Origin of the sequence: Dietzia sp. KRD202 (genome assembly GCF_017168155.1) — a bacterium.
Classification (GTDB): Bacteria; Actinomycetota; Actinomycetes; order Mycobacteriales; family Mycobacteriaceae; genus Dietzia; species Dietzia kunjamensis.
The window spans coordinates 1-114,423 of record NZ_JABFAN010000007.1; the positions used below are offsets into that span (position 1 = coordinate 1).

A 114,423-nucleotide genomic window follows, 5' to 3' on the forward strand; every position below is an offset into this window, starting at 1 on the left:
TAGGTGGAAGGTCTGCGTATTAGATTCATGCGTATTCGAGTCGGCAGGCAGGGGCCGTCCCTGGCCGTTGTTCCGAGCGGGTTCTCCCGCAGGGGGAGGCCGGATCACAACGTGCGGCCGGTACGGTTTGCGTGCCGGGTTGGCGGTATCGCGTTAGGGGATCCTCAATCGGAACCAGTCCGCAGATTGCTCAGCCGACCCGCGACCCAGGGCGAGGAGCAAGGAGGGGGCCGGAGCCCCCTCCTTGCTGGTTAGCAGCCGCAGCCGCAGAGTTCTGGCGGGCACATCGGGTCTTCGCAGCAGTCGTGCATCTCAGTTCACCTCCTTCTTTGTTTCAAGCCAAGTTCCTGGGGTCGGGGGTGGGCAATTCTCGGCAGGCAAGGCTGTGAGCATGGTCGTCATCTCGGTTCGCAGAGTTTTCAGACGTTTAATTTCTGCATCGAGTTCGGTCAACCGGCGGGTGAGTAGGTCTCCTGCCGGTTCACACGGACAGGCTCCTGTGTCTCTGACGGAGAGGAGGTCACGGATGTCGTCGAGCTTGAGGCCTAGCCGCTGTGCCCCCTGGATGAAGCGCAGACGATCCACCGCTTGCGTGCTGTAGATCCGATAGCCCGACGGGGTGCGGGCTGGGGGCGGTAGTAAGTCAACTCTCTCGTAGTAGCGGATCGTGTCCGGGCTGAGGCCGACGACGTTGGCGAGCTCTCCGATCCGCATGTAGCTCGTCATTGCCTGGCTTGTCATGACCTCACGGTAGACCTTGGAGTGCACTTCAAGGTCAAGCGCCGGGATCAGGAGTCTTCCCGTCAGCCTCAGCTAGTGCTCCATGTGGTTTGGTACCACCCAGCTCGTCGGCCGGATTTTGCTCGTCGACGGCGACTCCAGCGTTCGTCCGGACCCCATTCGGGAAACAGCGGAAACGCGTAACGTTGCCTGTTTTCGGATGCTGTGGACCCGAGTGTCTCCACGGCGGACGATTGCGCGACGCTACGGGGTATCCGTTGGGCGGGGGAGGGATCGGCCGACGTAGCGGGCCCAGGGTTCGGCTGTTTTGCTGGCGTGGCGGAAGGCGACTTGGTGGCTGTAGCCGAGGGCGTCGGCCACGAGTGAGGGCGGGCATTCGACGACGAGCTCGGCCAGGGCTCGGTTGCGTGCTCCGCGCAGGTTGATGCCCAGGCCGCGGAGTCGGTTTGCGACGGTGGTGGGGTGGAGGTGTCGTCCGGCGAGCGTGCCGGGCAGTAGCCAGGGGTTGTCACCGCCGGCGCCGGTGCGCAGGTTCGGGCGAGTGGCCAGGTGGGTGCGCAGGAGGCCGGCGAAGGGTTCGGGCACGTCGGTGGGGCGTAGGCCGAGTGCGATGGTCATCCCGTCTGCCTGGTCGGTGACGTCGGAGACTTGCAGGGTGACGATTCTGGTGATCGGACGGGCGTAGAGGAGCAGGAGTGTGCCGGCGACGCGGTAGGGCAGTGTCTCGCTGTTGCCGGTGAGGAGTTCGTGGATCCACGCGATCCGCTGGTCTTGAGTCAACGACGGGCTGCTGCGGGCGGCACGGTGCCCAACGGTGACGGTGGTGTTGAGGCGGGTGCGTGCGGCGACGACGAAGAAGGTCCGGATCAGTTGTCGGGTACTGGGTCCGGTGGCGAGCCACTCGTCGATGTCGGGCTGGGTGCAGGTTGCGGCAGTGCGCCCATAGGTGGTGTGCAGCCAGCTCAGGAACTTGATGGTCTCGGTGATCTCTTGCTTCGCCGAATGGATCGGTGCCCGGGTGGGCGTCCCGTCGGCGGCTTTGGCTCGGATGCGGCGCAGGTGATGCCAGGTCGCGAAGTGATGGACGGGCTGGCGGACCTCGTCGGGCAGGCCGTCGAGCTTCGTGGCGATCCACTGTTCGAACCGCGGCAAGTAGGGATCCCGTGTGGGTAGGAGGTCGTGGTGCTGTAGCAGTGCACGAACGTGTTCGGCCGGTTTGCCGCCGACGGCGTCGAATCCGTCGTGGGTGCAGGGGATTGAGCCGTCGCCGAGTCCGGTGAGCAGGGTTTTCACTTTGGGTGAGCGTTTCCAGGTGATGATCGATTCGGGTCGGTCGGCGGCGCACAGGGCGTCGACGAGACCGGCCAGTGTGGGATCGCTGGGGGCACTGCCGAGCAGGGCGTGAAGGTCCTCGCGCAGGACGCAGCGGACACAGAGGTTGCCGCGGTGATGGCCTGCTTCGGCGCCGCAGCGCTGGCAGTGGAAGTCGACGTCGATGCCGGCGCAGGTGCCGCAGACCGGTTCGCCGTCGGCGCCTGGAGGGCCGGGCAGGAGCCGGTCCTGTCGGCAGTTCGGGCAGGTGCCGTGGGTGTGGATCGCGGTGTTGTAGCAGGTGAAGCACAGTCGCCCCTCTGGCCAACGCGCTGCCAGGCGGGGGATGTTGCGGCCACACCGGGCACAGGGGTCATCTCGGGTACTGGTGGCGCGTGGTCGGCCGCGGCGGGTGGAACGAGGCGACAGGCCGTCAGGGGTCGGGTTCATTGGTCGTCCTCCTCGCGGGCGGGGCTATTCGTCGAGGATGTTGGCGCGGCGTGGGCGGACGGACCGGTCGAGGTCGACGACATTCGCTGCCGGGGTGGTGCCGGTTTTGCGGGCGCGTGCATCAGCAGCGGTGACGGTGAGCAGGTCGTCGGGTCCGCAGTCGAAGATGTCGCACAGGGCGGCTACGACCTGCAGGGAGATGCGTTCGGGGCGCTGGGTAACCAGTCGGTAGACCTGCGGCCGGGACAGGGTGATGTCGCGTTCGGCCAGGTGCGGGATCAGTTCGGTGGTGTTGTGCATGCCGCGTGCGGCCATGAGCTCGGCCAGACGCCAGCGGTAGTCGACGGTGCGCTTCATGATGGTCCGCTCCGATCGTCGGGTGACAGTGCTTGATTCATCGTGCGGTCGAGCGCGGCGCGGAGGGTGGAGCGCCGGAACTCATCGGAGGTGAACTGGTAGATCCCGGTGGTCGAGGCGTACTCGTGGCCCATCTGGTCCTGGACGAACCGGGGATCCCATCCCGCTTCCAGCAGGTGAGTGGCGTACGAGCGACGGAAGGAATGGATATCGAGACCATCGGAGAATCCGAGTTCGTCGCAGTACCGGCGTAGCCGACGCAGCAAGGTCGATTCCACGACGAGTCCGCCACGTTCACTACAGAACAGCTCGAGGCCGTCGGGGGCGCCGCGGCCATTGGCCAGCCAGTCTTCGAGGATGCTTGGAGTCCAGCGCCATACGGTCAACACGCTGCGGGGCCGAAAGGGAGAGGCGCGTCGGGATTTTCCGTAGCGGACCTTGCAGAGGCCGAAGGCCCCGAATTCGCGGGCGTGGGGATTGCGGGCGAAGTCGACGGTTTGCAGGTGGCGCAACTCGTTGAATCGCAGACCGTAGCCGTAGGCGATCTTCATCATGACCGCGTCCCGGTAGGCGGGCTGCCAGCCTTTCCGCCCGGAGGCGCCAGCGCGTGCGACTTCGTTGTCGGCGTGCTCAAACAGTGCATCGAGTTCCTCGCGAGTGTAGGGCCGCTTTGTGGCCCGCCCGTCGTAGGCCTGCACGTGTGGTGCGGTGTTCCAGTCGAAGAACACCTGCGCCGGATGGGTGCCGAAGTGCTGCTCGCACACCCGATCCCAGCCGTAATCCGGATTGGCGATGTAGCTGGTGAACGCCCGCAGTGCGCAGTGGTAGCCGCGAAGAGTGGAGTGGGCGACGTGTTTGACCGTACGGAGATCGGCGGAGAATTCCTCGACCATCGCCGGGGTCCAGTGCCACGGCTCCGCATTGACGTGGTCGACGAACCGCTGCACCAGGCGCAGTCGCTGTTCGATCGTGTTGAACTGCAGATTTCGGGATAGCTGCTGGTTGCGCCAGCCCTCCAGCATCAGCCGGAGCACCTGCTCGGCGGGCCGAAGCACCGGCAGCGACGGCGCCATATGGACCCGTCCGGAGCCATCCAGTCGCATCGCTAAACCCCAAACCACGACGTCTCATCTGATGAATCAATGATACAACCGATGAGCCTTCACGGGAACCCCTGCAGGTCAACGACGTGCCAAAGATCGTCTTTCGGCCTCATTGAGGCCCAGTGCCCGGGCCGGAAAGCAGTGGTGGCAGCGCCCGAGAGTGGGTGACTTCGCAGGTCGGGGCAGGGATCGGTGCCGGACGCGAAGGAGGAGCTGGAAATGCGAGGGGCGATTCATCTGATGCAATACGCAGATTTTCCGGAAAGCAGTGGTGGCAGCGCCCGAGAGTGGGTGACTTCGCAGGTCGGGGCAGGGATCGGTGCCGGACGCGAAGGAGGAGCTGGAAATGCGAGGGGCGATTCATCTGATGCAATACGCAGATTTTGACTTTACATAATGTAGATTATCGGCACTTCGGGAGCGGGTGGTCCGGTGAGAACCTTCCGGAGTTCGTCACCATCCGCCGTGCGCACTGCTACGAATGGTCACTGAGGCGACACCGTGTCGCTCGGTAGAGAAAGGTGCGACATCATGCGCGGATCAGTCGAGAACGCTTTCATGCTCATCCACAACCCTCTGGTGGATCTCTACCAGTGGCTCCTCAGTGTCCTTCCGGCGGACATGGCCTGAGTTCTGCAATGGCCTGAGTTCCCCGGCGGCGATCCGTCGCCGCCGTTCGTTGCGAGGCCCCGGGTCGTGGACATCGTCGGTTTGCCGTCCGAAGTCACCCCGGGGTCTCGCGGCATCTATCCACTGCCGCCTCCGTGGGGTCCCGCCCAGTCGGCCCCGATTCGACACAGTGACGTTTCGGGGGTGGGTGCCCCCGACGCTGTGCGCCTGCGGGGTCATCGGCCCAGAGCCGCCGGCTGTCTGTCAGTCCACGGCAGTGCCTGCTCCAGCTGGCCGGCCAGACGCAGCAGCATCGACTCGCCCCCGAGTCCTGCGGTGAAGTGCACCCCCATGGGGACGCCCTCGGGTGTCCAGTGCAGCGGAAGCGACAGCGCCGGCCGACCGGTCAGGTTGGCCAGCTGGGTGTACGGCACCCAGCTCAGGTTGGCGTCGATGAGCGACTCCACGAATCCCGAGTGTCGCAACAGCGGAGCTGTGCGCGTCGCGAGCAAAGCGGTCGCCGCGCGACGCGCGAGCGGCGGGGTGTCCAGCGTGCCGATGTGGGGCGGGAGATCTGCAAGCGTCGGCGTCATGAGCAAGTCGTAGCCCTCGAAGAAGCTGGTGAGTTCGCCGACGTACTGATCCCGCCGCATCACGGCATCGAGATAGTCCACGCTGCTCTGCGCCCGGCCGAGTGCCGCCACGATCCGCGTGTCCGTCTCGAAGTCCCGGTCGGCGCACCCCGTCCGGCGCTTGGTGTCCTCGACCGACCACGCGAGGTAGGCGAACCAGCTGGTGAGGAAATCGCGGGCCAGAGCCAGGTCGTCCACGGGTTGTGACTCGAGGATGTCGACGTGGTGGCCGAGATCCTCGAGCGCTCTGGCAGCGGTCTCCACAGCGGCGAGAGCCTGAGGGTGGGGTGAGGAATTGATCGAGGACGCGGTGCACACGCCGATCCGCAGACGTCCGGGGTCCGCCCCCACCTGGGACCGGAACGACTCCGACGGGGTGGCCGGGACGTACGGCCCGCCCGGCTCCCCTCCCATCAGGACGTCCAGCATCGCAGCCGAGTCGCGAACCGACCGCGAGATGACGCCATTGGTGGCCGCGCCGTGCATCGCCTCGCCGCGCGCGGGCCCCATCGGGACCAGTCCGCGGCCGGGTTTGAGGCCGACGAGCCCGCAGCACGCGGCCGGGATGCGGATCGAACCGCCGCCGTCGCTCGCCCCGGCGACCGGGACGATGCCGGCCGCGACCGCGGCGGCGGACCCGCCCGACGAGCCCCCGGGACTGCGGCTGGTGTCCCACGGGTTCCTGGCGGGGCCGAACAGCTCGGGCTCCGTGATTCCCTTGGCCCCGAACTCCGGGGTGTTGGTCTTGCCGAAGACCACCAGGCCCGCGTCCAACCACCGCCGGACCACGGTCGCGTGCTCGGTCGCCGGTACGTCGGCCAGTGGACGCGACCCGCCACTGGTGGGTGTTCCGCGGTAGTCCTGACCGAGATCCTTGAGAAGGAACGGCACCCCGGCGAACGGGCCCGACAGCTCCTCGGTCGCCCGGGCGCGAGCCGGCCCGTCCAGGCGGCGCACGATCGCGTTGAGTCGCGGGTTGACACCGTCGGCGCGCTGGATCGACGCGTCGAGCAGGTCGCCCGGGGTGACCTCGCCCTGCCGGACGAGGGCGGCGAGACCGAGGGCATCGTGACTACGGAACTCGTCAAAGCGCATGGGGCCGGAGTCTACGCAGCGCGATCAGCGATTGTTCCGGTTCCGCCAGGCGCGCCATGCGCCCGTGGACCACAGGGCCCATGCGACGAGGACGGGCTGGAAGAACAACCGCACGAGGCGTGCGCGGTCGCTGTCGAGCCCGAACGCGTCCGTGCCCGTCACGTACTGAGAGATGTTGCCGGGGAAGATCGCGACGAAGAACGCCGCCGTCACGCCGCCCACCGCCGGCCGGTATCGCGCCGGTGCGAGGATCAGCGCCGCGCCGAGTCCGAGTTCCACCACGCCGGAGGCGACGACCACGAAGTCCGGGTCGAGTGGGACCCACGTCGGGACCTGTGCCTGGAACTCGTCGCGCATGGTGGTCAGGTGCCCGGTCCCCGCCCCGAGAAGGGCGGCGCCGAGGGCCCATCGTCCGAGATGTCGGACCACCTCCCCCGCACTGCGGCGGCGCACCGGTGTGCGGGATCGCGAGTTCTTCAGGGGCCGGTCGAGTTTGTCCATGGGGGTAGTGTTGCGCACAACTTAATTGAGCGCAACCTAAAAATGGGCGATACTCGTGTGATGGATCCCGATCTCCGACTGGAAGAGCAAGTCTGCTTCGCCCTCTACGCGGCCTCCCGCGCCTCGACGTCGGCCTACCGCCACGCCCTGGCGTCGGTCGGTCTCACCTATCCGCAGTACCTCGCCCTGCTCGTGTTGTGGGAGGAGGACGGGCTGACGGTCCGCCAGTTGGGCGACCGACTTCTCCTCGACTCGGGCACCCTCTCCCCTCTGCTCGCACGGTTGGAGCATGCCGGACTCGTCGAGCGGTCCCGCTCCGTCGGCGACGGGAGGAGTGTCCACGTGCACCTCACCGAGGCCGGCGGGCGGCTGCGCGCCGAAGCCGAGACGATCCAGTGTTCCCTGCTGGACAGGGTGGACATGCCGCAGGAGGACCTCGTCCAGCTGCGGACCCTGGCCCAGCGACTCGTGACCTCGCTCGAAGGAGCCGATCGCGGCGATCAGTAGCGTCAGCCGATGGTGATCGGCTGACGGAGGATCGTCCTGAGTCTGGCGGGATCGGACCTGCGGGGGTCCGAGAGGTAGATCTCGTGGTGGCGTCCCGACGGGGTCGCCCCTCGTGACGGGATGATCTCCTCGTGCATCCGCGCGATGATCGGGCCCTCGTCGTCGTAGGGGCCCACGTGCAGCGTCTGCACCGCCGACCCCTCGGCGTACCCGTCGAACCGCACCCGCTCGCGGGCGTCCGGCACCGTCGTCGTCGTCACCTTCTCCATGGCGGCGGACAGGATGTCCGGGGTGACCCAGTCCGGCTGCCAGATCATCATCGTCCAACTCCAGGCGGCCTTGTCGCGGGCCGTGAACACCCGCGGGTCGTCGGCGTACCAGAGGCCCTCGAGCGGGCCCACCGTGTGGACCCGTCCCAGCACGGTCCGGGCCGCCGCGCGCACGGCGTAGGACGTGGCGTACAGCGCCTCGACGGCGGCCCTGTACTCGGGCGCGGTATTGGGATCTCCCCGCCCGTCGACCATGAGGAAGGTCATCGCTGGGACCTCGACCAGGTCGAATCGGCCGGCCTTGCCGTCGTAGAGGTCCCTACGCTCGCGTTTGATGTCGTAGTTGGGCGGGTCACCGACCATGGCAGCAGGCTACGCCGAACCGGCCTGGAGTTCCTCGATCCGGCGTTTGTACACCGCGGTCAACTCGTCGATGTACCGGCGATTCCACCGCGGGGTGATGTGCTTACTGCAATTGGCGTCAGCGGCCACGACATCCACCACGATCGCGCGCTCCACGCGGCCGGAGTACCGCTTCTCCCCCATGGCCCGGAGCCGGTCGACCAGTTCGGGCTCGGCGTCCGGCTCGACCGTGCGCGCGTGACCGAAGACCTTCAACCGCCGTCGGGTCGGGTAGTCGACGAAGAGCAGGCAGACGCGTCCGTCGTGATCCACGTTGCCCGTGGAGACGTACTGGTGGTTGCCCGGGAACTCGGCCCAGGCGAGGGTCGTGTCGTCGACCACGTGCACGAATCCCGCCGGGCCGCCGCGGTGCTGCGTGTACGGCCAGCCCGACTCGGTGACGGTCGAGAGGGAGAAGTGGTCGGCGCTCCGGATCAGTGCGACATCGGTGCCCTCGAGGGCGAAGTCACCGGTGTCGACGGGGAGGGTGACCCCCACGGCGTCCTGCCGGGCCCGCACCGCCGATCCGTACGCGATTCCCGGGTAGTGGTTGGCTGCCATGGTCGTCAATATAGGTTGCGGTGCGGCACGCCAGGCTGCAGGGCATGAGCTGGGCGGAGATCGGCATGGTGCTCGGTGTCAGCACACAGGCGCTGCACAAAAGATTCGGACGGACCGCCTGACCGGGCATGATGCCGACCATCCCGGTGGCATGCGTCTCGGTGACGAGGGCACACGCAGGGCAGCGCAGCTCGGCTGAGTACTCAGCGTCCGGGCGTGGCGACGGTGTCCGGCCTGGGCACGTTCTGCAGCCGGAGCTGGCCCCGCGCGAGCACGGCTCCACCCTCGGCCTGACTGATCACCACATCCCACAGCTGCTGGCTGCGGCCCTGGAACAGGGCGTGCGCGGTGACCTCGACCCGCCCGCCGGTGGACGGTCGGAGGAAATCGGTGCCGTTGTGCACGCCGACCGCGATCTGGTCCCGTTCGGCGACCGCGAACCCCGCCCCCGCGCCACCGGCGGACTCCACGATGCTCGCGTAGACGCCACCGTGGACCGTCCCCCACGCCGTGACGTGCTCCTCCCCCAGCACCGCGTGCCCTCTCAGCGATGTGGGGGTCACCTCATCGACGACGAGTCCGGAAGCGCGGACGAAGACGCTGGCGTCGGGAGAGCTGGCATCGGGGAACCCGCCGGAGTCGATCATGGGGTCTTTCTACCCGCTACCGTTTCCGGCTGGGTCGCCGCAGCCACATACCTCGCCAGGTGCTCGCCGGTGAGAGTGGAGGCACCGGCGACGAGTTCGGCCGGCGTGCCCTCGAACACGATCCGGCCACCGTCGTGGCCGGCGCCGGGGCCGAGGTCGATGATCCAGTCCGCGTGAGCCATCACGGCTTGGTGGTGCTCGATCACGATCACCGACTTCCCGGCATCGACCAGCCGATCGAGCATCGCCAGGAGGGTCGCGACGTCGGCCAGGTGCAGGCCCGTGGTCGGCTCGTCCAGCACGTAGACCTCGGCCTTGTCGGCCATCTGGGCGGCCAGCTTGAGGCGTTGGCGCTCGCCACCGGACAGCGTGGTCAGGGGCTGACCGAGCCGGATGTAGCCCAGGCCGACATCGCGGAGCCGGGCGAGGATCTTGTGCGCGGCGGGGATCCGCGCCTCTCCCCCGGCGAAGAACTCCTCGGCCTGTGCGACGGACATCCCCAGCACCTCGCCGATGTTCCGGCCGCCGAACCGGTACTCGAGCACCTCGGCCTGGAAGCGCCTGCCCTCGCAGTCGTCGCACGTCGTGGCGACGCCGGCCATCATCGCCAGGTCGCTGTAGATCACGCCCGCGCCCTTGCAGGTGGGACACGCGCCCTCGGAGTTCGGGCTGAACAGCGCCGGCTTGACGCCGTTGGCCTTGGCGAACGCCTTTCTGATGGGCTCGAGGAGCCCCGTGTATGTGGCCGGATTACTGCGCCGCGACCCGCGGATGGCGGCCTGGTCGATCGCCACCACCCCGTCGCGAGGCGACACCGAGCCGTGGATGAGCGAACTCTTGCCCGATCCGGCCACGCCGGTCACCACGCACAGGACCCCGAGTGGGATGTCCACATCCACGCCTCGCACGTTGTGGGCTGTCGCACCACGCACCTCGATCCGCCCGGTGGCCGCCCGCACGCTGTTCTTCAGCGCGGCGCGGTCGTCGAGATGCCGGCCGGTGACCGTGTCGCTCGCGCGGAGCCCGCCGACCGATCCCTCGAAGCAGATCTGACCGCCCTCGGAGCCGGCGCCGGGCCCGAGGTCGACGACGTGGTCGGCGATCGCGATGGTCTCCGGCTTGTGCTCCACCACCAGGACCGTGTTGCCCTTGTCGCGCAGCCGCAGGAGTAGCCCGTTCATGCGTTGGATGTCGTGGGGGTGCAGGCCGATCGACGGTTCGTCGAAGACGTAGGTGACGTCGGTCAGCGCGGAACCGAGGTGGCGGATCATCTTCACCCGCTGTGCCTCGCCGCCCGACAGCGTGCCCGCGGGGCGGTCGAGGGACAGATACCCCAGTCCGATCTCGACGAACGAATCGAGCGTGTGCTGCAACGAGTCCAGCAGCGGCGCGACCGACGGCTCCTCGAGGCCGCGCAGCCACTCCGCCAGGTCGGTGATCTGCATGGCCGAGACGTCGGCGATGTTCCTGTCCCCGATGCGGGACGACCGGGCCCCCTCGTTGAGCCGGGTGCCGTCACATTCGGGGCACGTGGTGAACACCACGGCCCGCTCGACGAACGAGCGGATGTGCGGTTGCATCGCCTCGACGTCCTTGGACAGCATCGACTTCTGGATCTTGGGGATCAGGCCCTCGAAGGTGACGTTGATGCCGTCGGCCTTGACCTTGACCGGCTCCTTACGCAGCAGGTCGTGCATCTCCCGATCGGTGAACTCCCCCACCGGTTTGTCCATGTCGAAGAACCCGGAGCCGGAGTAGATGCGGCCGTACCAGCCGTCCATCGAGTATCCGGGGACGGTGATCGCGCCCTCGGACAGGGACTTGGAGCGGTCCACCAGCGCGTCGACGTCGAAATCGGACACCGATCCGCGACCCTCGCAGCGGACGCACATCCCGCCGGTGATGGAGAACTCGGCCTTCTGCCGGGTTCCGTCGGCCTTCTTCAGTGTGCCGACCCCGGAGGCGGACGCGACGTTGAAGGAGTACGCCTTGGGGCCGCCGATCCTCGGCTGCGCGAGACGGCTGAACAGGATCCGCAGCATCGCCCCGGTGTCTGTGGCGGTGCCGACCGTGGAGCGGGGGTCGGAGCCCATCCGCTCCTGGTCCACGACGATCGCCGTGGTCAACCCCTCCAGCACGTCCACGTCCGGCCGCGCCAGGGTGGGCATGAAGCCCTGGAGGAACGCGCTGTAGGTCTCGTTGATCATCCGCTGCGACTCCGCCGCGATGGTCGAGAACACCAGCGAGCTCTTGCCGGATCCGGAGACTCCGGTGAACACCGTCAGCCGCCGCTTGGGCAGATCCACGTCGATCGACCGGAGGTTGTTCTCCCGCGCGCCGAGGACGCGGATGGTGTCGTGCGTGTCTGCCGCGTGGGCGCTCATCCCGGGTCTCCTCACCCTGTCCGCTCAGCGGCAACGTTAGACCGCGGACCCGTGGCGGGAAAGGGCGTCAGCCGCGGTCCTGCTCCTCCATCGCGGTGGCGTGCAGTCGGGCGAACCGCTGGAACTCGTCGTCGTCCCATCCCTCGCGTCCCGTCGCGGCCGCCCAGCCGTCGAGGATCTGATGGTCGTACAGGTGGCCGTAGCCCTGCGACCCGCCGATCGCGTTTCCGAGGTCCGCGGTCACCTGGAACAGGGTCAACACGGGCATGTAGAACATGCCCGGATGTCGGCCCTTGCCGGGCGGTTCGGCCAGCCACGCGGGGCGGTCGAACAGCAGATCCGGGGTCCACCACACCACCGGGTCGGTCGCGTGCTGGACGTACAGGACGTGCGGCGGGATCCACGGGGTGTCGTCGTCGCGGAACTCCGCGGGATCCTCCGAGAACCTCACCAGCAGGCCGTCCGCGTACACCGGCTCGGTGACCGGGGTACCGGGGTCGCGCCGCTGTACGAGCGCGTGCCAGATGTGGTTGGAATTGGGCGGGCCGACCCAGAGCACCCCGTCCACCGTCGCCCGGATATCGCGGATCCCCGAGAACGCCGCCTCGCCGGCCTGGGTGCCCAAACTCTCGCCGTAGACGTACAGCTTCGGCTGCGGCCGACCCGGTGGGAGGGAGTCGCGCCAGGTCACCACCGCCTCGATCAGTGACCGGCCCGCCGCCTCCGCCTTCTCGCGGTCGGCGAGGAACGAGATCCAGCTGGGCAGGTACGAGTACTGGGTGCCCACGATCGCCACGTCGCCACCGGAGAGCAGTTCGATGGCCTGAGCCGCGTGGGGGTTGATCCACCCGGTGCCGGTGGTCGGGGCGATCACCACCGACTCACGTTCCCAGGCCCGGGTCCGCTCCAGCTCCTCCACCACCAGGGCGGAACGCTCGTCGTCGGTCGGCGCGGACTCCAGACCGGCGTACGCCCGGATCGGCTCGGGTGCGTTCTCGCCCAACAGATCCCCCAGGCGTTCTCCGTCGAGGCCGCCGCTCACGAACCGTCGGCCCTGCAGGCCCAGGTCCCCGAAGTCCACGACCGACCCCGGGGACCCGGATCGCTCCGGCGCCGACGGCGGTCGCGCGCCGGGGAGGTCCTCGTTGTTCTGCCCGCTGTAGATCCGGTTGGCCGCGTCGAAGAACAGGCGCGGCACCACGCCCTGCACCACGCCGAGCGCGAGCACGGCCACCATCACGACGCCCGTGAGCCGGGCGGTGTACTCCCCCACGCCGAACCTGCGGCCCACCGCGCGGGCCAGCCACCGGTACCCCGCCCGGACGCCGCGGGCTGCGATGAGGAGCCCCAGGAAGATCGCCAGGGCGACCCACGGGATCTTCATGTAGTCCGCCCAGGGCGGGCGGGGTGAGCGCACCAGATCGGAGACCTGGTCCTGCCAGCGGATCGCCGTGGCCGTGGCCGTGATGAGGTAGACCACCAGGATGTACGGGGCGGACAGACGGGCGAAGGCCAGGAGACGGTCACCGAACGCGAGGAGGTCGGGGTGGAGGGTGATGCGGGGCGCCACGACCCGCCGCCAGAGGGTCCTCAGTGCAACGCCGACCCCGTAGCCCACCAGCATCGACACGCCGGTGACCACCCCCTGGTAGTACCAGGCCCGCGGCAGCAGGGACGGCATGAGCGAGACCCACGCCGCCAGCGCGGCCACGATGAGGCCGGTGACCGAGGGGCGCCACCGTTCCCACCACGTCCGGAGCGCGGCGACGGGCGTGGTCCCCGCTGTCGGCCGACCGGCCTCTCCGTCCTCGCTCACCGCAGGCGCTCGGCCCGTCTCGCCGCCGCCACGAGCTCTTCGGACATGCGGGCCAGCTCGGCGGGGTCCTCGCCCTCGGCGATGGCGGTCCGCAGATCCTCGCAGGCGCAGCGCAGCTGGAACATGCGGTCCATCAGGTCGGTCGATTCGGCCTCCGTGAGTACGACCGTGCCCTCGGGCAGGTCCTGCATCCGGAGCGACCGGCGCTGCTCGTAGGCCCGCTGCCGGCAGGACCGCCGACAGTAGCGGCGCCGGCGCCCGGTCCCGCCCTCGTTCACGGGACGGCCGCACCACGCACACGAGGCCTCGCCCCTGCGGGGCGCGGTCGGCTCGGGTCGGGCGTCGGGTTCCACGGGTGTGAGGTTACCCAGCGGCGCCCCCGTGTGGCCCGTGGCGTCGGGACGTGGGAACATTTGGGGGTTCCCCTGGCGTTGACACAAGCAGGAACCACGCAGCGTCGTGTCGATCCGCATGAATTGACGCAGACGAACACGGCAGAAGGAGTTCGCATGGCAGATCGAGTCCTCAGGGGCAGCCGCCTCGGTGCGGTGAGCTACGAAACCGACCGGGACACCGACCTCGCGCCGCGCCGCATGGCGCGGTACCAGACCCCCAACGGCGAGGTCTACGAGGTCCCGTTCGCCGATGACGCCGAGATCCCCGGCGCCTGGATGTGCAAGAACGGCCAGGAGGGCCAGCTCATCGACGGCCCCGCGGTCGAGGTCAAGAAGGGCAAGCCGCCGCGTACCCACTGGGACATGCTGCTCGAGCGTCGCTCCCTGGAGGAGCTCGAGGAGCTGCTCAAGGAGCGGATGGACCTGCTCAAGAAGCGGCGCCGCGCCGGTGCGCGGTAAGTAGTACCGAGCGGTCACCGGATATCACCCGGTGGCACCGGAACGCCCCGGCCCCGCAGGGCCGGGGCGTTCTCCTGTGTCCGGGGTCGGTGTGCGGCCGGAGCCGGCGCGCACCGGGTCAGCGGCCGACGAGGCTCTTGAGCTGGTGTCGACGCTTCTCCCAGCCCCAGCGGGCCACGTTGACCGCGGCCTCGCGGAAGATCGACTCGCTCATCTTGGACTGACCGACGGTGCGCTCGGTGAAGGTGATGGGCACCTCCGTGACCCGGCGCCCGTTGTTCAGCAGGCGCCACGTCATGTCGATCTGGAAGCAGTAGCCCTTGGACTCGATGGCGTCGAGGTCCAGCTCGGCCAGGGCGTCGGCCCGGTAGGCGCGGTAGCCGGCGGTGATGTCCTTGATGCCCACGCCCAGCATGACCCGGGAGTAGACGTTGCCGCCGCGGGAGATGACGTGGCGCTGCCACGGCCAGTTGACCACCGCGCCGCCGGGGACGTAGCGGGAGCCGATCGCCAGGTCGGCGCCGCCGTCGACGGCGGCGAGCATCGCGGGGAGCCGCTCGGGCGGGTGGCTGCCGTCGGCGTCCATTTCCACGAGCACGGTGTACCCGCGCTCGAGACCCCAGCGGAACCCGGCGATGTACGCGGCCCCGAGCCCCTGCTTGCCCTCGCGGTGCATCACGGTGATGCGCCCGCGCGGGTCCTCGGTGGCGAGCCGGTCGGCCACCTCGCCGGTGCCGTCGGGGCTGTTGTCGTCGGCGATGAGGACCGAGACCTCGGGGGCCGCGGCCAGCAACCGCTCCACCACGCCGGGCAGGTTGTCCCGCTCGTCGTAGGTAGGGATGATCACCAGGGTGCGCGCGGACGGCGCGTGTCGGCCCGGCGTCGTCGGATCGGTCACTTACTTCTCCTCGGTTCGGGTCGCGGCTCGTTGCCGGGTGCGGACCAGCGCCCATGCCAGTGCGACGAGCCCGATGAGGCAGCTCACCGCCTGCGGGATGCCACCCAGTCGGGTTGCCATCGTACCGGCCCCGCCCACCTCGACCTGCGCCGCCAGCACCGCGGGCTCGAAGATGCCGCTCTCGGCGCGGACGTCGCCGTCGGGGCCGATGACGGCGCTGACCCCGCTGGTCGCGGCGATCAGCACGGGCACGTCGTGCTCCACGGCCCGCACCCGGGACATCGCGAGTTGCTGGTACGTCATGGGTGAGCGGCCGAAGGTGGCGTTGTTGGTGGGGACCGTGAGGATCTGCGCGCCGCGGGAGACGGGCTCGCGGGCGGCGGCGTCGAAGGCGACCTCGAAGCAGATGGCCACGCCCAGGTCCACCCCGCCCGCGGTGACGACGTGGTCGCCGTCGCCGGGGATGAAGTGCCCGGCGGTCCGGGCGATCGGGAACAGCGCCTCGAGCGGTTCGCGGAGCGGGAGCCACTCGCCGAACGGTTGGATGTACTTCTTGTCGTGGCGGTCGACCACCGGGCCCTCGGCGGGGTCGGAGGAACGGCCGTCCCACACGAGGTAGGAGTTGTGGGCTTCGCGGCCCTCGCCGGTGGGCAGGACGGTGCCCACGAGGATCGGTGCGTCCAGGCGTCGGGACAGGGCGGTGATCTGGGCGGCGGCGAGGCGGTCGGCCAGCGGCGAGATGTCGGAGGCGTTCTCCGGCCACAGCACGAAGTCCGGCGGGGCCTCGGTGCCGGCCTCGACATCGTCGGCGTACTCGGCGGTGACGCGCAGGTGGTTCTCGAGCACCGCGCGGCGTTGGGCGTTGAAGTCCAGGCCGAGGCGCGGGACGTTGCCCTGGATCACGGCGACCTCGACGGTGTCGGTGGGCTCGTCGCCGGTCGGGGCGAGGGACGCGACGGCGACCAGGCCCGCGGTCACCAGGGGCACCGTGAGCAGGCCGGTGGCGGCGCGGACGGGTCGGTCACGGCGGGCGAGGAGCAGGACGGCGACGCCGATCGCCGCCCCCATCGACGCCACCGCGAACCCGACCAGCGGGGTGCCGCCCAGGGACGCCAGCGGTAGCAGCGGCCCGTCGGCCTGGCCGAACGCCAGCCGTCCCCACGGGAAGCCGCCCCAGGGCCAGGACGAGCGGACCCACTCCCACAGCGACCACCAGCCGGCCACCCCGAGCACGGCGCCGACCGCACGCGGGCCGCGCCGGTTGCCGGGGTCCAGGCCGGCCCGCAGGATGATCGCGGCGCCGGCGCCGAACGCGGCGAGGTACAGCGCCTCGACCAGCGACAGGCCCCACGAGGCGTAGGCGCCCACGTACAGGCCCACCCATGGCACCAGGAGGAGGAAGAAGACCAGGCCGGAGGTGAACCCGAGGAGCGCGCCGGTGCGCGGCCGGACCGTGGAGGCGGCGGACGGGGACAGGACGACGACGAGGAGGGCAATCGCGAGAAGCGCCGTCCACCACAGACCCACCGGGGGGAACGAGGCCGCCAGCAGCGCCCCGGAGGCAGCGGCGAAGGCCAGCCTGGTGAGCAGGGGCATCAGGTCGCGGGGCCGGCGGGCAGGCCGTCCACGACGAGCGCGCGCAGAACGGGGTCGGGTCCGGTGAGATCCGGCATCGGAGGAACTCCGGAGCGCGGGTCCGTGGACCACCGCTGGACGGCGTCGTCCGCGGCGACCACGGCCAGCTCCCCGGTCCGCCACCTCGCGAAGGTGGCCGCCGTGCCCGGGGTGAGGGTGCCCGCCGTGCCGTCGTGCGCGCCGGCCGCCCGGTGTGCGCCCCGGGTGGTCGCGGTGAACGCCGCTCGCGGGGACAGGCCTCGGCCGCCCTCGACGGAGGTCAGGGCCCGAAGGGCGTCCCACGGCCGGACCTCGTCGCCGGCCCGGGTGGATGCGGCCAGCGCCACGCCGGAGGCGGCGATGCGCACGAGATCGGTGCCCGTCAGGTCATCGACGAGCGGGCGCAACAGGGTCACCGTTCCCACGGCGGCCAGGGCGGCGAGCGTGTCGCCGTCCGCGTTCCCGGCCCCGGTCCCGCCGACGAGGACCGGGATGCACCGGGCGACCGCCGGCCCGCCGAGTTCGGTGGCGAGGCGGGTGAGTTCGGTCGCGAGGCGCGCCGGGTCGACGGTGTCGTCGAGCACCACCCGCTCCCCCGCACGCACCCGCTCCTCGACCTCGTCGAGCCCGTGTGCGCCCGGCAGACCGGCGGGCACCACGCCGCCGGCGGCCGCGACCGCCGGGTCCAGGCCCTCGGGGAGGCACTCGACGAACGCCGGGGCCACCCAGTCCCCCTCCAGGTCGACCTGCTCGGCACCCGGGAACAGGGCGGGGCCCGGGGCATCCGAGCCGGCCCACACGATGAGCCCGTTCTCGTGTGCCAGGGCGGTTGCGTCTCGTGAGGCGGGCGTGAGCACGCGGCCCCCGGTAGCCAGGAAAGCGGTCATGCGGGCGATTATCCCCGAGCACCGACCGGCGGCCCGGCCGCCCACCCCCCGCGCCTACGCTGGGTGCTCATGAACGACTCCCACCACGCGGCCGGGTCGTCCCGAACCGGGGACACCCTGCGCTTCCCTGGCGGCCGGCTGCGCCCCGAGCACTGGACCGCCCTGGCGGCGCTCGCGGCCGGACATCGCGGCGGCATCCAGCTCACGGCCGGGGGCGCAGCCCGGATCGTGGGCGCGGACCGCGATCCGGTCGAGCTCGCGGTGCGGGACCTCGAGGCCGCGGGCCTGCCCGAGGCAGTCGCCCACCCCAGGGGACGCGACATCATCGCCTCTCCTCTGGCCGGCCGGCTCGGCGGGCATCACGACGTCGGCGACCTGCCGACGGGGCTCGGGGCCGCGCTGCTCGCCCGCGACGCGGCTGACGCCCTGCACGGGCAGGTGCTGTTCGGGATCGACGACGGGTCGGGCGACGTCCTGGCGCACTCCCCCGACCTGGCGGTGGCGGTGGACGGGTCCGACGGCGGCGCGCGGGTCCACGTCGCCGGTCACCCCGTCCCGCTCCGGGTCGCGGTGGCCGACGCCGCCACCGTGCTGGTCGACGCGGCCGTGAAGCTCACCGGTTCGGCGGGACCGACGCGGGTGCCCGGGTCCGGCGACCTGCACCAGCTCGTCGTCGACGCCCTGGGATCCCACCCCCGGACCATCCCCGCTCCCGTCGACCCGACGTCCCCTCCTGCTACCGATGTAGACGTGCCGAGGGTGGGCTGGATCGACACCGCCGACGGGCTGGTGAGCCTGCTCGCCGTGGTGCCCGACGGCGTCGTTCCCGCCCGACTCGCCGAATTTCTCGGCGCGGTGGAGCGTCCGACCACCGTCTCGGCCGACCGGGTCATCGGCCTGCACGAACTCACCGAACCGATGGCGGAGCAGGTGGTGCGGGTGCTGGCACCGATGGGGATGATCTTCGACGCCGAATCGCCCTGGGTGACGGCTTTCCCGTGAGGTCGGTTCTGTGGTGAGGTCGGCTCAGCAGTTGGGCAGGCTCAGCGCGCGCCGAACCGCTCGACCAGCCAGCGGGCGGCGTCCTCGACGGAGTGCACGGTCTCAGGGACCCGAGGGGCCTGCGGGGTCTCGGGCCGGTCCACCATCACCACCGGTATGCGCAGGTCGCGGGCGGCGGCGAGCTTGGCCTCGGAGGTGGCTCCGCCGCTGTTGCGGGTGACCAGCACGTCGATCCGGTGGCGGGACATTAGCGTCCGCTCGGACTCCACCCCGAAGGGGCCCCGGTCCAATACCAGCAGGTAGCGGTGCGGCAGCGCCCCGGGGGGCGGCTCGGAGCACCGGATGAGATACGACCCCCGGGTGTCCCCGGCGAACGCGGACGCGCCCTGCTTGCCGACCGTGAGCATCGGCCGGCGGAAACGCTCCCGCACCACGTGGGCCGCGGTCTGCATGTCCGGGACGCGGATCCACTCGTCGCCCGCCTGCTCGGTCCACGGCGGGCGGTGCAGGCGGAGCAGCGGCGTGGCCGTCTCGCGCGCGGCGTGGACCGCGGACACCGAGATCTGGTCGGCGAACGGGTCGGTCGCGTCGATGACGGCGCTGACGCCGTTCTCGCGCATCCAGTGCGTTAATCCCTCCGCACCTCCGAAGCCACCGATCCGCACCTCCCCACGGGGGAGTCTCGGCCGCGTGACCTTGCCCGCCAGCGAGGTGACGACGTCCAGCCCGGCGGTGACCATGAGGTCGGCGAGTCGACGGGCCTCGCCCGTGCCCCCCAGCACCAGGATCAGGCCGGGCGAGCCTCCCGGCATCGCGGTCGCGGGCGGGGCGACGGGCTGAGACCGCGGGGCCTCCGGGGCGGGCGCGGGCCGCGCGTCCCGGTGGGCCTCGACAGGGGCGCCGGAACGAATGCCGGGCACGAGTTCCCAGCTGATCCCCTCGGCGTCGAGGGCGCCGGTGTGGGCCGGCAGCTCGGGGTGGTCCGTGGGATCGCCCGGATAGAGCCGGACGACCCGGTCGCCGCGGTCGACGGCCTCACGCATCCTCGCGGCGGCGTCTGTCGGCGACAGCGCGGAGGCGTCGATGACCAGGGCCGTCGACGGGCACAGTCCCAGCGCCCCAGGGCCGATCGGACCCGGCTCCGCCAGGACGGTGCCGCTCATGGCGATGAGTCGGGAGGCGCGGACGGTGAGCAGATCGACGGGGCCGGGACCGGTGCCGACAAGGTGTACGGCGGCCGGGTCGGCGCCCGACCGGGGTGGAGCGCTCACCGCGGCATCCGCCTCCAGATCGGCTGCGGGACGAGCCGTGCGACGGCGAACATCACGCGCAGCTGCCACGGGATCCACACCACACCCGCCGTGCGCGACTCCACCCGGTCGACCACCGCGTCCGCCACCTGGTCCGGCGTGGACGAGAACGGGGCGGGGTCCATGCCCTCGGTCATCCGGCCGATCACGAAGCCCGGACGCGGGATCACCAGCGTGACGCCCGTGCCGTGCAGGGCGTCGGCCATGCCGGAGGCGAACCCGTCGAGTCCCGCCTTGGCCGAGCCGTACACGTAGTTGGCGCGCCTGACCCGCTGCCCGGCGACCGAGGAGAACGCCACGAGAACCCCGCGGCGACGGGGCTTCATCCGTTCGGCGAGGACCGTGAGAAGCGCGGCCTGCGCCACGAAGTCGGTGTGCAGGATGCGGGCCGCGGCCCGGGAATCGCGCTCGGCCACCTCCTGGTCGCCCAGGATGCCGAACGTCAGGACGGCGATGTCGATCTCCCCGACCCGGGTCTCGATGTCCGCCACGATCGCGGCGTGCGAGTCGAGGTCGTCGGCGTCGAAGTCCACGAGCTCCACCGCGACGGCGCCCGCGGTCCGGAGTGGGGCCTCGAGCGCGGAGACGTCTCCACCGGGGCGGCTCGCGAGCACGACGGTGCGGCCGGGTGCGAGGCGGTGGGCGACGGCCAGACCGATCTCGCTGCGGCCACCGAAGACCACCACGACCTCACCGCCGGATTCGGACCGGGACGACGGGGTTGCGGATGTGGGCATGGGCCCAGTGTCCCACGTACCGCGTCGCGCTCTGCGTCGGCTTACTGCGGTCCGCTCACTGCGGCCGGCTCACTGCAGTCGGTTCACTGTGGCAGGCTCGGCGTCATGGCCCACTCGATGGCAGAACTCTCTGACGAGGCACACCGGTTCCTGTCCGAATACCACCTCGGCAGCCTGACCACACTCCGGCGCGACGGTTCGCCCCACGTGGTCGCCGTGGGCTTCACGATCGACGTGGAGGGCGGGCTGGCGCGCGTCATCACCCGGCGGGGATCGCAGAAGGCGGCCAACGCCCGGCGTGGCGGCCGCGCGGCGGTCTCGCACGTCGACCGCGGACGGTGGCTCACCTTCGAGGGCACCATCCGCCTCCTCGAGGATCCCGACTCGGTCCGCGAGGGCGAGCGCCGCTACGCGCTGCGGTACCGCGAGCCGAGTCCGAACCCCGAGCGGGTGGTGTTGGCGATAGAGGTGGATCGCGTCCTGGGCTCCAAGCAGATGTTCACCGGCGACTGACACCGCGGCCGGGCGCTCGGCGGGTGCGCGCTGGGTGCGCGCCGGGCCGCGGCCTGCCGGACGGAATCAGAGGAATCTCCCGGGTTCGCCTGCTCGGTCATAGCCGCCCGCCGCCATGGCGTCTCGCGTGAGCCGAGGCGCAGGCCGGACGACATGCCCGGGGGCGGCTGTGGCGGACGCGTGCAGGGGGGCTGGCGTCCGCCGACTCTAGAGGACGCGCAGGCCGCGCTCGCCGTCGTTGAGGTCGCGGCGGCCATCGGCGGTGACGGCCACGATGTCCTCGAGCCGCGCGCCCCACGACCCGGTCGTGTAGACGCCGGGCTCGACCGAGAAGGTCATCCCTTCCTCCAGCACGGTATCGGCTCCGGGTGCGACGAACGGCGGCTCGTGCAGTCCCAGGCCGATCCCGTGCCCGGTGCGGTGGATGAACAACTCCCCGAGCCCGGCCGCGGCGAGGTGCTCGCGTGCGGCGGCATCGACCTCGCCGATCGCGATCCCCGGTCGGACGGACTCGCGTGCCAGGCGCTGCGCCTCCTCCAGCACCGCGTACGTCTTGGCGACCTCGGCGGAGGGCTGGCCCATCGAGTAGGTCCGGGTGCAGTCGGAGTGATAGCCGCTGGGCAGCGGCCCGCCGATGTCCACCACCACGATGTCGCCGGTCTCGACCACCCGGTCGGACACCCCGTGGTGCGGGTCGGCGCCGTTCGGGCCCGAGCCGACGATCACGAACTCGGCGCGCGTGAGCCCCTCGGCCTCGATGGCGGCGGTGATGAGCTCGCCCACCTCCGCCTCGGTCCGGCCCACCTGCAGGAACTCCCCCATCCGGGCATGCACTGCATCGATGCGACGGGCGGCCTCGGCGAGCTCGCCCACCTCGTGCGCGGTCTTCACGGCCCGCACGTGGTCGATCACCTCCGAGGCGAGGACCACCTCGCCGTCGACCCCGTCCTGGAGCGGCACCAGGTGCAACGCCGGCAGGGCGGTGGACACCGCCACCCGCCCGGCGACCGACCCGGTGACGAGCGCGATGGCGTCGGTCCCGTCCGCCCACGGGTGGATCCTCGCGCCCACGCGGTCGGCGGCTCGCCGGGTGACGTCGGTGAGTTCGAGCGACGGCAGCACCAGCAGTGGCTCTGCCCCGTCCACGGGCACGACCAGCGCGGTGAGCCGCTCGTGCGAGTCCATGCGCTCACCGGTGAGGTAGGACATGTCCTCGCCGGAATACACCACCACGTGGTCGATCCCGAGGTCCCGCGCGCGATCGCGGACGGCTGCCAGACGGTGCGAGTGGATCTGCGTAGTGGGGCTGTTCATGTCCTCCACAGTAGGCCGGGGCCGCAGTGGGCCGGAGCCGACTAGCCTGACGGCAGGTACTCGCTCCCGACCCGACGACATCAAGGAGGCGCGGTGTCCCAGGGCCCGCTCATGGTTCTCGACAGCGCCGGCTTGTGGTTCCGCGCGTTCCACTCCGTGCCCGAGAAGATCACCGGCCCGGACGGCTCCCCCGCCAACGCCGTGCGCGGCTTCTGCGACATGGTGGCCGTGCTCGTGGACGAGTACTCCCCGACCGGCCTGGTGGCCGGCCTCGACCGCGCGTGGCGTCCGGACTGGCGGGTGGAGTTGTTGCCCTCGTACAAGGCGCACCGCGTGGGTGACGACGGCGAGGAGGACGCCCCCGCGTCACTGGGCCCGCAGGTCGAGTCGATCCGCGGAATCCTCGGGGCGGCGGGCATCGCCCAGGCGTGGGCGGAGGACGCGGAGGCCGACGACGTGCTGGCCGCGCTGGCCGCCCGGGATCGCGAGGTGCTGGTCGTGACGGGCGACCGCGACCTGTTCCAGCTGGCATCGGCGAGCACCACCGTGGTGTACGTGGGAGCGGGGATGAAGAAGCGTCTGGCGTACACCCCGGAGGTCGTGGCGGAGCGCTTCGATCTGCCCGCTGGTGACGACGCCCGCGTGTACGCGGACTACGCGGTGCTGGTCGGCGACGCGTCGGACGGGTTGCCCGGCGTGGCGGGGGTCGGTGCGAAGACCGCCGCGGCCCTGCTGCGCGAATACGGCGACCTCGACGGCATCGTCGCCGCCGCCGGCGATCCGGGGTCGGCGCTCACCGCCCGCCAGCGCACGGCGATCACCGAGGGGGCCGACTACCTCTCCGCCGCGCGCGGGGTCGTCCGCCTGGGCGGCCGGGCGTTCGACGTACGGTTCGAGGGCGACGTCGACGGACGCCGTGGCGCCGTGGATTCCGACCGCCTCGAGGCGCTGGGCGAATCGACCGGGCAGGCCCGCGCGATCGGCCGGCTCGTCGAGGCGACCGAGGGGCTCGACGCGGTCTGAGCCGGGCAGGCGCCCGTCGCCCCGTTCCCGTCGCCGCTCGTCCGCGTCGGCTCAGGCCATGTGGTCGAGCACCACACCGCGGCGCAGTGACCCCACGGCGGACCGGGCGGTGCGGGCGAGCTCCGGTTCGGCGACCTGACCGACCTGGGCGAGGACGTCCACCACGAGGCGGGCGGAGCGGACGAAGTCGCCGGCGGTGAGTTCGACGCCCTCCTGCCACGAGGCGGCGAGGATCGAGGCCAGCGCCCCGCCGGAGACCCAGTGGTGCATCACGGGCGCGAGGCCGGCGTCCAGGTCCGGGGTGGTGGGCAGGCGGTGCGCGCGTTCGATCTCGGCGACGTCACCGGCCACCCGCTCCGTCTCGGCGAGGGCGGCGCGCAGGGTGTCGTCGGAGGGTTCGCGGACCGCGGAGTCCGTCCGCGGGTGGGCCACGACCGTGGTGACGACCGCCGCGAGGCCGGCGGCATCGAGCCCGCGCCACACTCCCCGCCGCAGACATTCAGCGACGAACAGGTCCTGCTCGGTGTGTACCCCGGCCAGGAGCCGCCCGGCGTCGGTGGCACGGAGTACGCCGTCCACCTTCTCGAGATAACCGAGGTGCCGGAGCAGGTCGACGATGCGGCGGAAGCGGCGGGCCAGCGAATCGGCGTCGGCGTCGACCTCGGCGGTGAGCGCGGCCACGTCGGCGTCGGCGTGGGCCCAGCGCTCGTGGAGGCGGGCGAGCTTGTCCATCCGGGGGTCCTCGTGCAGCGGGTGCTGCCGGAGTGCCCGGCGCGCCGCGGCGATCCGCGGGTCCTTGCGGACCGGCTTACCGCCGGCGTTCTTCATCCGACCCTTCGCCTTGCCCCGCAGGTGCTCCATCCGCTGGACCAGAGCCCGCTTGGCGCGCCCGTCGAGCTTGCGGCGGCCCTTGGGCAGGTCGACCCGACCCACGGGGATCGGGGGCGAGGCGAAGTCGTTCTGGCGTAACCAGCCGGTCCACCCGGTGTCGGTGAGACAGAGCAGCGCGGGGTCGGACTGGATGTCGGTCCGGACCTGCAGCACGGTCGCCACCATGCCGAATCGTTTGCGGCCCACGGTGATCACGGAGCCGGCGGTCTGCTTGAGCATGGCCGCGCGCACGGACGCCAGCCGGTCGTCCCGGTTCGACTTCTCGGCCTTGCGTTCGAGACGGCTGAGCTCGGCGCGCAACCCCATGTACTCGTCGAGGTCCTCGTCTCCCCCGGCCTCCTCGAGCGACGCCCGCATGCGGTCGCGCTCATCGGACCGGCGCTCGATGGCGCGGGACCGGGACACCAGGGTGCGGTCGGTCTGGAACTGGGCGAACGACCGGCCGATCAGGATGGTGGCCTCCTCGACGCCGAGCTGCTCGACGAGGTTGACCGCCATCGAATAGTCGGGAGCGAAGGCACTGTGCAATGGGAACCGCGGGGTGTCGACGAGCGCGGACAGGGCGTCCAGGTCGAGGTCCGGCTGGTCGAGCACGACTGCCGTGCCCTTGGTGTCGATGCCCCGTCTGCCGGCCCGGCCCGTGATCTGTGAGTACTCCGCGGAGGTGAGCATCGCGTGGGTGTCGCCGTTGAACTTGGTCGTCTTCTCCAGCACCACCGCGCGAGCCGGCATGTGGATGCCCAGCGCCAGGGTCTCGGTCGCGAACACGACCTTGATCAGCCCTGCGGAGAACAGCTCCTCCACGATGGTGCGGAAGAGCGGGAGCATCCCGGCGTGATGGGCGGCGAGCCCGTTGACCAGCCCGGCGCGGAACGAGGTGAAATCGAGGGCGTCGAGGTCGTGTTGTGGGACCTCGGCGCAGGCGGCGTCCACGTGTGAGGCAATACGCCGGGCCTCCTCCCCGGTGGTGAGCCGGAGGCGGGCGCGACGCATCTGAGCGACCGCGCCGTCGCACCCCGCCCGGGAGAACACGAAGTAGATGGCCGGCAGGAGTCGCTCGTCGTCGAGCTTCTCGATGACGTCCTGGCGTCTGGCCCACTGCGCTCGGGGCCGGGCCGTGACCCGCTCCTCGTGGTAGCCGCTCCGGGACCGTCTGCGCTGGTCGGCAGCGGCCCGGATGGGGATCAGGTCCCCATCGGTGTAGAGCATGTGGGCCAGCGGCACGGGACGGTGCTCGGACAGCACCACCGCGGTGTCGCCACGGATCTCGGTGATCCAGTCGCCCAGCTCGTCGGTGTTGCTCAGGGTGGCGGACAGCCCGACCAGGCGGACGGCCGGATCGAGCGTGAGGATGATCTCCTCCCACACGACGCCCCTCGAGCGGTCCCCGAGGTAGTGGATCTCGTCCATCACCACGCAGTCCAGGTCGTGGAGCGCCGACGAGCCGCTGTAGATCATGTTCCGCAGGACCTCGGTGGTCATCACCACGATGGGCGCGTCCGCGTCGATCGAGTGGTCGCCGGTGAGCAGCCCCACGTTCTCGGGGCCGAAGCGCGTGCGGAACTGCCGGAACTTCTGGTTGCTCAGCGCCTTGATCGGGGTGGTGTAGAAGCAGCGCCCTCCCCCGGCGAGCGCCCGGTGAGCCGCGTATTCGCCGACGAGGGTCTTGCCGGACCCGGTGGGCGCCGAGACGAGCAGGTTGCGTCCCGCGTCGAGGGCGGAGAACGCCTCCAGTTGGAAGGGGTCAGGCGAGAACCCCTCCCCGGTGAGGAAGTCCTCGAGCAGGTGATCGGTCCGGGGACGGTCAGGTGATGTCGTCATAGAGTGAACCGCCACCGGCCGGGGCCTGGAGCGGTCGGGTGTCGCCGGGCGTTCGGGTGCCGGTGTCCGGGGCCGGGGTGGTCAGAGGGGCGGGCCGCTCGAGTGGGCCGGATCCGCCGAGGTCGTCGGCGGGGCCGAGGGGCGAGGCGGATTCGTCGTCGACCTCGAGCCAGTCGGCGCGGGACTTGTTCTTGCGCTTGTCATGCAGGCGGGCGAACTGGATCGCGCCCTCGACGAGGATGGTCACCGCCAGTGCGAGGGCGAGCATCGAGAACGGGTCCTGGCCGGGCGAGGCCACGGCCGCGAAGACGAAGATGCCCATGATGATCCCGCGGCGCGACTTGGCGAGAACCTCGTAGCTCACGACCCCGGCGACGTTGAGCATCGCGATCAGGAGCGGGATCTCGAAGCTCACGCCGAAGATGAGGATGAGCTGGATGAGGAACGTGAAGTACTGCGTGCCGGACAACGCGGTGGTCTGGACGTTGTCGCCGATCGAGAGCAGGAACTCCAACGCGTGGACGATCACGACGTAGGCGAGCACCGCGCCGCCGATGAACAGCACCGCGGCCAGGATGGTGAAGACGACCCCGTAGCGCTTCTCGTTCTTGTGCAGGCCGGGCGTGATGAACGCCCACAGCTGGTACAGCCAGACCGGGCTGGCCAACACGATGCCGGCGGTGGCGGACACCTTGAGCCGGAGCATGAACTGCTCGAACGGTCCGGTGGCGAGCAGGCGACACTCGTCGCCGTCGTCACCGAGCTGTAGGCGCGCCCCCGGGGGGATGTCGCAGTAGGGGCCGGTGAGGATCCCGCCCAACGACGGGATGCCGAAGAAGCCGCTGCCGTACCACCAGAATCCGAAGCCCAACGTCACGATGATCGCCGCCATCGCGATGAGCACGCGGTTGCGGAGCTCGTAGATGTGCTCGATCAACGGCATGGTGCCGTCCGGGTTGCGGGGCCTGCGGCGGCGTCTGGTCAGCAGGCGACCGGCGCCACCCTTGCGGGTGGCGCCGGTGTCCGCGGTGTCGGTCTGCGTCATGGAGGGGTCGGCCTACTGCCCCTGCTGACCCTGACCGCCGTGGTATGGGGCGGTGGGGTCGGTGTACTGCTGCTGCCCCTGTGGCTGGTACGGCTGCTGGGGTGCCTGCGGGTAACCCTGCCCCTGGGCATTCGGCTGCCCCTGCGGCTGGTACTGCTGGGGTGCCTGCGGCTGGTACTGCTGCGGCTGGTACTGCTGCGGCTGGGGCTGGGCGGACTGCTGTGCCTGCGGCTGCGCGTACTGGGCGGCGTTCGGCTGCGCCTGGGTGAGAGCCTGCGGCGCGGGGTCCTCGACCGGCTTGTCGTCGTTCTGCATCTCCTTGATCTCGGACTTGAAGATGCGCATCGACCGTCCGAGGCCGCGGGCGGCGTCCGGGAGCTTCTTCGAACCGAACAGCAGGAGCACCACCGCGAGGACGATGAGCCAGTGCCAGATGCTCAACGCACCCATGTCAACCTCCGTTTGTCTGACAACGTGCCCATGCTAGCGCACCCACACCGGGCGGCGTCACTCGAGCGCTCCCCGAAACCGGCTGCTACCTGGTTATTTACCGAGAATTCACGATTCCGTCACGGAGGTCTTCCCCGGCTCCGCCGAGTACGCCTCCAGCCCCTCGACGGCGCGGCCCGCCACCTCGGCGGACAGTTCGGGATCGGCGGCCCGCACGACGTCCGCATGACCGAGCAGGAAGCGCAGGAGCCAGGCCCGGTCGTGGTAGGCGATCTCCACCTCCAGGTCGCCGTCCGGGCGGCGGACCACGCTGTGGAACCGGAACTCGTCGAGGAACCAGGCCGCGGCGGCGGGGACACGGGCGGACTCCAGTCGGACGTCGCCCTCGCCGTCGTCCTGGGGTCGGGGTCCCAGCGCGCGGCGCGGCCCCACCTCCTCGACCCCGCTCATCCGGTCGGTGCGGAACGTCCGCCACTGACCCGACTCACGGTCCACCCCGTGGACGTAGGAATGGCCGTCGGCGACGGACAGGCGTGCGGGGTCCACGACCCGGGTGGTGGAGGTGTCGGAGCTGGCCGAGTGGTAGACGAAGCGCAGCGCCCGACCGTCGTGGACGGCCGTGCGCACGACGTCCGCGTCCGAGTCGGCCGTCTCGCGTCGGGCGTCGAGCCCCCCGGCGTGCACGTCGGCGCCGGTGGCGGTCCGGAGCGTCGACAGCAGGTCGCGCAGCGCGCCCTGGTCGATCACCTCCGGCTGGTCGAGGAACACCGCCAGCCCGGTCTCGAGCGTGACCGCCTCCGCGGCGGTCAGGCGGACCGGGCGGTCGATCCCGGCGGTGAAGGTCACCTCCACGAGATCGGCGTCGTCGAGGTCCTCGGAGGAGAAGGCGAGGTCGATCAGGTCACCGGGGCCGTACCCGGGCAGACCGCAGGACCACAGTTGCCACAGGGCGGCCCGGAGTTGCTTCTCGGTCAACCCGAGGTCGCGGGCCGCGTCGGCCACGGGGACGGCGCCCCGGGTGTGGAAGTACGGGACCACGCTGAGCAACGTGGCCAGCGGGACGGCGCGGGCGCTCATCGGGCGGCCTCCTCGGCGGCGGTGAGGATCGTCACGACCCGGACGCGGAGCTCGGCCGGGCGCAGGGCCACGGCGTCGGCACCCTGGGCGGCCACGAGCGCGGACAGTTCACCGAGCGGCGCGGCGACCTCGAGGTCGACCCCGTCCCTGCCGAATCGCCGGGCGGGGCTCTGGGACCGGGCCATGGCGCGCAGCTCGGCGGCTCTGCCGTCGGCGGCCCAGACCGTGGCCTCCACCAGGGGGTTGAGCCGGGAGACGGCGCCGTCCAGCAACGCGAGGACCTGCTCGGTCGGCGGGACGGGGACGGTCCGGGCGGCGCGCCCGAGCCGGACGTCGGAGATGCGGACGAGCCGGAACGTCCGGGGTTCGCCTCGGTCGAGATCGTGACCGACGAGGTACCAGTGGCCGTGGCGGGATCCGGTCCACCAGGGCTCGACCCGCCGGGAGGTGGGTTCGGCGGCGCCCGCGGGGGTGTGCGAGAAGGTGACCGTGGATCCCTCGGCGATCGCCTCGGCGACCAGGGCGGCGGTCGCGAGCTCGGCGGGGTCGGTTACGGACACGGTCGCGCCGGCGTCGTGCGCGGGCTCGATCCCCGCGGCGGTGAGTTTGGCCAGCGCCCCGTCGGCGCGCGCGGCCCGCTCCCCCTCGCGCCACACCTCGGCCGCGACGGCGAGCACGCCGGCCTGCTGGGGCGTGAGGGTGATGTCGGGCAGCTCGTACCCGTGGGCGGGGATGCGGTACCCGGCCGGCGATCCGGGGGCCAGCGAGGCGCCCTGTTCGAGCGGGACCCCGGCGTCGCGTAGCTCCCGCTTGTCCCGTTCGAACATCCGCAGGTAGGCGGCGTCGTTCTCGGCGTCGTCGTACCCCTGGACCATCCTGCGGATCTCCCCCGCCGACAGGAACGCGTTGGTCGACCTCAGACAGATCACGAGGTTGACCAGACGTTGGGACTTCGAGGTGGGCACGCCTGGAGACGCTATCGTCCGAGCGCGGCGACGAGTTCGTCGACACGCGGGTCCTCGTGGGCGAACGGGTCCGTCAGCGCGACGGTGGGCAGGGTGCCGTCGGAGACCTTGAGGTGGACCCAGTCCACGGTGAAGTCGCGCTCGGCGTCCCGGGCGGCCGTGATGAACCTGCCACGCAGCGCGGCGCGGGTGGTCTCGGGGGCGACGGTGCGGGCCCGCTCCACCTCGGCGTCGTCCACGACGCGGGAGACGAGCCCGCGGCGTTCGAGGACCGAGTGGAGCCCGCGTCCGGGCCGCACGTCGTGGTAGGTCAGGTCGATCTGGGACAGCCTCGGGTGGTCGAGGTCGACGCCGGTCTTGTCCTGGACCTGCCGGATGAGCCGCAGTTTGGCGGCCCAGTCGATGTCGGCGGCGATCGACTCGTGGTCCCCGGACTCGACGGCGTCGAGCACCCGCTCCCACAGGGCCACGCACCGCTCGATGTCGGGGCGATCGTCGCGCTCCCAGCCGCCGCTGTCGAGGTAGCGGTGGACCCCGGCGAGGAACTCCCGCTGGATCTCCAGCGCCGTCATGGTGGTGCCGTCGGTCATCGCGACGGGCCGCGTGCCGGTGAGGTCGCGGCTGATCTCCCGGATGGCCCGAACCGGGTGCGCCACCGCCATCGGGCGCAGCTCGACGCCCGCCTCGAGCATCTCCAGCACGAGCCGGGTGCTGGCGATCTTGAGCAGCGTGGTGGTCTCGATCATGTTGGAGTCGCCCACGATCACGTGCATGCGCCGGAACCGGGTCGAGTCGGCGTGCGGCTCGTCTCGGGTGTTGATGAGCGGTCGCGACCGGGTGGTGGCGGACGAGACGCCGTCCCACATGTGTTCGGCGCGCTGGGAGAAGCAGAACGTCGGTTCCTCCGTCTCGCCGAGTCCCACGCCCGCCGGGGTGCCGGGCAGGATCTTGCCGGCGCCGCAGAGGAGCTGCCGGCTCACGAGGAACGGCAACAGTGTGGTGGCGATGCTGCGGACCTGGGTGGCCCGGTCGAGCAGGTAGTTCTCGTGGCACCCGTAGGAGTTGCCCACCGAGTCGGTGTTGTTCTTGAACAGATAGACGTTGACGTCGATCCCCTCGGCGGCGAGTGCCTGCTCGGCCTGCAGGGCGAGGTCGTCGACGATCCGCTCCCCCGCCCTGTCGTGCGCGACGAGCTGGCGCAGGCCGTCGCATTCGGCGGTCGCGTACTCGGGGTGGGAGCCCACGTCGAGGTAGAGGCGGGAGCCGTTCTCCAGGAAGACGTTGGAGCTGCGCCACCGCTGCACGACGGGCCGGAAGAAGTAGCGGGCGATCTCGTCGGCGCCGAGGGACCGCGCGCCGTCACCGCCGACGCTGGTGATCCCGAACTCCGTCTCGATCCCGACGATGCGACGGATCATGGCGGTCTACTGCCCGCCCTTCTGGACGTAGGACTTCACGAACTCCTCGGCGTTGGTCTCGAGGATGTCGTCGATCTCGTCGAGCAGCGAGTCGGCGGAGGTGGTGTCGGCGGCCTTGGCGACCTGGCCGGCCTCGTCGTCACCGTCGGCGGGGCCGCCGGCGTTCTTCTGGATCCGGGACATGGACTTCTCCTTAACGGTGGGAGGTTCGGTGGTCGGAGGTGCGTGTCGGTGCGGTCACCACGGTGACGGTCCGTCGGTGGTGAGGAAGTCCGGGTGCGCCTCGCAGTACTCCCGGGTCCCGGTGTACGGGTCGGTGAGGTCGACGTGGCGCTGGTGGCCGCGTGAGTCGACGACGACGACGAGGTCCCATCCGGCGGAGTGGATGCTGTCTCCGAGTTCCGCGAGGAAGCGTCCCCTGGCCCAGGCCCGCGTCCGGGCGGGCGGGGTCGTGACGGCGGCCTCGACCTCGTCTGGGGTGGTCAGTCGGCGCATCGCGCCCTTCGCCACTAGACGGGTGTAGAGGCCGCGTTCCGGATCGATGTCGTGGTACTGGAAGTCGATGAGCGCGAGCCGCGCGTGGTCCCAGTCCAGCGCGTCGCGGGCGCGGAATCCCTCTAGCAGACGCAGCTTGGCGGGCCAGTCCAGGCGGTCGGCGCACGACATGGGATTCTGCTCGAGGGCCTCGAGGATCTCCCGCCATTCGGCGAGGACCTCGGTGGCCCAGTCCGGTCGGCCGGGTCCGTCGCCGACGAGGTCGGCGACCCGGTCCAGGATCTCGCGTTGGAGACCGATCCCGGTCAGTGCGCGGCCGTCGGGCAGCGGCACCGTGGCGGTCAGCGACGTGTCGTGACTGATGACGTGCACCGCCTCCACGGGGTCGACGGGCAGGAGATCGGAGAAGTCGACGCCCTCCTCGATGGCGTCCAGGACCAGGCACGTGGTGCCGATCTTGAGGTACGTCGCCAGTTCGGACATGTTCGCGTCGCCGATGATCACGTGCAGTCGGCGCCACGTCTCGTCGGACGCGTGCGGCTCGTCGCGGGTGTTGATGATCCCGCGACGCAGGGTCGTCTCGAGCCCGGTGAGCACCTCGATGTAGTCGGCGCGCTGGGAGAGCTGGAAGCCGGCCGTCTCGCCGGACTGCCCGATCCCCACGCGTCCGGCGCCGCAGAACACCTGCCGGGACAGCAGGTGCGGTGCCAGGCTCAGGGTCAGGGCGTCGAAGTCGACGTCGCGGCGGACGAGGTAGTTTTCGTGCGCGCCGTACGAGGCGCCCTTACCGTCGACGTTGTTCTTGTACAGCTTGAGTTCGGCGTTGCCCTCGGTCGCCGAGGACTCGACCCCGGCGCGGTGCATGACGAGCTCGCCGGCCTTGTCCCAGATCACCGCGTCGCGCGGGGAGTCGACCTCCGGCGCGGAGTACTCGGGGTGCGCGTGGTCGACGTAGAAGCGCGCGCCGTTGGTCAGCACCCGGTTGGTCACCCCGAACTCGCCGGGGTCGTAGGCGCGCACGGCTCCCAGGTCGAAACCGCGGGCGTCGCGCAGGGGCGATTCCGACTCGTAGTCCCAGCGGGTCTCGTCGGCGCCGCCGGCGGACTCCCCGGGGTCGGTGTAGGCCTTGATCACCTGGGTGGAGGTGACCACCGAGCTGAGCAGGGGCTGCCCGACCGCGACGATGCCGAACTCGATCTCGGTGCCGATGATCCGGCCTCGCCCGACCTCACCCGACGCGTTCCGAACGGGAGGGGTCACTGGTCCACGCCCTTGTTGGGGATGGAGACGTCGACGACGCGCTCACCGCGGACACCGGTCAGCCGCGCCCATTCCTGCGGGTTGGAGGTGTTGGGCAGGTCCGCGCTCTCGGCGAACTCGGCGTCGACAGCGTCGAGGAAGTCGTCTGTGGTCAGGCCCTGCCCGGTGCCGTGGACGATGTCCTTGATCGCCAGCTTCTTGGCCCGGTCCACGATGTTGCGCAGCATCGCCCCGGAGGTGAGGTCGGCCAGGTACAGGGAGGATCGGCGGCCCGAGGCGTACACCAGGTGCACGTACGTGGTGGACGCGTCGCGCGTGTAGAGCCTGTCGACGATCCGGTCGATGAGGTCCGCCACGTGCGTCTGCTCGTCCGCGTCCCCGACCTCCTCCGGGTCGAAGCGCAGGTCGGGGGTGATGTATTTCGCCAGGATATCGGTCGCGGCGTCGCGGTCGGGCCGGTCGATGCGGATCTTCAGGTCGAGCCGGCCGGGGCGCAGGATGGCCGGGTCGATCATGTCCTCGCGGTTGGAGGCGCCGATCACGATGACGTTGCGCAGGTCCTCCACGCCGTCGATCTCCGCGAGTAGCTGGGGCACGATCGTGGTCTCCATGTCCGAGGAGACACCGGAACCGCGGGTGCGGAAGATCGAGTCCATCTCGTCGAAGAACACGATGACCGGGTTGCCCTCGGTCGCCTTCTCACGCGCCCGCTCGAAGATGGAGCGGATGTGCCGCTCGGTCTCGCCGACGTACTTGTTGAGCAGTTCCGGGCCCTTGATGGACAGGAAGTACGAGTTGGGATAGCGACCGTCGGAGACGTCGTCGCCCCGGGAGACCGCCGACGCGCGGGCCAATGAGTGCGCGACGGCCTTGGCGATGAGGGTCTTGCCGCAGCCGGGGGGCCCGTAGAGCAGGACGCCCTTGGGTGGGGCCAGGTGGAACTCGCGGTAGAGGTCGTGGTGGATGAAGGGCAGCTCGATGGCGTCGCGGATCTGCTCGATCTGCGGTCCGAGTCCACCGATGTCGGAGTACTCCACCATCGGGATCTCCTCGAGCAGGAGCTCGTCGACCTCGGCCTTGGGCACGACCTCATACGCCACGCCCGCCTTGGGGTCGACCAGCACCGCGTCGCCCGGACGGACCGGGGCGGGGTGCTCGGCGGTCCGACCGCCCCGCAGCGCGGCGGCCAGCACGACGATGTGCTCCTCGTCGTTGCCCATCACGACGCGGGCGCGGACGCCGTCGGCGAGTACGTCACGGAACATGGCGGTGACGCCCGTGACGGGCAGCTCTCCGGAGACCTCGAGCACGGTCAAGGCCTCGTTGAGACGCACCGTCGTACCGGCGGTGAGTTCGGCAGGGTCCACCCCCGGGGCGATCGCGAGGCGCATCCGCCTACCCGCGGCCATGACCTCCACGGTGTCCGGGCCGGAGGGTCGGGCCAGGACCACGCCGTAGGTGCTGGGCGGGGTGCCGAGTCGTTCGACCTCACTCTTGAGCGCCTCGAGCTGGTCGCGCGAGTCCTTGAGCAGGTCCGCGAGCCGGACGTTGCGGGCGCCGAGGGCGTCGATCTTGATCGTCTTCTCGCGGTCCGAACGGGCCCCCTCGTCCACGGCCTTGCGCAGCCGTGCGAGCTCGGCCCGGTCGATGGCGACCCGGTCCTGCCCGTCGCCGGCCGGGGATCGTCCCTCGGTCACGCGATCACCTGCCCTCCTGGTCGTCGACGAGTCACCTCGTCGTCGTCCCCTCCACCCTATCGGCGGACGCGGGCGCAGGTCCCTGCGAGTCCGCCGGTCAGCCCTTTCCGCTGCGCCGCTTGGGCTTGAGGGTGGTCACGCCCTCGGCGAGCCGGCGGGCGGTCACGAGGAACGCCGTGTGGCCCTGCATGCGGTGCTCCGGACGCACGGCCAGGCCGACCACGTGCCAGCCGCGGTTGATCGACTCCCACGCCCGGGGCTCGGTCCAGCACTGCTGACGCCGCAGGGCCTCCACGACGTCCGACAGCTGGGTCGTGGTGGCCACGTAGGCGACCAGCACCCCGCCGGGCACCAACACGTCGCTCACCGTGGGCAGGCACTCCCAGGGCGCGAGCATGTCCAGCACCACGCGGTCGACCTGGCCCCCCAGCGCCTCCACGGAGGTCTCGGCCAGGTCCGCGACGCGCAGGTCCCAGTTCTCGGGGTGCTCGCCGTAGAACGTACGGACGTTGCGCTCGGCGTGCTCGGCGTGGTCCTCACGGATCTCGTAGGAGAACACCCGCCCCTCGGGGCCCACGGCCCGGAGCAGCGAGCAGGTCAGCGCGCCGGAACCGGCACCGGCCTCCAGGACGCGGGCGCCGGGGAACACGTCACCCTCGTGCACGATCTGCGCGGCGTCCTTGGGGTAGATCACCTGGGCGCCGCGCGGCATGGACAGCACGTAGTCGGTGAGGAGCGGCCGGAGCGCGAGGTAGTGGGAGTCCTTGGTCGAGGTGACGATCGACCCCTCCGGCGCACCGATCAGGTCGTCATGGCGGACGGCCCCGTGGTGGGTGAAGAACTCGGCGCCCTCGACGAGGACGACCGTGTACTTGCGCCCCTTGGTGTCGGTGAGTTGGACGCGGTCGCCCACGACGAACGGACCGGATCGCTGCACGGGACCTCCAGGGGGACATACGGGCCGGTTGTCCGACCGGTTGTCTACCCTGCCAGGTGTGACGGATCCCCTGGAAATCGGCGGCATCCCGGCAGCGGTCGACGTACCCCTGCCGGAACGCAAACCCCTCGCCCTGTCCGCCTCGCGCGCGGCGGACTTCCGGCAGTGCCCGCTGCTGTACCGCCTGCGCACCATCGACCGGATCCCGGAGCCCAAGACACGCGCCCAGGTGACGGGCACCGTCGTCCACTCGGTGCTCGAGGAGCTCTACGGCCTCGAGCAGTCCGATCGGGCGCCGCAGCGCGCCGCGGACCTCGTCCCCGCCGCCGTCGAGAACTTCTACGCGGCGGAGGACGGCGCCGACGTGGTACCTGTGGCCGAACGCCCCGGGTTCGAGGCCGAGGTCGCGGGCCTGGTCTCGGCCCTCTACGGCGTCGAGGACCCGCAGCGCTTCTCCCCCGCCTCGTGCGAGCAGTACCTGCTCACGGCCACTCAGTCGGGGACCCCGCTCCACGGCTACCTCGACCGGGTCGACGTGGCGCCGACCGGCGAGGTCAGGGTCGTCGACTACAAGACCGGCAAACCCCCGAACCCGCGGTACCAGCACCAGGCGATGTTCCAGATGCGCTTCTACGCCCTGATGTACCACCGCGTCCACGGGGTGCTCCCCGCGCAGCTCAAACTCATCTACCTCAAGAACGGCAGCTGGCTCACCCTCACCCCGGATCATGCATCCCTCGGTGAGACCGAGGCGTCCCTCGACTCGCTCTGGTCGGAGATCGAGCGGGCCGGGGAGAGCGGGGACTTCCGCCCCCGTACGTCCCGCCTGTGCGACTGGTGCAATCATCAGGCCCTGTGTCCGGCGTACGGCGGTACCCCGCCGGAGTACCCGGGGTGGCCCGGGACGCGGGTGGTACCAGCCGGGACGGACACTCTGCTGTCAGGTCAGGGAGAACCGAGGAGAACGTGATGACGGAGGCCTACTTCGAGCCGCTGGGTACCGACGACGGCTGGGAGGTCTTCCGAGCAACGCCGCACACCGTGAGCGCCTGGGGCCCCGACCTGCAGCACGGGGCCCCGCCTTCTGCCATCCTCACCCGGGCCATGGATCGGCTGGACCCGTCCGAGGAGACGCGGATCGCGCGGGTGGCGGTCGACCTGCTGGGTCCGGTCCCGCTGGGCGAGTTGCGGACGCGGGCGCGCGTGACCCGACCGGGCCGGCGGATCCAGCTGGTCGAGTCCGAGCTCGAGGCGCGGGGACGGATCGTCGCCCGGGCGAGCGCGTGGCGGATGCTCGTCAGCGACACCGCGGAGGTCGAGCAGACGCTGGATCAGCCCCGCGAGTTGCCGGGAGCTGATCACAACAGTGACTTCTTCAACCGCTGGACCAGCGGCTACATCGACTCGCTCGAGATCCGGGGTGCCGAGGACGGCACCGTGTGGGCGCGGCCCACCCTGCCGCTGGTGGCAGGTGAGGAGACGACCCCCGCCGAGCACGTGATGTGCGTGGCGGACATCGCCAACGGTGTCGGAGCGGTCCTCGAGCCCCACGAGTGGCGATTCCTCAACACCGACGTGGTCACGCACCTGCACCGCCGGCCCGTCGGGCAGTGGATCGGGGTGACAGCGCGGGCCTCGATCGGTCCCGACGGGGTGGGCGCGACCACCGGAACGCTCTTCGACGAGGTCGGCGCGATCGGCCACACCCTGCAGGCGTTGCTGGTCGAGCGGGTCTGATCGGGCGCGGTCCCAGCCCGAGGATCCGCTACTCCGACTGCGGATCCGCTACCCCTGTTCGGGTAGCGGATTCGAAGGGAGGGTAGCGGATCTTCTGGTTGTCAGCCCATCCGGCAGGAGCGGATGTCGGTCGCGATGACCGACTTCGCGCCGGACGCGGCGAGCTCGTCCATGATCGAATTGACCCGCTTGCGCGGCACCATCGACCGGACGGCGATCCACGCCGGGTCCGCCATCGGCGAGACCGTGGGCGACTCGATGCCCGGCGTGATCGCCGAGACCTCGTCGAGCAGATCCTTGGGGCAGTTGTAGTCGAGCATCATGTACTGCTGGGCGAACACCACGCCCTGCAGGCGCGCCCTGAGCTGTGCCATCGCCGCGGACACCTCGGCGTCCGCCCGGGAGATCAGCACGCCCGAGGAGTCGCACAGGATGTCGCCGAACGCCTCCAGGCCGTGGACCTTGAGCGTCCGTCCGGACCCCACGACGTCGGCGATGCAGTCGGCCACTCCCAGTTGGATCGAGATCTCCACGGCGCCGTCGAGGCGGATGACCTCTGCCTCGACCCCCCGCTGCTGGAGGTCCCGACGCACGATATTGGGGTACGAGGTCGCGATCCGCGCGCCGGCGAGCCGGTCGGTGGACCATCCCGCCCCGGCGGGACCGGCGTAGCGGAAGGTGGAGTGGCCGAAGCCCAGATCGAGGAGCTCATCGACCTCGGCCATGGAATCCGCGGCCAGATCCCGGCCGGTGATGCCCATCTCGAGGCGGCCGGAGCCCACATAGACGGCGATGTCCTTGGGACGGAGGAAGAAGAACTCGACGTCGTTGTCCGGGTCGATCAGCGTGAGGTCTTTGCTCCCCTCGTGCCGACGACGGTACCCCGCCTCGGCGAGCATCTCGGAGGCGGACTCGGACAGGGCGCCCTTGTTGGGCAGTGCGACGCGCAGCATGACGGGGGCTCCGGGATCTGTGAGCGTGAGGGTGGACGCGGGGCGGGGTCTAGAGATGTCGGTAGACGTCCTCGAGGCCGAGTCCGCGCCTGAGCATCATGACCTGGGTCCAGTACAGGAGCTGCGAGATCTCCTCCGCCAGTTCCTCGTCGGACTGGTACTCGGCGGCGATCCACACCTCTCCGGCTTCTTCGACGACCTTCTTGCCCAGATGATGCACACCCTTGTCGAACGCGGCGACGGTGCCGGACCCCTCGGGGCGCGCGGTAATGCGCTCGGACAGCTCGGTGAACAGCGAGTCGAAGGTCTTCACACGCTCGATTGTCCCATAGCCGCACCCACGGGTGTGCCGGAGGTGAGCCCGTGGAGCGCCGCGGTGTCGATGCCCTCCAGGGTGTCGTGGGTGTGGGCCCCGACGACGCCGGGCTGGCCGTCGGTCGACGGGATGTACAGCACCCGGCATCCGGCGGCGACCGCCGCGGTCGCGCCGGTGACGGAATCCTCCACCGCCACCGCCGAGCCGGGCTCCACCCCGAGCCGGGCACACGCGAGGAGATACGGGTCCGGGGCGGGCTTGGCCTCGGTGACCATGCACCCGGTGACCACCACGTCGAAGCGGGAGCGGTCGATGAACTCGAGGGGCACCACCGCGACATCGGCGGTGGTGTTGGTGACCAACGCGACCGGAGTCCTCGTCGACGCGATATCGGCGAGGAGATCCTCGGCGCCCGGCCGCCACCTCATATCAGTTCGCATCAACTCGGTGACCCGGGAGTTCAAGCGGTGGGCGAGGCGGTCGAACTCCTCGCCCACGATCCGGCGACCCGTGTACTCGCCGAGGATCTCGAAGAACCCGTGGAGGGAGTTGCCCAGCGTCCTCTCGCGCGTCGTCTCGTCGAGGGGGCGCCCCAGGTGCTCGGCGAGCTCGTACACGGCGATGTCCCACAGTCGCTCGGTGTCGACGAGGGTGCCGTCCATGTCGAGACAGACGGCGGACGGAACACGGTCGGAGGAATTGCTGGTCACGGACTACTGTCTACCCGAGTCAGGTGAACCGGGGGTGACCCGAGGCGCCGATGGCGACGGGATCGCATCGAAGTCGCTGAGCTTCCGTGGCGCCATCACGACGCGCGCCGAGTTGAGGATCGCCAGCACATCGATGACCTCCTGCGCGATCGCCCCCGCGAGAGGGCTCAGCAACCCGAAGACGGCGAGGAGCATCCCGATCACGGAGGCGGCCATCCCGCCCACCGCTGACTGCAGGGCGATCCGACGCATACGCGCTCCGATATGGAGCAGGTCGTCGAGGCGCTCCAGTGAGGAATCCAGCACCACGGCGTCGGCGGCCTCGGACGTCACGTCGGAGGTGGCACCGAACGCGACTCCTGCGGTCGCGGCCGTCATCGCCGGGGCGTCGTTGATGCCGTCCCCGAGGAACAGCGTCGGCCCCGCGGCAGTGCGTTCGCGGACGATCGCGAGTTTGCCCTCGGGGCCGACCCCGCCGTGCACCTCACTGATGCCCACCCGGTCCGCCAACCGGCGGACCTCGGTCTCGCGGTCACCCGAGATGATCATCATGTGCTTGACGCCGTGCGAGCGCGGCAGATGTGCGATGAAGTCGCCTGCGGTCGCCCGCGGTTCGTCCCGGAACCGGAGGGTGGCGGCGTACCGGTCGTCCAGGAGGACGATCGATTCCAGACCGGCCTCCGTCCCCGGGAGGAGGTCGACGGCGTCGGGGTCGACCGCGGCGAGTCCACGACGGTTGGTCAGGCGAAGGCTGTGGCCGCCCACCTCACCGACCAGTCCGGCGCCGGGTTTCTCGGCGACCGAGCTGAGTGGTGGTATGGCGAGACCTCGTTCGGTGGCGGCGTCGACGACAGCTCGGGCAAGAGGATGACGGGAGTAGACCTCGACCGCTGCTGCGGTCGCCAGCACGCCATCCGGATCGGTGCCCGGTCGAGGAATGATCTCGGTCAGGACGGGGCGACCGTAGGTCAGTGTGCCCGTCTTGTCGAACATCATCGTCTCGATCCGGCTGACGTTCTCGAGCATTGCCGGGTTCCGGATGATGATCCCACGCTTGGCGGACAGCGAGATGGCGCCGATGATGGCGACCGGTACGCCGATGAGCAGTGGACACGGGGTCGCGACGACCACCACGGCGAGGAAGCGGGTCGGGTCGCCCGAGATGACCCAGCCGAGGACGCCGAGGGCAAGTGCGACCAGCGTGTACCAGGCGCCGAGACGGTCGGCCAGGCGACGCATCGGGGGCCGGTGTTCCTCCGCCTCCCGCAGGACGCCGACGATCTGCGCGTACCGGGAGTCTGCCGCCCGGCGTTCGGCCCGGACGGTCAACGCCACCTCGCCGTTGACGGCCCCGGAGAGCACCTGGGAGCCGGGTGACTTCGGCACGACGTACGGTTCGCCGGTCAGGAACGACTCGTCCATGGCGCCGTCGCCACCCACGACCTCGCCGTCGACGGGGCACAGTTCATGAGGCAGGACGAGGAGGAGGTCATCCACGCGGACCTCCTCGGCGCGGATGTCGTCCACGCCCGCGGCCGTAGAGTCCCCGCGGAGTCGATGCGCGATCGTGGGACTGCGCCGCGCGAGGGCGTCGAGGGTGGCCGATGCCCTCCGCGACGCCGCGGCCTCGAGCGCCTCGCCGCCGGACAGCATGAGGACGACGATCGCGGCGACCAGCCACTCGTCGAGAGCGACCGCCGTGATGATCGAGATGGCGGCGAGCATGTCCGCCCCACCCGCGCTCCTCACCGCCGAGCGCAGTACCTCGAGGATGAGTGGGACCCCGCCGACCACGACCACCGCGACCAGGGGCGCCCGGATCGACCACTCGACCGTCGTGGAGACGCCGGGACCGGTGACCGCGCGCGACACGAGGTGGATCGCGATGGCCAGGACGGTGGCCATCGCGAGTACCCCCTGGCGAGAGCCGACGAAGGTGCGGAGTGGCCCGTCCGCCCGGCCCCGCGTCGATGCCGACGCGGGGCTGGTGGATTCACCGCCAGATCGGTGCCCGATGGTGTGCATGACTTCATCATCCGCCGTCGGGTATGTCCTCTACCAGCAAGGACAGGCTGTCCTGCGTGCCCCCTCAGACGTTGAAGTACTTCGCCTCCGGGTGGTACAGCACGAACGCGTCGGTCGACTGCTCGGGATGCAACTGCAGTTCCTCGGAGAGTTCGACGCCGATGCGCTCGGGCTCGAGCAGATCGACGACCACCTTGCGGGACTCCAGGTCGGGGCAGGCGCCGTAGCCGAAGCTGTACCGGGCACCCCGGTACTTGAGGTTGAAGTACTCCTCGATGCTGTCCGGGTCCTCGTCGGAGACCGTGCCCTCGGGCAGGCGGAGTTCGTCGCGGACCCGCCGGTGCCAGAACTCGGCGAGGGCCTCGGTGAGCTGCACGGACAGGCCGTGCACCTCGAGGTAGTCCCGGTAGTTGTCCGCGGCGAACAGCTCGTTGGCGAAGTCCGCGATGGGCGTGCCCATGGTGACCAGCTGGAACGGCAGGACGTCCACCACTCCCTCGGCCTCGCAGCGCTCCTTGGAGGCCAGGAAGTCGGGGATGGCCAGGAAGCGCGGTCGCTGCTGGCGCGGGAACGCGATCTTGTGGAGCACCTCGGCGTCCGGGCGCGGTTCGGCGAGCACCCAGATCTCCTCGCCCACCGAGTAGGCCGGGAAGTAGCCGTACACGACGGCCGAGTGGGACAGGATGTTCTCGGTGGTCAGCCGGTCGATCCACGAACGCAGGCGGGGCCTGCCCTCGGTGGCCACGAGCTCCTCGTAGTCCGGCCCGTCGCCGCTGCGGGTGCCCCGCAGGCCCCACTGGCCGAAGAACAGGGCACGCTCGTCCAGGTGACCGGCGTAGTCCGCAACCGGGATCCCCTTGGCGATCCGGGTCCCCCAGAACGGAGGGGTCGCGATCGGCTGGTCGGCCGCGACGTCCGACCGCTCGGGGACCACGACGGGCTCGGCCTCGGCCGCTCGTTTGGCGGCGATCCGCTCACTGCGAGCGCGGCGCTCGCGGCGTTCTTCTGCCTTGGCTGCGGACTCCGACGACTGGGACATCGGGACCCCGGTCCGTTTGGACGTCATCACCTCGTCCATGAGCCGCAGGCCCTCGAACGCGTCCCGCGCGTAGAACACCTCACCCTGGTACATCCCGGCGAGATCGACCTCGACGTAGGACCGGGTCAGCGCGGCACCGCCGAGCAGGACCGGGAACTCCCCGGCGATCCCCTCCGAATTGAGCTCGGCGAGGTTGTCCTTCATCACGACGGTGGACTTCACCAGCAGGCCGGACATGCCGATCACGTCGGCCTTGTGCTCGCGGGCCGCGGAGATGATCTCCGAGATCGGCTGCTTGATGCCGATGTTGACCACGTCGTAACCGTTGTTGGACAGAATGATGTCCACGAGGTTCTTGCCGATGTCGTGCACATCGCCCTTGACCGTGGCCAGGACGATGCGGCCCTTGCCGTCCTCGTCGCTGGCCTCCATGTGGGGCTCGAGGTGGGCGACCGCGGCCTTCATGGTCTCCGCCGACTGCAGGACGAACGGCAGCTGCATCTGGCCGGACCCGAAGAGCTCACCCACGGTCTTCATCCCGCCGAGCAGGTGGGTGTTGATGATCTCCAGAGGGGGGATCTCCGCCATCGCGGCGTCGAGGTCCGCCTCGAGTCCCTTGCGCTCGCCGTCGACGATCCTGGCCGACAGCCGCTCCATGAGCGGCATCGCGGCGAGCTCGGCCGCGCGCGCGTCCTTGGCGCCGGCCGCGGACACGCCCTCGAACAGCTCCATGAACACCTGGAGGGGGTCATATCCCTCACCGCGACGGTCGTAGACCAGGTCGAGGGCGACCTCCCGCTGCCGCTCGTCGATCTTGCTCATGGGCAGGATCTTGGAACTGTGCGCGATCGCGGTGTCCAGACCCGCCTGGATGCACTCGTGCAGGAACACCGAGTTGAGCACCTGGCGGGCGGCCGGGTTGAGGCCGAACGAGATGTTCGACAAGCCGAGCGTGGTGTGGATCTTCGGGTGTGACCCGGTGAGCCGGCGGATGGCCTCGATTGTCTCGATGCCGTCGCGGCGGACCTCCTCCTGGCCGGTCGAGATGGGGAAGGTCAGACAGTCGATGATGATGTCCTCCTCCGCCACCCCCCAGTTACCGGTGAGGTCGGAGATGAGCCGCTCGGCGATCTCGACCTTGCGATCCGCGGTCCGGGCCTGGCCCTCCTCGTCGATGGTCAGCCCGACCACAGCCGCGCCGTGGCGGGAGACCAGCTGCATGATCCGCTGGAAACGGGACTCCGGCCCGTCGCCGTCCTCGTAGTTGACCGAGTTGACCGCGCAGCGGCCACCCAGCTTCTCCAGACCGGCCTCGATGACACCGGGCTCGGTCGAGTCGAGCATGATCGGCAGCGTCGAGGAGGTCGCGAGCCGGCCGGCCAACTCCTTCATGTCGTCGGAGCCGTCCCGGCCGACGTAGTCCACGCAGAGGTCGACCATCTGCGCACCGTCGCGCATCTGCTCCTTGGCGATGTCCATGCAGGTGTCCCAGTCGCCGGCGAGCATGGCCTCGCGGAACCGCTTGGAACCGTTGGCGTTGGTGCGCTCACCGATCATGAGGATCCCGGCGTCGGCGCGCAGGGGGGTCGAGCTGTACAGCGAGGCGACCGCGTTGACGGGCTCCACCCGACGCTCGGCCTTCTCGCGGCCCAGGACCTCGTCGCGCAGGCGGGTGATGTGCTCGGGGGTGGTGCCGCAGCACCCGCCCACCATCGACAGGCCGAACTCGGAGACGAAATCGGCCACCTGCGGCGCGAACGCGTCGGCGCCCAGGGGGTAGACGGCGCCGTGCTCACCGAGCTCCGGCAGTCCCGCGTTGGGCATGACCGACACGGGGATCCCGGCGTGCCGGGACAGGAACCGCAAATGCTCGATCATCTCGGCCGGACCCGTGGCGCAGTTGAGGCCGATCATGTCGATGCCCAGCGGCTCCAACGCGGTCAGGGCCGCGCCGATGTCCGAGCCGAGCAGCATGGTGCCCGTGGTCTCGATGGTGACGTGGGAGATGATCGGCAGCCGCCTGTCGGCGGCGGCCATCCCGTCCTGGCACCCGAGCACCGCGGCCTTGACCTGGAGCAGGTCCTGGCTCGTCTCGATGAGGTAGGCGTCCGCGCCACCGCGTGCCAGCCCCTCGGCGGCCTGGGCGTAGGCGTCCCGCATTTCCTCGAAGGTGGTCTGCCCCAGGGAGGGCAACTTGGTGCCCGGCCCGAGGGAACCCAGCACCATCCGGGGGGTCCCGTCCTGGGACGGACCCATCTCGTCGGCGACCTTGCGGGCGATCGCCGCGCCCTTCTCCGCGAGCTCACCGATCCGGTCGACGATGTCGTAGTCGCCCAGGTTGGACAGGTTGCAGCCGAAGGTGTTGGTCTCCACCAGATCGGCGCCAGCGGTGAAGAACGCCCGGTGGATGTCCTCCACGACGTCCGGACGCGTGGCGTTGAGGATCTCGTTGCAGCCCTCCAGGCCCAGGAAGTCCGCGTCCACATCAAGGTCGACGGCCTGCAACATCGTGCCCATCGCCCCGTCACCGATCAGTACTCGCCGACGGGCGGCATCCAATAAGGGCGAATCGAAATCGACAGACATGGCCCCAGTGTATGGGTGGGGAACAACCGGACGAACGTAGGCTGTACTAATGACTGTCCAATGGAGTCCCGACGGGCATCTCGATCTGGAGAGCCCGGTGATGATCGTGGCCTTCGAGGGCTGGAACGACGCCGCGGACGTGGCGACCGGCACCATCGAACACCTCGCCCTGAACTGGGAGGCCCGCCAGATCGCCGAGGTCGGCGGTGACGAGTTCTTCGACTACCTGGACCAGCGGCCCGTCGTCCGGATCTCGGGTGGGGTGTCCCGCTCGGTCGAGTGGCCCCGGGTGGTGGTGTCGGCGTGTCGACCGGACGGGTTCGCCGCGGACGTGTTGTTGGTGCGGGGGCCCGAGCCGGCCCTGAAGTGGCGCCGGTTCGCCTCGGAGTTCGTCGACCTGGTCGACACCCTCGGGGTGTCCCAGGTGATCCTGCTGGGGGCCTACCTCGCCGACGTGCCGCACACCCGTCCGGTCCCGCTCACCGGCGCGGCGTTCAGCCGGCAGCGGATGGCGACGATGGGCGTCGAACCGTCGGACTACGAGGGGCCCACCGGGATGTCCGGGGTGCTCCAACAACTCCTCACGGAGGCGGGGGTGCCCACGCTGAGCGTGTTCGCGGGGGTCCCCCACTACGTGGCCTCGCCGCCGAACCCCCGCGGTACCGAGGCGATGCTGTCCTGGATCGCGGAGAACCTGGGCATGGCGGTGCCGATGGACGCGCTGCGCGTGCAGGCGCGGACGTGGGCCGACCGTGTCGACGCCGCCGCGGGCGAGGATGAGGACCTCCGCGACTACATCCAGTCCCTCGAGGACCGGATGGACGAGGACTCCGGGGTGACCCCGGGGGTCGACCCGGAGCCCGACCGCGGCCGCGCGTCGGGTGGGGAGGCCATGCCGCTGGTCGACGGCGATGCGATCGCGGCCGAGTTCGAGCGCTTCCTACGGGGCGAGCGGGACGAGCCCGACGCCGGGTGACCCGCGGCCGGCCGGGTCGCGGCACGCGCGTCCCGCAGGCAGGCGTGTGCCGCCGGCCAGGCGGCCCCGCCGGTCAGCAGGTCAGCCGGCCCGGCCGGTCAGGCGGCGGTCGACGGGATGCCGAGAAGAGCGTCCAGGGCGGTCGCGACCGCGACACCGGCGCCCGGGTCCGCCTCGTCACCGCCCAGCGTCGCCTCCGCCCACGCGTCGATCACGGCCAACGCGCCGGGCGTGTCCAGGTCGTCCGCGAGGCGCTCGCGCAGAGCCGTGATCGCGGCCGCCGAGTCCGCACCGGCGCCGCGGGCGACGGCCCGGTTCCACGTGTCGTACCGGAGACGGGCGGCCTCGAGGAGCTCCCCGGACCAGGACCGGTCCACGCGGTAGTGCCCGGCGAACAGGCCGAGCCTGATGAGCGCCGGGTCGACGCCCTCCTCCCGCAGCGCCTGCACGCGCACCAGGTTGCCGAGCGACTTGCTCATCTTCACGCCGTCGAGCCCGATCATCGCGGCGTGGACGTAGAAACGGGCGAAGGGCGCCTCCCCCGTGGCCGCCTCGGCGTGGGCGGCGGAGAACTCGTGGTGGGGGAAGGCCAGGTCGCTGCCGCCACCCTGGATGTCGAACTCCATCCCCAGGCGGTTGCGGGCGATCGCGGAGCACTCGATGTGCCACCCGGGTCGGCCCGCCCCCCAGGGGGAGGGCCAGGACGGTTCGCCGGGACGATTGACACGCCACAGCAGCGCATCCAGCGGGTGTTCCTTGCCGGTTCGGTCAGGGTCGCCACCGCGCTCGGCGAAGGCGACGGCCATCTCGTCGTCGTCGTAGCCCGACTCGTACCCGAACTCCTCGGTCGCGCGGTGGCGGTAGTAGACGTCGGAGTAGCCGTCGACGGCGGGGTCGATGCAGTAGGCGTGACCACGCTCGAGGAGCTCGGCCACCATCTCCACGACCTCGTCGATGGTCTCGGTGGCCGCGACGTAGTCACGCGGCGGGAGGACCCGGAGCGCCTCCATGTCCCCGCGGAACCGATCGGTCTCGCGGTCCCCCAGCTCCTGCCAGTCGACGCCGTCTCGCTCTGCCCGCTCGAACAGCGGGTCGTCGACATCGGTGGTGTTCTGGACGTAGTGAACCTCGTGCCCGGCGTCGAGCAGCTGACGGTAGACGAGGTCGAACGTGAGATAGGTGGCCGCGTGACCGAGATGGGTGGTGTCGTACGGGGTGATCCCGCAGACGTACATGCGTGCGACGGGCCCCGGCGCCACCTCGCGGGCCTCCCCGCCGGCCGTGTCGAACAACCTCAGGGGGGCGCCGTCGCCGGGGACCGAGGGGACGACAGGCGTGGACCACGAGTGCATGCGGCCGAGTCTAGAGACCACGCGGTCAGAAGAGCGGCCAGGGTAAGGGGTACCCGGGGCCGGGAACGGGGAACACCCGCGTCGCCAGGAGGGCGTCGACGCGATCGGTGAGAGCCTCGACCTCGGCGGAGGAGAGCAGGTCGGACAGGGCCGCGCCGAGGGTGCCGCCCTCTGCCAGGTCGCGCCGGAGACGCTCCAACCCCGCCACGTCGTCGGCGGTGAGGGGTTGACCCGCCCACCCCCACAGGACGGTGCGCACCTTGGGCTCGGTGTGGAAGGACAGGCCGTGGTCGATCGCCCAGACGACCCCCGCGGCGTCGACGAGGACGTGTCCGCCCTTGCGGTCGGCGTTGTTGACCACGTGGTCGAACACCGCGATCCGGCGCAGCCGGTCGTCGGTGCCGTGGGCGACCACCACGTCCTCTCCCCGCGCGCCCTCCCCCCGAAGCACGACTGCCCGACCGCCCGGGACGGCGTCGGCGGGGTGGACGTCGATCGGGTCGTGCCCGGAGCGTTGCTCGCGATCGACCTCCTCGATCCAGCGCTGGGCCATCCCCGGCCCTCCCGGGCCGTGCGCGGACACGGTCTGTGGCACGAGGTCCCAGCCCAACGCCTCGGAGACCGCGTGTGCGGCGATCTCCCGCGCGGCGAGGCTGCCGTCGGGGAAGTCCATCAGCGGCCGCTCGCCCGCCGACGGTTTGTAGACCCAGCTGTCCCCGTGGGCGTCCACACAGTGGTAGACCGCGTTGCTGCCGGACGGGATCCGGTACAGCACGGTGAGTTCGGGGCTGACCGGGCGGTCGGTCACGGGTCGATGAGGTCGGTGAGCGTCTCACCGGACCGCGGGAGATAACCGTTGAGGCGGACGCACAGGTGACCGGTGGTGTCGATCGGTTCGCCGCACAGCGGGCACGGGGCACGCCCGGCGGAGACGACCTTCTCGCTGCGGAGCACGAACTGCCGGGCGCGCTGTGGGGTGAGGAAGACACGCAGCGCGTCCGGCGCGTCCTCGGCGTCCGACAGCACCACCGACTCGTCTGTGGCGGACGGGTCCATCGCCAACAACTCCACCACGATCTTGGAGTGCTCCCCGTCCCAGCCGAGCCCCATGGTGCCCACCTGGAACTCGGCGTCGACCGGCATCTCGAGCGGGTCGAGATCATCCACGACGCCGCCGGCGGGCGGGATCGGGACGTCGGACTTGTCGGCGATCTCGTCGAGCAGGTCGCCCATCCTCTCGGACAGGATCTGGGCCTGCTGCTTCTCGCACCGCACTGATATGGTCCGGCCCGCCTCGGTGGCCTGGACGAAGAAGACGCGCTCGCCCGGCTGACCGACCGTGCCCACCACGAACCGGGTCGGGTCGCGGAACTCGTGCACTGCCCTGCTCATGCGGGTGGTCTCCTCGTGGGGTGGATGGTGGTGCGGATCATCAGGCTACGTTCCCGCCGGGGACGGCGTCCGAGCTGCCGTGCCCCGCCGTGGCGTCGCCGACCCGGCCGGCCGGGTCCCCGCGGAGACCCGCCAGGTCGCCGCCGGTGTCGTTGACCCGGAGCACGAACGGGCGGTGTGGCGTGTACCGCACCACGGACACCGATGCGGGTTCCACCACGATCCGCTGGAACTGGTCCAGGTGCATCCCGTAGGCGTCCGCGATCACCGCCTTGATGACGTCGCCGTGGCTACACGCCACCCACAGCACGTCGCGATCCGCCTCGTCCGCCAGGCGCTGATCGTGGCGACGGATGGCGGTCACCGCCCGACCGGCCATCCCGGCCAGGGACTCTCCGTCCGGGAAGACCGCCGACGAGGGGTGCTGCTGGACCACCGACCACAGGTGCTCGGAGGCGAGGTCCTTGAGCGGCCGGCCCGTCCACGAGCCGTAGTCGACCTCGACCAGCCCCTCGTCGACCAGCGGCTCCACGCCCAGCGACCGCGCTAGGGGTTCGACCGTCTGACGGCACCGCATGAGGGGCGACCGGACGACCGCCTCGACGGGCAGTTCCCCGAGCCGACGGCCGAGTTCCGCGGCCTGGGCGTGGCCGGTGTCGTCGAGGCCGACCCCCGGTGTACGGCCTGCCAACGTGAGGGCGGTGTTGGCGGTGGATCGGCCGTGCCGGAGCAGGATGACGGTCATACGGGAAGATTACCGACGGCCCGCCGGGTCGGTCACCGGCCGGGCGGCGGCCCCGGTCAGGTCGCGGGGATCGTGCCGGTGCCGAGCAGGATCATCACCAGGGCGCCGAGGAGGATGCGGTACCCGGCGAACCAGGCGAGCGAGTGGTTCTGCACGAACCTCAGAAGCCAGGCGATGGCCGCGTACCCGATGACGAACGCGATCGCCGACCCCACGAGGAGCTGGAATCCGCTCGCCGACTGCCCCACCGACGGTTCGAACGCGTCGGGGAGGCTGAACAGGCCCGAGGCGAGGACTGCGGGGATGGCCAGCAGGAACGAGAACCGCGCCGCGGCCTCGCGCGACATGTTGAGGAACAGGCCGGCGGAGATCGTGCCCCCGGAGCGGCTCACGCCCGGGATGAGCGCCAGACACTGGGCCAGCCCCATGACGATCGCGTCCTTCATCGTCAGACCCTCGAGCGATTTGGCGTCGACGGGGCGGTCCTGCCGGCCGAACCTCTCGGCGAGCAGGAACACGAAGGAGAAGACGATGAGCACGATGGCGGTGATCCAGAGATTCCGCGCGGCGTCACGGATGAAGTCCTTGCCGACGAAACCGATGAGCGCGATCGGAACCGAGCCGACGATGACGAACCACCCCAGGCGGTAATCCGGGTCGGCGCGGTGCTCGGAGTCGAACACGCCCCGGAACCAGGCGACGAGGATGCGCACGATGTCCTTGAAGAAGAACACCAGCACCGCGGCCTCGGTGCCCAGCTGGACCACGGCGGTGAAGGACGCGCCTGCGTCCTCGCCGAAGAACCAGGTGGAGAAGATCCGTAGGTGGCCGGACGACGACACCGGCAGGAACTCGGTGAGGCCCTGGAGCACCGAGAGCACGACGACCTGGAGCCAGGACATCCCTTCCGCGGTGGGCGCGGCGAGGACCGATGTGTTCACGTGCGCTGTTTCCTCTCGGGTTCCGGCGGATCGGACGCGGATCGCGTCACCGCACCCAGCGAGAGTAGTCGCCCGGACCTGGACGGTGCCCGAGCACCCGCGTGGTGGACAATGGCGGGCAGTCGAAAGGAACACCGTGCACCGACGTGTCCTCCACCGTTCCGGCATGCCCGCCGCCCTCCTCGCCCTGGCGATCGCACTGACCGCCTGCTCCTCGCCCACCGCGGAGCTCGAGGAGCAGAACAGAATCGCCCAGGGCAACGCCTCCCCCGCGGAGTCGCCGCAGGTCTCCGACCCCGCCGGGGGTGACGTGATCCCGGTTCCCGGCTCGGTCCGCTCCCTCGTCGCGGTGGGTGACCGGGTCATCGCCCGGGTCGACGACCCGCCGTCGCTGGAGATCGGTCGAATCGACGGCACCCGCTGGGTGGAGGAGGACTCCGTGCCGCTGCCCCCGGGTGCCGGCGATGCCTCGGCCGCGCACGACGGCACGGTGCTGGTCCCCCACTCCGACGGCGTCGTCCTGGTGTCGGCCACCGGGCAGGTCCGTGAGATCACCGGGCTGGGCCCGGTCACCGCGGCCGCGCTGACCACGGACGGTCGACTACTGACCGGCACCCCGGAGGGCGAGATCGTCGTGCGCGACGCCGACGGTGCCGAGCAGCGTCGCATCGGCGGGCTGACCGCCGTGGACCGGATCAGCGTCGCCCGGGACGGCTCGGTGACGGCCCTGAGCCGCCCCGACACCGTCATCGCCAGCATCGACCTCGACTCGGACAACGCCGGGCCGCTCCTGCGTGCCGGCAAGGGGGCGGGTCAGCTCGACGAGTTCGGCGAGCGTTCCGTGGTGGCCAGCGACACGGTCGGCGGGACCCTGCTGGTGTACTCGACCTCGCCCGTCCGGCTGCATCAGCAGTTCCCCGTCGCCGCGGCCCCGTGGGCGGTGGCGGAGGACACGTCCAGAGGACTCGTCTGGGTCACCTCCACGGGGACGAACACCGTCCAGGCGTACGATCTCGGCGACGGCGTCGGTATCCAGCGCGCGGACATCCCGACGGTGCGCCAGCCCGACTCGCTGGCGGTCACCGACTCGGGGACGGTGGTGGTCGGTTCCGCGGATGGGGCGGGCCTGCACCTCATCCGACCGACCCTCACCGAGCCGGCGAGCTGATCGCCCAGAAGACCCACGTCCCGCCCGGGGACGTTCACCGAGGAGGACCGTGTACGCACTGCTCAAGAAGGTGCTGTTCCGCTTTCCCGCGGAGCGGATCCACCACCTGGTGTTCGGCCTGCTCAAGCTCCTGACCCTGGTGCCCCCGCTCGGTGCCGTGGCTCGCCGGATCCTGGGTGTGCGGGACCCCGTGCTCGCCCAGGAGGTGCTCGGTCGTACCTTCCCCGGCCCGCTCGGGTTGGCGGCCGGGTTCGACAAGAACGCCGCCGCCGTGGACTCGTGGGGCGCGATCGGCTTCGGGTTCAGCGAGGTGGGCACCGTGACCGCCTCTCCCCAACCGGGCAATCCCACCCCACGCCTGTTCCGGCTCGTCGAGGACCGGGCGATCCTCAACCGGATGGGGTTCAACAACCACGGGGCCGGTAACGCGGCCAACAACCTCCGTCGGCGCCGCAGCAGTGACCCGGTGGGTATCAACATCGGCAAGACCAAGGTGGTCCCTGCGGAGGACGCGGTCCGCGACTACGTTGCCTCGGCGACGATGCTCACGGGTCTCGCCGACTACCTCGTCGTCAACGTCAGCTCCCCCAACACCCCGGGACTACGGGATCTGCAGGCCGTCGAATCGCTCCGGCCCATCCTCGCGGCGGTGCGGGACGTGGCCACGATCCCCGTCCTGGTGAAGATCGCGCCCGACCTGGACGACGCGGACATCGACGCGGTGACGGACCTCGTGCTGGAACTGGGGCTGGCGGGCATCGTCGCCACCAACACCACCATTTCGCGTGACGGACTGCGGACCCCCGCCGCGGCGGTCGAGGCACTGGGCGCCGGGGGCATCTCCGGCGCGCCGGTCGCCGCCCGGTCGCGGGAGGTCCTCTCGCGGATCCACGGACGCGCAGGCGGCCGCATCGTCATCATCTCCGTCGGTGGCATCGAGACGCCCGAGGACGTCTGGGACCGCATCACCCACGGCGCGAACCTCGTCCAGACCTACACCGGGTTCATCTTCACCGGACCCACGCTCCTGCGCGGCACCAACCGGTTGGTGGCCAAGCGCCTCCGCCAGGGCGGGTTCGGGTCCCTGGCGGAGGCCGTCGGCTCGGCGGTGCGCTGAGCGCTACTGAGCGCTACTGCTCGAAGATCCCCGTCACCGTGCCGCGGGCCAGGCCCTGGCCGAACAGGTTGAACCCGACGAACGCGCACGAGGCGTCGTCACCGAGCTCGATCTCGTCGCCCACCGCGTGGACGGCGAGGATGTAGCGGTGCGGCCCGTGGCCCGCCGGCGGGGCCGCGCCCACGAAGCCCTTGAAGCCGGCGTCGTTGCGGACCACGACCGCGCCCTCGGGGAGGCCCGAGGTGTCGTCGCCCGTGCACGCGCCCTCGGGCAGTGAGGTCACCTCTGCCGGGATGTTGGCCACCGACCAGTGCCAGAAGCCCGACGCGGTGGGGGCGTCCGGGTCGAAGACGGTGACCACGTAGGTCCTCGTACCCTCCGGACCCGCGCTCCAGCTCACCTGTGGCGACCTGTCCTCGCCGCCCTCGACACCCATCTTCCCGCCGAGCTGCGCGGCCGACAGGGTGGCACCCTCGGTGAACGACTCGCTCGTCACCTCGAGGGCCGGTAGATCCGGGAGTGCGGCGTAGGGGTCGGGCACACGGAAGTCGGTCATCGTCATCCTCCTGCGATCGTGGCGGTGTGGAGTGGTCCTCCATCCGGTCACGTCCCTGTCTACCAGCCCTGTCTACCAGCGATGACCCGGCGGTGGGAGCCGCGGCGGGACCCCGATTTGGTCCACGGTTCGGGCATCGGCTAATGTCATTCCTCGCACGACCAAGCCGGACACGAGCCGGTGGAGGTCACCAGTGTGCGAGCGCGAGTGGCGGAATGGCAGACGCGCTAGCTTGAGGTGCTAGTGTCCTATTAACGGACGTGGGGGTTCAAGTCCCCCCTCGCGCACACTGTGTCGAGACAGTAGAAGTGGCCCCGGATCCGTGAGGATCCGGGGCCCACTTGTTTCTGGGTGAGTTTTGCTGGGGAGGTCGCCCGATGGCCCGCACACCCCGCACACCGCCCCCCGCTCAGCAGCAGCTCATCGACCGCCTGCGCGAACTCCTCGTCGATGAGCCGGTGACCCGCGAGGTGTCGATGTTCGGCGGCCACTGCGTCATGGTGTCCGAGAGGATCGCGGTCAGCGCCGGACGGGACGGGTCACTGCTCGTGAGGGTCTCCCCCGACCGGCACGATGAGCTCATGGCCCTGCCCGGCGCGATCCGGGCCGAGATGGGCGCCGGGCGGGACATGGGGCCCGGGTGGATCACCGTGGAGCCGTCGTCGATCGCGACGGACGATCAGCTGGCCGGGTGGCTCGCGCCGGCCCCGGAGTACAACCGTTCGGTCACCGGCGGGACGCCGTGAGGGCGAGCGCCGGCCGACCGGGCGATGCGGCGGGACGGGCCCTGGCAGCTGCCGCCCGCGCCGCAGACCGGGGCCTGGACGCCCTGGGGCTGGCTCCGCCGCCCCTGGACCTGCCGTCGGAGGTCCGCGCCGATCTCGACGGGTTCTTCGCGGGCACGATCGACCCCACGCCGGTCGTGATCCGCCGCGGCCACGTTCCGGGAGTCCCACACCGGCGTGCGTTTGCGCTGCCGGGCCTGATCTATCTCGGCGCCGACCCCGGGATCGTGGTCATGACCGACCCCGGCCCCACGCGGCTACGGGCCACCCCGACCCTGGTGCACGAACTGACCCACATCTGGCAGGGCCGGTACCTCGGCCCGCGCTACGTGGTGCGGGCGTTGAGCGAGCAGATCCGCCTGGGCCGGCGCGCCTACGACTGGCGGGCGGCATTCGCCCGCGGCGCCCACGACGCCCCCGCCGGCCAGGGCCCGGGCGTGCTGCCCGTGGAGGCCCACGCCCAGCTGGTGTCCGAGGCGTACGCCGCGGGCCACGGCTTCGCCCCCACCGCCGTCCTCTCCGGGCGGGACCATCACCTGCGGGCGGTGGAGCACGTGCTCACCGGGTTGCGTGCCGGCGACGTGTCCACCCTGCGGGGGCGGACGGTTTAGGGGCTGACCACCTCGTCGTCGTACCGTATCGGGGTGACCGGCATCGACCCAGACAGTTTCGATCCAGGCGGTATCGACCCGAGCGGTATCGACCCGAGCGGTATCGACCCGGGCGACCTCGAGATCTGCCTGCGCGTCCTCGACCAGGCCGCCGCGCTCGGCGAGGACCACCCCGACTCCATCCGGGTGCAGCGGTCGGTCGGCCACATGTTCAAGCTCCTCAAGAAGACGCGCCGCGCCGAGGTGCGTCGCGCTCGCCAGGAGGCGGACAAGGCCGTCATCGAGGCCACCGCGACCGGCTCACCCACCCGGATCGACGACGAGACCGCCGGAATCCGCCTGGTCTCCACCACCCCGGGCGCCGTCGCCGGCCACCTCCAGCGCGCGATGGCGTGCTACGTCTGCAAGCAGCGCTTCACCCAGGTCGACGCCTTCTACCACCAGTTGTGCCCGAGGTGTGCGGCGCTCAACCGGGCCCGGCGGGATCCCGAGATGGACCTGACCGGCCGGCGGGCCCTGCTCACCGGTGGCCGCGCGAAGATCGGCATGTACATCGCCCTGATGCTGCTGCGGGCCGGCGCCGACGTCACCATCACCACCCGCTTCCCCCGCGATGCCGCCCGCCGGTTCGCCTCGATGGACGACCACTCCGAGTGGGCCGACCGCGTGCACGTGATCGGCGTGGACCTGCGCGACCCCGCCCAGGTGGTGGCGCTGGCTGACGAGGTCGCCGCCGGCGGCCCGCTGGACATCCTCATCAACAACGCCGCCCAGACCGTGCGCCGCTCCCCCGGTTCGTACTCCGGGCTCGTCGAGGGCGAGTCGGCCGCCCTCACCGGCCGCGCCGCCGACATCCCCGTGGTCACCATGGGTCGCACCTCCGAACTTCACCCGGCCGCGCTCATGGGCGGCGAGTCCGCGCTGATCGGGTCCGAGGAGGCCGAGCGCGAGGCCGACCACATCGCGACCCTGGCGCTGCAGGCCGGCTCGTCATCGCTGGAGCGGATGGCCGCCGGGACCGCCATCGACGCCGGTGGGCTGCTGCCGGACGTGGTGGACCACAACAGCTGGGTGGCCACGGTCGAGCAGGTCGAGCCGATGGAGATGCTCGAGGTGCAGCTCGCCAACTCGGTCGCGCCGTTCATCCTCGTCTCCCGCCTGCGCCCCGCCATGGCGGCCTCGAAGGCGCGGCGCAAGTACGTCGTCAACGTCTCCGCCATGGAGGGGCAGTTCTCGCGCCGCTACAAGGGCGCCGGCCACCCGCACACCAACATGGCCAAGGCGGGCCTCAATATGCTCACCCGCACCTCGGCCGAGGAGATGTTCACCGAACACGGCATCCTCATGACCGCCGTGGACACCGGCTGGATCACCGACGAGCGCCCGCACACCACCAAGGTCCGGCTGCACGAGGAGGGCTTCCACGCGCCCCTCGACCTCGTCGACGGCGCCGCCCGCGTGGTGGACCCGATCGTCCGCGGCGAGGCCGGTGAGGACCTCTACGGCTGCTTCCTCAAGGACTTCGAGCCCAGCCCGTGGTGAACGTCGACGCCGCCCGCCGGATCCTGGCTGACGAGCTGCTGACCACGATCCGCGCCGCAGTGGCCGATCTCGGCGGCGACGGGCCCGACACGCTGGTGCACTCGCGGCCCACGACCGCGGGGTCGGACTGGCCCACCAACACCGCCGCCGCGCTCGTCCACCACCTGTCCGGGGTGCTCGCCTCCTGGGGTGCGGCCTGCCTGGGCGGTGAGGACATCGTCCGGGATCGTGACGCCGAGTTCGCCTTCACCGGACCGGTGGGGCCGGAGCTCGACCGGCTGGGCGCCCTGATCGACCGACTTCCCGGGTGGGTGGCTGCGGCGACCGAACGGGGCGAGCTGGCCACTCCCGCCGGGACCACGGTCGACGTCGACGCCGCGCGCCGGGCGGGGACCTTCACCCCGGACTGGGTCGTGGGCCACATCCTGCACGAGGTCGCCGCCCACACCGGCCAGTTGCAGGTGACGCGCGACGTCCTGCTGTCCCGGGGCCGCTCGCGGTGAGTCCGACCCCGGTGCTGCTCGACTGCGACCCGGGCATCGACGACGCCCTGGCGATCGCCTACCTGGTGGCCGAGCACCGCGCCGGGCGGATCGACCTGACCGGCGTGGTGTGCACGGCCGGCAACGTCGGGTTGGAGGACACGGTCGTCAACGCGTGTGCGTGGCTGGACCTGGCGGGCTCCCCGGAGCTCCCGGTGGCCGCCGGGGCGCCCGGCCCGATCGCCGTGCCCCACGTGTTGACCCCCGAGACGCACGGCCCCCGTGGGGCCGGGTACGCGGAACTGACGACGACGACGACGACGAGGGCGGTCGATCCCCGCGATGGCGCACGCCTCTGGGTGGACGCGGCGCGCGCACATCCGGGTGAGCTCCTGGGGATCGTCACCGGACCCTCGTCCACGCTGGCCCATGCCCTGGCGTTGGACCCCGCACTCCCCCGGTTGCTGGGCGGGCTGGTGGTGATGGGCGGGACGTTCCGTGGGCATCCGGGCAACACCACTCCGGTCAGCGAATGGAATGTCGACGTGGACCCCGAGGCCGCCGACCGCGTATGCCGGGCGTGGGAGGACGCGCGCACCGCCGATCCCGCGGTGCCGACCCCGCTGTGGTGCGGGTTGAACCTCACCGAACGCGCGGTATGGACCCCCGAGCGGTCGGAGTGGCTGCTCGAGGCCTCGGCTTCCCCGCTGGCGCGGCACCTGACCGAGGCACTGCGGTTCTACTTCGAGTTCCACGACTCCGTCGGGGAGGGATACCTGGCGCAGGTCCACGACCCGTTCGTCGCGTGGTTGGCCCTGCACCCGGAGGCGGTGGTGTCCGGACCGGCGAACGTGCGGGTCGAGTGCGCGGGCGAGCACACCCGTGGCATGACGGTGGCGGACGTCCGCGGGCACCGGCGTCGGGTGGACAACGCCCGCATCGCGACGGACGTGCGTGTCCCGGGCGGGCCGGACGCGGTCCTGGACGAGATCTGCGCGGCGATCGTCTCGCTGGCGGGCCGGCCCGGCTAGTTGTCCGGCCGCGTGAAGTTCCGGGTCGGCGGTGCCGGGTCGGGGACGCACTCGGCGGTGGCGTGCCCGCGCAGCGAGGTCGCGCACGCCACGCCGGCCGCGGCGCCGGTGCCCACGGCGATCGGCACGAGCTGCAGGCCGGTCACGATGTCGCCGGCGGCGTACACCCCGTCGACGCTGGTCAGCTGCATCGCGTTGACGGTGAGACCGCCCTCGTCGTCCAGCTCGCAGCCCAGGGACGTCGCGAGCTCGTTCGTCGGGTGGTGGGCGTAGGAGAAGAACACCTTCGATCCCGCGATTACCCTCCCGTCCGCGAGCCGCACCCCCTCCAGCTGGCCGGGGGCGCCGACGAGCTCCCGGGCGACGCCGTCGATCACCTCGATGTCGTGTTCGGCGCAGGCGGCGCGCTGGTCGTCGTCGAAAGCCGGGTCGGTGTCGCTCTCGGTGATGATGACCACCTCCGTCGCCCAGTCCAGCAACTCGGATGCGTAGGCGGGTACATGCGCGCCCACGCCGAGCACGATGATCCGCCCGCCGGCGGCGGTGAGGCCGTCGCAGGCGGGACAGTGGTGCACGTCGACCCCGTAGTGGTCGTCGATCCCCGCGAGGTCGGGTAGCCGGTCGCGCACGCCGGTGGCGAGGACGATCCGCTTGGCGGTGACCGTCAGGGGGTCGTGGTCTCCACCAACGGTTGTGGCGCCGGGTGCGATTCGGGCGACGAACCGCTCGTCGGATTCCTTGACCAGGTCGGTCACGACTCCACCGAGTCGTCGGACGGTCGGGTACTCGCGAAGACCCTCGTCGACGTCGGCGTAGAACTCGGCGGGTGTGGTGGGGCCGGTGCCGAGCATGCCGTGGATCCGCTGCGCCGCGAGATTGCGTTGGCACCCGGCGTCGACGAGCAGGGTGGAGCGCTGATACCGGCCGACCCAGGTGGCGGCCGACAGGCCCGCCGGGCCCCCGCCGATCACGAGGACGTCCACGGACTCCGGCGGGTGGTCGCCCACGGCGTCGGACCCGGGGTCGGTGGCGGCGTCGGTCATGGCTCTCCGATCGGGAAACGGGTGATGTCACCCTACGGAAATCCGGTGCTGACCGACCACCGGCCCGCCCCCGGAGTGATCGGACCCGGAGGCGCGGGCGGTCGATGGACGGAACTAGAACCGGTGTTAGGCTCCTCCGGATGTTCCGGGCGGCCTCTGGGCCCTCCCGGACACCGCCGTCATCCCACCTCACCGCCCCGGGAGAGTCCATGAGGTCTGTCGCCACCGCCCTGATCGTCGTCGCGGGCGGGGCGGTCGTCGCCGGGGTCTCCGCACGTCGCGCAGCGGTGGCCTCCGGCGAGGCCGAGCCTGCGGTGGCCGCCGTGCGACACGCTGTGGCCACCGCGCGGGAGACCGTGCGTCGGCGGATCCGGCAACGCGCCGAGGTGGCCGTACCGGCGGCAGGCCCCGGTGCGACGTCCTCCGAGGGTGCGGGCCACGCGACGGCCACCCGTTCGGGATACCCGGCGGGCACGGACGCGACCTCGGCCGGCTCGGCGCCACGCCGACTCGCCGGGGCCCGGGGATTCGTCCCCGCCCTCGAAGGGATCCGTGGCCTCGCGGCCGTCGGGGTGCTGACCACCCACGTCGCCTTCGTCACCCGCGCGTCCACCGGGTCACCCGTCAAACGGCTGTTCGGGCGACTCGACCTGGCGGTCGCCGTCTTCTTCGCCAAATCCGGGTTCCTGCTGTGGCGCGCCCACGCCGCCCACGCGCGCAGGGACGAGCCGGGAACCGCGCGGCCGACCCGCGAGTACCTGCGCTCGCGTCTCGTGCGCATCCTGCCGTCGTACGCGGTGCTGGTCGCCGCCGCGATGCTGCTGCTCGAGCAGAACCACGTCAACGGCCCGGATTCCTGGATCGCCAACCTGACCCTCACGCAGATCTACACGTCGAACTTCCTCGTCGCCGGGCTGACGCACGCGTGGTCGCTGGCCGTGGAGATGGCGTACTACCTCGCCTTCCCGCTGCTGTGGACCGCGATGAAGGACCTGCGTGGCGACTCCGCCCGGTGGCGTATCCCGGCGATCGCCGTGTTCGGTGCCTCGGGTCTCGTGTTCCCGATGCTCCCGTGGCACGCCCTCGGCATCCTGCCGGCCGACGTCAACGTCCAGATCCTCCCGCCGTCGTTCGCCGCCTGGTTCGCCGCGGGGATGCTGCTGGCCGAGGTCGTCACCGCGCCCCCCGGCACGCTCGCCCGGATGTGTCGCGATCGACTCGCGAGGTGGGGGTGGTGGATCGCCGGCGGCGCTGCCCTGGTCGCCACCACCGTTCCCGGATGGTTCTCCGAGGGATTCGTCCACCCTGGCCCCGTCGAGTTCGCGGCCCGGACCGGTCTGGCGGGCACGATGGCGTTCCTCGTCCTGGCCCCGGTGGTCCTCGCCCCGGAGGGCACGCGGTTCCCGGTCCTGGAGTCCGCGCCGTTGCAGAAGGTCGGCACCTGGTCGTACGGAATCTTCCTGTGGCATCAGCTCGTCCTGCACGCCGCGTTCCCCCTCACCCGCACGCGGCTATGGGACCAGCGAATGGGGGTCATCTGGTCCGTCACCGTGGCCGGCTCGCTGGCCGCGGGCGCAGCGAGCCACCGGTTCATCGAGGAACCGGCACGAAAGCTGCTCTCCCCGCACGCCTGAATTCGGCGCCGTGTTCTCGTAGGGTGAGCGCACAAGCGCGGACACGCGCTCGCTCACGACGAAGGAGAACAGCTATGGGTTACATCGGCGGCGGAGTGGTTCTCGTGGTGCTCGGCGCGATACTCATGTACGCGGTCGAGATCAGCATTCCGGGTATCGACTCGAACACCCTCGCGGTGATCCTGATGGTGGCCGGTGTGGTGCTCTTCGTGATCGGTCTGCTGTTCGCGATGCGCTCGCGGAGCCGTCGGGTGCCGGACGAACGGTACTGAACCGGAGCATCGGCGGGCTCGGAGTCGGCAACTGTCGTCTCCCCCGTCGTCTCCTGTCCGACTCGGTTCGCGTGCGCGTCGTTCACAGACGAGCTGCCGCGTGTGGGTGAGCATGCCGGTGTGTGCATCCGACACTGAAGCCTGTGAGCCTCGTGTGCCCGCGAAAGTGTAGTCGCGCGGCCTCTGAGACAGCCGCGGGCGTCATCTCCTGCGCGGATGCCCCGGGAGCGGAATCCGCGAGCGCGGAGATTCCTTCCCCGTACCTGTCGATCTTCGGGTGCCCGTTCGTCATGAAGGTGTCGGCGCACTTCACCGCGGCCGGCATCCACCAGTCACAGTCAGGAGATCGACATGAAGTACGTGCTTTTACTCTTCGGCAACATCGACGACGTCCGGTGCGGGGAGGCCGGGCCGGAGGGGGCCGTCGAGGGGCCCGGACCGGAGGCGTTCATGGCGTTCGATGCCGAACTCGAGGCCGCGGGGGTCCTCGCCGGCGGTTTCGCCCTGCACGACCCGGAGACCGCGGTCAGTCTCGCGGCCCCCGCCGGTGGCGGCGACCCCGTCATCACCTCGGGTCCGTTCGCGGAGAGCCGCGAGTTCGTCGGGGGCACGATCATCATCGACGTGCCCGACATCGACGCGGCGCTCGCGTGGGCGAGGCGATGCCCGGGAGTGCATGGTGGCCGGGTCGAGGTCCGGGCCATCGCAGAGTACTGACGGACGCCGGGCACCGGTGACCGAGGGGCCAGGAGACGCCGTGGGCACCGAGCGCGGGGCGCCCGGTGACCGCCGACCCGGGGAGTGCGAGAGCGCGGCCCCGGGTCTGGCGGTTCGCGACGTGCTCGGCGCGCTGCGCCGGGAGGACCGCTCGCGACTGCTCGCGGCTCTCGTGGCGCGGTTCGGCGACCTCGACCTCGCGGAGGACGCGACGCAGGACGCCTTCGCGGCCGCGCTGGAGAAGTGGCCGGTCACCGGTGTGCCGGACAAGCCCCTGGCCTGGCTCATGACCACCGCGGCGCGGAAGGCGATCGACCGACTCCGGCGACAGCGGGCTCTGACGGAGCGGTTGGCCCGGCTGCACGTCGAGCAGGAACACCGGGTGGCCCGTGCGGTGGAGGTCTCGCCCGCGGATCCGGACGAGATCCCGGATGAGCGTCTCGAGCTGTTCTTCGCCTGCTGCCACCCCACCCTGAGGGTCGAGGAGCAGGTCGTGCTCACGCTCCGGTACCTGGCGGGGCTGACCACCGCCGAGATCGCCCAGGCGTTCCTGGTGCCGGTGCCCACGATGCAGCAGCGGCTGGTCAGGGCGAAGAAGCGGATGCGGGTCACCCGGATCCCGGTGCGGGTACCCGGGAGCGCGGAGCTTCCCGACCGGCTCTCGGCCGTTCTCACCGTGATCTACCTCGTCTTCTCCGAGGGGTATGCCGCGACCGAGGGGGCGAGTCACCTGAGGACGGATCTGACGCAGGAGGCGATCCGGCTGGCCCGGATCGTCCATCGTCTGATGCCCACCCAGCCGGAGGTCACCGGTCTGCTGGCGTTGATGGTGCTGATCGAGGCACGGGCGTCCGCACGGACCGGTCGCGACGGGATGCCCGTTCCCCTGCCGGACCAGGACCGCCGCACGTGGGACCGTCTTCTGCTCGAGGAAGGCCTGTCGCTCGCAGAGCAGGCTGCCGCGGGCGGCCCGGGCCCGTACTCCGTTCAGGCCGCCATCGCCGCCGTGCACGCCGAGGCCCCGGACTTCGCGTCGACGGACTGGCGGCAGATCGTGGCCCTCTACGATGTGCTCGTGATCCTCGCTCCCGGCCCGGTGGTCCGGATGGCGCGGGCGGTGGCCATCGGGCGACGAGACGGGCCGGAGGTGGGGATCGCCCACCTGGACGAGTTGTCCGCGGACCCGGCGCTCGCCGAGCACCACCCGTTCCACGAGGCGAGGGCGGTCACCCTGGAGTTGCTCGGGCGTCCGGAGGAGGCGCGCCGGGCGTGGGTCCGCGCCCATGCACTCGCCCGCAACGACGCCGAGCGTGACTACCTCCTGCAGCGCTGCTGGGACGCCTGAAGGACGCGGGGCGTGCCCGCACATCCCTCCTTCCCCGCACATCCCTCCTTCCCCCACCCGGCCCCGCAGGATAGCCCCGCCGTGTCCTCGCCGACGAGGGCATCGTCGGCGTGGGCATGGTCGGCGTGGCCCGGATCGTCCGAAACCTCCTCCGCGACGCCGACGCCCGCCGGCGGGTTCTCGCCATGCGCAGGACCTTCGTCGCGCACGATCAGCACATGAGCGCGGTCGGGTTCGTACTGCGCAAACGCTGACCGCGCCGCGGCACACGAAATCCGCTACTCCCCCTCCGGATCCGCTACCCGATTCCGAGTAGCAGATTGGCAGTGCGAGTAGCGGATTTGGGGCTCTTGTGACCTGTCCATGGGTCGTTCGGTGGATCTCGGGTAGAAGCACGCCGTTCTCGGCTTAGGTTTTGGGTGTCTAAGTCCAAACCGAAGAGCGGAGAACGGCGTGCGAGGTGTCAGCCTATGGCGTGCGGTGCTGGGCGTCGAGAGAACGGTTATCGAGAACGTCGAGTTCGACCACATCGAGCAGATCGTGGTCGCACATGTTCGCCCTCGAAGGGGGTACTGGGCCCGGTGCGGCGTCTGCGGGACGCCGGCGGCCCGGTACGACAACGGCGCTGGCCGACGCCGCTGGCGCAGTCTGGATATGGGCTCAACGATGGTGTTTCTCGAGGCCGATTCGCCGCGAGTGAGCTGCCCCGTGCACGGTCCCACTGTGCGTCAGGTGCCCTGGGCCCGCCACGGCGCCGGTCACACCAGACCCTTTGACCAGCAGGTCGCGTGGCTGGCCACGCAGTGTTCCAAGAGCGCCACGTGCCAGCTGATGCGCATCGCCTGGCGCACGGTGGGGTCGATCATCGCCCGCGTCTGGGCCGACACCGTCGCCGGTACCGATCCGTTGGCCGGTCTGCGGAGGATCGGAATCGACGAGATCTCCTACAAGCGCAACTACAAGTATCTGACCATCGTGGTCGATCACGACACCGGTCGCCTGGTGTGGGTTGCCATTGGCCGGGACAAAGCCACCGTGCAGGCGTTTTTCGACGCTCTCGGGGCCGACCGGTGTGGGCAGATCACCCATGTCACCGCTGACGGGGCGAAGTGGATCGGCGACGTCGTAGCCCGAGCGTGCCCCGAGGCGGTGCGCTGTACCGATCCGTTCCACGTGGTCAAGTGGGCCACCGATGCCCTGGATGAAGTGCGTCGACAGGTGTGGAACGAGGCCCGCGGCGACAAACGGCAACTGCGTGAACGTCGTCTGGCCAACAAGGTCAACCGGGCCCGCGGTTACGCCCGGGACATCAAGCACGCCCGATATGCGCTCTGGAAGAACCCCGAGAATCTCACCACCCGGCAGAGTGCCAAGCTGGCGTGGATCGCCAAGACCGAACCCACCCTGTACCGCGCCTACCTGCTCAAAGAAGGCCTGCGTCTGATCTTCCAACTCCCGATCGACGAGGCCAGAGACGCCCTGGAAGCGTGGATCAGCTGGGCCAGACGATGCCGCATCGAACGGTTCGTCCACTTGCAGCGCACCATCTGCACCTACAAGACCGAGATCCTTGCCTCGATCGAACACGGCCTCTCCAACGGGCTCATCGAATCGGTCAACACCAAGATCCGCCTCATCACCCGAATGGCCTTCGGCTTCCGTTCACCAGAGGCCCTCATCGCCCTGGCCATGCTCAACCTCGGCGGCCACCGTCCCACCCTCCCCGGCCGCCAAAAGGCCCACGCATGAGTCATAAGAGCCGGATTTGGTGTGGGCGGTCGGGGGCGGTGCGAAGCCTGCGCACTGCGCAAGACGGTGCCCGGCGGGGCTCAGGAGTCGAAGGCGTCGATGATGGCCTGCGCCGCGAGGGCCGCGGTCAGCGTGCCCTCGCGCACCTGCTGCTCCACCTCCGGGGCGATCTTCCGCACCTCCGGGTCGGCGGCCAGCCGGGCCATCAGCGTGTCGTGGACCATGGACCACGTCCAGTCCACCTGCTGACGCGCCCTCCGCGCCTCCACCTCGCCGATCCCGTTCATCGTGTCCTGATGCGAGCGGACGGCGTCCCAGAAGCGGTCCAGTCCCTCGGCCTCCAGTCCCGACATGGTCAGGACGGGCACCTTCCACACCGCGTCGGCAGGACGCACCAACCGTAGGGCGGCCCCGAGTTCGCGGGCGGCCCGCGAGGCGTCCTTGACGTGCGGGCCGTCAGCCTTGTTCACCGCGACGATGTCCGCCAACTCGAGGACACCCTTCTTGATGCCCTGTAGTTGGTCGCCGGTGCGGGCGAGGGTGAGGAACGTGAAGCAGTCGACCATCCCGGCCACCGTCACCTCGGACTGGCCGACGCCGACGGTCTCCACGAGGATCACGTCGAACCCGGCGGCCTCGAGCAGGACCATCGTCTCCCGCGTGGCCTTGGCCACACCCCCGAGCGTCCCGGACGTGGGCGAGGGCCGGATGTAGGCCCTCGGTTCCGTGGACAGGGTGGCCATGCGGGTCTTGTCGCCGAGGATCGAGCCGCCGGTGCGGGTGGACGACGGGTCGACGGCGAGGACCGCGACCTTGTGGCCCTGCTCCACCAGATACAGGCCGAAGGACTCGATGAACGTCGACTTGCCGACCCCGGGCACCCCGGTGATGCCGATCCGCAGCGCCCCACCGGCGTGCGGCAGCGCGCCCAGCAGGAGCTGTTGGGCCTTCTCCCGGTGCGCGGGGTTCGTGGACTCCAGCAGTGTGATCGCGCGGGCGAGGACCGGGCGGCGGTCCTCGAGCACGCCGGCGAGCAGTGCGTCGACATCGATCTCGCGCCGCGGACGCGGCCCGGTGGCCGAGGGCACCGGGCCACGCACCGAGCCGGTACCGGCAGTGGTCGACAGACTGCCCGACAGGTTGCCCGAACCGGCCGGGTCGGGTCCGGAGCCGAGGCGGGTCAGGACGTCACCTCCGAGCCGGCCCCCTCACCCGGGGCGGCCGACGAGAGGTCGTGGCCGAGCTCGCCGGCGAGCGCGTCGAGCAGCCCGATCGCGGCCTCGGCGATCACGGTGCCCGGCGGGTAGATCGCGGCGGCCCCGGCATCGTAGAGCTCCTGGAAGTCACCCGGCGGGATGACGCCACCGACCGTGACCATGATGTCCTCGCGACCCACCCCGGCGAGCGCCGAACGCAGTGCGGGTACCAGGGTCAGGTGACCCGCGGCCAGGGAGGACACGCCCACGACGTGCACGTCGGCGTCGGCGGCCTGCTGGGCCACCTCCTCCGGCGTCTGGAACAACGGGCCCATGTCGACGTCGAACCCGAGGTCGGCGAACGCGGTGCCCACGACCTTCTGGCCGCGGTCGTGGCCGTCCTGTCCCATCTTGGCCAGCAGGATGCGGGGACGGCGTCCCTCCTGCTCGGCGAACGCGTCGGCCATCCGCATGGCACGGGTGACGTTGTCCACGGCGCCCTCCTTGGTGACCTCCTGCCGGTACACACCGGACAGGGTCTTGATCTCGGCCTTGTGACGACCGTAGACCTTCTCCAGCGCGTCGGAGATCTCCCCGATGCTGGCGTACGCGCGGGCCGCGTCGATCGCGAGGGCGAGGAGGTTGTCGTCCATTTCGCTGCTCGCCCCGCCGGAGGCGGCCTCGGTCAGGCGGGCCAGGGCCGCCTGGCAGGCGTCCTCGTCCCGTTCCGCCCGCAGCTTCTCCAGTTTCGCCAGCTGCTCGGTGCGGACCCGGGAGTTGTCGACCTTGAGGACGTCGATCTCCTGATCCTCGGTCACGACGTACTTGTTCACGCCGATCACGGGCTGACGACCGGAGTCGATGCGCGCCTGGGTCCGGGCGGCGGCCTCCTCGATGCGGAGCTTGGGGATGCCCTCCCCGATCGCCTGGGCCATGCCGCCGGCCTCCTCGATCTCGAGGAGGTGCAGACGGGCCTTGTCGGCGAGCTGGGCGGTGAGCCACTCGATGTAGTACGAGCCGGCCCACGGGTCGATCGGCCGCGTGGTCCCGGACTCCTGCTGCAGGAGCAACTGCGTGTTGCGGGCGATCCGCGCGGAGAAATCGGTGGGCAGAGCCAGCGCCTCGTCGAGGGCGTTGGTGTGCAGCGACTGCGTGTGACCCTGGGTGGACGCCATGGCCTCGATGCAGGTCCGCGCGACGTTGTTGAAGACGTCCTGCGCGGTCAGGGACCACCCCGACGTCTGCGAGTGGGTCCGCAGCGACTTGGACTTGGCGTTCTTCGGCCCGAACTTCTCGACCAGCTCGCTCCACAGCAGACGCCCCGCGCGCAGCTTGGCGATCTCCATGGAGAAGTTCATGCCGATGGCCCAGAAGAACGACAGGCGGGGCGCGAACTTGTCGATGTCCAACCCGGCGTCCAGACCGGCGCGGAGGTACTCCACGCCGTCGGCCAGCGTGTACGCCAGCTCGAGATCGGCCGTCGCACCGGCCTCCTGGATGTGGTAACCGGAGATGGAGATCGAGTTGAAGCGCGGCATCATCTTCGACGTGTAGGCGAAGATGTCCGAGATGATCCGCATGGAGGGCTTGGGCGGATAGATGTAGGTGTTGCGGACCATGAACTCCTTGAGGATGTCGTTCTGGATGGTCCCCGCGAGCTGGTCCGGCGTCACCCCCTGCTCCTCGGCCGCCACCACGTAGAACGCGAGGATCGGCAGGACGGCGCCGTTCATCGTCATCGACACCGACACCGACGACAGGTCGATGCCGTCGAACAACTCGCGCATGTCCAGGATGGAGTCGATCGCCACCCCGGCCATGCCGACGTCGCCGGCGACCCGCGGGTGATCGGAGTCGTACCCACGGTGCGTGGCCAGGTCGAACGCCACCGACAGGCCCTTCTGGCCGGCTGCGAGGTTGCGCCGGTAGAAGGCGTTGGACTCGGCGGCCGTGGAGAACCCCGCGTACTGGCGGATGGTCCACGGCTGGTTGACGTACATCGACGGGTAGGGCCCGCGGAGGAAGGGTGCCGCACCCGGCACCGTGTCCAACGGGAAGGGGGTGACCTCCTCGCCGTCGTCGGTCGGGGCGGTGCCCGCCTCCACGGCGTCACGGTCGGCCTTGGTGTAGACGCGCTTGACGTCGATACCCTCCGGCGTCTCCCACGTCGGGTCCGCGTCGACGCCGGGACCCACCTCGTGTTCGGCCGTGGTCTCGACACCGTCCGGCAGGGGCGCCCCCTCGGAGGTCTCCCGCAACGGGGTGGTGCTGAAATCGGGGAAGGTCGTCATGTCACTGCACTCCCAGCTGGTCGAGGAGGGTGGTCAGGGCGGCGACGGCATCGATGCCGAGGGCCAGGTACCCGTCCGGGCGATCGGTGGCGTCGGCGGGGAAGCCCTTCTCGGCGCCGGCGAGGTACACCGTCGACACCCCGGCGTCCCGGAGGGCGCGGACGGCGTCGGAGCCCTCGGTCGCGTAGCGCTTGTCCGCGCCGCAGAGCACGGCGATCTGCTCGCCCTCGTGCGCCCCGGCGTACTGCCCGGTCTCGGTGACGACCGGATTGCGTGCCACGATGCCGCCGGCGGCGAGCAGGTTGGCCACGAACGTCACGCGGGGAGTCGTCTCGGCCTGGGGGCCGAGACCCGCGATCAGAACGGTCGGGCGGGATCCGGTGGCCTCCAGGTGCGCATCGGACCGGTCCCGCAGGTCCTCGAACGCGCGGCCGTAGCGGTAGTCGTCGCCGCCACGGCGGGAGGCGTCGAGGGGCTGCTCGTCGAGATTGGGGAACTCGGACACACCGGTGATCGGGGCCGTGCGGTGGGCGATGTCGGCGTCGCGTGCCTCGCGTACGCGGGCGATGGCGTCGGCGACGGTGCCCGAGGAGATCGCGGCGGTCAGGCCGCCCTCCGCCTCGATCGTCTGCAACGCCGACCACGCGGCGTCGGCGAGCGCGTCGGTGAGCGACTCGACGTACCAGGAGCCACCGGCCGGGTCCACGACGTGGCCGAGATGGGACTCCTCGAGCAGCAGGAGCTGGGTGTTGCGGGCGATACGCGCGGCGAAGGCTCGGGAGGTGCTCTCGAGGCCCCCCGGCACCGAGGCATCGAACGGGAGGACCGTCACCGAGGTGGCGCCGCCGACCCCGGCACCGAACGCGGCGAGGGTGGTCCGGAGCATGTTCACCCACGGGTCCCGGCGCGACATCATCGCCATGGAGGTCACCGCGTGCTGCGGAGCGCCACCGGCCTCGGGAGCGCCGAGGAGTTCGGCGACGCGGGCCCACATGAGCCGTCCCGCGCGGAACTTGGCTATCGACGCGAACTGGTCATCGGTGGCGGCGAGCCGGAACGAGACCTGGCGCAGCGCGGCGGCGGCGGACAACCCCGCCGTCATCAACGCACGCACGTACTCCAGCCCGGCGGCCACGGCGTAGGCCAACTCCTGGGCGTCGCCGGCGCCGTCGGCGTGGAAGACCGTGCCGTCGGCGACGAAGGTCCGGATGGTCTCCTCGCGCTCGGTGACCCGCGTGGCCAGCTGCACCGCGGAGTCGATCTCGATCGTGCCGGTCCCCGCGTAGGCGGCGGTCACGGGCGCGGCCCCCAGGTCGGCGATGACGGCGGCGCGGTCCACGACCCCGTCACCTGCGGTGCGGCGCTCGTCGAGCAGGGCGAGGAACGACTCGGCGACCTCGACCAGGCGGGCGCCGGAATCGAAGGTGACCGGGGCCAGATCCAGATAGACGTCCTTGAGGACCGCTGCCAGCTCGGCGGGCTCGGCGGTCAGCCACAGTGCCGAGACACCCTGGTTCAACAGGTCCAGGATCTCGGTGTTGACCTCCGAGGCCTCCCCCGTGACCTCGATGCGCGAGCTGACGTGCCAGCCGCTCTCGGGCAGCCCCGACCGGTCCCCGCCGCGGACGAAGGGGAACTGCCCGGGCGCGGGGCGCTCGGCGATCTCGTCCTCCCGCGTGTACAGCGGGTTGACCTCGATGCCGTCGCGCGTGGTGGCGACCAGTGCGCGCCAGGCGTCCTCGGGCATGTCGGCGGGATCCTTGCGGGCGGCCTTCGCGAGGACGGCTCCCACAGAGGCGTACCAGGAGTGAAGGTCTGGACCTGTGGTCGAACTGGTCACCGTTACCTCGTTCTCTTGTGGAGTGAAGGGGGTCACCCCCGGACTCTAGTCCAGCCCCACCGGAGCCGGAACACGCCCTCGCGGTGAGGGGGACCTGCGGGGGAAGACGTCCGGATCACGGCGACTACAGTCATTCCGGTGCGGAACCGGGTGTTGGCGTGGGTGGCGGCCGTCGCGCTGGTGGTCCTGGTCGCGACCCTCGTGCCGACCCCGGGGTTGGAGCAGTTCCGTGACTGGGCCACGCGACTGGGTCCGTGGTTCCCCGTTGCCTTCTTCGCCGCCTACGCGCTCGTCACGGTCTCGCCCATCCCCCGGTCGACCTTCACCTACACCGCCGCGGTCCTGTTCACCCCGGCCGTGGCCATCCCGTGGTCGCTCGTGGCCACCGGCATCGCGGCGACACTGGCGTTCGCCGGGGTCCGTCGCCTCGGGCACGACCGGACAGCGGCGCTGCGTGCGGATCCGCGGGTGGCCTCGATCGACGCACGACTGCGTCGGCGGGGGTGGCTCTCGGTGGGCAGTCTGCGGCTGGTACCCGCGGTGCCGTTCTCGGTGGTCAACTACGCCGCCGCGCTGACCTCGATCTCCTACCCGCAGTTCCTGCTGGCCACCCTCATCGGCAGTGCGCCCGGGACCGTTGCCGCGGTCCTCCTGGGGCATTCACTGACCGAGGGTGACGGTACGGCCGCACTGTGGGCCACCGCTGGGTTCGCCCTGATCGGACTGGTGGGGATGGTCCTCGACGCCACGCTGCCGGTCAGGCCGGTTCGGTGACGAAGTCGACCAACCTCTCCACCGCTCCTAGCAACGCGGGTTCGATGTCCCGGTAGGTGCTCACGGAGGCGAGCACGTGGCGGAACCCGTCGGCGGGTTCGCCCCAGCCCAGCCGCCGGCAGGTCCCCGTCTTCCAGTCCTCGCCGCGGGGGACCACCGGCCATTCGCGGATCCCCACGGCGGAGGGTTTGACCGCCTGCCAGATGTCCACGTACGGGTGGCCGGTCACGAGGACGTCCTGCCCCAGTCCGGCAACGATCCGCGATTCCTTGCTGCCCTCGACGAGGTGGTCCACCAACACGCCGAGTCTCGCCTGACGGGTGGGGCCGAACTCGGTGACCAGCGCGTGCAGATCGTCGATCCCGTGCAGCGGTTCGACCACCACGCCCTCGACCCGCAGATCGTGGCCCCAGATCTTCTCCACGAGCGCGGCGTCGTGGATGCCCTCGACCCAGATTCGCCCCGCGCGGGCCGTGCGGGCCCGCAGTCCCTCGACCTTCCGCGACCCCGACGCGGTGACCGCGGGCCCCCGCCGCGTTGCCGGGGCCGGCTTCCGCAGGGTGACCGGGGAGCCGTCGATGAGGAACGCCGAGGGGGTCATCGCGAAGAGGCGCACGCGACCGCGCCGGTCCTCCAGTTTGACGAACTCGCCGTCGTAGGACCGGTCGAAACCCACCACGGCGCCGCAGAACCCGGACTCGGCGTCCTCCACCACCAGGTCCCGTTCGGCGTCGACGACGGGGACCTCCGGGCGGCGGCGTCGCGCCGTGCCGGACAGGATGTCGGAGCCGTACATGTCTGCCATGGCCAGACACGGTAGCCGTCGCCGCGCCGGGGGTGCCGGCGGCACACCGCCGGTAGGATTGATCGTCATGTCCCGACCCCTCACCCGCAGTACCGCGCTGTCCCCGGCGTGGCCGCTGCCGCTGTACCTCCTGCGCACCGCGTGGGCGGATCAACCGTTCGACGAGTTGACCTCGTACGTCTCCGGCCTGGCGGAGTCGCACCTGCTGGAGATCGTCGGAGCGCCTGTCCCGATGCTCGCCGAGGTCTCCCCCGCCGCCGGCCCGGCAGGACTCCTGCCCGGGCTCGTCACGACGTTGCGGCGCGCCGGGCGTTCGTACCCGGCGCCGGAGGCCCTGTCCCTGCTCACGACGGCGCCCGGGGACTCCTCGAGCCTGCCGCCGGTCCCGTCGGTTCGCGCGGACGTGGCCGACGCCGGGTGGGGGATCCTCGTCCGCGACCCCGGCTCACGGGACGCCGTGTGCCTGACCTGCGTCCAACCGCATCCCGAGGTGCTGCGGTGGCGGGCGCGCGGGGTCCATGACTGCCCCGTCGCGCCCCAACCGGCCGGCCCCTCGGAGGCGCTCGCCGACCTGGGTGGAGCCGTCGTGGAGGCCGCCGACCTCATCGAACGCACCGCCGTACGCACCAACGACGTGGCCCGGATCGACATCCGTTCCCACGTCACCCGCCTGCCGGCCGGGCTCCCGTCCCGCGTCCTCGAGCTGGTGGACAGGATCGACCGGGTGGAGGCGATCACCTCCGTCGCGCTGGCACAGCCGGAGGTCGGGGTGGATCCCGCCGCGCGCGAGCCGGTTCTCCGGCGACTCGTCGCGGTGAAGGACGCCGCACGCCGGTCCGCGGTGGCCGCGGCCGGCGAGGCGGCGCTGAGAACCTTCTGACGACGCCCGGGGACCGGGACCGTCGGAGCGTCAGGTCACGCTCTCCGCGAGGGTGCCGGGCAACAGTCGACCGCGCACCGGGCGCCGTTCCGGGTACAGCCCAGGGACGGCACGTCACCGAGCCGCTCGATCCGCTCCCCCGTCTCGACCTCGTCGAGCATCTGCAGGATCATCTCGGTGAACTCGTGAGACGGGCCCGGGGTCGCGCACCGGGTGATGCGCACCCCGAGGTCGTCGGTGTCCTCGACGAGTTCGGTGTCGAGGTCCCAGATCACCTCGACGTGGTCGGAGATGAAGCCGACCGGGCACACCACGACGTCACGTATCCCCTGATGCGTCGCGAGGTCCCGGACGTGGTCCACGACGTCCGGTTCGAGCCACGGCACGCTCGGTGGCCCCGACCGGGACTGCCACACGACGTCGTACTCGTCCACCCCGGCCGCCGCGGCGACGAGACGCGCGGCATCGTTGACCTGACGGCTGTAGAGGTGACCGCCGAGTCTCTTGGGGCCGGCGGTGGCGTCGGCAGTGGTCGGGACGGAGTGTGCGGTGAACACCAGTCGGGGTTCTCCCCCCGTACCGACCCCGGCACCGTCGGAGTCGGCGTCGCGGGCCAGTTGCCGGGCGTCCTCGAGGGCACGTGACAGGTCGGCGGCGAAGCGATCGACGAACTTCGGGTGGTCGTGGAACTGTCCCAGGCGCACGAGCGTGGGAGCGTTCTCGACCGCGCCCCGTGCCCGCTCGATGTCCTCGTGGTACTGCCCGCACCCGGAGTATCCACCCCATGCCGAGGTGACGAACACCGCCGCGGTGCGGACGCCATCGTCTCTCATCCGCATGAGGGTGTCCTCGAGGTACGGGGTCCAGTTGCGGTTGCCGAAGTAGACGGGCAGGTCGCGGCCGCGGCGGGCCAGTTCGGCCTCGACATTCGCGATGATCTCGCGGTTGAGGTCGTTGATCGGGCTGCGGCCGCCCAGGTGGCGGTAGTGGGTGGCCACCTCCTCTAGGCGCTCCTGCGGGATCCCCCGGCCCCGGGTGACGTTCTCCAGGAACGGGATCACGTCCTCCTGCCCCTCCGGCCCGCCGAATGAGAGCACGAGCAGGGCGTCGACCTGCCCCACGGTGTCGACCTGCCCCGCGGTGTCGTCCGTCGATCCTGTCATGTCACTTCTCCTGTCTGCTGAACGAGACCGTCCCCGCGCCGCCGTCCGCGTAGATCACCGTGCCGGTCGTGGCGGTCATGAGGTCCGAGAGCAGGGCGACGGCCGTCGTGGCCACCGCGGTGGGGTCGTCGACGTCCCATCCCAGCGGGGCCCGCCGGTCCCACTCGTCCTGCATCTGGTCCAGTTCGCCACCGGGTCCGAGGGCCTCCCCCGCGATCGCCTTCGCCGCGAGCGTCTTGACGGGCCCGGCCGCGATGAGGTTCGAGCGGATCCCCTCGGGACCCAGGTCACGGGCGACGTACCGGTTGACCGCCTCGAGCGCGTTCTTGGCGACCGACATCCAGTTGTAGAACGGCATGGAGAACCGCGGGTCGAAGTCCAGGCCGATGATCGACGCACCGCGGTTCAGCAGGGGGCGTACCGCCTTGGCCAGCGAGGCGTAGGAGTAGGCGGAGACCTCGAGCGCGACGGCCACGTCTTTCCAGGGCGCGTCGAGGAAGGGATCCCCGAGACAACTGGGCGGCGCGAATCCGATCGAGTGCACGACGCCGTCCACCGAGTCGGCGTGCTCCCGCACCCGGTCGGCCAGCGCGGCCAGGTCGTCCTCACTCTGGACGTCCAACTCGATCACCGGGGGACGTTCGGGCAGGCGCTTGGCGATGGCCCTGACCAACGACGGGCGACCGAAGGCCGTGAGGATGACCTGCGCACCGTGCAGTTGGCAGTGCTTGGCGATGTGGAAGGCGATGGAGGCGTCGGTGATGACGCCCGTGACGAGGATCGTCTTACCGGAGAGCAGCCCGGAGCTGGTCTCCACCTTCTCGCCCGTGTCGGTCTGGCTCATGTCAGTGCCCCATTCCCATTCCGCCGTCGACCGGGATCACGGCCCCGGAGATGTAGCCGGCGTCGTCACCGGCGAGAAAACTCACGATCCCGGCCACGTCTCCGGCCGACCCCTTGCGTCCGAGCGGGATCGCGGCGATCGCCTGCTCCTGCGTCTTGTCGTCGAGCCCGGCGGTCATGTCGGTGTCGATGAAACCCGGCGCCACGACGTTCGCGGTGATGCTGCGGGACCCGAGTTCGCGGGTGAGCGAGCGCGCCATGCCGACCAGCCCGGCCTTCGACGAGGCGTAGTTCACCTGCCCCGCGGTGCCCGACTGCCCGACCACCGAACCGATGAAGATCAGGCGACCGAACCGGGCCCGCAACATCCCGCGGGAGGCACGCTTGGCCACCCGGAACGCGCCCGAGAGGTTGGCGTCCACCACACTGGTGAACTGCTCGTCCTTCATCCGCATGAGCAGGGTGTCATCGGTGGTCCCCGCGTTGGAGACCACCACCTCCACCGGGCCGTACTCGGCCTCGACGGCGGTGAAGGCGGCGTCGACCGAGTCGGGGTCGGTCACATCGCACTGCACCCCGAAGAGCCCTTCGGGGGCCCCGGACCCGCGGTGGGTGACGGCGACGCGGTGGCCGTCGGCATGGAGCCGCTCGGCCACCGCCCGCCCGATCCCGCGGTTACCTCCGGTCACGAGGACCGTTCGGGGGGTGGTGCCGGGCGTGCTCTCGGAAACCATGTCCCCCACCCTAGCGAGCCGGGGCGGGCGGTCCGGCGCTGGTCCGCACTCGTGTCCCGGTCGGTGTCACGGGATCCGCCGGTGCGCGGTCAGTGACCCGGCCGCCGCGAGCATGGCCAGCAGGGTGCCGATGACGAGCCAGGGCCGGGAGGCGTCGGCCTTCTTCCACTCGTAGCCGATCTGTTCCTCGAGGGTGCGGTACACGGAGTCGAGCTCCTCGAGACTGGAGGCGGTGAAGAAGTCGCCCCCCGAGATGTCGGCGATCTGTCGCAGGGACGCGTCGTCGACGGGCACGGGCTGGGGCCTGCCCTGGATGTCGACGGTGCCGTACAGGGTGCCGAACGAGATGGTGGAGACGGGTATGCCGGCCTCCGAGGCCCGTTCGGCGGCGGTGAACGCGCCCCGCTCCTCGGTGGGGTCGGCGGGGACGGTCTCCTTGCCGTCGGAGAGCAGGACGATCCTCGCCGGGGGTGCCTGGTCGGGTCCGCCCAGGCTTTCGGTGAACGTGGTGATCGCCTGGGTGGCGGTGTAGATGGCCTCCCCGGTGGCGGTGCGCTCGTCGAGCCTGAGTCGCTCGACCGCGCGGACCACCGGTCCCCGGTCCGTGGTGGGGGCGACGAGCATCGAGGCGGTGCCCGCGTAGGAGACCAGGCCCAGGTTGACGCCCTGGGTGAGGTTGTTCGCGAAGGTCGTGGCGGCCTGCTGTGCGGCCTCGAGTCGCGACGGGGAGACGTCGGTGGCCTCCATGGACAGGGACACGTCGACGACGAGCATGACGGTCGCCCGGTTCCGTGGAACCTTCTGTTCGCGCTGTGGGCCGGCGAGGGCCACCACGAGGGTGAGCAGTGACAGCACCAGGAGCACGGCCGGGACGTGCGTGAACCAGCGGCGTCCTCGGCGATCGACGGTCCGGAGGACCCCGAAGTTGCCGAACCGCACGGTCCGGCGCTTCTTGGACCGCAGCGCGATGACGTATCCCACGGCGAGTGCCAGTGGAACGACCAGCAGGATCAGCCAGAGCGGATGCTGGAACTCGGACAGGCTCATCGCGTCGCCACCTCCTGCGTCCCGGGCCGGTCGTCGGGGAGGTCGCGGACGAGATTGTCGCCGGTCGGCAGGCCGCCCTGGCGGCGCACACCGACGAAGTCGATGACGTCACGGATCCAGTCACGGTCGGTCCGCAGGGCGAGGACGGGTGCGCCGCACCGCCGGAGCGCGGAGTGGACGCGGTCGCGGTGCTCACCGGCGGTTCGGCGGTAGTCGGCGGCGAGCGCGTCGTCGACGTCGAGTTCGAGGACCTCCCCGGTGGCGGGATCCTGCAGCAGGGCGGCGCCCACGGCCGGGAGTGCGATGTCGAGTGGGTCCGCCAGGTGGACGGCGAGGAACTCGTGGCGGGTGCCCAGGACGCGCAGCGACCGTTCCCAGTCCACCTCGGACAGGAAGTCGGAGATCACCACCACCAGGCCGTGCCGGCGAGCGGCGTTCCGGACGGCGTGGAGGCAGTCGTCGAGCGAGCCCCCCGGCGTGACGCGTGGTGCCGACCGCGCCACCTCCTCCAGTAGGCGTCGGACGTGGTCCCGTCCGCCGGTCGCCCGCAGGACGCGTGGGCGTCCGTCCCCGGTGAGGACCATGCCGACCCGGCTACCACCGCCCGCCGAGAGGAAGCCGACGGTGGCGACGGCGGCCTCGACCAGTCGCCGCTTGGCTCCGTGCCGGCCCTCCACGTCGAGACTCGGCGAAAGGTCGACGACCAGCCACGTCTCGAGCTCGCGGTCGGCGATGGTCTGACGGATGTGCGGGACGGTGGTCCTGGCGGTGACGGACCAGTCCATCGTTCGGACGTCGTCCCCGGGTTCGTAGGCCCGCGCCTCCCCGGGCTCGGTGCCCGGCCCGGGCAGCAGTCCGCGGTGGTCGCCGTTGAGTACCCCGTCGAGACGGCGCGTGACGAGCAGTTCCAGCTGGGCCAGGGCCGCACGGGACGACGCGTCGACGGGGTCGTCGCGTCTGCCCTCGTCCGCGGCGGTCACCGTGACGGCGGCGGGCCGGCCTGGGCGGGAACCGCGCTGATCTGTGGGAGCGGTACGGCTTCGAGCACGCGTCGCACCACGGTGTCGGCGGTGACCTCGTCGGCCAGCGCGTCATAGGTCAGCACGAGACGGTGCCGGAGGACGGCCGGCAGGACGTCGATCACGTCCTGCGGCACCACGTAGTCGCGTCCCCGCACCAGGGCGAGCGCACGGGCTGCGGTGACGGCCCCGAGCGTCGCACGGGGAGAGGCGCCGTAGGAGAGCCACCGCGCCACGTCCTCCAGCCCGTGCCGTGCGGGTTCGCGGGTGGCCACCGTGACGCGGACGACGTAGTCGACCAACGCGTGATGGACGAACACCTCGCGGACGGCCTTCTGCAACCGGATGAGGGCGTCGACGCCGAGGACCCGCGTGGGTTCCGGCGGGGTCGAGCCCATCCGGTAGACGATCTCGCGTTCTTCCTCCGGGGTGGGGTAGTCCATGACGAGCTTGAACAGGAAGCGGTCCCGTTGTGCCTCCGGCAGCTGGTAGACACCCTCGCTCTCGATGGGGTTCTGCGTGGCCATGACGAGGAATGGGCTGGGCATGGGGAAGGTCTGCCCGCCGATCGAGACGTGCCCCTCGGCCATGACCTCGAGCAGCGCGGACTGGACCTTGGCGGGTGCACGGTTGATCTCGTCCGCGAGCACGAAGTTCGCCAGGATGGGGCCGAGCTCGACATCGAACTCCTCGCGGCCCTGCCGGTAGATGCGGGTGCCGACGATGTCTGCGGGGACGAGGTCCGGGGTGAACTGGAGCCGCCGGAAACTCCCTCCCACCACGGTGGCGAAGGTCTCCACGGTGAGGGTCTTGGCCACGCCCGGGACGCCCTCGAGCAGGATGTGACCCCGCGAGAGGAGGCCGACGAGGATCATCTCGATCAGTCGGTCCTGGCCCACCACGACCTTCTTGACCTCGTAGACCGCTCGCTCCAGGAGACGTGCGTCCTCCGCGGCCGTCGACGCACTCACGGGGGGCTCGCCGGGACGGCTCGACTGTTCGGGATGGGGATCGCTCACCGCGGAGGGCTCCTTCGCGTGGTCGGGTGTTCCGGGCGCCCTGCCGGGGCCGTCCGAACGGGTTGGGGACGACAGTACCGGTGCCGCGGTCAGACCAACCGGACCACCATCGGCGAGATCCCGGCCATCCGCACCGGCGAGATCTTCACGACGTCACCGGACTGGGGTGCCTCGACCATGCGGCCGTCGCCGAGGTACAGGGCCACGTGGCCGGGCCAGAACAGCATGTCGCCCCGCTGTCGCGTGGCCACCGGGAACTGCGGCCCGGCGGTGTACTGGTAGCCGGTGTAGTGCGGGAGCGCCTTGCCGATCCCGGCGAACGCGTAGATCATCAACCCCGAACAGTCGAAGCCGATCTTGTTGTAGTCACCGTGCCAGTCGGCGACCCCGCCGTCGCGGATGCCACGGGTGGGCCCGTTGGCATCGCCGCCTCCCCACGCGTACGGCATCCCGAGCTGGGAGAGGGCGCGGTTGACGACGGTCTCCACGCGAGCACTGTTCGAGGGGGTCCCGGCATTCCCGCCCTGGCCGGCGCCCGGCCCGGGCGCCGCCGGCCCCTGGGCGATCGAGCCGAAGTCGGCCCGACTGATCGCGTCGGCGACCTGCTGCACGATCGCCTCGGTGTCACCGTTGATGCCGGCGTCGACGGCCGCGCCCACGCTGCCGGCGTCGATGGTCCCCCCGATGGCTCGGGTCGCCTCGTCCGAGGAGCCCCCGGCGAACTGCCGGACCGCGCCCAGGTCGAGATGCGACGGGAGCGCGGAGGCGATGTCGGCCGCCTGCTCCCCGGCCTCCGGCTGGCCCGCGAGGACACTGAGGGCCTCCGCGCGCATCGCCTCTGCGTCGACCGCGTCCGCGGCGTCGACCCGTGGCCCCGCCGGGGTGGCACCCGACTCCGCGAGGGCGGCGCGGTGCTCGTCCAGTTCACGGGTCAGCGCGACGACCCGGTCCTCCAGAGCGGTGACGTCGCCCGCGACCCTGGAGACCTCCGCCTCGGCGGAGGCCCGACGCTCGGCGGCGTCCGAGTAACGCTGCTCGGCGGAGTCGCGGGCGGCCACTGCCTCGGACTCGCGCCGGGCGGCCTCATCGGCGGCCGCCACCATCTCCCCCACCACGGTGCGCTGGTCGGCCGCGGCACGCTGGAGATACTCCTGGCGCAGCCCGGCATCCGCCGGCCCACCGGGATCGAGGATCGCCGACGCCGCGCCCGGTGCGGTTCCCTGCCGGTGCAACAGCCGTGAATAATCGTCGAGGGTGCCGCGCGCGGACTCGACGCCGGACTCCGCCTGCTCGCGTTCGGCGGAGGTACGGTCTGCCTCTGCGATGGCCCGGTCGAGTTCGATCCGGGCCATCTGGAGGTCGACCAGGCTCTTGTTGACGCCCTCCCGGCTGACCGCGATCTCCTCGCGGGTCTGGTCCAGTCGGGCGCTGGCATCGGCGACGGCACGGATAAGGCCGGAGATGTCGCCGGGCGCGACCGCGGTGACCTGCTGGGCTCCGGCCACCGGCGCCTGCACCGCACCGGCGGCTGTTCCCAGGACCAGCACCGCGGCCAGTGCCGCCCGCCCGGGTGCCCTTCCGGGATACCTGCGTGTGCGCGCCCCTCGGGCACGGTTCGACGAATGGTCAGGCTCCACGTTTCACCTTCCGCTGACCGCACCGGGGTGCGGCTGACCGCGCGACCCGCACGGCGGGACGCGAGACCGAGGCGGTGTCGGCGGCCGGTGATGCCTTCCCCTGCGCCACTGGAGCCTCAACACGACTCGGTAGAACCTAGTGTTCCTTTAGCACCGTAGGTCACAGGGAACACATGTGAAACATCGGTCGGCAAAATACACTGCTGTAACTTGCATAACAGCAGGACGGGCGGCGTGTCGCGAATTGGACACCGCTGTCGGAAAAGCGACGTTTCGGCGTCTTCTCAGCGTGAGCGACGTCGCAGGACGATCGCGAAGGCGACGAGCGCGAGCACGGTGACCACGATCGCGGCCGCGGTCAGGGCGCCCCATGGCGGAGCGGGGGCGGTGACCTTGTGAGCGAAGACCGCGGCGGAGGCCACCGGGTCGAACTCCTCCCAGGCGTCGTCCTGTCCGGCCTCGAGTTGGTGGCGCGGGATCGAGTCGCTGGAGCTGCCGATGAACACCGGGGTGCGCACGAGGATCGTGCCGTCGTACTCCTCGCCCAGGAACGCCGCGAGGTCACGGGCGTCCGTGTAGACGGTCGCCGGCGCCTCGGTGTAGACCACTTTCAGGTCCAGACCTCGATCACCGGCCTCGTCCACCACGGTCCGGAGGCCCTCGACGAACGGTGCAGGTGCGGAGACCCCGTCGTCGGCGAGGTCGGCGACCACGGCCTGGTAGTCCAGCCAGGGCGGGACCTCGTCCTCCCGTAACGACATGATCGGCTCGGCCGCATACGCGAGCACCGTCACGGGATCGGAGGGAGTGTCCACGTGCGACATGGTGCCATCTCTCCGTCGTCGCCCACGAACCCACGCGCCGCTCGTCGGCGATAACCGCAGTCGCGTGCCCACGTTCGGGCGTGCCGGGGGCTATACAGGACGGGCGTACTGGTAAATTGGCGGCCGAAGACGGATCACAGGGTCCACAATGGATGCTGTGTCCGCCCCGGCGCCGCCGCCCGAGACAGACGCGGTGACACCGGGAGGGATGACGAACCGACATTCGCACCACGAGTGGAGCTGACGTGACAGCAAGCATTGATAGTTTCGGCGCCAAGGGGACCCTTGAGGTCGGCGACGAGACCTACGACATCTACCGCCTGTCGGCGGTTCCGGGGGCCGAGAAGCTCCCTTACTCGCTCAAGGTCCTCACCGAGAACCTCCTGCGCACCGAGGACGGCAAGAACGTCACCAAGGAGCACATCGAGGCCCTGGCGAGCTGGGACCCCAGTGCTGAGCCCGACACCGAGATCCAGTTCACGCCGGCCCGCGTGATCATGCAGGACTTCACAGGCGTGCCCTGCATCGTCGACCTCGCCACCATGCGTGAGGCCGTCGAGAAGCTCGGTGGAGACCCGGACAAGGTCAACCCCCTCGCCCCCGCCGAGATGGTCATCGACCACTCGGTGATCATCGAGTCCTTCGGTCAGGCCAGCTCGTTCGAGAAGAACGTGGAGATCGAGTACGAGCGCAACGAGGAGCGGTACCAGTTCCTGCGCTGGGGTCAGGGCGCGTTCGACGACTTCAAGGTCGTCCCCCCGGGCACCGGCATCGTCCACCAGGTCAACATCGAGTACCTGGCGCGCACGGTGATGGTCCGCAACGGCCAGGCCTACCCCGACACCTGTGTCGGTACCGACTCGCACACCACCATGGAGAACGGTCTCGGCGTCCTCGGCTGGGGCGTCGGCGGCATCGAGGCCGAGGCCGCGATGCTCGGTCAGCCGATCTCCATGCTCATCCCCCGCGTCGTGGGCTTCAAGCTCACCGGTGCGATCAAGCCGGGCGTCACCGCCACCGACGTGGTGCTGACGATCACCGAGATGCTGCGCAAGCACGGCGTCGTCGGCAAGTTCGTCGAGTTCTACGGCGCCGGTGTCGCGGCCGTGCCGCTGGCCAACCGCGCCACTATCGGCAACATGAGCCCGGAGTTCGGCTCCACCTGCGCCATGTTCCCGATCGACGGCGAGACCATCGATTACCTGCGCCTGACCGGCCGCGACGAGGAGCAGCTCGCCCTCGTCGAGGCCTACGCCAAGGAGCAGGGCATGTGGCTCCACCCGGACTCCGAGGAGCCCGTCTTCTCCGAGTACCTGGAGCTGGACCTCGGGGACGTCGTCCCGTCGATCGCCGGCCCGAAGCGTCCCCAGGACCGCATCGAGCTCTCCGATTCCAAGAGCGCGTTCCGCAAGGACATCCACAACTACGTGGACGGCGAGGCCAAGCCGCTCGGTGACACCGAGAAGGGCCGGATGCAGTCCGAGGGCGGTGCCCCGTCGGACAACGCCGGCAAGGTGACCCTCGCCCATGCCGAGGAAGGCGCGGTCCGCGCCGACGCGTCCACGCGTTCCGAGGGCCGCCCGTCGAAGCCGGTCGAGGTCAAGGTCGGCGACACGGAGATGGTGCTGGACCACGGCATCGTGTCCATCGCGTCGATCACCTCGTGCACCAACACCTCCAACCCGTCGGTGATGATCGGCGCCGGGCTCGTCGCCCGCAAGGCGCACGAGAAGGGCCTCACGGCCAAGCCGTGGGTCAAGACCTCCATGGCCCCGGGCTCGCAGGTCGTCACCGAATACTACGAGCGTGCCGGTCTCTGGCCCGACCTGGAGGCCCTCGGCTTCCACCTCGTCGGCTACGGCTGCACCACCTGCATCGGCAACTCCGGTCCGCTGCCGGAGGAGATCTCCGCCGCGATCCAGGAGAACGACCTCACCGCGACCGCCGTCCTGTCCGGCAACCGGAACTTCGAGGGTCGGATCAACCAGGACGTCAAGATGAACTACCTGGCGTCCCCGCCGCTGGTCATCGCCTACGCGATCGCAGGCTCGATGGACTTCGACTTCGAGAACGACTCGCTGGGCAAGGACAAGGAGGGCAACGACGTCTTCCTGAAGGACATCTGGCCCACCTCCGAGGAGATCGAGGAGACCATCAAGGCCTCCATCTCGTCCAACGAGTACAAGTCCAAGTACGCCGACGTGTTCGCCGGTGACGAGCGCTGGCGCGGACTCAGCACCCCGGACGGCAAGACCTTCGAGTGGGACCAGAAGTCGACCTACGTCCGCAAGGCCCCGTACTTCGAGGGCATGGAGATGGAGCCGGAGCCGGTCACCGACATCAAGGGCGCCCGCGTCCTGGCCAAGCTCGGCGACTCGGTCACCACCGACCACATCTCGCCGGCGTCGACCATCAAGCCGGGTACCCCGGCGGCGCAGTACCTCGACGCCAACGGTGTGGAGCGCAAGGACTACAACTCCTTCGGCTCCCGCCGCGGCAACCACGAGGTCATGATCCGTGGCACGTTCGCCAACATCCGGCTGCAGAACCAGCTGCTGGACGGCGTGACGGGCGGTTACACCCGTGACTTCACCCAGGAGGGTGCGCCGCAGGCGTTCATCTACGACGCCGCGCAGAACTACGCCGAGCAGAACACCCCGCTCGTCGTGCTCGGCGGCAAGGAGTACGGGACCGGCTCCTCGCGTGACTGGGCCGCCAAGGGCACGCGCCTGCTCGGCGTCCGCGCCGTGATCACCGAGTCGTTCGAGCGCATCCACCGCTCCAACCTCATCGGCATGGGCGTCATCCCGCTGCAGTTCCCCGAAGGCGAGTCCCACGAGACCCTCGGGCTCGACGGCACGGAGACCTTCGACATCTCCGGCATCGAGGAGCTGAACAACGGCACCACGCCCAAGACGGTCAAGGTCACCGCCACCAAGGAGGACGGCCAGGTCGTCGAGTTCGACGCCAAGGTGCGCATCGACACCCCCGGTGAGGCGGACTACTACCGCAACGGCGGCATCCTGCAGTACGTCCTGCGCAACATGATCAAGGGCTGATCGGCCTCCCACATCAACGGCGGTGCGCGGTTTCCCCTGCTCAGGCAAGGTGGCTGCGCACCGCCGCGGTGTTTCCGAAGGAAGGTAGCGAGATGCCCAGGGTCAGTCAGGACCACATGGACGCCCGGCGACACCAGATCCTGTCAGGCGCACGTGAGTGCTTCGCCGAGTACGGGTTCGAGGGCGCCACGGTGCGTCGTCTGGAAGAGGCCACCGGACTGAGCCGGGGTGCCATCTTCCACCACTTCGACGACAAGGACGCGCTCTTCCTCGCACTCGCGCACGACGACGCGGCGGCGATGGCCGCCACCGTGGCCGCGCAGGGTCTGGTCCAGGTGATGCGGGAGATCCTCGCCGACCCCCAGGAGTTCTCCTGGCTCGGGACGCGTCTGGAGATCGCCCGGCGGATCCGCACCGACCCGGACTTCCGGGAACGGTGGACGGACCGTCAGGCGGAGGTCGACGCGGCGGTCGTGGCCCGCCTCCGCGAACAGAAGGCGTCCGGACGGATGCGCACAGACATCCCCGCGGACGTGCTACGTGTCTACCTGGACATCGTGCTGGATGGCCTCATCACGCACTTGGCGACCGGTCGCGGCACCGAGCACGTCAGCGAGATGCTGGACCTCGTCGAGGCGTCCCTGCGGACCGGGCAGGGGTGACCCGGAGCCGGTCTCCCGCCGGGCCTGCCGCCTCCGCCGCCTCCGCCGCCTCCGCATGTTCCCGCCGAGAAGAGGAAAACGCGCGTATCGGTCGAGTGAGCGTGCACGAAATCCTCTTCTCGGCGGGGCCACGGGGACGGCGCGTACGTTGGTCGCATGTCCACACCTGACTCGCAGATCCCCCAGCTCAGCCTGAACGACGGCCGCTCGATCCCCCAGGTCGGATTCGGCACCTTCCAGGTCCCGCCCGCCGACACCGAGAAGGTCGTCACCGACGCGATCGAGGCCGGTTACCGCCACCTCGACACCGCTCAGATGTACGGCAACGAGGAGGGCGTGGGCCGGGCCGTCGCGGCGTCCGGGATCCCGCGCGACGAGTTCTGGATCACCACCAAACTCAACAACACCTTCCACGAGCGCACCGCCGCCCGTGAGGCCACCGAGCGCTCGCTCGAGGCCCTGGGCGGGCGCATCGACCTCTACCTCGTGCACTGGCCACTGGCGATGCACAACGACGTCGCCACCGTGTGGGAGACGATGGAGGAGATCCGCTCCGACCTGGCCGTCGACTCGATCGGCGTCTCCAACTTCACCGCGGCGAACCTCGCGCGACTGGCGGAGGCCGGGCTGAGTGTCCCCCAGGTGAACCAGATCGAGTCCAACCCGTACTTCGTCAACGACGAGCTGCGCGCGGCCTGCGTCGAACGCGGTATCGCGGTGGAGGCGTGGAGCCCTCTCGCCCAGGGCGCGGTGTTCGACGACCCGCAGCTGACCGCCCTGGCCGAGCAGACCGGGCGCACCGTGTCCCAGGTCGTGCTGCGGTGGGTGCTCCAGCGCGGCGACATCGTCTTCCCCAAGTCCTCCAACCCGGCCCGCATGCGCGAGAACCTCGAGGTCTTCGACTTCGACCTGTCGGACGAGCAGATGGCCTCGATCACCGCACTGCACAACGGCACCCGCTCGGGCCCGGATCCGGACACCTTCGACTGGCGTGGCTGACCCCACCGCCTGACCCCACCGCCTGACCCCGTCGAGAAGACGGTTCCGCACACGTCTGCCGAGAGGCAGGTGTGCGGAACGCTCTTTTTGACGGCGCGACGGCCCCGTGTCGCCCTAGAGTCGGTCCATGACCACCACCGATGCGCCGGGCGGCGTGGCGAGCGACCGGTCCACCACCGCCCCGGTCCTCGCCTCGTACGCGGCGGGCAGCCTGGGGACGGGTGCGTTCGGCACCCTGCCCGGGTTGGTGCTGGCGTACTACCTCACCGACTCGATCGGGGTGGCGGCCGCGGTCGCGACGGTGCTCGTGCTGGTGCCCAAGGTCATCGACGTCCTGGCCTACCCGCTCATCGGCGCGATCTCGGACCGGGCGTCCCACCGCAGCGGCTATCGCACGGGCCTGATGCTGTTCGGGGCACTGGCGCTCCCGCTGCTGTTCGTGGCGACCTTCTCGGCGCCGACCGGCTGGAGCACGAGCGCGGCCGGGGTGTGGGTGATGGGGTTCTTCCTTCTGGCCTCGATCGCCTACTCGTGTTTCCAGGTGCCCTACCTCGCGTTGCCGGCCGAACTCACCGATGACGCCGCCGCCCGCGTGACGCTCCTGGCCTGGCGGGTGGCTGTGCTCGCCGCGGCGATCCTGATCACCGGGGGCGGCGGGCCGGCACTGCGTGACGCGGCAGGTGGCGGCGCGACCGGATACGTGGCGATGGCCGTCGGGGTGGCCGCACTGATGCTGGTGGGCATGCTGTGGTCGACTTTCGTGGCGGGCCGCCGCACGATCATGAGGGCAGACGCCCCGGCCGGTGGGCTGGCCCACGAATACCGCGACGGGCTCGACGCGTTGCGGGTCACCCGCCCGTTCCGGCTGCTGGTCGCGGTGTTCTGCCTGCAGGCCGTGGCGACGGCCGTGATGCTCGCGGGCGGACAGTACGTGGCGACCTACGTTCTGGGCGACGAGACCGCCCTGACCGGGCTTTTCCTGGCCCTGGTCGGCCCGGCGTTGCTGGTGATGCCCCTGTGGACACGACTCGCACACGCCCGCGGGAAGGTGCCGGCGCTGGCCGCGGCCACGGCGCTGTTCACGGTGGCGACCTTGCTACTCATCCCGGCCGGCTTCTCCCCCGGCGCGTGGGTGCACCTCCCGGTGGCGATGGCGGGTATCGCGTACGCGGGAATGCAGGCTTTACCGATGTCGATGCTGCCCGACTGCACCGACCTGGACCGCGCATTGGGGGGACGACGACGAAGTGGCGCGATGAGCGGCCTGTGGACGGCGTCGGAGACCGGCTCGATGGCCCTGGGCCCGGTTGTCGTGCTCGGCCTGTTGGCGTTCGGGGGCTTCCGCTCCGGCGGGGTGGCCGATCAGCCCGGGACGGCGCACTGGGCGATCGTGCTCGCGTTCTCCCTGGTTCCCGCGATTCTCGCCGGGGCCAGTCTGCTGATGATCCGGACGCTGGGCCGGTCCTATCCCCGATGGACGGAGCGATCATGACACCCGATCCCCTTGCCCTGGAGATCACCGACCGCGGGGAACACGCCCTGGCCCGCCTCGCCGCGATGCGGGCGCAGGACCCGCCGACCACCGGGGGCCGGGTCCTGTCGTACGTCTACGATTCCGGGCTCGCCGAACTCGACGAACTGGCGACCCGCGCGGCTCGTCTCGCCCATGGCGTCAACGGCCTCGACCCCACGGTGTACTCCTCGGTCGCCCGGATCCACGGCCGCATAGTCGACCGTGTCCGCGACATTCTCCGTGGACGGTCCGCGGGCGCGGGTGGCGAGGGCGGCGACGGGCTCGGTGGCGACATCTACGGGAACGTCACGTCCGGTGGCACCGAGAGCTGCATGCTCGCCTGCCTCGCCGCCCGCGAGGTCTCCGGTCGACAGCCGGGGGACGGTGGAACGATCGTCGCGCCGGTGACGGTGCACGCGGCGTTCCGCAAGGCCGCGCACCTGCTGGGCCTGAGGTTCGTCGGCGTCGAGGTCGATCCCGGGACGGGGCGGGTGACCGCCGCCGAGCTCCTCGCGGCGGTCGATGGGGACACGGTGCTGGTGGTGTGTTCGGCGCCCGCCTACCCGAACGGCGTGATCGACCCCGTGGCCGAGGTGGCCGCCGTTCTCGAGGCCGAGCACGATCCGCGCATCGGGCTGCACGTCGACGCCTGCCTCGGCGGCCTGGTGCTGCCGTTCTGGCCCGGTCCGGACCCCGCCGGTCCGGACGCCACCGGTCCGGACGCCACCGAGCCGAACCCGATGCCGCTCTGGGACCTCCGTGTCGCGCGGGTCACCAGCATCTCGGCGGACGTACACAAGTACGGTTTCGCACCCAAGGGCACGTCGGTGCTGCTCAGCCGGGGCCGCGAACGCCACCGGGCGGCATGGTTCGCCACCGTCGACTGGCCCGGCTACCCGGTGGTCAACCCGACGCTCGCCGGATCCAAGCCCCTCGAACCCGCGGCGGCGGCGTGGACGGTGCTCGAGGCGCTCGGCGACGGCGGGCAGCGTGAACTGGTCGCCCGGACCGCCCGGGCGACCGATCGGTTGGTCGACGGGTTGTCCGGCATCGAGGGGCTACGAGTTCTCGACCGCGACCCCGGGCCACTGCTGGCGGTCGTCGCCGACGAGTCCGCCGGGACAGACCGGCGCGTTCACCCGCACCTCTGGTCCGACGCCTGCGCCCGGAGGGGCATCGCCGTCCAGGCGCAGCCCGCCTACCGCCAGGAGCGGGGGACCTTGTCGTCGTCGTCCCACCTCACCATCACCCCGGTGACCGAACGGCTCGTCGAGGAGATCCTCCGCGTGGCGCGTGAGGCCGCCGACGAGGTCCGCGGGCAGCCTGATCCGGCCCCTCCGACGGGGTTCGTCGACGTGCTCGACGCGCTCGCGACAGGGGCCCTCTCCCCCACCGACCTGCTCGCCCTGCCGGAGGACGAGGTCCATGCGCTCGTGGGTGGCGTCCTCGCCGACGACGAGGCCGGGGCCGAGGGTGGCGGCGATGCGGAGATGGCGCCGCTCCTCGCGGCGATCGAGCGGCTGCCCGCCGGCGTGGGTGCCCGCCTGGTCCGCGCCTACCTCGCGGCGGTGATGGAGGGCTGAACGCGAACCGCCCCCCGACTCGAGATCGGGGGGCGCGGTCCGCATACGGGGCGATGCCTCAGACGAGGACCGCGACCGCGACGTTGACGATGCCCAGGACACCGGCGACGTGGGTCAGGGTCGCGGTGCTGCCCTGGGCCTTGGCCTCCTTGCGGACGCCGATGATCGCGACGACGAGGATGACGATCGCCACCAGCAGTTTGATGCCGATCTTCATGTGGTTGAGGTCAGCGTCCTGCATCTCGCGCAGACCCACGAGCAGCAGTCCGGTCACCACCTGGAGGATGGCACCGTGCAGGATGCCCTTCGCCATGTACGGGGCCTTGATGGTGGCGAGCCAGCCACCGATGATCCCGGCGAGACCGATGAAGTGCAGGATGAGGATGATCTGGATGACAGTGTCCATAAGGCGAATTGTCTCAGGTCAACGCGGAATCACCGCAGGTAAGGGTCTCCTGTGTGACGCTCGACTCGATCGGCCTGGATGCTGCGTGTGACGCACCCCGACGGGCGGCGCCGCTAGTCGGCCTCGTGGCTCGAATGCGGCAGGACGACCACGGGGCAGTGCGCGTGCGCCACGACGTGCTGACTGACCGAGCCGAGCAGCATCCCGGTGAACCCGCCTCGCCCGCGGCTACCGACCACCACGAGCCGGGCGTCCCCGGATGCAGCGATCAACGCTTCGGCCGCGTGGCCCTGCAGGACGGCCGGCTTGTACGAGGCGTCCTCCCCCAGGGTGTTGCGCACCGCGTCCGCGAGCATTTCGCGCGCGCTGCTCTCCAACTCGGAGGAGCCCTCCCAGCCGGCCATCGCATACGGGCCGTAGACCGCTGGCAATTGATACGCGGTCAGGGCGATCAGCGGCGCGTCGAGCGCGGCCGCGTACTCGGCTGCCCACTTCAGGGCCCGTAGCGAATCCGGCCCACCGTCGACTCCGACGACTACTGGCCTGGTGTCCATGAGCTGTCCTCCTCCGGCGAGATGCCGACGGCGCCCATAACTGTCGTGCACCGACGACACCCTCCACCGTAGACCTGCCTGAGAAGTCCCGTGAGGTTACGCGAGCTCGACGGTCATATACGCGAACGTCCGCGTGCCCTCGCTGCGCTCGGTTACGCGAGTTCGACGGTCATATACGCGAACGTCCGCGTTCGCAGGCTCACGCGAGTTCGACGATCTCCATGTACTCCTGGCTCCACAGGTCCTCCGTGCCGTCCGGCAGGATGATGACCCGCTCAGGCTCCAACGCCTCCACGGCGCCGGGGTCGTGCGTGACCAGCACGACCGCACCCTCATACGTCCGTAGAGCGTCGAGGACCTGCTCGCGCGAGATCGGGTCCAGGTTGTTGGTCGGCTCGTCGAGCAGCAGCACATTGGCTGCCGAGGACACCAGCCCGGCCAGCGCCAGACGCGTGCGCTCACCGCCGGACAGCGTGCCTGTCGGCTGCTCGAGTTGGGGGCCGGTGAACATGAACGCCCCCAGCAGGCTGCGCAGTTCCTGCTCCCCCGCGTCCGGCGCAGCGTGGCGGATGTTCTCCCACACGCTGGCGTCCATGTCCAGGGTGTCGTGCTCCTGGGCGAAGTAGCCGATCTTGAGCCCGTGCCCGGAGACGACGCCGCCCTCGCCGTCGGTGCGTTCCACACCGGCGAGCAGCTTGAGCAGCGTCGTCTTGCCGGCACCGTTGTAGCCCAGCACCACCACGCGGCTGCCCTTGTCGATCGCCAGGTCCACGCCGGCGAACACCTCGAGCGAGCCGTACATCTTGGTCAGGCCCTTGGCGAACAGCGGCGTCTTGCCACAGGCCGCGGGAGTGGGAAACTTGATCCGCGCAGCCTTGTCGGCGACGCGGACCTCGTCGAGATTGTCGATCATGGCGTCAGCACGCCGGATCATCTGCTTGGCGGCGGCCGCCTTGGTGGCCTTGGCGCCCAGCTTGGCGGCCTGCATCTTGAGCTGCGAGGCCTTCTTCTCCGCATTCGCCTTCTCACGTCGGCGCCGGGCCTCGTCCGTGGCGCGGGCGTCGAGATACTTCTTCCACCCCATGTTGTAGGCGTCGATCTCCCCGCGCACGGCGTCGAGGAACCACACCTTGTTCACCACGGCCTCGAGCAGCTCGACATCGTGGGAGATGATGATGAGCCCACCCTCGTGCTTCTCGAGGAACTGGCGCAGCCAGGTGATGGAGTCGGCGTCGAGGTGGTTGGTGGGCTCGTCGAGCAGCAGCATGGTCTGCGACTTGCCGGCACCGTCGGAGGCGGCGAACAGGATCCGCGCCAGCTCCACGCGGCGGCGCTGACCGCCGGACAGGGTGCCCAGATTCTGGGTGAGGATCCGGTCCTCCAGCCCCAGGCTGTTGCAGATGCGGGCGGCCTCGCTCTCGGCCTCGTAACCGCCGCGGGCGGAGAACTCGTCCTCGAGGCGCCCGTACTTACGCACGGCCTTGTCCATGGCCTTGTCGTCCGGTGCGGAGACCATCTGCTCCTGCGCGGCGGTCATGTCGGCCATGATCACGTCCAGCCCGCGGGCGGAGAGGACCCGGCTGCGCGCGAGCTGGTCCATGTTGCCCTCACGCGGGTCCTGCGGAAGATATCCCAGGTCACCGGTCCGGACGACCTTCCCGGCGTAGGGTTCACCTTCGCCGGCGAGGATCCTCATCGTCGTCGTCTTACCCGCGCCGTTCCGTCCCACCAGGCCGATCCGGTCGCCGGGCTGGACCCGCAGCGAGGACCCGTCCATGTGGAGCAGGGTGCGCACGCCGGCGCGCACCTCAAGGTCGTCGATGGTGATCACGTGCGCGGGTACCTCGCTGTAGCGTTCGGGGAAGGTCTTTCGGCCTCGCCCTGGCTGGCGTAGGGCCGACCTGCCACTCTACCTGCGGCGCGAGTGCGCCGACGAGTCCGGTGACGTGGGTCTCCGCGACCAGAGAGCCTGCGCCGGGTTCGCCATCCGGCGGATTCTCTTGCCGCGCGTCGGTCGCTGCGACCTGTGGGCGGCCTGACCGGCGTACGTCGGATGAGGTCGGCGCCTTGGCGGCGTCGCGCCCTGCTGGCCGCGGCCCGTCCGCTGTGTGCAGCCGCTCCTGTGCCTGGCGCCTCGCTTCTGCAGATGGCCACGACTGCCCTCCTCGCCCCTCACGATGGCGTCTCGCCCGCGCATCGGGGCAGGCCAGGCGCCATCGTGAGGGGCGGCTGCAAAAGCCTGGCCACCCCGCCCGGCCCGCCTTCAACCCCCGCTGCGCCCGTACAGGTTCTGCACGCTGCGGCCGATCGGACCGTGGTCGTCCGAGAGCAGCGTGTCGGTGAGCACCCCGTGGCCGGGCCCGCCGATCGTCTCCGAATCCAAGCGCACCCAGCCGGGCGCGGGCTCGCGGTGCAGGGAGACCACCAGGTCGCAGTTGATCGTCGGGTGGTCGACCGGGTCGGTGGCCAGGGAGACACCGCTCGCGGAGTCGGCCACCACCACGGTGTGCTGCCACCCGGTCATCCGCTCCCCGGCGACCAGGTCGACCCGCGCCCGCCCCCACGCCCGGGCCGGACCCAGTTCGTCCCCGCCGCCGGATTCGTAGGAGAAGTCGACCACGGAGAGGTACCCGCCGGCGTGGGCGAAACTCATCATGGGATCGCGCTCGCGCCTCTCGGGCACCGGCGGCGCCGCGTGATCGCCCACCACGGGATAGTCCTCGGGAGTGCGCCGCATCAGCCAGCCGCGCGCGACCAACGTCGACCGGCCGCCCACGGACGCGGTCGCCTCGAGCAGCTCCACGCTGCGCCCGGGGCGGATCGTGCGCACCTCGACGTCCAGGGGCGCCACCGGCACGGGGCCCAGGACGTCGACGGACACCCTCGCCAGTCTCATGTCGGAGCCGGAGCCGGAGCCGGCCCGCTCCATGGCCCGCACCAGCAGCGCACTCGGCGGGCCGGCGTGCTGGGCCTCGGCGGACCACGGCCCGGCGGTGAGCGCCGTGGACTCGAAGCGGGCCTCGTCGACCTGCTGGTAGAACGCGTCGGACATGGGTCCCCTCTCGTGCGGGCGGTAGTGTCGATCCTGATGAATGCTACGGGTGGCGGTCTGTACGACGTCGCTGTCGTCGGGCTCGGTCCCGCCGGCCGCGCGCTCGCCTCCCGCTGTGCCGCATCCGGTCTCACCGTGTTGGCGCTGGACCCGCGCCCGGACGCACCGTGGCGACAGACGCTCTCGGTGTGGGCCGACCAGGTCCCGATGTGGCTCCGGCCCGAGGCGTGCGGGGTGGACGTGCTCGCCCACACCGTGCCGGCCGCCGCCCTGTACGCGCCCGACAGAGCCGTGCTGCACCGTGAGTACGCCGTGCTGGACAACGAGGCCCTGCGCCGCGCGCTTCCGCTCGGCCCCGGCGTCACCGTCGAACTCGCGGAGGTCGACGACACCGGGGTCCGGGCCCTCACCGCCCGCGCGCACCGCGTGGTGGACTGCCGCGGCGCCGGCGGCCGGCTCAACCGGGGGCCCCTCCAGACCGCCTACGGGATCGTCGTGGACGCGGCCGACGCGGCGCCGGCGCTCGGCGGGGAGAACGCCCTGTTCATGGACTGGCGTACCGACTATCTCCGCGGCCGGAACGCCGACGACCACGACGACGACAACAGCCACGACGACAACAGCGACGACGACGAGGTCGGGCCCAGCTTCCTGTACGCGATCCCCGTGGGGCCGGACCGGGTCCTGCTGGAGGAGACGTGTCTGGCGGGCCTGCCCGCTCCGGATCCCGCCGTCCTGGCGAGCCGGCTCCGCTCGAGACTGGCGGGCCGGGGGGTCTCCCCCGCGGCGATCGCGTCGCCGCTGTCCGTCGAGCGCGTACGGATCCCGCTCCTGCCCCGCCCCGGGCTAACGGAGGACCCGCGGGTCGAGGCGTTCGGCACCGCCGGTGGCCACGGGCACGCGGCAACGGGATACTCGGTGGCGGCGATGTTGGCGGCGGTGCCGGCGGCGGTGCACGCGATCGAGGCGGGATACCCGCTGCCGGCCCCCCGGTCGCCGCTGAGCACGGCCCTCCACGGTGTCGGACTGCGTGTCCTCCTGCGGGCCGATGACGGGACCCTGCGGGCGCTGTTCAACGCCTTCGGTCGACTCGACGGTCGCCGTCAGCGCTGGTTCCTCGACGCCGCCAGCCCCTCCTACCAGGTGGCCGCCGCCATGTGGGGCATGTGGTTCTCCATGCCCGCCCGGAACAAGGCCGGGATGGTCGCGGCGGTGCTGCGCCCGTCGACTCGTACGTCGGGCGGGGGTGTACCGATCACCTCAGCCGGAACGCGGACGGTACCCGTCGAAGGTGAGTGACAGGCCGCCCGGACGCCGCGAGAGGCGGAACATGGTGGACAGCGCCACGGCCGCGACGGCCACGGCCACGAGTTCGAAGGTCTCCTCGATGTACATCAGGACGAGATAGGCCGTCGACATGCCCGCGTCTGCGCGGTGGACGAGACCGGTCAGGCTCTCGATGACGATCGCGCCGGTCAGGAAGACGACGGCCGCCAGGAGCAGGGTGAGAGAGACGCGGCGCTTCAGGGCCAGCACGAGGCGGATGAGTAGTGCGCCGACGATCAGCGCGATGATCGCGCCGGGGATCACCCAGTTGTAGAAGGTGTCGAACGGCAGGTACGGGGCCATCCTGTCCCCCACCACGAACAATCGCTCGTGCAGGGCGGAGGCCTCGTCCACCGAGGCGGTGACGCCGACCGCGGCGAAGAGCCACCACGACTTCCGGAACCTGTCGGCGGTGAGAGCGGCGAGGGCGGCGAAGATACCGACGAGGAGCCAGATCGTCGAGGCGAACCACACCGCGATGTTGCCCTCGGCGCCGATGTCGAAGGCCGTCCACAGGAGGTTCCAGGTGTGCCAGGGCTGGTCGCTGCCCGTGCGGTGGACCATGAGGAGCAGGAAGCCGGACAGCGGCGCGAGCAGGATCGACGGGGGCAGCACCACCCACGCGGTCGCCTTGGTGAGACTCATCGTCCGGGCCCGGGCCCGGGCCCGGTCCTGAGAACCGGCCGCGGCGTCCGCCGCGCCGCGGTCCTCATCCGACGGGGTGTCGATCGGGCCACCGGAGGGTCCGCCGACCGGACGGTCTGACGGTCGGTCAGCGGGGCGAGACATGTATTCAGCGTAAACGGCCGGTGAACGGAACAGCCAATCAGGTCGTCTGGCCCCCGGCCGGAAGAACGACCCGGACACGAAGAGCGCCCGCCCTCATCGAGAGGGGGCGGGCGCTCTGTCGCGTGACCGGGGCGCGGCTACACCGTGAAGCCGATGGCGCGGAGCTGCTCGCGGCCGTCGTCGGTGATCATCTGCGGTCCCCACGGCGGCATCCAGACCCAGTTGAGCTCGAGGTCGTTGACGAGATCGGCGCCGATCGTCGCGCTGCGGGCCTGATCCTCGATGACGTCCGTCAGGGGGCAGGCCGCGGAGGTCAGCGTCATGTCGACGCGGGCGATCGTCGAGCCCTCGGTCTCACCCGGGCGAACCCAGATGTCGTAGACCAGTCCGAGGTCGACCACGTTGATCCCGAGCTCGGGGTCGACCACGTCGCGCATGGCCTCCTCGAGGTCGGCGACGAGGGCCAGGTCCTCCTCGGACTGCTCCGGCCGGTTGGGGTCGGGGCGGAACTCGCCGTTGTAGACGGTTCCGGCCGGGGTGGCGTTCTCCTCGGTCGACGCGGACTCGTCGACCGACGGATCGTTGGCAGGGGTCATCTGCTCGGTCATGTCACTCACTCCTGATGGTGTTCGGTCTGTCGGCCGAGGGCGTCCTTGAACGCCATCCAGCCCAGCAGTGCGCACTTGACGCGCGCGGGGTACCTCGACACCCCGGCCAGCGCCACGGCGTCGTCGAGGATCTCCTCGTCACCCTCGTCCTGTCCGCGGGAGGAGATCATCGCCTGGAAGGCGTCGACCACCTCCAGCGACTCCGTCACGGGACGGCCGACCAGTAGCTCGGCCATCATCGAGGTCGAGGCCTGGCTGATGGAACATCCCTGCGCGTCGTAGGACACGTCCTCCACGGTGGCGAGATCGTCGGACAACTGCAACCGCAGTGTCAGCTCGTCGCCACAGGTGGGATTGACGTGGTGCACCTCGGCGCCGAAGGGCTCCCGCAGTCCGCTGTGCTGCGGACGGCGGTAGTGGTCGAGGATGACCTCCTGGTACATCTGCTCGAGTTTCACGTGAGCGCCCCTTCCACTCCGAAGAACTGCTGGGCCCGGCGCAGGGACCTCGCGAGAGCCTCGACCTCGTCGAGGGTGTTGTACAGCGCGAACGAGGCCCGCACGGTGGACTGCACGCCGAGACGCCGGTGCAGCGGCCATGCGCAGTGGTGCCCCACTCTGACGGCCACACCGTCGTCGTCGAGCACCTGGCTCACGTCGTGGGCGTGGATTCCGTCCACGACGAAGGAGACGGCGCCGCCGCGCGAGATCATGTCCGTCGGGCCGACGATCCGGATCCCCGGGATCTGGCCGAGGGCGTCGAGCGCGGCCACGGTGAGGGACTCCTCGTGGCGGGCGATGGTCTCCATCCCGACCTGTTCGAGGTAGCGCACCGCCGCGGCGAGCCCGACCGCCTGGGACACCATGGGCACCCCGGCCTCGAATCGCTGGGGCGGGTCTGCGTAGGTCGTCTCCTCCATGGTGACGGTGGAGATCATCGACCCGCCGGTGAGGACCGGTGGCATGGCCCGCAGCAACTCGCGCCGGCCGTAGAGGACACCGATGCCCGTGGGCCCGAGCATCTTGTGGCCGGAGAACGCCGCGAAGTCGACGCCGAGGGCGTGGAAGTCCACCGCCATGTGCGGCACCGACTGGCAGGCGTCCAGCACGACGAGCGCGCCGACGGCCCGGGCGGACTCCACCACGCGGGCGACGTCCGTCACCGCGCCGGTGACGTTGGACTGGTGGGTCAGGGCGACGACCTTGACCGCGTCGGTGAGCTCGAGCGAGTCGAGGTCGATCCGACCGTCGTCGGTCACGCCGTACCAGCGCAGCGTGGCGCCGGTGCGTCGGCACAGCTCCTGCCACGGCACCAGGTTCGCGTGGTGCTCGAGCTCGCTGATGACGACCTCGTCCCCGGGGCCCACCGCGTACTCGCCGAAGCGCTGGTCACCCAGGGCGAAGGCCACGAGGTTGAGCGCCTCGGTGGCGTTCTTGGTGAAGACCAGCTCGTCGACGTCGGCACCCACGAACCGCGCGATGTCGGCACGGGCGCCCTCGTAGGCGTCCGTCGCCTCCTCGGCGAGTTGGTGCGCACCGCGGTGGACGGCCGCGTTGGAGTGCAGCAGGAAGTCCCGCTCGGCGTCCAACACCTGTGTCGGGCGCTGCGAGGTCGCCCCGGAGTCGAGGTAGACCAGGGGCTTTCCGTCACGGACCGTGCGCTGCAGGATCGGGAAATCCGAGCGCACGGCGGTGAGATCGAGGGTCGAGGTCATGTTCTCCCAGCTGTCCGGTCAGGCGTTCGCCGGCGTCAGGTACTTCTCGTACCCGTTCGCCTCGAGCTCGTCGGCCAGTTCTGCGCCACCGGAGGCGGCGACGCGGCCGTCGACGAACACGTGGACCTTGTCGGGGGTGATGTACTTCAGGATGCGGGTGTAGTGCGTGATGAGCAGGATGCCGCCGTTCTCCTCCGCCTTGTAGCGGTTGACACCCTCGGAGACCACGCGCAGCGCGTCCACGTCGAGGCCGGAGTCGGTCTCGTCGAGCACGGCGATCTTCGGCTTGAGCAGGTCAAGCTGCAGGATCTCGTGGCGCTTCTTCTCGCCGCCGGAGAATCCCTCGTTGACGCTGCGCTCGGAGAACGCCGGGTCGAAGTCGAGGTCGGACATGGCCTCCTTGACCTCCTTGACCCAGTGACGGAGCTTGGGTGCCTCACCGCGGACGGCGGTGGCCGCGGAACGCAGGAAGTTCGCGGTGGAGACACCGGGGATCTCGGTGGGGTACTGCATGGCCAGGAACAGGCCGGCGCGCGCCCGCTCGTCGACCTCCATCGACAGGACGTCCTCGCCGTCGAGCGTCACGGTGCCGCCGGTGACCTCGTACTTGGGGTGGCCGGCGATGACGTAGGCGAGGGTGGACTTGCCGGAGCCGTTCGGCCCCATGATGGCGTGGGTCTGTCCCGACTCGATGGTCAGGTCGACCCCCTTGAGGATCTCGACGGTCTCGGGTGAGTCCTCGGTCGCGGCGACGCGGGCCGTGAGGCCCTTGATCTCGAGAGTGGTCATGGGTAGTGCTCGCAATCTGTGTGAGAAGTCGTGGGGGATGTACTGGCGGGGCTCGTCAGATGCCGGAGGACTCCAGCTCCGACTCGACGGCCTCGGTGATCCGCTCGCGCACCTCCGGCACGCCGATGCGGTTGATCACCTCGCCGAAGAACCCGCGGATCACGAGTCGCCGTGCGACGTCCTCGGGAATGCCCCGGGACATGAGGTAGAACAACTGCTCCTCGTCGAACCGTCCCACGGCGCTGGCGTGGCCCGCACCGGCGATCTCGCCGGTCTCGATCTCCAGGTTCGGAACCGAGTCGGCGCGGGCACCGTCGGTGAGCACCAGGTTGCGGTTCATCTCGTAGGTGTCGGTGCCCACGGCCCGGGCGCGGATCAGCACGTCACCGATCCAGACGGTGTGTGCGTCCGGCAGGTTCGACTTGGCGTCGCCCTGCAGCGCGCCCTTGTAGAGGATCCGCGAGGTGCAGTTGGGCTCCGAGTGGTCCACGAGAAGACGGTGCTCGAGGTGCTGCCCGTCGTCGGCGTAGTACAGGCCGTTGAGGGTGACCGTGCCACCGGGGGCGGTGAACCGTGCGAACGGGGAGACGCGGACGAGTTCGCCACCGAACGTCACCGTCGTGTAGGTCAGTGTCGCGTCGCGGCCGACCTGCAGGTGGTGACCCGCGAGGTGCAGGGCGTCGTCGTCCCAGTCCTGGATGAGCACGATCTCGAGGTGGGCGGAGTCGCCGACGATGAACTCGACGTTCTCGGCGATCGTTCCGCCGCCGCGCTGGTCCACGACGAACGTGGCGTTGGCGAACGCCTCGAGCCGGACCTGGGTGTGGCCGTAGGCCAGTTCGCCCTCGCCCGGGCCGTCGACGGTGACGTAGACGGGCTCGTCGATCACGGTCTCCTTGGCGACCGTGATGACGGTGGCCTCGGCGGCGGAGCTGAACGCCTGCGCGGCGACGCGGTCGCGGGGGGCCCCGGCCTCGCCGACGCGCTTGTCGTCCATGGCGACCGTCTCGACGGTCAGACCGTCGTGCTCGGCGACGGACGCCAGCAGGCGACCGGTCGCAGTGATGTTGGAGCCGTCGTGGATACCGCGCAGACGACGCAGCGGGGTGAACCGCCAGATCTCGTCCTTGTGGCTGGGTACCTCGAAGGCGCCCACGTCGAACGACGAGAACTGGTCGCCCTTGGTGGCGTCGACGGGGACGCCGTAGCGGTCCGTCAGGGGTGCCGGGGTGGACCCGGTCTCGGGTGTGGTGGTGTCGGTCATGGTGGTCAGCCCACCGATCCTTCCATCTGCAGTTCGATCAGGCGGTTGAGCTCGAGTGCGTACTCCATCGGGAGTTCCTTGGCGATCGGCTCGACGAAACCACGCACGATCATGGCCATCGCCTCGTCCTCGGCCAGGCCGCGGCTCATGAGGTAGAACAGCTGGTCCTGGCTCACCTTCGAGACCGTGGCCTCGTGCCCCAGCGTGACGTCATCCTCTCGGATGTCGATGTAGGGGTAGGTGTCGGACCGGCTGATGTTGTCGACCAGCAACGCGTCGCACTCGACGTTGGACTTCGAGCCCTTCGCACCGGCGTTGATCTGGACCAGGCCGCGGTAGGCGGACCGCCCGCCGCCACGAGCCACCGACTTGGAGACGATGTTCGAGGACGTGTTGGGCGCCAGGTGCAGCATCTTGGAACCGGTGTCCTGGTGCTGGCCCTCACCGGCGAACGCCACGGAGAGGACCTCGCCCTTGGCGTGCTCACCGGTCAGCCAGACCGCCGGGTACTTCATCGTCACCTTGGAGCCGATGTTGCCGTCGATCCACTCCATGGTGGCGCCCTCTTCGGCACGGGCACGCTTGGTGACGAGGTTGTAGACGTTGTTCGACCAGTTCTGGATGGTCGTGTAGCGGCACCGGCCGCCCTTCTTGACGACGATCTCGACGACCGCCGAGTGCAGGGAATCCGACTTGTAGATCGGCGCGGTGCAGCCCTCGACGTAGTGGACGTAGGCGCCCTCGTCGACGATGATCAGCGTCCGCTCGAACTGGCCCATGTTCTCGGTGTTGATCCGGAAGTACGCCTGCAGCGGGATGTCCACCTGCACGCCCGGCGGGACGTAGATGAACGAGCCACCGGACCAGACGGCCGTGTTGAGGGCGGAGAACTTGTTGTCACCGGAGGGGATGACCGAGCCGAAGTACTCCTCGAAGTACTCGGGATGCTCCTTGAGCGCCGTGTCGGTGTCCATGAAGATGACACCCTGGCTCTCCAGGTCCTCACGGATCTGGTGGTAGACCACCTCGGACTCGTACTGCGCGGCGACGCCGGCCACGAGCCGCTGCTTCTCCGCCTCGGGGATGCCGAGCTTGTCGTAGGTGTTCTTGATGTCCTCGGGCAGGTCCTCCCAGCTGGTGGCCTGCTTCTCCGTGGAACGGACGAAGTACTTGATGTTGTCGAAGTCGATACCGGACAGATCCGAACCCCAGGTGGGCATCGGCTTCTTGTCGAAGATCTTCAGGGCCTTGAGCCGCTTGGAGAGCATCCAGTCGGATTCGCTCTTCTTGGCGGAGATGTCACGCACGACCGCCTCGGACAGGCCGCGCTGCGCGGTGGCACCGGCGTCGTCCGAGTCGTGCCAGCCGTAGTTGTACTGGCCGATGGAGGCGATTCGTTCCTCATCGGTGGTCGGCTCCGTGACGTCGGCCGTCACCTGATCGGGGGTGATGGTCATCGCACTGTCCTTTCGGCGGTCGGTGCCGACGCGGACGCGTCGGCCGGTGCAGGGATCGTGGCCGCGAGGTCACTCACGGTCACGGTCCCGGTCGGGATGTTGGTGGTGCAGGCGCAGTTGCCGCCCGCGATGGTGGCGAGCCGCTGGACGTGGGTGCCCACTATCTCGGACACCACCTCCTGCTCGGCAGCGCACAGTTCGGGGAACCGGGAGGCGACGTTCCACACCGGGCAGTGGTGCTGGCAGATCTGCAGGCCGCTGCCGGCCTCCTCCACGGAGGACGCGTACCCGGCGCCGGACAGCGCGGTGGCGATGTCCGTGGCGGCGCGCTCGACGTCGTGCGGGCCCTCGGCCGGACGGACGTGACCGATCACCGAGCGCACCCGCTCGCGGGCGAACTCCGTGACCGCGGCCGTGCCGCCGATTCGACGCAGGGCGGTCAGCGCCTCGACCGCCAGGTGGTCGTACCCGTGGCGGGCGGTGCTGCGACCGGAGACGGTCATCTGGAACGCCTTGGCCGGGCGACCGCGGGTTCCCGCCGGCCGCGAACGCACGGCCTCCACCTCGCCGGCCTCGACCAGATGGTCCAGGTGTCGCCGGACACCGGCGGCCGTGAGCCCCAGCTCGTGTCCGATCTCGACGGCGGTGAGTGCTCCGCGCTCCAACAGGAGTTCCCGGATCGACGAGCGGGTGTCGGGCCGCGTGCTGCTCTCGAACACGTGCTGCACGCTCATACGCCACTCCCTTCCGGTTATGCTCGGTGCGCCCGGTCGGGACGCACCTCCTGATATTACGCAACACTTCTGTTTCGGAAATATTCCCCCCACCCCCGGGCGCGCTGCCGGGGTGAGGTGTGCGACGACAGCGCCGGTGGAGGAAGGGTCGGGACTGTGGCACGCGATTACCCCAGGCGTGGTGCCGGGTCGGTCACCTCCCGCCTCCACGCGCAGGAGTTGTCCACCGGGTCCCCGTTGTCCGCGGAGATGGCCCGCCTGCGCCGCATCCGTCTGATCGGCACCACCGCCGCCGTGGCGATGGCGATCGGGGCGCTCGGGGCCGGCGCGTTGCCCGTCCTGCAGAACCCGATCGCCGGCGAGCGACTGTTCGGCCTGTGGCTGCGCCTGCAGCAGTCCTCGATGACGGTCGTCATGGCGGGGATGGTCACGGTGACCCTGTGTTGGCTGCTGCTGGCCCCGTACGTGCTCGGTCGGGATCGGCGGGGCCGGATCAGTGGTCGGATCGACCGCGCGACGCTCGACCGGGTGATCGCGTCGTGGGCGCTCCCCCTCGCGCTGGCTCCGCCGATGTTCAGCCGGGACGTCTACAGCTACCTGGCACAGGGAGCGATCGGCAACGAGCTCGACGATCCCTACGAACTCGGACCGGTCCCTGCACTGGGGACCTCCCACGCGCTCACCATCAACGTCCCGGACATCTGGCGCGATACGCCCAACCAGTACGGACCGTTGTTCCTGGGGGTGCAGAAGGTCATCCACGGGCTCACCGGCGACGACGTGGTGGCCGGGACCATCCTGCACCGGGTCGTGGCCGTGATCGGGATCCTCATGCTGGGCTGGGCCGTCCCACGGCTCGCCGAGTACTGCGGCGTGTCCGACGTCGCCGCCCTCTGGCTGGCCGTGGCCAACCCCCTGGTCCTGTTCCACCTCGTCTCCGGCATCCACTCCGAGGCGCTGATGATGGGCCTGCTGGCGGTCGGACTGGTGCTGGCGCTGCGCGCGGTGGACGCCCCCGGATCCGGGTGGCGCACCACCTCGCTGTTCATCCTGGGCACCGTCCTGGTCACCGGCTCGGCCTTGGTCAAACTCCCCACCGTGGTGGCGTTGGGGTTCATCGGCATGGCCCTGGCGCGCCGGTGGGGTGCGAGCTGGTCCGCCACCCTGCGCGCGGCGTCGGTCATGGTGGCGGTGAGCGGTGTGACCACCGGGGCGGCGATGGTTGTCACCTCGTCCGGCCTCGGCTGGATCACCAAGCTCGGGGCGGCCACCTCGCTGCGCAGCTGGCTCTCTCCGCCCACCGCGCTCGGTGTGATCGTCGGCGGGATCGGACAGTATCTCGGGCTCGGGGACCACACCGAACAGATCCTCGTCATGGTGCAGACCACCGCGCTGGTCGCGGCCGGCGCGTTCACCGTCCGCATGCTGTTCGCGGTCCAGGCGGGTCGGATCAACCCGGTCGGCGGGCTGGGGGTGTCCATGGCCGCGATCGTCCTGTGTTTCCCCGTCGTGCAGCCCTGGTACGTCCTGTGGGCGCTGGTCCCGTTGGCCGCGTGGGCCTCACGGGTGGAATTCCGCCTCCCGGTGGTGGCCGTGAGCGCGGTGCTGGCCTGCTTCACCCTTCCGCCGGGTGCGGGACTGCCCCCGTTCGTGACCGTCCAGGCCTGGGCGGCGACCGTGGCGGTGGTCGCCGTCCTGCTGGTCGCACTGTTCCGGTGGCCGGGGCTGTTGCGCTTCCGCTAGCCGGACCGGCCTACACTCGGATCCCGTGACCTCTCCGACGGATACGCCCGCGCTGCACGTCGAGGGGCTCGTCAAGAGGTTCGGGGCGACCACCGCCGTCGCCGGCCTGGACCTGCGACTCGAGCGCGGGCAGGTCATGGCACTTCTGGGGCCCAACGGGGCGGGCAAGACCACCACGGTCGAGATCTGCGAGGGATTCTCCCGTCCCGACGCGGGCACCGTGCGGGTGCTGGGCCTGGACCCGGTCATCGATCGTCAGCGGGTCCGCAGCCGCATCGGGATGATGCTCCAGGGCGGCGGCTCCTACCCCGCCGCCAGGGTGGGCGAGATGCTCCGGCTGGTGGCGTCCTACTACGCCGATCCCCTCGATCCGGACTGGTTGCTGGGGGAACTCGGACTCACCGAGCACGTCCGGACCCCGTACCGGCGCCTGTCCGGCGGCCAACAGCAGCGGCTGTCCCTGGCGATCGCGGTCATCGGCCGGCCGGAGCTGGTCTTCCTCGACGAGCCGACCGCCGGCCTCGACGCCCAGTCACGCCGGGCCGTGTGGGACCTCGTACACGCGCTGCGTCGCGACGGCGCCGCGGTGCTGCTCACCACCCACCTCATGGACGAGGCGGCCTCGCTCGCCGACGAGGTCGTGATCGTCGACCACGGCCGACGCGTCGCCTCCGGGACGCCTGCCGAACTCGAACGCGCCGGGACCGCGGAGGGCGTCACCCTCGTCGTCGACGGCGAGGTGTCGCCGTCGCTGCTCGCCGGCGTCCTCGGTGGGGAGCACACGGTCGCGGCGGGGACCGCCGCCGGCGTCCTCGAGGTCCACGGCCCGGTCTCCCCCGAACTCATGACCGCCATGTGTGCCGCCCTCGAGCGGGCCGGCGTCCAACTCACCTCCCTGGCCACCCGCACCAGGAGTCTCGAGGAGGTCTTCCTCGACCTGACCGGACGGGAACTGCGATGACCCACACCCAGACCGGCGGCAACCGCTTTGCCCCCGGCACCTTCGCCCGCCCGTCGGCGCCGGCGTCCCCGGCCCGGATGACCGCCGCCCAGACCCGTATGGAGCTGGCCCTGTTCCTGCGCAACGGTGAACAGCTCCTCGTGGCCCTGGTCATCCCCGTCGCCATCCTCTTCGGCCTCACCGCGATCGACTTCGGTGCGGTACCTGATCCGCGGGTCGATCACGCGATCACCGCGGTACTGACCATCTCCGTCATGGGGACGGCCTTCACCGGCCAGGCGATCGCCGTGGGCTTCGACCGCCGGTACGGTGCCCTCAAACGTCTCGGGGGCACCCCCCTGCCGCCGGCGGTCATCATCATCGGCAAAATCCTCGCGACGCTCGTGCTGGTGGCCGGCCAGGCGGTCGTCCTCGGCGTCATCGCGGCGCTGCTGGGATGGCGGCCCGAACTCCCGGGGCTGGCGCTGGGGGCGCTAGTGATCGCCCTGGGATCGGTGGCGTTCTCCGCCATGGGGCTCCTCCTCGGGGGCACCCTGCGTGCCGAGATCGTCCTGGCCCTGGCCAACCTCATCTGGTTCGTCCTCATCGGTGGCGCCGGACTCGCGATCGGGGTGGTCGACCTCCCCTCCGCGGTGGCCGACCTCCTCGTCGTCGTCCCCTCGTACGCGTTGACCTCCGCACTGGGCACGGCGCTCGCCGGCGGCGTCCCCGCCCTGGCCGCGCTGTCCCTGGTCCTCTGGACGGCCGTGTGCGGCGGATTTGCCGTGCGTCACTTCTCGTTCACCTGATAGCAGACCCCGGCGCGCCGCGGCCTAGAATCGGGGCCGTGACCTCGACATCGCACGCCCCGACCTCCGGAACCCCGGCCGCGAGCGACCCCGGGCGATCGACCGGGCCGTTGTCCCGCCTACCCGTTCCGTCGATCCGGGTCCAGAAGGGCGTCGCGCTCGCCAACGTCATCGCCCAGATCGGCATCATGACCACCGGCGTCACCGTGCGCGTGACCGCCTCCGGCCTGGGTTGCGAGACCTGGCCGCAGTGCAACGAGGCCAGTTTCGTGCCCGTCCCCGGCGCCGCACCTGCGCTGCACCAGGCGGTCGAGTTCGGCAACCGCCTGCTCACCTTCGTCCTGGCGGCGGTCGCCGTCGCGCTGCTCCTCGCCGTGTACCGCGCCGGGCGCCGCCGCGGCCTCAAAGCCCTCGCCTGGGCCATGCCCGCCGGCATCCTCGCCCAGGCCGTGATCGGCGGGATCACCGTCCTGGCCGGCCTCGCGTGGTGGACCGTCGCGCTGCACCTGCTGCCCTCGATGATCCTCGCCTGGCTCGCCGCCGTCCTCTTCGTCCGCATCGGCGAGGCCGACACCGCGCCGCCCCGGCGGGTCATGCCCAAGCCGATGACGTGGCTGACCGTGCTGTCGGCCGTCCTGCTCACCGGGGTCCTCACCACCGGGACGATGGTGACAGGCGCCGGACCCCATGCCGGCGACGCGCGCATCACCGCGGCGGATCGCCTCCAGATGCCCATCCAGTGGCTCGTCCACTTCCACGCCGAACTCATGGTGGGCTACGTCTGCCTGCTCATCGGGTTGTTGGCCGGGCTCGTCGCGCTGCGGACGGAGGGCCCCGCGATCCGGCGGAGCGCGATCCTCATCGGGCTCATCGCGGCGCAGGCGGTGATCGGGATCACCCAGTACCAGCTCGGGGTGCCCGAGCTGCTGGTCGTGGCGCACGTGACCCTGGCGGGTGCGATCACCGCCGTCACCGGCGCCCTGTGGGCGGCGGGGGTCATCCGGGACCGCGTGCCGGCCTGACACGGTCGCCGACCCCGGTAGGGTCGCGGGGTACGCGTCGCCTCTGTACGGGTGACGGCCCGGTGCGCGTCCTCTCCGGTCCATTCGGGGCGCGCACCCGGCCGACCGCAGAGACGACAGCGGCCCCGCCGATCGGCGGGGCCGCTGTCGTTGGGCCGCTGTCGTGGGTGCGAAGGTCAGACCAGGGAGCCCGATCCGGCCATGCGCTTCCAGTGACCGGCAGGGACATCGGTGCGCGAGACCAGCTCGCGCGTCCAGTCCGATCCGGTGAGGCCTGAGATCCCGTCGCGGACCGCCTCGGCCTGCGACAGGCTGTCGACCATCGTGTCTCCCAGGACGCCGTCCGCGCCGACCAGGGTGATGCGGACCCCGGAACGGCCGACCGGTTGGAGCACGACGTCCGCCGTCCCGCCGTGCCGGGACAGGAACTTCTCGACGAACTTCACCGTCTTGGCCGGCGGGGTGGGGCCCGTCTGCACGGGGGCCGCCTCGATTTTCTCGGCGGGTGCCTTCTCGGCGGGTGCCTTCTCGGTCGGCTGGACCTCCGCGGCGGCCGGCTTCTCCGACTCCTGCGCCGCGGGCTCGTCGGCCGGGGGCACCGCCGCCGGCTGGGACGCGGCCGGCGCATCCGCCGGGCGATCGGTCGCGGACGGCGCCGGAGCGGCCTTACCCGTCGTCGGCTCGTCGCTCTTCGACTCGGCCGCGGAGTCCGTGGTGGCGGCGGCGCCGCCCAGCGTCAGGCCACCGCTCTTGCCCCCGCCCGGCGCCTTGGCCTTGCTCCCGCCTCCGAGCGTCAGGCCTCCACTCTTGCCGCCGCCGGGCGCCTTGGCCTTGCTCCCGCCGCCGAGCGTCAGGCCACCGGACTTCTTCTCCGTCGACACGGAGTCGGCGCCGGACGAGGAGTCGGTGCCGGGCTCGGACGCCGCCCCGGTGGTGAGAGCGGCGTCAGCCTGAGCAGCAGGTGCCGGGCCCGGCGCGGGCGTCGCCGCGGCGGCCGGAGCCTCGTTCTTCTCGCCACCACCAGAGGCGGCAGCCGCACCCGCGGCCGCCGCGGCACCGGCCGCACCACCCAGGACGAGCTTGCCCGCGGACCTGCCGCCGGGGGCCTTGGCCCTGGACCCTCCCCCGAGCTTCAGTCCCCCGCCGGGAGCCTTGGCCTTGGACCCACCGCCGAGCTTCAGTCCCCCGCCGGACGTGGTCGCCGGGGCGGACGCTGTCGGGGCGGACGGTGCCTGAGCGGCCACCGGCTCGTCCGACGACTTCGCGGCCGTGCTCTGCTCGGTGGCATCGGCCTGGGCGGAGGGCGCCGGCTCCGCAGCGGGCTCGGACGGGGCCTTGGGCGAAGCGGGAACCTCCGCGGCCGGCGCCGTCGATGCGTGCGCCGCGGGAGCGCCACCGTCGACCTCCGTGATCCGGGAACCGTGCAACGTGGAGGCACCTCCGCCCGGGGCGCGCGGGGCGCGCCGACCCAGGGTGATCCCCCCGCCCGCGCCGCCGGCGGCCGCCGGGGCCGGGGTCTGCCGCGCCTCGGCAGGCGCCTCCTGCGTCGCGGCGGGCGCCTCCTGCACGGGTTCGGTCGCCTCGGGAGCCCCCGCCGGCGCCTGCGCCTGCGTGTCAGGCGCGGACGGCGCCAGCGCCTCCTCGGTGACCGCATCGGCTCGGGCGGGTGCGGCCGCCGCCCCGGACCCACTGGTGGTGATCTCGGGCCAGCCGGTCGCCCGGACTCGCGGCCCCCCGGCGTACTGGGAAAGGATCTGCAGGCTCATGGGGGTAGCCTATCGCCTCCCCCGCCCCGCTTCCGCCGGGACTCCCGCGAACCGGCGAACCGGAGTCCGGGCACCGGCTGCGGCGGACGACACACTTCCGGATACTGGGCGCCATGAGAGCCATAGAGATCTCCAGGCACGGCGGACCCGAGGTGCTCACACCGGTCGAGGTGGGTGTCCCCTCGCCAGGACCGGGCGACGTGCTCGTCCGCACCACCGCGATCGGGGTCAACTACATCGACACCTACTTCCGCGAGGGCACCTACGCCCGGGACCTGCCGTTCGTCCCCGGCAGCGAGGGAACGGGAGTGGTCGAGGAACTCGGCGAGGGAACGCCCGACCTGATGGTCGGCGACCGGGTGGCGTGGTGTCAGGTGCCGGGGTCGTACGCCCAGTACGTCGTCGCCCCCGCCGAGTCGCTGGTGACGGTGCCGGAGGGTATCGACGACGAGGTGGCGGCCTCGATGCTGTTGCAGGGGCTCACGGCGCACTACCTGATCACCGACACCCACCGGGCCCTACCCGGCGACACCGTGCTGATCACCGCGGGCGCGGGCGGGGTCGGGCAGCTGCTCATCCAGCTGGCCGTCGCCCACGGCCACCGTGTGATCACCACGACCTCGACCGAGGAGAAGGCGGACCTGTGTCGCGAACTGGGGGCGCACCACGTGCTGCTCTATCCCGACGCGACCCCGGAGAGGATCAGGGAACTCTCCGACGGCGGTGTCTCCGTGGTGTTCGACGGCGTGGGCCGGGACACCTTCGACGACAGCCTGGCCTCGCTGGCCCGCCGCGGGACCCTGGTTCTGTTCGGCGCGGCGAGCGGTCCGGTCCCGCCGGTGGACCCGCAACGACTCAACGCGGCCGGCTCGGTCTTCCTCACCCGGCCGAGCCTGGGCGACTTCATCGCCGGGACCGGGGAGTTCCGTGAGCGGGCCGGCGAGGTCCTCGAGGGGATCGTCGACGGCTCGCTCCGATTGTCGGTGGGCGCGACGTTCGGAATGTCGGAGGCGGCGGAAGCGCACCGGGCGCTGCAGTCCCGGCAGACCACGGGTTCGGTCGTCCTCGACCCCGCCCGCTGAGCGCCCTCGACCCCGCCCGCTGAGGAGGGCGGGGGTGGGCGATCAGGCAATCGGGAGGATCTCCGCGATCGTCTGGAGTCCGAGGACCGCGTCGACGGACAGTGCGACGAACACCCCCGCCAGGTAGTTGTTCGACAGGATGAACAACTTGAGGGGCTTGACCTCCACCCCGCGCCGCACACCGGCCTCGAGGCGGTGTGCCATGACGATGAACCACACTCCGAAGCCGAGGGCGCCGGCCGCGTACACCCAGCCGGCGGCGGGGATCAGGGCGAACGTGCACAGGACGGTCACCCAGGTGTAGATGGTGATGCGCCGGGTGACCCCCTCGGCGGACATGATGACCGGGAGCATCGGCACTCCGGCGGCCTCGTAGTCCTCCTTGTAGCGCATCGCGAGCGCCCAGGTGTGCGGTGGCGTCCAGAAGAAGATGATGAGGAACAGGACGATCGCCTGCCACCAGTTGTGCGCCTGCCCCTCGGGGAGATGATCGGTGATCACGGCCCACGACACCAGGACCGGCATGCATCCCGCGGCCCCGCCCCACACGACGTTCTGGGCCGTGCGGCGCTTGAGGATCATCGTGTAGACGAACACGTAGAAACAGATGGTCAGCAGGATGAAGAACGCGGCCAGCCAGCTCCCGGCCAGCAGACCCAGCCACAGCATGCTCGAGACGCCGAGCAGCAGACCGAAGACCAGTGCGGCCCGGGTACTGATCGCGTGACGCGCCAACGGCCGACGCTCGGTTCGCTTCATGACCTTGTCGATGTCGGCGTCGACGACCATGTTGAGCGAGTTGGCGCTGGCCGCTCCCAGCCAACCGCCCACCAGGGTGAGCAGCACCAGCGAGAGGTGGACATTGCCGCGGTCGGCCTGGAGGAGGGCGGGGATGGCGGCGACGAGCAGCAACTCGATGACGCGCGGCTTGGTGAGGGCGATGTACGCCATCACCACGTCGACCGCGCGGGCTCGCCCGCTCGCCGGAGCCGGCCGCCCCGTGGACTCTGGAGGGGAGACTGATGGCCCCCCACTCCGGGTCGGGGTGGAATCGTGCACCGGAACTCCTCGCAGCAGACGTCAACGCACTACTGACCCGATACTACGTCCCCCCTGCGCGGTCCGCGAAAGAGCGGGGGCGGGGACCGCACGCCCCGCCGTGCCCGCGACCACTAAGGTGGTTCACGACATACGCGCGGATCCGCGCCGCACCCTCAGACCCGGGAGAACCACAAGTGACCAGCGCGTCGGAGATCACCGAGCTCACCACTGCACGCCACCCGTCCGACTGGACCGAACTCGACACCCGCGCCGTCGACACCGCGAGGGTCCTCGCCGCCGAGGCCGTGCAGCGTTGCGGTAGCGGCCACCCGGGCACCGCGATGAGCCTCGCGCCGCTCGCCTACACGCTTTACCAGCGCATCATGCGGCACGATCCCTCCGATCCCACGTGGGTCGGCCGGGACCGCTTCGTGCTGTCCTGTGGACACACCTCTCTCACCCAGTACATCCAGCTGTACCTCGCCGGCTTCGGGCTGGAGCTGGACGACCTCAAGGCGCTCCGGACCTGGGGATCCAAGACCCCCGGACATCCGGAGTGGCGGCACACCGACGGCGTGGAGATCACCACCGGCCCGCTGGGTCAGGGGCTGGCCTCCGCGGTGGGCATGGCGATGGCGGCACGCTACGAGCGCGGACTGTTCGATCCGGAGACGCCGTCGGGCAAGAGTCCGTTCGACCACTTCATCTACGTGATCGCCTCCGACGGTGACGTGCAGGAGGGGGTCACCGCCGAGGCCTCCTCGCTCGCGGGCACCCAGCAGCTCGGCAATCTCATCGCGATCTACGACGACAACGAGATCTCGATCGAGGACAACACCCGGATCGCCCTCAACGAGGACGTCGCGGCGCGCTACGAGGCGTACGGCTGGCACGTCCAGACGGTGAACGGCGGTGAGGACGTGGCCGCCATCGAGGAGGCCATCGCCGACGCGCGTGCGGTCACCGACAAGCCGTCGCTGATCGTCCTGCGCACGATCATCGCCTTCCCGGCGCCGACCATGATGAACACCGGGGCCTCGCACGGTGCGGCACTCGGCCAGGACGAGGTCGACGCCGTGAAGGAGGCGCTCGGCATGGGCGGCACCGAGCCGTTCACGGTGGAGGACGAGGTGATCTCCCACACCCGGGCCGCCCGTGACAGGGGTGCCCGCGTCCACGCGCAGTGGAGCGACATGTTCCACGCCTGGGCGGAGGCGAACCCGGAGCGCAAGGCCCTGTTCGATCGCCTGTACTCGGGCGAGCTCCCCGACGGATGGGATGCCGGGCTCCCCACGTGGGACGCCGATTCCAAGGGAGTCGCCACGCGTAAGGCGTCCGCCGAGGCCATCCAGGCCCTGGGCGCCACCCTCCCCGAGTTGTGGGGCGGCTCCGCGGACCTGGCCGGCTCCAACAACACGCCCATCAAGGGCGCGGACTCCTTCGGCCCGTCCTCCATCTCGACCGACACGTGGACCGCGTCCCCGTACGGACGCAACCTGCACTTCGGCGTCCGTGAGCACGCCATGGGCGCGATCCTCAACGGCATCGCCCTCCACGGTCCCACCCGGCCCTACGGCGGGACGTTCCTGATCTTCAGCGAGTACATGCGTCCGGCCGTCCGGCTCGCCGCGCTCCAGGGGAGCAACGCGTACTACGTGTGGACCCACGACTCGATCGGGCTCGGCGAGGACGGCCCCACCCATCAGCCGGTCGAACAGTTGGCGGCGCTGCGCGCCATCCCGGGTCTGGCGATCCTGCGTCCGGCCGACGCCAACGAGACCGCGGCGTCGTGGCGCGCCATGCTCGAGGCACTCGACGGGCCCAAGGGTCTGTGCCTGACCCGTCAGGACGTCCCGGTGCTCGAGGGCACCAAGGAGCTCGCCCGCGAGGGGGTCGAGCGCGGGGGCTATGTCCTCGCCGAGGCCTCGACCGGGACCCCCGAGGTGATCCTCATGGGCACCGGGTCCGAGGTGCAGCTGGCCGTGCAGGCCCGCGAGGTCCTCGAGGCCGAGGGCGTGGCGACCCGTGTGGTCTCGATGCCCTGTGTCGAGTTCTTCGATCAGCAGGACGCCGGGTACCGCGAGTCGGTGCTCCCCCGCTCCGTCCGCGCGCGGGTCAGCGTCGAGGCCGGCATCGCGATGCCGTGGCACCGGTTCCTCGGCGACGCCGGCCGCGCCGTCTCACTCGAGCATTTCGGCGCCTCGGCGCCCTACCAGACCCTGTTCACCGAGTTCGGGATCACCGCCGACGCGGTGGTCTCCGCGGCCCGCGAATCCCTCGCGGCCGCTGCCGGGGAGGCATCATGACCAACGCCAATCTCGCTGCCCTGAGCGCCGCCGGCGTCTCCGTGTGGCTCGACGACCTGTCCCGACAGCTCCTGTCCTCCGGCGAGCTCGAGAAGCGGATGTCCGCCTATTCGATCGTCGGTGTGACGACCAACCCGGCCATCTTCCAGTCGGCGCTGGCCGACTCGTCGGCGTACGAGAGCGCGCTCACCGAGGCGGTCCGCGCCGACCGCGACGTGGATTCCGTCGTGCGGGCCCTGACCACGTCCGACGTCCGCGACGCGTGTGACGTGCTGGCCGACGTCCACCGCGCGACCGACGGGGTGGACGGCCGCGTCTCCCTCGAGGTGGATCCCGGCCTGGCCCACGACACCGCGGCGACCGTGACGCAGGCGGTGGAGCTCTCCGAGGTGGTGGACCGCCCGAACGTCATGATCAAGATCCCCGCGACGTCGGCGGGGCTGCCGGCCATCACCGATGTCATCGGCAAGGGCATCGACGTCAACGTCACGCTGATCTTCTCGGCGGACCAGTACCGCGCGGTGGCGGAGGCGTACCTGACCGGACTCGAGCAGGCCGCTGCCGCCGGTCACGACCTGTCCACCATCCACTCCGTGGCGTCCGTGTTCGTCTCCCGGCTCGACACCGAGATCGACTCGCGACTCCCGGAGTCGTCGGAGCTGCGGGGCAAGGCCGGGCTGGCCAACGCGCGCCTCTGCCAGGAGGTCTACGAGGAACTGTTCGACCCCGAGGGACGCTTCGGGGCACTCGCCGATCGCGGAGCCCGTCCCCAGCGTCTCCTGTGGGCCTCGACGGGGGTCAAGGACCCGGCGTACCCCGACACGCTGTACGTGACCGGTCTGGTGACCCACGGGACGGTCAACACCATGCCGTTCGGCACCATCGAGGCGTTCGCGGACCACGGCGTCGTCGAGGGCGACACGGTCCGGGGCACCGCCGAGGAGTCCCGGGCCACCCTCGACGCACTGCGCGCCGAGGGGATCGACCTGGACGAGGTCTTCACCCTCCTCGAGCAGCAGGGCGTGCAGAAGTTCGTGACCGCCTGGGACGACCTGGTGGACACGGTGAGGGCGCGGATCGACGAGATCCCGACGGGGTCGTGATCGGCCCGGACGACGGGGCGACTTCGGTCAGCGAGGTCGCGGGCGGCGCCCCCGAGGGGTGGGCCAACCCGCTCCGTGATCCCCGGGATCGTCGGCTCCCCCGGATCGCGGGACCGTCCGGTCTCGTGATCTTCGGTGTGACGGGCGACCTGTCCAAGAAAAAACTCATCCCCGCGATCTACGACCTGGCCAACCGTGGCCTGCTCCCGCCGGGGTTCTCCCTGATCGGCTTCGGCCGCCGACGGTGGACCCACGACGAGTTCGCCGCGTTCGCCCGTGAGCAGGCCCGCGAACGGTGCCGGACCCCGTTCCGCGAGGACGTGTGGGAGCAGCTCGCCGCCGGACTGCGGTTCGTCACCGGGACATTCGACGACGACGAGGGCTTCGACCGTCTGGCGGACCAGCTGGGGGCACTCGAGGCCGAACGTGGGACCGCAGGCAACTACGCGTTCTACCTGTCCATCCCCCCGGATGACTTCCCGACCGTCTGCCGGCACCTCGATCGCACGGGGTGCACCCGCGGCCCGGAGGGGTCCTGGCGCCGGGTGGTCATCGAGAAGCCCTTCGGGCACGACCTGGCGAGCGCCCGCGAACTCAACGCGGTGGTGGGTGCGGTCTTCCCCGAGGACTCGGTATTCCGGATCGATCATTACCTGGGCAAGGAGACCGTCCAGAACATCCTCGCGCTGCGTTTCGCCAACCAGCTCTTCGAGCCGGTGTGGAACGCCAACCACGTGGACCACGTCCAGATCACCATGGCCGAGGACATCGGACTGGGTGGTCGGGCCGGCTACTACGACGGCATCGGCGCGGCCCGCGACGTCATCCAGAACCACCTCATCCAGTTGATGGCGTTGGTCGCGATGGAGGAACCGACCGATTTCTCCGCTGCCGCGTTGCGGGCGGAGAAGACCAAGGTCCTCGAGTCGACCTCGTTGGCACTGCCGATTGCCGAGACGTCCGCGCGTGGTCAGTACGCGGGTGGCTGGCAGGGGTCCGAGCAGGTCGTGGGACTGAAGGACGAGGAGGGGTACGACCCCTCCTCGGCCACCGAGACCTACGCTGCGATCACCCTCGAGGTCCACAACCGCCGATGGGCGGGGGTCCCCTTCTATCTCCGCACCGGCAAGCGGTTGGGACGACGGGTCACCGAGATCGCGGTGGTCTTCCGGCGCGCTCCGCACCTGCCGTTCGACGCGACCATGACCCAGGAGCTGGGGCAGAACGCGCTGGTCATCCGGGTCCAGCCCGACGAGGGTGTCACGTTGCGCTTCGGCTCCAAGGTCCCCGGCACCGCCATGGAGGTCCGGGACGTCAACATGGACTTCGCCTACGGTGAGGCGTTCACGGAATCCTCCCCCGAGGCCTACGAACGTCTCATCCTCGACGTCCTGCTGGGCGAGCCCTCGCTCTTCCCGGTCTCCCGCGAGGTCGAGCTGAGCTGGCAGCTCCTCGACCCGGTCCTGCAGGAATGGGAGTCGGACGGGACACCGGAGCAATACCAGGCCGGGACGTGGGGGCCGAAGGGCGCCGACGAGATTCTGGCCCGGAGTGGCCGCGCATGGAGGCGACCGTGATCATCGACCTACCCGACACCTCCACCCGCGGGATCG

104 protein-coding genes and 1 tRNA gene (1 of these 105 only partly in view) are annotated in these 114,423 nt (G+C 70.6%); 39 read left to right on the forward strand and 66 right to left on the reverse strand.

The window, feature by feature from the left end:
- Positions 1-312: 312 nt before the first annotated feature.
- The 6 genes from J1M64_RS04895 to J1M64_RS04920 all read right to left on the reverse strand — a co-directional run bounded on the left by J1M64_RS04895 (position 313) and on the right by J1M64_RS04920 (position 6,799).
- Positions 313-741 carry a heavy metal-responsive transcriptional regulator gene (locus J1M64_RS04895; RefSeq protein WP_198150781.1) on the reverse strand — a complete coding sequence of 143 codons (429 nt, stop codon included), beginning with the start codon at positions 739-741 and terminating at the stop codon, positions 313-315.
- 243 nt (positions 742-984) lie between these two features.
- Positions 985-2,502, reverse strand: coding sequence for a recombinase XerD (locus tag J1M64_RS04900; RefSeq protein ID WP_083961625.1), 1,518 nt, complete (start codon positions 2,500-2,502; stop codon positions 985-987).
- Between the two features lie 24 nt (positions 2,503-2,526).
- Positions 2,527-2,859 carry a helix-turn-helix transcriptional regulator gene (locus J1M64_RS04905; protein WP_017836429.1) on the reverse strand — a complete coding sequence of 111 codons (333 nt, stop codon included), beginning with the start codon at positions 2,857-2,859 and terminating at the stop codon, positions 2,527-2,529.
- The gene (locus J1M64_RS04910) at positions 2,856-3,962 is read right to left on the reverse strand and encodes a tyrosine-type recombinase/integrase (RefSeq protein ID WP_031264746.1); all 1,107 of its coding nucleotides are present in this window, start codon (positions 3,960-3,962) and stop codon (positions 2,856-2,858) included. The genes J1M64_RS04905 and J1M64_RS04910 overlap by 4 nt, the downstream gene beginning before the upstream one ends.
- Positions 3,963-4,807: 845 nt before the next feature.
- A complete protein-coding gene (locus J1M64_RS04915) occupies positions 4,808-6,298 on the reverse strand; it encodes an amidase (protein ID WP_206473252.1) in 1,491 nt (496 codons plus the stop codon).
- Between the two features lie 24 nt (positions 6,299-6,322).
- Positions 6,323-6,799 (reverse strand): DoxX family membrane protein, encoded by a 477-nt coding sequence (locus J1M64_RS04920; protein ID WP_067714526.1) that lies wholly within the window; start codon positions 6,797-6,799, stop codon positions 6,323-6,325.
- 60 nt (positions 6,800-6,859) lie between these two features.
- Between J1M64_RS04920 and J1M64_RS04925 the strand changes: the two genes are divergently transcribed.
- Positions 6,860-7,306, forward strand: coding sequence for a MarR family winged helix-turn-helix transcriptional regulator (locus tag J1M64_RS04925; protein WP_067714523.1), 447 nt, complete (start codon positions 6,860-6,862; stop codon positions 7,304-7,306).
- Between the two features lie 2 nt (positions 7,307-7,308).
- Here J1M64_RS04925 and J1M64_RS04930 read toward each other — a convergent pair whose 3' ends face one another.
- The 6 genes from J1M64_RS04930 to J1M64_RS04955 all read right to left on the reverse strand — a co-directional run bounded on the left by J1M64_RS04930 (position 7,309) and on the right by J1M64_RS04955 (position 13,738).
- Entirely contained in the window at positions 7,309-7,938 is a 630-nt protein-coding gene (locus J1M64_RS04930; RefSeq protein WP_067714521.1) for a GyrI-like domain-containing protein, read from the reverse strand.
- Positions 7,939-7,947: 9 nt separating this feature from the next.
- Positions 7,948-8,538 (reverse strand): pyridoxamine 5'-phosphate oxidase family protein, encoded by a 591-nt coding sequence (locus J1M64_RS04935; protein WP_067714518.1) that lies wholly within the window; start codon positions 8,536-8,538, stop codon positions 7,948-7,950.
- 203 nt (positions 8,539-8,741) lie between these two features.
- A complete protein-coding gene (locus J1M64_RS04940) occupies positions 8,742-9,185 on the reverse strand; it encodes a PaaI family thioesterase (protein ID WP_067714515.1) in 444 nt (147 codons plus the stop codon).
- Positions 9,182-11,569, reverse strand: coding sequence for an excinuclease ABC subunit UvrA (locus J1M64_RS04945; RefSeq protein ID WP_206473254.1), 2,388 nt, complete (start codon positions 11,567-11,569; stop codon positions 9,182-9,184). Before J1M64_RS04945 ends, J1M64_RS04940 begins: the two co-directional genes overlap by 4 nt.
- 67 nt (positions 11,570-11,636) lie before the next feature.
- Complete coding sequence (locus tag J1M64_RS04950; protein WP_206473256.1) at positions 11,637-13,385, reverse strand: alpha/beta-hydrolase family protein; 1,749 nt, start codon at positions 13,383-13,385, stop codon at positions 11,637-11,639.
- Positions 13,382-13,738, reverse strand: coding sequence for a hypothetical protein (locus tag J1M64_RS04955; protein WP_206473258.1), 357 nt, complete (start codon positions 13,736-13,738; stop codon positions 13,382-13,384). The genes J1M64_RS04950 and J1M64_RS04955 overlap by 4 nt, the downstream gene beginning before the upstream one ends.
- 156 nt (positions 13,739-13,894) lie before the next feature.
- On the opposite strand from J1M64_RS04955, the gene J1M64_RS04960 reads away from it, so the two are divergent.
- Complete coding sequence (locus J1M64_RS04960) at positions 13,895-14,239, forward strand: RNA polymerase-binding protein RbpA (protein ID WP_067714504.1); 345 nt, start codon at positions 13,895-13,897, stop codon at positions 14,237-14,239.
- A 118-nt stretch (positions 14,240-14,357) separates the two neighbouring features.
- On the opposite strand, the gene J1M64_RS04965 is transcribed toward J1M64_RS04960, so the two are convergent.
- Genes J1M64_RS04965 through J1M64_RS04975 form a run of 3 tightly spaced genes read right to left on the reverse strand, consistent with a single transcriptional unit; the run spans position 14,358 to position 17,638 of the window.
- Positions 14,358-15,137 (reverse strand): polyprenol monophosphomannose synthase, encoded by a 780-nt coding sequence (locus tag J1M64_RS04965; RefSeq protein ID WP_206473260.1) that lies wholly within the window; start codon positions 15,135-15,137, stop codon positions 14,358-14,360.
- The gene (gene lnt / locus J1M64_RS04970; protein WP_206473262.1) at positions 15,138-16,733 is read right to left on the reverse strand and encodes an apolipoprotein N-acyltransferase; all 1,596 of its coding nucleotides are present in this window, start codon (positions 16,731-16,733) and stop codon (positions 15,138-15,140) included. It lies immediately after the preceding gene.
- Positions 16,733-17,638, reverse strand: a complete 906-nt coding sequence (locus J1M64_RS04975; RefSeq protein ID WP_206473264.1) for an amidohydrolase — start codon at positions 17,636-17,638, stop codon at positions 16,733-16,735. Before J1M64_RS04975 ends, lnt begins: the two co-directional genes overlap by 1 nt.
- Before the next feature lie 69 nt (positions 17,639-17,707).
- Between J1M64_RS04975 and J1M64_RS04980 the strand changes: the two genes are divergently transcribed.
- Positions 17,708-18,640 (forward strand): precorrin-3B synthase, encoded by a 933-nt coding sequence (locus J1M64_RS04980; protein WP_206473266.1) that lies wholly within the window; start codon positions 17,708-17,710, stop codon positions 18,638-18,640.
- A gap of 41 nt (positions 18,641-18,681) precedes the next feature.
- Here the strand turns inward: J1M64_RS04980 and J1M64_RS04985 are convergent, their stop codons facing one another.
- Together J1M64_RS04985 and J1M64_RS04990 are read right to left on the reverse strand one after the other, a co-directional pair.
- The gene (locus J1M64_RS04985) at positions 18,682-19,911 is read right to left on the reverse strand and encodes a cobalt-precorrin-6A reductase (RefSeq protein WP_307872374.1); all 1,230 of its coding nucleotides are present in this window, start codon (positions 19,909-19,911) and stop codon (positions 18,682-18,684) included.
- Positions 19,908-20,687: an SDR family NAD(P)-dependent oxidoreductase gene (locus J1M64_RS04990; RefSeq protein ID WP_119191675.1), complete on the reverse strand. Its 780-nt coding sequence runs from the start codon at positions 20,685-20,687 to the stop codon at positions 19,908-19,910. The genes J1M64_RS04985 and J1M64_RS04990 overlap by 4 nt, the downstream gene beginning before the upstream one ends.
- 105 nt (positions 20,688-20,792) lie before the next feature.
- Here J1M64_RS04990 and J1M64_RS04995 point away from each other — a divergent pair, with 105 nt between their 5' ends.
- Positions 20,793-21,200 carry a pyridoxamine 5'-phosphate oxidase family protein gene (locus tag J1M64_RS04995; RefSeq protein ID WP_069389236.1) on the forward strand — a complete coding sequence of 136 codons (408 nt, stop codon included), beginning with the start codon at positions 20,793-20,795 and terminating at the stop codon, positions 21,198-21,200.
- A 207-nt stretch (positions 21,201-21,407) separates the two neighbouring features.
- On the opposite strand, the gene J1M64_RS05000 is transcribed toward J1M64_RS04995, so the two are convergent.
- On the reverse strand, positions 21,408-22,514 hold the full coding sequence (locus J1M64_RS05000; protein WP_069389235.1) for a Xaa-Pro peptidase family protein: 1,107 nt from the start codon (positions 22,512-22,514) through the stop codon (positions 21,408-21,410).
- 93 nt (positions 22,515-22,607) lie between these two features.
- On the opposite strand from J1M64_RS05000, the gene J1M64_RS05005 reads away from it, so the two are divergent.
- Positions 22,608-23,537, forward strand: coding sequence for a 5'-3' exonuclease H3TH domain-containing protein (locus J1M64_RS05005; RefSeq protein WP_082923805.1), 930 nt, complete (start codon positions 22,608-22,610; stop codon positions 23,535-23,537).
- Positions 23,538-23,588: 51 nt separating this feature from the next.
- On the opposite strand, the gene J1M64_RS05010 is transcribed toward J1M64_RS05005, so the two are convergent.
- The 10 genes from J1M64_RS05010 to J1M64_RS05055 all read right to left on the reverse strand — a co-directional run bounded on the left by J1M64_RS05010 (position 23,589) and on the right by J1M64_RS05055 (position 35,593).
- Positions 23,589-26,249 carry an RNA helicase gene (locus tag J1M64_RS05010; RefSeq protein ID WP_096905491.1) on the reverse strand — a complete coding sequence of 887 codons (2,661 nt, stop codon included), beginning with the start codon at positions 26,247-26,249 and terminating at the stop codon, positions 23,589-23,591.
- Positions 26,233-27,294, reverse strand: a complete 1,062-nt coding sequence (gene tatC, locus J1M64_RS05015; RefSeq protein ID WP_163375762.1) for a twin-arginine translocase subunit TatC — start codon at positions 27,292-27,294, stop codon at positions 26,233-26,235. The genes J1M64_RS05010 and tatC overlap by 17 nt, the downstream gene beginning before the upstream one ends.
- A 12-nt stretch (positions 27,295-27,306) precedes the next feature.
- Positions 27,307-27,744, reverse strand: coding sequence for a Sec-independent protein translocase subunit TatA (tatA, locus tag J1M64_RS05020; protein WP_119191677.1), 438 nt, complete (start codon positions 27,742-27,744; stop codon positions 27,307-27,309).
- A gap of 108 nt (positions 27,745-27,852) precedes the next feature.
- Positions 27,853-28,821, reverse strand: coding sequence for a YafY family protein (locus tag J1M64_RS05025; protein WP_119191678.1), 969 nt, complete (start codon positions 28,819-28,821; stop codon positions 27,853-27,855).
- Entirely contained in the window at positions 28,818-29,786 is a 969-nt protein-coding gene (locus J1M64_RS05030) for a YafY family protein (protein WP_132063312.1), read from the reverse strand. Before J1M64_RS05030 ends, J1M64_RS05025 begins: the two co-directional genes overlap by 4 nt.
- 11 nt (positions 29,787-29,797) lie before the next feature.
- Entirely contained in the window at positions 29,798-31,204 is a 1,407-nt protein-coding gene (gene pafA / locus J1M64_RS05035) for a Pup--protein ligase (RefSeq protein ID WP_119191679.1), read from the reverse strand.
- A gap of 6 nt (positions 31,205-31,210) precedes the next feature.
- Positions 31,211-31,387 carry a ubiquitin-like protein Pup gene (locus J1M64_RS05040; RefSeq protein WP_096905488.1) on the reverse strand — a complete coding sequence of 59 codons (177 nt, stop codon included), beginning with the start codon at positions 31,385-31,387 and terminating at the stop codon, positions 31,211-31,213.
- A 54-nt stretch (positions 31,388-31,441) separates the two neighbouring features.
- Positions 31,442-32,959 (reverse strand): depupylase/deamidase Dop, encoded by a 1,518-nt coding sequence (gene dop / locus J1M64_RS05045; RefSeq protein WP_163375763.1) that lies wholly within the window; start codon positions 32,957-32,959, stop codon positions 31,442-31,444.
- Complete coding sequence (gene arc, locus J1M64_RS05050) at positions 32,956-34,656, reverse strand: proteasome ATPase (RefSeq protein ID WP_163375764.1); 1,701 nt, start codon at positions 34,654-34,656, stop codon at positions 32,956-32,958. Before arc ends, dop begins: the two co-directional genes overlap by 4 nt.
- A gap of 97 nt (positions 34,657-34,753) precedes the next feature.
- Entirely contained in the window at positions 34,754-35,593 is an 840-nt protein-coding gene (locus J1M64_RS05055; protein ID WP_069390069.1) for a tRNA (adenine-N1)-methyltransferase, read from the reverse strand.
- 58 nt (positions 35,594-35,651) lie between these two features.
- Between J1M64_RS05055 and J1M64_RS05060 the strand changes: the two genes are divergently transcribed.
- Both J1M64_RS05060 and J1M64_RS05065 read left to right on the forward strand, forming a co-directional pair.
- A complete protein-coding gene (locus J1M64_RS05060) occupies positions 35,652-36,563 on the forward strand; it encodes a RecB family exonuclease (RefSeq protein WP_163375765.1) in 912 nt (303 codons plus the stop codon).
- Positions 36,563-37,330, forward strand: a complete 768-nt coding sequence (locus tag J1M64_RS05065) for a thioesterase family protein (protein WP_163375766.1) — start codon at positions 36,563-36,565, stop codon at positions 37,328-37,330. The genes J1M64_RS05060 and J1M64_RS05065 overlap by 1 nt, the downstream gene beginning before the upstream one ends.
- A 101-nt stretch (positions 37,331-37,431) precedes the next feature.
- Here J1M64_RS05065 and hisG read toward each other — a convergent pair whose 3' ends face one another.
- The 5 genes from hisG to metH form a co-directional block, all read right to left on the reverse strand.
- Positions 37,432-38,283 carry an ATP phosphoribosyltransferase gene (hisG, locus tag J1M64_RS05070; protein ID WP_067714440.1) on the reverse strand — a complete coding sequence of 284 codons (852 nt, stop codon included), beginning with the start codon at positions 38,281-38,283 and terminating at the stop codon, positions 37,432-37,434.
- Positions 38,284-38,332: 49 nt separating this feature from the next.
- A complete protein-coding gene (locus J1M64_RS05075) occupies positions 38,333-38,596 on the reverse strand; it encodes a phosphoribosyl-ATP diphosphatase (protein ID WP_067714437.1) in 264 nt (87 codons plus the stop codon).
- Positions 38,593-39,309 carry an HAD family phosphatase gene (locus tag J1M64_RS05080; protein ID WP_069390066.1) on the reverse strand — a complete coding sequence of 239 codons (717 nt, stop codon included), beginning with the start codon at positions 39,307-39,309 and terminating at the stop codon, positions 38,593-38,595. Before J1M64_RS05080 ends, J1M64_RS05075 begins: the two co-directional genes overlap by 4 nt.
- Positions 39,310-39,312: 3 nt before the next feature.
- Positions 39,313-41,214: a heavy metal translocating P-type ATPase gene (locus J1M64_RS05085; RefSeq protein WP_240341285.1), complete on the reverse strand. Its 1,902-nt coding sequence runs from the start codon at positions 41,212-41,214 to the stop codon at positions 39,313-39,315.
- 184 nt (positions 41,215-41,398) lie between these two features.
- Positions 41,399-44,959 carry a methionine synthase gene (gene metH, locus J1M64_RS05090; protein WP_069390065.1) on the reverse strand — a complete coding sequence of 1,187 codons (3,561 nt, stop codon included), beginning with the start codon at positions 44,957-44,959 and terminating at the stop codon, positions 41,399-41,401.
- 49 nt (positions 44,960-45,008) lie between these two features.
- Here metH and J1M64_RS05095 point away from each other — a divergent pair, with 49 nt between their 5' ends.
- Entirely contained in the window at positions 45,009-45,935 is a 927-nt protein-coding gene (locus J1M64_RS05095; RefSeq protein ID WP_067714429.1) for a PAC2 family protein, read from the forward strand.
- A 98-nt stretch (positions 45,936-46,033) separates the two neighbouring features.
- Here J1M64_RS05095 and mshC read toward each other — a convergent pair whose 3' ends face one another.
- From mshC to J1M64_RS05120, 5 genes are read right to left on the reverse strand one after another with little or no spacing between them, the layout of a single operon-like run.
- Complete coding sequence (gene mshC / locus J1M64_RS05100) at positions 46,034-47,287, reverse strand: cysteine--1-D-myo-inosityl 2-amino-2-deoxy-alpha-D-glucopyranoside ligase (protein ID WP_067714426.1); 1,254 nt, start codon at positions 47,285-47,287, stop codon at positions 46,034-46,036.
- Between the two features lie 25 nt (positions 47,288-47,312).
- A complete protein-coding gene (locus tag J1M64_RS05105; RefSeq protein ID WP_067714424.1) occupies positions 47,313-48,095 on the reverse strand; it encodes an SCO1664 family protein in 783 nt (260 codons plus the stop codon).
- Entirely contained in the window at positions 48,092-48,679 is a 588-nt protein-coding gene (locus J1M64_RS05110; protein ID WP_067714421.1) for a DUF3090 domain-containing protein, read from the reverse strand. Before J1M64_RS05110 ends, J1M64_RS05105 begins: the two co-directional genes overlap by 4 nt.
- A gap of 40 nt (positions 48,680-48,719) precedes the next feature.
- Positions 48,720-49,424: a histidine phosphatase family protein gene (locus J1M64_RS05115; RefSeq protein ID WP_163375768.1), complete on the reverse strand. Its 705-nt coding sequence runs from the start codon at positions 49,422-49,424 to the stop codon at positions 48,720-48,722.
- 56 nt (positions 49,425-49,480) lie between these two features.
- On the reverse strand, positions 49,481-50,326 hold the full coding sequence (locus tag J1M64_RS05120; RefSeq protein WP_194307203.1) for an undecaprenyl-diphosphate phosphatase: 846 nt from the start codon (positions 50,324-50,326) through the stop codon (positions 49,481-49,483).
- Positions 50,327-50,531: 205 nt separating this feature from the next.
- Here J1M64_RS05120 and J1M64_RS05125 point away from each other — a divergent pair, with 205 nt between their 5' ends.
- Both J1M64_RS05125 and J1M64_RS05130 read left to right on the forward strand, forming a co-directional pair.
- Complete coding sequence (locus J1M64_RS05125; RefSeq protein ID WP_067714412.1) at positions 50,532-51,533, forward strand: hypothetical protein; 1,002 nt, start codon at positions 50,532-50,534, stop codon at positions 51,531-51,533.
- 49 nt (positions 51,534-51,582) lie between these two features.
- Positions 51,583-52,650, forward strand: a complete 1,068-nt coding sequence (locus tag J1M64_RS05130) for a quinone-dependent dihydroorotate dehydrogenase (protein WP_096905474.1) — start codon at positions 51,583-51,585, stop codon at positions 52,648-52,650.
- A 13-nt stretch (positions 52,651-52,663) separates the two neighbouring features.
- Here J1M64_RS05130 and J1M64_RS05135 read toward each other — a convergent pair whose 3' ends face one another.
- Positions 52,664-53,206 (reverse strand): YbhB/YbcL family Raf kinase inhibitor-like protein, encoded by a 543-nt coding sequence (locus J1M64_RS05135; protein ID WP_067714407.1) that lies wholly within the window; start codon positions 53,204-53,206, stop codon positions 52,664-52,666.
- 201 nt (positions 53,207-53,407) lie between these two features.
- Here J1M64_RS05135 and J1M64_RS05140 point away from each other — a divergent pair.
- The 6 genes from J1M64_RS05140 (at position 53,408) to J1M64_RS05165 (ending at position 57,657) form a co-directional block, all read left to right on the forward strand.
- Positions 53,408-53,493, forward strand: a tRNA-Leu gene (locus tag J1M64_RS05140).
- Positions 53,494-53,583: 90 nt separating this feature from the next.
- Positions 53,584-53,952 (forward strand): TfoX/Sxy family protein, encoded by a 369-nt coding sequence (locus J1M64_RS05145; protein ID WP_119191686.1) that lies wholly within the window; start codon positions 53,584-53,586, stop codon positions 53,950-53,952.
- Positions 53,949-54,602 (forward strand): hypothetical protein, encoded by a 654-nt coding sequence (locus J1M64_RS05150; protein WP_120283236.1) that lies wholly within the window; start codon positions 53,949-53,951, stop codon positions 54,600-54,602. The genes J1M64_RS05145 and J1M64_RS05150 overlap by 4 nt, the downstream gene beginning before the upstream one ends.
- A 42-nt stretch (positions 54,603-54,644) precedes the next feature.
- Complete coding sequence (locus tag J1M64_RS05155) at positions 54,645-56,144, forward strand: SDR family NAD(P)-dependent oxidoreductase (RefSeq protein ID WP_371517366.1); 1,500 nt, start codon at positions 54,645-54,647, stop codon at positions 56,142-56,144.
- On the forward strand, positions 56,138-56,647 hold the full coding sequence (locus tag J1M64_RS05160) for a DUF664 domain-containing protein (protein WP_206473268.1): 510 nt from the start codon (positions 56,138-56,140) through the stop codon (positions 56,645-56,647). The genes J1M64_RS05155 and J1M64_RS05160 overlap by 7 nt, the downstream gene beginning before the upstream one ends.
- On the forward strand, positions 56,644-57,657 hold the full coding sequence (locus J1M64_RS05165) for a nucleoside hydrolase (RefSeq protein ID WP_206473270.1): 1,014 nt from the start codon (positions 56,644-56,646) through the stop codon (positions 57,655-57,657). Before J1M64_RS05160 ends, J1M64_RS05165 begins: the two co-directional genes overlap by 4 nt.
- Here the strand turns inward: J1M64_RS05165 and J1M64_RS05170 are convergent.
- Positions 57,654-58,700 (reverse strand): NAD(P)/FAD-dependent oxidoreductase, encoded by a 1,047-nt coding sequence (locus tag J1M64_RS05170; protein WP_206473271.1) that lies wholly within the window; start codon positions 58,698-58,700, stop codon positions 57,654-57,656. The genes J1M64_RS05165 and J1M64_RS05170 overlap by 4 nt on opposite strands.
- A gap of 209 nt (positions 58,701-58,909) precedes the next feature.
- Here J1M64_RS05170 and J1M64_RS05175 point away from each other — a divergent pair, with 209 nt between their 5' ends.
- The 6 genes from J1M64_RS05175 to J1M64_RS05200 all read left to right on the forward strand — a co-directional run bounded on the left by J1M64_RS05175 (position 58,910) and on the right by J1M64_RS05200 (position 64,417).
- Positions 58,910-60,334: an acyltransferase gene (locus J1M64_RS05175; protein ID WP_206473273.1), complete on the forward strand. Its 1,425-nt coding sequence runs from the start codon at positions 58,910-58,912 to the stop codon at positions 60,332-60,334.
- A gap of 74 nt (positions 60,335-60,408) precedes the next feature.
- On the forward strand, positions 60,409-60,606 hold the full coding sequence (locus J1M64_RS05180) for a hypothetical protein (RefSeq protein ID WP_067714393.1): 198 nt from the start codon (positions 60,409-60,411) through the stop codon (positions 60,604-60,606).
- 351 nt (positions 60,607-60,957) lie between these two features.
- Complete coding sequence (locus tag J1M64_RS05185; RefSeq protein WP_069390476.1) at positions 60,958-61,323, forward strand: YciI family protein; 366 nt, start codon at positions 60,958-60,960, stop codon at positions 61,321-61,323.
- Positions 61,324-61,429: 106 nt separating this feature from the next.
- On the forward strand, positions 61,430-62,668 hold the full coding sequence (locus J1M64_RS05190; protein WP_241261170.1) for a sigma-70 family RNA polymerase sigma factor: 1,239 nt from the start codon (positions 61,430-61,432) through the stop codon (positions 62,666-62,668).
- A 110-nt stretch (positions 62,669-62,778) separates the two neighbouring features.
- Complete coding sequence (locus J1M64_RS05195; RefSeq protein WP_241261156.1) at positions 62,779-62,922, forward strand: hypothetical protein; 144 nt, start codon at positions 62,779-62,781, stop codon at positions 62,920-62,922.
- A gap of 199 nt (positions 62,923-63,121) precedes the next feature.
- Positions 63,122-64,417: an ISL3 family transposase gene (locus J1M64_RS05200; protein ID WP_206473277.1), complete on the forward strand. Its 1,296-nt coding sequence runs from the start codon at positions 63,122-63,124 to the stop codon at positions 64,415-64,417.
- A gap of 80 nt (positions 64,418-64,497) precedes the next feature.
- Here J1M64_RS05200 and meaB read toward each other — a convergent pair whose 3' ends face one another.
- The 3 genes from meaB to J1M64_RS05215 all read right to left on the reverse strand — a co-directional run bounded on the left by meaB (position 64,498) and on the right by J1M64_RS05215 (position 69,744).
- Positions 64,498-65,505 (reverse strand): methylmalonyl Co-A mutase-associated GTPase MeaB, encoded by a 1,008-nt coding sequence (gene meaB / locus J1M64_RS05205; RefSeq protein ID WP_154827424.1) that lies wholly within the window; start codon positions 65,503-65,505, stop codon positions 64,498-64,500.
- A gap of 92 nt (positions 65,506-65,597) precedes the next feature.
- Entirely contained in the window at positions 65,598-67,904 is a 2,307-nt protein-coding gene (gene scpA, locus J1M64_RS05210; RefSeq protein ID WP_119191691.1) for a methylmalonyl-CoA mutase, read from the reverse strand.
- Position 67,905: 1 nt separating this feature from the next.
- Complete coding sequence (locus J1M64_RS05215) at positions 67,906-69,744, reverse strand: methylmalonyl-CoA mutase family protein (protein WP_206473279.1); 1,839 nt, start codon at positions 69,742-69,744, stop codon at positions 67,906-67,908.
- Between the two features lie 138 nt (positions 69,745-69,882).
- Between J1M64_RS05215 and J1M64_RS05220 the strand changes: the two genes are divergently transcribed.
- Positions 69,883-70,518, forward strand: coding sequence for a TVP38/TMEM64 family protein (locus tag J1M64_RS05220; RefSeq protein ID WP_227022273.1), 636 nt, complete (start codon positions 69,883-69,885; stop codon positions 70,516-70,518).
- Here J1M64_RS05220 and J1M64_RS05225 read toward each other — a convergent pair.
- Positions 70,502-71,323: a DUF3097 domain-containing protein gene (locus tag J1M64_RS05225; RefSeq protein ID WP_206473281.1), complete on the reverse strand. Its 822-nt coding sequence runs from the start codon at positions 71,321-71,323 to the stop codon at positions 70,502-70,504. The genes J1M64_RS05220 and J1M64_RS05225 overlap by 17 nt on opposite strands.
- 67 nt (positions 71,324-71,390) lie before the next feature.
- On the opposite strand from J1M64_RS05225, the gene J1M64_RS05230 reads away from it, so the two are divergent.
- Entirely contained in the window at positions 71,391-72,203 is an 813-nt protein-coding gene (locus J1M64_RS05230; RefSeq protein ID WP_119191692.1) for a hypothetical protein, read from the forward strand.
- A 35-nt stretch (positions 72,204-72,238) separates the two neighbouring features.
- Here J1M64_RS05230 and J1M64_RS05235 read toward each other — a convergent pair whose 3' ends face one another.
- From J1M64_RS05235 to J1M64_RS05270, 8 genes are all read right to left on the reverse strand, one after another.
- Positions 72,239-73,366: a ferrochelatase gene (locus tag J1M64_RS05235; protein WP_132063335.1), complete on the reverse strand. Its 1,128-nt coding sequence runs from the start codon at positions 73,364-73,366 to the stop codon at positions 72,239-72,241.
- 1 nt (position 73,367) lies between these two features.
- Complete coding sequence (gene inhA, locus J1M64_RS05240; RefSeq protein ID WP_206473283.1) at positions 73,368-74,210, reverse strand: NADH-dependent enoyl-ACP reductase InhA; 843 nt, start codon at positions 74,208-74,210, stop codon at positions 73,368-73,370.
- A 1-nt stretch (position 74,211) separates the two neighbouring features.
- Positions 74,212-74,943, reverse strand: coding sequence for a 3-oxoacyl-ACP reductase FabG1 (gene fabG1, locus J1M64_RS05245; RefSeq protein ID WP_067714369.1), 732 nt, complete (start codon positions 74,941-74,943; stop codon positions 74,212-74,214).
- A 66-nt stretch (positions 74,944-75,009) separates the two neighbouring features.
- Positions 75,010-75,990: a VWA domain-containing protein gene (locus J1M64_RS05250; protein WP_067714366.1), complete on the reverse strand. Its 981-nt coding sequence runs from the start codon at positions 75,988-75,990 to the stop codon at positions 75,010-75,012.
- Complete coding sequence (locus J1M64_RS05255) at positions 75,987-76,970, reverse strand: DUF58 domain-containing protein (RefSeq protein WP_206473285.1); 984 nt, start codon at positions 76,968-76,970, stop codon at positions 75,987-75,989. Before J1M64_RS05255 ends, J1M64_RS05250 begins: the two co-directional genes overlap by 4 nt.
- Positions 76,967-77,980: a MoxR family ATPase gene (locus J1M64_RS05260; protein ID WP_067714538.1), complete on the reverse strand. Its 1,014-nt coding sequence runs from the start codon at positions 77,978-77,980 to the stop codon at positions 76,967-76,969. Before J1M64_RS05260 ends, J1M64_RS05255 begins: the two co-directional genes overlap by 4 nt.
- Positions 77,981-78,117: 137 nt before the next feature.
- A complete protein-coding gene (locus J1M64_RS19740) occupies positions 78,118-79,665 on the reverse strand; it encodes an NlpC/P60 family protein (RefSeq protein ID WP_307872375.1) in 1,548 nt (515 codons plus the stop codon).
- Positions 79,666-79,949: 284 nt separating this feature from the next.
- Positions 79,950-80,480, reverse strand: a complete 531-nt coding sequence (locus J1M64_RS05270) for a DUF6676 family protein (RefSeq protein ID WP_082923806.1) — start codon at positions 80,478-80,480, stop codon at positions 79,950-79,952.
- A gap of 254 nt (positions 80,481-80,734) precedes the next feature.
- Here J1M64_RS05270 and J1M64_RS05275 point away from each other — a divergent pair, with 254 nt between their 5' ends.
- The 5 genes from J1M64_RS05275 to J1M64_RS05295 all read left to right on the forward strand — a co-directional run bounded on the left by J1M64_RS05275 (position 80,735) and on the right by J1M64_RS05295 (position 88,305).
- On the forward strand, positions 80,735-83,548 hold the full coding sequence (locus J1M64_RS05275; RefSeq protein WP_132063340.1) for an aconitate hydratase: 2,814 nt from the start codon (positions 80,735-80,737) through the stop codon (positions 83,546-83,548).
- 92 nt (positions 83,549-83,640) lie between these two features.
- Positions 83,641-84,210: a TetR/AcrR family transcriptional regulator gene (locus J1M64_RS05280; RefSeq protein ID WP_069390485.1), complete on the forward strand. Its 570-nt coding sequence runs from the start codon at positions 83,641-83,643 to the stop codon at positions 84,208-84,210.
- A gap of 156 nt (positions 84,211-84,366) precedes the next feature.
- Positions 84,367-85,209 (forward strand): aldo/keto reductase, encoded by an 843-nt coding sequence (locus tag J1M64_RS05285; RefSeq protein ID WP_206473287.1) that lies wholly within the window; start codon positions 84,367-84,369, stop codon positions 85,207-85,209.
- 127 nt (positions 85,210-85,336) lie between these two features.
- Complete coding sequence (locus tag J1M64_RS05290; protein WP_206473289.1) at positions 85,337-86,701, forward strand: MFS transporter; 1,365 nt, start codon at positions 85,337-85,339, stop codon at positions 86,699-86,701.
- Positions 86,698-88,305, forward strand: a complete 1,608-nt coding sequence (locus tag J1M64_RS05295) for a pyridoxal-dependent decarboxylase (protein ID WP_206473291.1) — start codon at positions 86,698-86,700, stop codon at positions 88,303-88,305. Before J1M64_RS05290 ends, J1M64_RS05295 begins: the two co-directional genes overlap by 4 nt.
- Positions 88,306-88,363: 58 nt before the next feature.
- On the opposite strand, the gene J1M64_RS05300 is transcribed toward J1M64_RS05295, so the two are convergent.
- The 4 genes from J1M64_RS05300 to J1M64_RS05315 form a co-directional block, all read right to left on the reverse strand.
- Positions 88,364-88,711, reverse strand: a complete 348-nt coding sequence (locus tag J1M64_RS05300; RefSeq protein WP_069390489.1) for a hypothetical protein — start codon at positions 88,709-88,711, stop codon at positions 88,364-88,366.
- Positions 88,712-88,824: 113 nt separating this feature from the next.
- Positions 88,825-89,265: a universal stress protein gene (locus J1M64_RS05305; protein WP_206473293.1), complete on the reverse strand. Its 441-nt coding sequence runs from the start codon at positions 89,263-89,265 to the stop codon at positions 88,825-88,827.
- Positions 89,266-89,464: 199 nt separating this feature from the next.
- A complete protein-coding gene (locus J1M64_RS05310; protein WP_119191698.1) occupies positions 89,465-91,096 on the reverse strand; it encodes an ABC-F family ATP-binding cassette domain-containing protein in 1,632 nt (543 codons plus the stop codon).
- A gap of 432 nt (positions 91,097-91,528) precedes the next feature.
- Positions 91,529-92,317 (reverse strand): thioesterase family protein, encoded by a 789-nt coding sequence (locus J1M64_RS05315; protein ID WP_206473295.1) that lies wholly within the window; start codon positions 92,315-92,317, stop codon positions 91,529-91,531.
- 36 nt (positions 92,318-92,353) lie between these two features.
- On the opposite strand from J1M64_RS05315, the gene J1M64_RS05320 reads away from it, so the two are divergent.
- Positions 92,354-93,616, forward strand: a complete 1,263-nt coding sequence (locus J1M64_RS05320) for a lycopene cyclase family protein (RefSeq protein ID WP_206473297.1) — start codon at positions 92,354-92,356, stop codon at positions 93,614-93,616.
- Here J1M64_RS05320 and J1M64_RS05325 read toward each other — a convergent pair.
- The 8 genes from J1M64_RS05325 to J1M64_RS05360 all read right to left on the reverse strand — a co-directional run bounded on the left by J1M64_RS05325 (position 93,578) and on the right by J1M64_RS05360 (position 100,998).
- Positions 93,578-94,432 carry a hypothetical protein gene (locus J1M64_RS05325; protein WP_241261157.1) on the reverse strand — a complete coding sequence of 285 codons (855 nt, stop codon included), beginning with the start codon at positions 94,430-94,432 and terminating at the stop codon, positions 93,578-93,580. The two genes, J1M64_RS05320 and J1M64_RS05325, sit on opposite strands and share 39 nt — an antisense overlap.
- A gap of 137 nt (positions 94,433-94,569) precedes the next feature.
- Complete coding sequence (locus J1M64_RS05330) at positions 94,570-95,028, reverse strand: metal-sulfur cluster assembly factor (protein WP_371517556.1); 459 nt, start codon at positions 95,026-95,028, stop codon at positions 94,570-94,572.
- Between the two features lie 17 nt (positions 95,029-95,045).
- A complete protein-coding gene (sufU, locus tag J1M64_RS05335; RefSeq protein ID WP_067716299.1) occupies positions 95,046-95,498 on the reverse strand; it encodes a Fe-S cluster assembly sulfur transfer protein SufU in 453 nt (150 codons plus the stop codon).
- A complete protein-coding gene (locus tag J1M64_RS05340) occupies positions 95,495-96,754 on the reverse strand; it encodes a cysteine desulfurase (RefSeq protein WP_206473299.1) in 1,260 nt (419 codons plus the stop codon). The genes sufU and J1M64_RS05340 overlap by 4 nt, the downstream gene beginning before the upstream one ends.
- Before the next feature lie 18 nt (positions 96,755-96,772).
- A complete protein-coding gene (sufC, locus tag J1M64_RS05345) occupies positions 96,773-97,543 on the reverse strand; it encodes a Fe-S cluster assembly ATPase SufC (protein WP_067716304.1) in 771 nt (256 codons plus the stop codon).
- Positions 97,544-97,598: 55 nt separating this feature from the next.
- On the reverse strand, positions 97,599-98,807 hold the full coding sequence (gene sufD, locus J1M64_RS05350; protein ID WP_067716307.1) for a Fe-S cluster assembly protein SufD: 1,209 nt from the start codon (positions 98,805-98,807) through the stop codon (positions 97,599-97,601).
- 5 nt (positions 98,808-98,812) lie between these two features.
- Positions 98,813-100,264 (reverse strand): Fe-S cluster assembly protein SufB, encoded by a 1,452-nt coding sequence (sufB, locus tag J1M64_RS05355; protein ID WP_119191701.1) that lies wholly within the window; start codon positions 100,262-100,264, stop codon positions 98,813-98,815.
- Positions 100,261-100,998 (reverse strand): metalloregulator ArsR/SmtB family transcription factor, encoded by a 738-nt coding sequence (locus J1M64_RS05360; RefSeq protein ID WP_067716313.1) that lies wholly within the window; start codon positions 100,996-100,998, stop codon positions 100,261-100,263. The genes sufB and J1M64_RS05360 overlap by 4 nt, the downstream gene beginning before the upstream one ends.
- A 156-nt stretch (positions 100,999-101,154) precedes the next feature.
- Between J1M64_RS05360 and mptB the strand changes: the two genes are divergently transcribed.
- The 4 genes from mptB to J1M64_RS05380 are packed head-to-tail and all read left to right on the forward strand — an operon-like array spanning position 101,155 to position 105,512.
- Complete coding sequence (mptB, locus tag J1M64_RS05365) at positions 101,155-102,741, forward strand: polyprenol phosphomannose-dependent alpha 1,6 mannosyltransferase MptB (protein WP_119191702.1); 1,587 nt, start codon at positions 101,155-101,157, stop codon at positions 102,739-102,741.
- Between the two features lie 25 nt (positions 102,742-102,766).
- On the forward strand, positions 102,767-103,702 hold the full coding sequence (locus J1M64_RS05370) for an ABC transporter ATP-binding protein (RefSeq protein WP_119191703.1): 936 nt from the start codon (positions 102,767-102,769) through the stop codon (positions 103,700-103,702).
- On the forward strand, positions 103,699-104,490 hold the full coding sequence (locus J1M64_RS05375) for an ABC transporter permease (RefSeq protein ID WP_119191704.1): 792 nt from the start codon (positions 103,699-103,701) through the stop codon (positions 104,488-104,490). Before J1M64_RS05370 ends, J1M64_RS05375 begins: the two co-directional genes overlap by 4 nt.
- 38 nt (positions 104,491-104,528) lie before the next feature.
- Entirely contained in the window at positions 104,529-105,512 is a 984-nt protein-coding gene (locus tag J1M64_RS05380; protein ID WP_082923909.1) for a heme A synthase, read from the forward strand.
- A gap of 176 nt (positions 105,513-105,688) precedes the next feature.
- Here J1M64_RS05380 and J1M64_RS20325 read toward each other — a convergent pair whose 3' ends face one another.
- Positions 105,689-107,278 (reverse strand): hypothetical protein, encoded by a 1,590-nt coding sequence (locus J1M64_RS20325; protein ID WP_307872376.1) that lies wholly within the window; start codon positions 107,276-107,278, stop codon positions 105,689-105,691.
- Between the two features lie 113 nt (positions 107,279-107,391).
- On the opposite strand from J1M64_RS20325, the gene J1M64_RS05390 reads away from it, so the two are divergent.
- On the forward strand, positions 107,392-108,360 hold the full coding sequence (locus J1M64_RS05390) for a quinone oxidoreductase (protein ID WP_119191707.1): 969 nt from the start codon (positions 107,392-107,394) through the stop codon (positions 108,358-108,360).
- 42 nt (positions 108,361-108,402) lie between these two features.
- Here J1M64_RS05390 and J1M64_RS05395 read toward each other — a convergent pair whose 3' ends face one another.
- A complete protein-coding gene (locus J1M64_RS05395; RefSeq protein WP_067716330.1) occupies positions 108,403-109,311 on the reverse strand; it encodes a heme o synthase in 909 nt (302 codons plus the stop codon).
- Between the two features lie 284 nt (positions 109,312-109,595).
- Here J1M64_RS05395 and tkt point away from each other — a divergent pair, with 284 nt between their 5' ends.
- The 4 genes in view from tkt to J1M64_RS05415 are tightly spaced (each overlapping or abutting the next) and all read left to right on the forward strand, a layout consistent with a single transcriptional unit that may run on beyond the window.
- Complete coding sequence (gene tkt, locus J1M64_RS05400) at positions 109,596-111,707, forward strand: transketolase (RefSeq protein ID WP_096905445.1); 2,112 nt, start codon at positions 109,596-109,598, stop codon at positions 111,705-111,707.
- Positions 111,704-112,810: a transaldolase gene (tal, locus tag J1M64_RS05405; RefSeq protein WP_096905444.1), complete on the forward strand. Its 1,107-nt coding sequence runs from the start codon at positions 111,704-111,706 to the stop codon at positions 112,808-112,810. Before tkt ends, tal begins: the two co-directional genes overlap by 4 nt.
- Positions 112,810-114,387, forward strand: a complete 1,578-nt coding sequence (zwf, locus tag J1M64_RS05410; protein WP_374220840.1) for a glucose-6-phosphate dehydrogenase — start codon at positions 112,810-112,812, stop codon at positions 114,385-114,387. Before tal ends, zwf begins: the two co-directional genes overlap by 1 nt.
- On the forward strand, positions 114,372-114,423 hold the start of the coding sequence (locus J1M64_RS05415) for a glucose-6-phosphate dehydrogenase assembly protein OpcA (RefSeq protein ID WP_206473303.1). It continues 881 nt past the right edge of the window; 52 of the gene's 933 nt are visible here — the first part of the coding sequence; the start codon lies at positions 114,372-114,374; the stop codon falls past the right edge of the window. The genes zwf and J1M64_RS05415 overlap by 16 nt, the downstream gene beginning before the upstream one ends.

Bases quoted from the DNA above. Each gene is read 5' to 3' on its own strand.
- J1M64_RS05115 (WP_163375768.1), bottom strand. From the start codon at position 49,424: ATGACCGTCATCCTGCTCCGGCACGGCCGATCCACCGCCAACACCGCC.
- J1M64_RS05065 (WP_163375766.1), top strand. From the start codon at position 36,563: ATGACGGAGGCCTACTTCGAGCCGCTGGGTACCGACGACGGCTGGGAG.
- J1M64_RS05125 (WP_067714412.1), top strand. From the start codon at position 50,532: ATGCCCGCCGCCCTCCTCGCCCTGGCGATCGCACTGACCGCCTGCTCC.
- fabG1 (WP_067714369.1), bottom strand. From the start codon at position 74,943: ATGGTTTCCGAGAGCACGCCCGGCACCACCCCCCGAACGGTCCTCGTG.
- J1M64_RS05095 (WP_067714429.1), top strand. From the start codon at position 45,009: ATGACTGTCCAATGGAGTCCCGACGGGCATCTCGATCTGGAGAGCCCG.
- J1M64_RS05395 (WP_067716330.1), bottom strand. From the start codon at position 109,311: ATGGCGTACATCGCCCTCACCAAGCCGCGCGTCATCGAGTTGCTGCTC.
- scpA (WP_119191691.1), bottom strand. From the start codon at position 67,904: ATGACGACCTTCCCCGATTTCAGCACCACCCCGTTGCGGGAGACCTCC.
- J1M64_RS05110 (WP_067714421.1), bottom strand. From the start codon at position 48,679: ATGAGCAGGGCAGTGCACGAGTTCCGCGACCCGACCCGGTTCGTGGTG.
- J1M64_RS05145 (WP_119191686.1), top strand. From the start codon at position 53,584: ATGGCCCGCACACCCCGCACACCGCCCCCCGCTCAGCAGCAGCTCATC.
- J1M64_RS05085 (WP_240341285.1), bottom strand. From the start codon at position 41,214: ATGGCCACCGTCCTGGCCATCGCGATCCACCTCGTGTCGCGCGCGGTC.
- J1M64_RS04920 (WP_067714526.1), bottom strand. From the start codon at position 6,799: ATGGACAAACTCGACCGGCCCCTGAAGAACTCGCGATCCCGCACACCG.
- J1M64_RS05325 (WP_241261157.1), bottom strand. From the start codon at position 94,432: ATGTCTCGCCCCGCTGACCGACCGTCAGACCGTCCGGTCGGCGGACCC.
- J1M64_RS05230 (WP_119191692.1), top strand. From the start codon at position 71,391: ATGTCCCGACCCCTCACCCGCAGTACCGCGCTGTCCCCGGCGTGGCCG.
- J1M64_RS05170 (WP_206473271.1), bottom strand. From the start codon at position 58,700: ATGACCGACGCCGCCACCGACCCCGGGTCCGACGCCGTGGGCGACCAC.
- J1M64_RS05290 (WP_206473289.1), top strand. From the start codon at position 85,337: ATGACCACCACCGATGCGCCGGGCGGCGTGGCGAGCGACCGGTCCACC.
- J1M64_RS04945 (WP_206473254.1), bottom strand. From the start codon at position 11,569: ATGAGCGCCCACGCGGCAGACACGCACGACACCATCCGCGTCCTCGGC.
- J1M64_RS05175 (WP_206473273.1), top strand. From the start codon at position 58,910: ATGAGGTCTGTCGCCACCGCCCTGATCGTCGTCGCGGGCGGGGCGGTC.
- J1M64_RS05040 (WP_096905488.1), bottom strand. From the start codon at position 31,387: ATGTCCCGGATCCAGAAGAACGCCGGCGGCCCCGCCGACGGTGACGAC.
- J1M64_RS04930 (WP_067714521.1), bottom strand. From the start codon at position 7,938: ATGGTCGGTGACCCGCCCAACTACGACATCAAACGCGAGCGTAGGGAC.
- J1M64_RS05360 (WP_067716313.1), bottom strand. From the start codon at position 100,998: ATGAGCGTGCAGCACGTGTTCGAGAGCAGCACGCGGCCCGACACCCGC.
- J1M64_RS04915 (WP_206473252.1), bottom strand. From the start codon at position 6,298: ATGCGCTTTGACGAGTTCCGTAGTCACGATGCCCTCGGTCTCGCCGCC.
- J1M64_RS05180 (WP_067714393.1), top strand. From the start codon at position 60,409: ATGGGTTACATCGGCGGCGGAGTGGTTCTCGTGGTGCTCGGCGCGATA.
- tatA (WP_119191677.1), bottom strand. From the start codon at position 27,744: ATGGGTGCGTTGAGCATCTGGCACTGGCTCATCGTCCTCGCGGTGGTG.
- J1M64_RS20325 (WP_307872376.1), bottom strand. From the start codon at position 107,278: ATGAGCCTGCAGATCCTTTCCCAGTACGCCGGGGGGCCGCGAGTCCGG.
- J1M64_RS04990 (WP_119191675.1), bottom strand. From the start codon at position 20,687: ATGCCCACATCCGCAACCCCGTCGTCCCGGTCCGAATCCGGCGGTGAG.
- J1M64_RS04940 (WP_067714515.1), bottom strand. From the start codon at position 9,185: ATGATCGACTCCGGCGGGTTCCCCGATGCCAGCTCTCCCGACGCCAGC.
- J1M64_RS05000 (WP_069389235.1), bottom strand. From the start codon at position 22,514: ATGAACAGCCCCACTACGCAGATCCACTCGCACCGTCTGGCAGCCGTC.
- J1M64_RS05010 (WP_096905491.1), bottom strand. From the start codon at position 26,249: ATGACGACATCACCTGACCGTCCCCGGACCGATCACCTGCTCGAGGAC.
- hisG (WP_067714440.1), bottom strand. From the start codon at position 38,283: ATGCTGCGCGTCGCACTGCCCAACAAGGGCGCCCTGTCCGAGTCCGCC.
- J1M64_RS04905 (WP_017836429.1), bottom strand. From the start codon at position 2,859: ATGAAGCGCACCGTCGACTACCGCTGGCGTCTGGCCGAGCTCATGGCC.
- J1M64_RS04935 (WP_067714518.1), bottom strand. From the start codon at position 8,538: ATGGCAGCCAACCACTACCCGGGAATCGCGTACGGATCGGCGGTGCGG.
- J1M64_RS05300 (WP_069390489.1), bottom strand. From the start codon at position 88,711: ATGGACACTGTCATCCAGATCATCCTCATCCTGCACTTCATCGGTCTC.
- J1M64_RS04895 (WP_198150781.1), bottom strand. From the start codon at position 741: ATGACAAGCCAGGCAATGACGAGCTACATGCGGATCGGAGAGCTCGCC.
- J1M64_RS05280 (WP_069390485.1), top strand. From the start codon at position 83,641: ATGCCCAGGGTCAGTCAGGACCACATGGACGCCCGGCGACACCAGATC.
- J1M64_RS05320 (WP_206473297.1), top strand. From the start codon at position 92,354: ATGAATGCTACGGGTGGCGGTCTGTACGACGTCGCTGTCGTCGGGCTC.
- pafA (WP_119191679.1), bottom strand. From the start codon at position 31,204: ATGATCCGTCGCATCGTCGGGATCGAGACGGAGTTCGGGATCACCAGC.
- J1M64_RS05295 (WP_206473291.1), top strand. From the start codon at position 86,698: ATGACACCCGATCCCCTTGCCCTGGAGATCACCGACCGCGGGGAACAC.
- J1M64_RS05330 (WP_371517556.1), bottom strand. From the start codon at position 95,028: ATGACCCCTGCCAACGATCCGTCGGTCGACGAGTCCGCGTCGACCGAG.
- J1M64_RS05250 (WP_067714366.1), bottom strand. From the start codon at position 75,990: ATGAGCCTGTCCGAGTTCCAGCATCCGCTCTGGCTGATCCTGCTGGTC.
- mshC (WP_067714426.1), bottom strand. From the start codon at position 47,287: ATGCACTCGTGGTCCACGCCTGTCGTCCCCTCGGTCCCCGGCGACGGC.
- J1M64_RS05390 (WP_119191707.1), top strand. From the start codon at position 107,392: ATGAGAGCCATAGAGATCTCCAGGCACGGCGGACCCGAGGTGCTCACA.
- J1M64_RS05135 (WP_067714407.1), bottom strand. From the start codon at position 53,206: ATGACCGACTTCCGTGTGCCCGACCCCTACGCCGCACTCCCGGATCTA.
- J1M64_RS05315 (WP_206473295.1), bottom strand. From the start codon at position 92,317: ATGTCCGACGCGTTCTACCAGCAGGTCGACGAGGCCCGCTTCGAGTCC.
- J1M64_RS05305 (WP_206473293.1), bottom strand. From the start codon at position 89,265: ATGGACACCAGGCCAGTAGTCGTCGGAGTCGACGGTGGGCCGGATTCG.
- tatC (WP_163375762.1), bottom strand. From the start codon at position 27,294: ATGACGCAGACCGACACCGCGGACACCGGCGCCACCCGCAAGGGTGGC.
- J1M64_RS04975 (WP_206473264.1), bottom strand. From the start codon at position 17,638: ATGACCGCTTTCCTGGCTACCGGGGGCCGCGTGCTCACGCCCGCCTCA.
- J1M64_RS04900 (WP_083961625.1), bottom strand. From the start codon at position 2,502: ATGAACCCGACCCCTGACGGCCTGTCGCCTCGTTCCACCCGCCGCGGC.
- J1M64_RS04995 (WP_069389236.1), top strand. From the start codon at position 20,793: ATGGCCCACTCGATGGCAGAACTCTCTGACGAGGCACACCGGTTCCTG.
- J1M64_RS04980 (WP_206473266.1), top strand. From the start codon at position 17,708: ATGAACGACTCCCACCACGCGGCCGGGTCGTCCCGAACCGGGGACACC.
- J1M64_RS05025 (WP_119191678.1), bottom strand. From the start codon at position 28,821: ATGAGCGCCCGCGCCGTCCCGCTGGCCACGTTGCTCAGCGTGGTCCCG.
- lnt (WP_206473262.1), bottom strand. From the start codon at position 16,733: ATGCCCCTGCTCACCAGGCTGGCCTTCGCCGCTGCCTCCGGGGCGCTG.
- J1M64_RS05185 (WP_069390476.1), top strand. From the start codon at position 60,958: ATGAAGTACGTGCTTTTACTCTTCGGCAACATCGACGACGTCCGGTGC.
- tal (WP_096905444.1), top strand. From the start codon at position 111,704: ATGACCAACGCCAATCTCGCTGCCCTGAGCGCCGCCGGCGTCTCCGTG.
- J1M64_RS05120 (WP_194307203.1), bottom strand. From the start codon at position 50,326: ATGTCCTGGCTCCAGGTCGTCGTGCTCTCGGTGCTCCAGGGCCTCACC.
- J1M64_RS04910 (WP_031264746.1), bottom strand. From the start codon at position 3,962: ATGCGACTGGATGGCTCCGGACGGGTCCATATGGCGCCGTCGCTGCCG.
- sufC (WP_067716304.1), bottom strand. From the start codon at position 97,543: ATGACCACTCTCGAGATCAAGGGCCTCACGGCCCGCGTCGCCGCGACC.
- inhA (WP_206473283.1), bottom strand. From the start codon at position 74,210: ATGAGCCAGACCGACACGGGCGAGAAGGTGGAGACCAGCTCCGGGCTG.
- J1M64_RS05235 (WP_132063335.1), bottom strand. From the start codon at position 73,366: ATGACAGGATCGACGGACGACACCGCGGGGCAGGTCGACACCGTGGGG.
- J1M64_RS05375 (WP_119191704.1), top strand. From the start codon at position 103,699: ATGACCCACACCCAGACCGGCGGCAACCGCTTTGCCCCCGGCACCTTC.
- J1M64_RS05340 (WP_206473299.1), bottom strand. From the start codon at position 96,754: ATGACCTCGACCCTCGATCTCACCGCCGTGCGCTCGGATTTCCCGATC.
- sufD (WP_067716307.1), bottom strand. From the start codon at position 98,807: ATGACCGACACCACCACACCCGAGACCGGGTCCACCCCGGCACCCCTG.
- J1M64_RS05285 (WP_206473287.1), top strand. From the start codon at position 84,367: ATGTCCACACCTGACTCGCAGATCCCCCAGCTCAGCCTGAACGACGGC.
- J1M64_RS04960 (WP_067714504.1), top strand. From the start codon at position 13,895: ATGGCAGATCGAGTCCTCAGGGGCAGCCGCCTCGGTGCGGTGAGCTAC.
- metH (WP_069390065.1), bottom strand. From the start codon at position 44,959: ATGTCTGTCGATTTCGATTCGCCCTTATTGGATGCCGCCCGTCGGCGA.
- sufB (WP_119191701.1), bottom strand. From the start codon at position 100,264: ATGACCATCACCCCCGATCAGGTGACGGCCGACGTCACGGAGCCGACC.
- J1M64_RS05225 (WP_206473281.1), bottom strand. From the start codon at position 71,323: ATGGCAGACATGTACGGCTCCGACATCCTGTCCGGCACGGCGCGACGC.
- J1M64_RS04925 (WP_067714523.1), top strand. From the start codon at position 6,860: ATGGATCCCGATCTCCGACTGGAAGAGCAAGTCTGCTTCGCCCTCTAC.